Below are 104372 nucleotides of genomic sequence, written 5' to 3' on the forward strand. Positions count from 1 at the left end.
ACACATGGACGAGGGGAGCGGGGCGGGTGCAGGACAACGTGACAGAAGTGACCGCCGCGGAAATCGCACGGCTCGCCGGCGTCGGCCGCGCCGCCGTCAGCAACTGGCGCCGCCGGCATGCCGACTTCCCGAAACCGGTCGGCGGCACCGAGACCAGCCCGTCCTTCGCCCTCACCGAGGTCGAGGCCTGGCTGCGTAAACAGGGCAAGCTCGCCGAGGTCCCCCTGCGCGAACGCGTCTGGCAGCAACTCGTCGGCCACCCGGAGGGCCCGGTCACCGCCCTGGTGCACGCGGGCTGCGCGCTGCTGCTCATCCATGAACGTCCGACCGATTGGCTGGAGATCAGCGCCGGCTCCGACGAGCGGCTGGCCGCGATGCTGCCCGCCGCGCTGGAGCAGGTGATCGCGCCACGGTTCGGTCTGGCGCGTGGTCGCCGTGTTCACAGCTGGCAGGCCGCTGGCGGGGTGGCGGCTGTGAACACTCCGGCCGGTGTGAACAGGCCCGGGGCGGCTCACAGCCCGGGGGCCGCTCACGGCCCGGGAGCTGTGAACACCCCTGCCGCGGCGGACACTCCACGCGCTGCGAACGCCGTGAACACCCCGGCCCAGGTTGACACCCCACCGCCGGGCAACACCTCAGCCGCGGTTCACACCGCTCCGGCCGTCACCACCCCAGCCGATGTGAACCCTGCACCGGCCCGTGTGAACCCTGCACCGGCCGTGAACGGCGCCCCCGCCGTTCACACCCCCACCGCCCCCCAACTCCTCCCCTCCGTCCCCCTCCTGCGCGGTGCCGCCGAGCTGGCGGCCGAGACGGGAGCGCGGCAGACCTTCGAGTTCCTGCTGGGGCGGCATCTGGACGCCAACCCGCGCCAGTACACGCTCACCCCCGCCGAGCTCGCCCGGCTCATGGCCGACCTCGCCGGCCCCGCCCGCACCGTGCTCGACCCCGCCTGCGGCACCGGCGCCCTGCTGCGTGCCGTCGAGACCCGCCCCGACCAGGAGATCTACGCCCAGGACAGTGCGCCCGACCTCGCCGCGCTCACCGCGCTCCGGCTCGCGCTGCACGCCCGGGCCACCGTGCGCGGCGCCGCCGGCGACACCCTGCGCGGTGACGCGTACCCGGAGCTGCACGCCGACGCCGTCCTGTGTCACCCGCCGTTCAACGAGCGCAACTGGGGGCACGACGAACTCGCCTACGACCCCCGCTGGGAGTACGGCTTCCCGGCGCGTACCGAGTCCGAGCTCGCCTGGGTCCAGCACGCGCTCGCCCGGCTGAAGGACGGTGGCACCGCCGTGCTGCTCATGCCGCCCGCTGCCGCCTCCCGCCGCTCCGGCCGGCGTATCCGTGCCGACCTGCTGCGGCGCGGTGCGCTGCGGGCCGTCGTCGCGCTGCCGGTGGGTGCGGCGCCGCCGTACAACATCCCCCTGCACGTCTGGGTGCTGCGCCGCCCGGAGAAGGCGCCCGCGCAGCCCGAGGTGCTGCTCGCCGACACCGGGCAGTTCGCCGGCGAGGGGCGCGGCGGGCCGGACTGGCAGGCGGTGCGGGACGCCGTCCTCGACGCCTGGCGCGCCTTCGAACGCGCCGGGCGGCTGGACGAACGCCCGGGGCTGGCCCGTTCGGTGCCCGTGATCGAGCTCCTCGACGACGACGTGGACCTCGCCCCCGCCCGCCATCTCCCGCCGCCCGCCGCGGCCGACGGCGCGGAGCAGCTGACGGCCGTGCGCGAGCGGCTCGGCGAGACCCTGCGCCTGACCAACGCCCTCACCCCGCCGCCCGCCGACTCCGCGCGGCCCGTGCGCTGGCCGCTCACCACCATCGGTGAACTCGCGCGCGGGGGCGCCCTGGTGATGCGTACCGGCGGCAATGGCGGCCACGCGCGCGTGCCCGTCCTCACCGACCACGACGTCCTGGCCGGAACCGTGCCCTCCGGGACGCTCCCCGAGAGCGACGAGGAGGCCGTGCTCACCGAGCCGGGCGATGTCGTCGTGCCGGTGCTCGGCGGCGGCTCGGTGGCGCGTGTGATCGACGAGGCGACGGGGGGCGCCGCCCTGGGGCGCAACCTCGTGCTCCTGAGCCCCGATCCCACGGCGCTCGACCCGTGGTTCCTCGCCGGCTTCCTGCGCGGTACCGCGAACAACCGTCAGGCCAGCAGCTACGCGTCCACCGCCACACGCCTCGATGTGCGCCGCCTCCAGCTGCCGCGGCTCCCGCTCGACGAACAGCGGCGCTACGGCGCGCGCTTCCGCGCCCTGGACGAGTTCGAGCGGGCGCTCAGGCACGCGGGCCGGCTCGGGGACCAGCTCGTGCGCGGGATGTACGACGGCCTGACCGACGGCTCGGTGGCGCCGGAGTGACCCGCCGGGGGCGCCGCATCCCGCGCTCCCGCCCGGAACGTCCGGCTCCGCGCGTCCCTGTCCGTACCTGCGGTGTCGTGCGAAGTGTTCGGCACGACAACGGTTCGGTACAACCCGGACCGCTTGTCCGTGTCGGGCCATATGCTCGAAGCGACAAGTGCATGACCGGTGTTGTCCGCGCAGCGGGCGGCGCCGGACCGACACGTGCGCATAATTCGGGCAACAGGAGCAACCATGCAGGGCCACGGCTACGCACAGCCGCTGAAGCGGCCGCCGGACACCGCGGTGCTGATCTTCCTGCGTGTGCTGTTCGTGGCGATCGGGTTCACCTGCATCGGCTTCGCGACCTGGGCGATGCTGTTGCGCCTGGCCATCGTGACCCGCAAGTCGCTGGACTGGGGCCTGTTCGTGGCGGTCCTCGCGGCCGACGTCCTCAGCATCGTGCTGCTGGGCAGCGAATCCGGCGACGAGATCCACACCGCCGGCGGCTACCTGGGCATCACCCTGCTCCTGGGCACCCTCGTGGCAGCGACGGCGTACTACCTCGCTGCCGACATAAGGCACTTCCAGCGGCTGCGGGACGCCTATCGCGCGCAGCAGCCGATGGCGTCGCCGTACGGGTACGCGCAACCGGCGTCTCCGTACACCGCGACGACCGTGCCCAGCTCGCCGGCCGGGCCGACCGCGCCGCAGTCCCCGCTCGGCCCGCACACCCCGCCCCCGATGGCCCACACGCCCCCGTCCCAGCCGCCGATACCGGCCCCGCCGCAGCGTCCGGCGCCCGCCCGCATCGACCAGGTGCGTGCCGAGCTGGACGAGCTCAGTGACTACCTGCGCAAGCACGACGGGCATCACGAGGGCAACTACGAGGGCGGACGGTGACCGTGGCGACAGGACGTGTCGTCGCCGGCCGCTACGAACTGTCCACGCTCATCGGGCAGGGCGGCATGGGCCAGGTCTGGACGGCGTACGACAAGCGGCTCGACCGGCGCGTGGCGGTGAAGCTGCTGCGCCCCGACAAGGTGGCGGGGCAGGAGGCCGACGAACTGCGACGCCGGTTCGTACGCGAGTGCCGGGTGACCGCACAGGTCGACCACCCCGGTCTGGTCACCGTGCACGACGCCGGCAGCGAGGGCGAGGAGCTGTTCCTCGTCATGCAGTACGTCGACGGTGCCGACCTCTCCGACCACCTCGCCGAGCACGATCCTTACCCGTGGCAGTGGGCGGTCGCGGTCGCCGCGCAACTGTGCGCCGTGCTGAGCGCCGTGCACGCCGTGCCGATCGTCCACCGTGACCTCAAGCCGCGCAACGTGATGGTGAAGCAGGACGGCACGGTCACCGTCCTCGACCTCGGTGTCGCCTCCGTCATGGACACCGACACCACCCGCCTGACCCACACCGGCTCGCCCATCGGCTCGCCCGCCTACATGGCCCCCGAGCAGGCGATGGGCGGCGCGGTCGGCCCGTACACCGACCTGTATGCGCTGGGCGTGCTGATGCACGAACTGCTCAGCGGGGACGTGCCGTTCGCCGGCTCCACGGCGCTCGGGGTGCTGCACCGGCACCTGTACGAGCCGCCGCTGCCCGTGCGCCGGATCCGCCCCGAGGTGCCGGAGACGCTGGAGGCGCTCGTCCTGCGTCTGCTCGCCAAGGACCCGCAGCACCGCCCCGCCTCCGCGCAGGAGGTGTACGAGAACCTGGCACTGCTCCTGCCCGCGCGCGGGATACCCACCGGGGCACCCCTGGACCCCACCCGCCCCTTCCTGCGCCCGCACGCCCCCTGGCCGGACCGCGCCCGCACCCCCGCGCCGCAGCCCGCCCCGGTGGCGCCCGTGCCCGACAAGCCCGATGTCGCCGCCGCCGTCGACGAGGTCAAGCGCCTCCTCGGCGAGGGCCGCATCACCCAGGCCGTCGACATCCTCGGCGCGATCCTGCCCACCGCGGCCGAGCAGCACGGCGAGCACTCCCCGGTCGTCCGCACCCTGCGCAAGCAGTACGCGGCCACGCTCATGGACGACGGCCAGTACCGGCGCGCGCTGCCCGAACTGCGCCGCCTCGCCGACGAACGCGCCTCCGAGGCGGGCCAGGCCGACCCGCAGTCCCTGCGGTTCCGCTACGACGCCGCCCAGTGCCTGGAGCAGCTCGGCGAACCGGCGGCGGCGCTCGCGGAGTACCGCGCGCTGCTGCCGTACTACGAGAACCAGTACGTCTCCGGCGACCCGCAGCTCGCCCATGACGTCCGGCGCCGTATCGGCCTTCTGCTGCTGGCCCTCGGCGACCGGGCTTCCGCCCACGACACGCTCGCGCGACTGGTGCTGGACGTAGAGCGCCTGCACGGTCCCGGACACCCGCTGGCCGCGGAGGTCCGGCGGACGCTGCAGTGGCTGGGGCAGGTGCGCGGCTAGATTTTGCCGTTCCCTGGGGGAAGCTTGTGATCTTGCGGGGGCGGTGTTTCCCGAAGAAGCACGCCGCACACGATAGGTTGCCGTCCGTTTTAGCTGCACAGTGCAAACACAGGGGTGGGGTTCCAGGCATGTCCAGCCATCGGCAGTCGAAGAAGCGCAGGTACCTGACATGGGCGGTCGCCGGTGCCGCCGTCGTCGCCGGGGCCGGCATCGCCGCGCAGACGTCGATGGCCGTCACGACCTGGCCCGCGCAGCGGACGTACACCGGGCGTGCCTTCGACACCTGTGCCGCGCCCTCCCTGGCCGCCATGAAGGCCTGGCACACGAACGGCTTCTACGGCGCCGCCGCCGTCTACGTGGGCGGCAAGAACCGCGGCTGCGCCCAGCCCAACCTCACCGCCTCCTGGGTCAAGTCCGTCAGCGCGGTCGGCTGGAAGCTCATCCCGCTCTACGTCGGCGCCCAGCCGCCCTGCCAGAGCGGCGCCAACCCCGAGAAGCTCACCGCCGCCAACGCGGGCTCCCTCGGCAGGACCGACGCGGACGACGCAGTGGCCAAGGCCTCCGCCCTCGGTATGAAGGCCGGCAGCCCGATCTACCTCGACATGGAGGCGTACGACACGACGAACACGTCGTGCAACAACGCCGTGCTCACCTATGTGCGCGCCTTCGACAAGGAACTGCGCGTGAAGACGTACCGCGCGGGCTACTACGGCTTCACCAGCTCCAGCGCCAAGGCCGTCGCCAACGCCACGGACAGGACCGATCTGCCGGGCAACCTCTGGTACGCGCTGTGGGACAAGCAGAACACCACGACCGCGGACTGGCCGTTCGGCGCGAGCCAGTACACCGGCCACAGCCGCGCCCACCAGTACATGGTCAACAGCAAGGAGACCCGCGGCGGCTACACGATCACCGTGGACCGGGACGCGTGGGACGCCCCGGTGGCCATCACCGGCTGACCTCCGCGCCCGGAGGCGACGCGGCGGTGCCCGAAGTGTGCGTGAATCGTTGGTCGAATGGGTTGGCCAGAGCTTGCCCACTGCCTACCATCGATCACCGCAAGACTTTGTGCACCGTCGCACAATCTCCTCAGGAGGTCTCCTTGCTCCGCCGCCGTCGCACCGCGCTCGTCCTGTCCGCCGCGATCGCCGCCGCGGCTCCTCTCCTCGCCGCCTGCGGAAACGATGCGCATCCAGGCGCGGCGGCCGTCGTCGGGGGCCAGCGGATCACCGTCGCCCAGCTGGAGAACCGGGTGGACGAGGTGCGCCGGGCGCAGCGGGCCGCGGTGCCGGACGAGGCGCAGTACCAGCAGGTCCTCGCCTCCACCAGCAGCCTCACCCGCGACACCCTGCACAACATGGTCCTCGACCGGGTGCTGCACCGTGCCGCGCAGGACCAGGGCATCACGGTCACCCGCAAGGAGATCCAGCGGCTGCGCACCGGCCTGGAGCAGCAGTTCGGCGGCGCCGCGGCGCTGGAGACCGACTGGCTGCAGAAGTACGGCGTCGCCCCCAAGCGGCTCGACGACAACCTGCGCCTCCAGGTCGAGGCCCAGAAACTCGCCCAGAAGCTCGGCACCAGCACCTCCGAGCCCGCGTTCTGGAAGGCGCTGTCCACCGCGTCCGGCGAACTGAACATCGACCTCAACCCGCGCTACGGCTCCTGGGACGTCCAGAACAGCAGCCGCGTCGACGCGAAGACGCCGTGGGTGCGAGAGGTCACGAAGACCGGGACGCAGCAGCAGTCGGCGTAGGCGCCGGGGCTCGGGGGCCTCGGGTTTCCGGGTCTTCGGGCTTCCGGGCCCCCAGGCGTTCGGGCCCCGGGCTTTCGGGCCTCCGGGCTTTCGGGCTTTCGGGCCCCGGCCTCCGGCCCCCGGCCTCCGGCCCCCGGCCTCCGGGCCCCCGGGCCCCCGGCCTCCGGGCCCCCGGGCCCCCGGCCTCCGGGCCCCCGGGCCCCCGGCCTCCGGGCCTCCGGGCCTCCGGGCCTCCGGGCCTCCGGGCCCCCGGCCCCCGGCCTCCGGGCCCCCGGGCCCCCGGGCCCCCGGCCTCCGGGCCCCCGGGCCTCCAGGCCCCCGTGCCCCGGGCCTCGGGACTTCCGGGCTTTCGGGCCCCGGGCTTTCGGGCCCCCAGGCCCCAGGCCTTCGGGCTCCCGGGCCCCAGGTTCTCAGTTCCCTGGGTCCCCCAGGCCTCAGGCCCGGCCTCGGTCACCGCGTCGCGGTCATACGATCGCCCCGCCTGCCCCTGCCTGTGGACAACTCGCGAGGCCGTCGGCGGACGTGCGTTACGTTCGATGCGTGAACACCACCAGCCTCGAAGCCGCCCAGGAACCGGGCCCGGCCGCGGCCCCCGGCCGTGTCGTCCTGCTCACCACCAGTCACCGCGTCGCCCCCGGGCTGCTGTCCTGGCCCGCCTGGCAGGCGCTGCGCTCCGCCGACCGTGTGCTGTGCGCGGACGGGGCCCACCCACAGCTGCCCTATCTGCGCGAGGCCGGGATACGGGTGGAGGAGACGTCGCCCACAGCCCAGGAACTGGTCGACGCCTGCGTCGGCGGACACACCGTGGTGGTCGTGGCCACCGGTGAGGGCGAACCTGCGCTCACCGACGGCCTGGCCCGCCTCGCCGGCTCCGGCCGCGTGCGGATGCCCGAGCTGGAGCTGCTCCCCGCCTCCTACGACCTGCCGGGAGCCCGTCTCCTCGACCTCGTCCAGGTCATGGACCGCATCCGCGTCGAGTGCCCCTGGTCGTCCCGGCAGACCCACAAGGGCCTGGCGAAGTACGGCATCGAGGAGGCCTACGAACTCGTCGAGGCGATCGAGGCCGGCGACCGCGAGGAGCTCAGGGAGGAACTGGGCGACGTGCTGCTCCAGGTCGTCTTCCACTCCCGCATCGCCGAGGAGGACCCCGAGGCGCCGTTCTCCGTCGACGACGTGGCCGGCGGCATAGTCGCCAAGCTGATCCACCGCCACCCACATGTCTTCGGCGACGAGACGGCCCAGACCCCCGAGGAGGTCAAGGAGCACTGGCTGCGCACCAAGGCCGAGGAGAAGCGGCGCACCTCCGTGACCGAGGGCGTCCCGCTCGGCCAGCCCGGCCTCGCCCTCGCGGCGAAGCTCGCCTCCCGCGCGCGCACGGCGGGACTGGAGGTGCCGCTGCCGCACGGCGAGGGCATCGGGTACGAGCTGCTCGCGCTCGCGATACGGGCCGAGGCGGACGGGGTGGACCCGGAGGCGGCACTGCGGGCGGCGGCACGGGCGTACCGGGACGCTGTGCGGGCCGCCGAGGGAGTGCAGGGCAGGGAAGGCATAGAGGGCATGGAGGGCCCGACGTCGGCCTGAGAGACGGCCCGGGGGACGGGCACGGGGGCTTGCTCACGGGCGCGAGGGCATGCGGGGAAAGGGAGTTGGAGGAGTCACCGCTTCGGCGGCCGCTGCCCGTACCGCCCTCCGCGCGGCATCCGCCGGAAAGCCGGATACCGTCGAGGAGTGACCAACCAGCCCCACCCTCCGAACCCCAGCCCCGCCGCCCCCGACCTGTTCAGCTGGGAGTTCGCCAGTAACCCCTACCCGGCCTATGCCTGGCTCCGCGAGCACGCCCCCGTGCACCGGACGAAACTCCCGAGCGGTGTCGAGGCCTGGCTGGTCACCCGGTACACCGATGCCAAGCAGGCGCTGGCCGACCAGCGGCTCTCGAAGAACCCCGCGCATCACGACGAGCCCGCGCACGCCAAGGGCAAGACCGGTATCCCCGGTGAGCGCAAGGCGGAGCTGATGACGCATCTGCTCAACATCGACCCGCCGGACCACACCCGGCTGCGCCGCCTGGTCAGCAAGGCGTTCACGCCCCGCCGGGTCGCCGAATTCGGCTCGCGCGTACAGGAACTGACAGACCGGCTCATCGACGGGTTCGCGGCCGAGGGGTCCGCCGACCTCATCCACGAGTTCGCCTTTCCCCTCCCCATCTACGCCATCTGCGACCTGCTCGGCGTTCCGCGCGAGGACCAGGACGACTTCCGGGACTGGGCGGGGATGATGATCCGGCACGGGGGAGGGCCGCGGGGCGGGGTCGCGCGGTCGGTCAAGAAGATGCGGGGCTATCTCGCCGAGCTCATCCACAAGAAGCGTGAGGCCCTGCCCGACAGCCCCGCTCTGGGCGAGGACCTCATCTCCGGGCTGATCCGCGCCTCGGACCACGGCGAGCACCTCACCGAGAACGAGGCCGCCGCGATGGCCTTCATCCTGCTGTTCGCCGGGTTCGAGACGACCGTCAACCTCATCGGCAACGGCACCTACGCCCTGCTCACCCATCCCGACCAGCGGCACCGTCTGCAGGCGTCCCTCGCCCGCCGGGAACGGGACCTCCTGGAGACCGGTGTCGAGGAACTCCTGCGCTACGACGGCCCGGTCGAACTGGCCACCTGGCGGTTCGCCACCGAGCCGCTCACCATCGGCGGGCAGGACATCGCACCCGGCGACCCCGTCCTGGTGGTGCTCGCCGCCGCCGACCGGGACCCGGAGCGGTTCGCCGACCCGGACGTCCTCGACCTCGGCCGACGTGACAACCAACACCTTGGATACGGCCACGGCATCCACTACTGCCTGGGTGCCCCGCTCGCCCGGCTGGAGGGCCAGACCGCGCTCGCCACCCTCCTCACCCGCCTCCCGGACCTCCGACTCGCGGTGGATCCGGCCGATTTGCGGTGGCGTGGCGGGCTCATCATGCGTGGATTGCGCACTTTGCCCGTGGAGTTCACGCCCGTCCGGTAAGTGAGGGAAGCGCGGCCTGTCGTGCCCCAAACCTGATGAATGCTCAACTCTGTGATCTTCACGTGATCTACGCGGCATTAACTTGTGACAAGTGATCGTCAGTGGATACGTTCACTAGGCAGCGCGGTACGTCGGCTTTCTGTGCCGCGCCGGTCATCGCTGTCGCACGAAAGGCTTCCGCATGCTCTCCGGGAACGGTCGTCACCGTCGCCCCCGTCAGGCTCCGGCCCTCCTCGTCGCGGCCGGAGTGACCGGCTCCGCCATCGCCATCCCGCTCCTCGGGGCCGCGAGCGCCAACGCGGCCGACGGCACCACTTGGGACAAGGTGGCCGAGTGTGAGAGCGGTGGCTCCTGGAGCGCCGACTCCGGCAACGGGTACTACGGCGGTCTGCAGATGTCGCAGGACGACTGGGACAAGTACGGCGGCCTCGCGTACGCCTCCAGCCCGGACGAGGCCAGCCGTTCGCAGCAGATAGCCGTCGCGGAGAAGATTCTCGCCGACCAGGGCACCAAGCCCTGGGCCACCTGTGCCCTGCTCTCCGGGCTCACCGCGAGCTCCGGGTCGGTCGATGTCGACACCGGTGTCTCGGCATCCGATTCACCCGGTTCCTCTGATTCTTCAGACTCCTCTGATTCGTCCGACTCATCCGATTCGCACTCGGAGTCGGACTCCTCGGGGAAGGCTTCCCCCTCGGCGAACGCCGACAAGGAGAACGGGGCGAAGGGCAAGGGTGAGGGTAAGAGCGAGGGCAAGGGTGAAGATTCCGCCCAGTCGGACAAGTCGGAATCCGAAGGCTCGGGCAACTCGCAGGGGAGCGGTGGCGCGCCCACGGAAGTTCCCAAAACGGATGACTCTGACAACTCGTGGCAAAGCGGGGGATCTTGGAGTCTGGTCGACACCGGCGCGATCGGGGGCGGCCGTCATCGCGGGGGCAATGCGGACGAAAGCGCAGCAAGCGGGCAGGGCTCGGCCTCGGCGGGTCGTCACGCCTCGCGCACCTACACGGTTCGCGACGGCGACACTCTCGCGTCCATCGCCGACTCCCTCGACGTCGACGGCGGATGGCGTGCGCTCTATGCCGCCAACAAGGCCGCAATCGGCACCGACCCGAACGACATCACCCCCGGTCAGACCCTGGACGTCGCTACCGAAACCGGTGAAAAGTAGCGGGAGTTGACGTCCCGCTTTCACGCCTAATGTCCGGTTTGGTGAAAGTGTGGGATGAGTCTCAGAAGCCCTGATCGTCTTTGGAATTCCCCGGATCGCGTGTCTACGGTCGAGTCCGCTCGTCACCACGAGCCCCGGCTGTCGCAACGCCGAGTCCTGCCAGCGGCCGCACGGGAACAGTCGTCGCGTCACGCGCCGTAGGCAGGAGCGGGGGACCCAAGGTAAGTGCCGCGCCGGACAGTTGAGCCGGAGCGGCTAGGGGTGGAGCCACGCCTCCCAGCGGAGGTGTGGCCGGGCAACTCAACCGGCCCGAACCCGACAGCTCACCTCGCAGGCGTCGGTGAGGGGATCCATCCATGCTGTTTTCCGCCCAGGGCAAGCACCGTCGTCCCTCGAAGGCCAGGGTCACCCGTGCCATCGCGCTCGCCGGTGTCGCCGGCGCCGCCGTCGTCGCCCCGCTGATGGCCTCCGGCACCGCCTCGGCCGCCACCGCCTCCGAGTGGGACGCCGTCGCCAAGTGCGAGTCCGGCGGCAACTGGTCCATCAACACCGGCAACGGCTACTACGGCGGTCTGCAGTTCTCCGCCTCGACGTGGTCCGCCTACGGCGGCTCGAAGTACGCCGGCACCGCCGACAAGGCCACCAAGGCGCAGCAGATAGAGATCGCCGAGAAGGTCCTCGCCGCCCAGGGCAAGGGTGCCTGGCCGGTCTGCGGCACGGGCCTGTCCAGCGCCCCCTACAGCGGCGCCGCGGCGAGCACCGCCCCCCGGTCGACCGAGAAGCCGGCCGCCTCCCGCTCCGCCGAGCGCCCGGCCGCGGCCAAGACCGTCACCACCCCGACCGGCAAGAAGGTCAAGAAGGGCGACGGCGAGTACAAGGTCGTCAAGGGCGACACCCTCGGCTCGATCGCCCAGAAGCACAAGGTCAAGGGCGGCTGGCAGAAGCTGTTCAAGCTGAACAAGAACATCGTCCAGGACGCGGACCTCATCTACCCGGGCCAGCAGCTCCACCTGAAGTGATCCGCGGCCGGTAGCCCGGCTGCAAGAACCACAGCCGCCCCCCGTCCCCACGGTCTCCCCGCCCCGGTGCGTATTCCCCCGTACGCGCCGGGGCGGGGCTTGTTCATGGGGCGCTGTGTTCGAGCCGTTCTCCACCCCGCCTTTGTTTCGAGCCGGAACAATGGGTACGGTCGGACCCTGTCCACGGGACGGTCGGTCGGTGGCCGATGCCCCCGGGACGGTTAGGCTCTAGTCGCAAGGCACCCAGCCCCGCACTTCCAGCGTCACATCCATGAAGGAGATGCTCGTGCCGTCCATCGACGTCGTCGTAGCCCGGGAAATCCTGGACTCCCGAGGCAACCCCACGGTCGAGGTCGAGGTCGGCCTCGACGACGGCAGCACGGGTCGTGCCGCCGTTCCGTCCGGCGCCTCCACCGGCGCCTTCGAGGCCATCGAGCTCCGCGACGGCGACCCGAACCGCTACCTGGGCAAGGGCGTCGAGAAGGCCGTCCTCGCCGTGATCGAGCAGATCGGCCCGGAGCTGGTCGGCTACGACGCCACCGAGCAGCGCCTGATCGACCAGGCGATGTTCGACCTGGACGCCACCGACAACAAGGGCTCGCTCGGCGCCAACGCCATCCTCGGCGTCTCCCTCGCCGTCGCCCACGCCGCCTCCGAGGCCAGCGACCTCCCCCTCTTCCGCTACCTGGGCGGCCCGAACGCGCACCTGCTGCCGGTGCCGATGATGAACATCCTGAACGGCGGCTCGCACGCCGACTCCAACGTGGACATCCAGGAGTTCATGATCGCCCCGATCGGCGCGGAGTCCTTCTCCGAGGCGCTGCGCTGGGGCGCCGAGGTCTACCACACCCTGAAGAAGGTCCTGAAGAGCAAGGGCCTGGCCACCGGCCTGGGCGACGAGGGCGGCTTCGCCCCGAACCTCGGCTCCAACCGTGAGGCCCTCGACCTCATCCTGGAGGCCATCAAGCAGGCCGGGTACGTCCCCGGCGAGCAGATCGCGCTCGCGCTCGATGTCGCCGCGTCCGAGTTCTACAAGGACGGCAAGTACGAGTTCGAGGGCAAGTCCCGCTCGGCCGCCGAGATGACGGAGTACTACGAGGAGCTCGTGGCGGCCTACCCGCTCGTCTCCATCGAGGACCCGCTGTTCGAGGACGACTGGGCCGGCTGGAAGGTCCTGACCGACAAGCTCGGCGACAAGGTCCAGATCGTCGGCGACGACCTGTTCGTCACCAACCCGGAGCGCCTGGCCCGCGGCATCGAGGAGGGCACCGCCAACGCCCTGCTCGTGAAGGTGAACCAGATCGGTTCGCTGACCGAGACCCTGGACGCCGTCGAGATGGCCCAGCGCAACGGCTTCAAGTGCATGATGTCCCACCGCTCCGGCGAGACCGAGGACGTCACCATCGCCGACCTGGCCGTCGCCACCAACTGCGGCCAGATCAAGACCGGCGCCCCGGCCCGCTCCGAGCGCGTCGCCAAGTACAACCAGCTGCTGCGCATCGAGGAGATCCTCGACGACGCGGCGGTGTACGCCGGCCGCAGCGCCTTCCCGCGCTTCCGGGGCGGCGTGGAGATCTCCAAGGGCTGAGCCCGGTAAGGGCAAGGCTTAGCCAGTCGTACGTACGTCCCCGTACCCGGTCCCGTACCGTGTCCGGGGACGTACGCACGTATGAGGGAGGCGGGGACATGGCCGCGAAGGACCGGGACCGGTTCTCCACCGCGACCAGACTGCGACTGCTCGGCGAGCAGACGGCGGCCCGGGTCTACCGCTCCCAGACCAAGCGGCAGGCCCGCAGATCCCGGCTCACCGGCCGGGCCGCGCTGCTCGCCCTGGTGCTGTGCACGATGGTGGTGGCCCTGGCCTATCCGATGCGGCAGTACGTCTCCCAGCGCGCCGAGATCGCCAATCTGGAGCGGCAGCGGCAGCGGGCCCAGGAACGGGTCGAGCAACTGCGCGACCTCAAGGCGCGCTGGCAGGACGACTCCTTCGCCGAGCAGCAGATCCGCCGGCGGCTGCACTATGTGATGCCGGGGGAGACCGGTTACGTCGTGATCGACCCCGGTGCGGCCAAGCAGGCGCACGCTTATCTGGGGGCGGCCGACCGTCCCTGGTACGCCAACGTCTGGGACGGGGTCGACAAGTCCGACGCCTTCGACCAGTGAGCCGGCGGCGCACCGACGACGCCGGACAGTGAACCGACAGCCAGAGAAAGACAGCCTGAAGACAGTCATGGAAACGCCCCCGCCGCCCACTCCGCGCACCGAGCCCACCGACGCGGACGTCGAGGCCTTCAAGCAGCAGCTCGGGCGTCCGCCGCGCGGGCTGCGGGCGATCGCGCACCGGTGCCCCTGCGGTCAGCCGGACGTCGTGGAGACGGCTCCGCGCCTGCCCGACGGCACGCCCTTCCCCACGCTGTACTACCTGACGTGCCCGAAGGCCTCCTCCGCCATCGGCACCCTGGAGGCGAACGGCGTCATGAAGGAGATGACGGAGCGGCTACAGACGGACCCGGAGCTGGCCGCCGCCTACCGTGCCGCGCACGAGGACTACATCCGGCGCCGGGACGAGATCGAGGTGCTGACGGGCTTCCCGAGCGCCGGCGGCATGCCGGACCGGGTGAAGTGCCTGCACGTGCTGGTCGCCCACTCGCTGGCCGCCGGGCCGGGGGTGAACCCCCTCGGCGACGAGGCGCTCGCGATGCTGCCCGAGTGGTGGATGAAGGGGGCCTGTGTGACGGTCCCGAAGGAGGAGGACCAGTGACCCGGGTCGCCGCGATCGACTGCGGTACGAACTCCATCCGGCTGCTGGTCGCCGACGCGGACCCGGAGACGGGTGAACTGGTCGACCTGGACCGCCGGATGACCATCGTGCGGCTCGGCCAGGGCGTCGACCGCACCGGACGGCTCGCTCCCCAGGCGCTGGAGCGGACCTTCGCCGCCTGCCGCGAGTACGCGGCGGTCATCAAGGAGCACGGCGCCGAGCGGCTGCGGTTCGTGGCCACCTCCGCCTCCCGGGACGCCGAGAACCGCGACGAGTTCGTCCGGGGCGTCCTCGACATCCTCGGCGTCGAACCGGAGGTCATCTCGGGCGACCAGGAGGCCGAGTTCTCCTTCACCGGCGCCACGAAGGAACTCACCGGCCGCGACGACCTCACCAGGCCCTACTTGGTGGTGGACATCGGCGGCGGCTCCACCGAACTGGTCGTCGGCGACGACCACGTGGGGGCCGCGCGGTCCGTGGACGTGGGCTGTGTGCGGATGACCGAGCGTCACCTGGTGCACGAGGGCGTCGTCAGCGACCCGCCCACCGCGGAGCGGATCGCCGCCATGAGGGCCGACATCGAGGCCGCCCTCGACCTCGCCGAGGAGACGGTCCCGCTGCGCGAGGCGCACACGCTCGTCGGCCTCGCCGGCTCGGTCACGACGGTGTCGGCGATCGCGCAGGAGCTGCCGGAGTACGACTCCGCCCGCATCCACCACTCCCGCGTCTCCCACGACCGGGTCCGGGAGATCACCGAGTGGCTGCTGCGCTCCACCCATGCCGAGCGGGCCCGGATCCCGTCCATGCACCCGGGCCGGGTCGACGTGATCGGCGCCGGGGCCCTCGTACTGCTGGCGATCATGGAGCGGATCGGCGCCGAGGAGGTCGTGGTGAGCGAGCACGACATCCTCGACGGCATCGCGTGGTCGGTGGCGTAGGCCCGTCCTTGCGGGGTGGTCCGGGTCTCTTTTCTTACTGGTCAGTAGCTCTCTGCTGAGCAGTTCGCGTAGCGTATGAGCGCGTTCCGGGGGCGGTGACACACCCCTGCGGGGCGCCCTCCCGAGAAAGTTCGTGAAGTTCTTCACAAGGAATTCGGCCCTGTCGAGGGGCCGAAGGTCCTTCATTGAGCCGTACGAGGGTTCAGCGGCCCTCGGAGCGCACTTGAGAGGGCGTCACGGAGGCGCTCGGCGACGGTGTCGCCGGAGGGTCGCGCAGGGGTCTCACAGGCCCTCCGAACGGACGGAGAGGCAGCTCACGCGGCATTGACAACAGGTCGTCAGGCACAGTGGTTCCGGCTTGTCGACATGACCTGTGTCACGCGGGTCGCGGAGTGTAGCACGCACCCTCAAGAAGCTTGTGAAGGGGCGCACGAGCGGCCCCCTAGGGGCGGGTGGATACTCGATGGCATGAGCACCACGGAGCGTCCCAGGATCCTCGTAGTAGGCGGTGGGTACGTAGGCCTGTACGCAGCTCGGCGCATTCTCAAGAAGATGCGCTACGGCGAGGCGACCGTCACGGTCGTCGACCCCCGGTCGTACATGACCTACCAGCCCTTCCTGCCCGAAGCCGCCGCCGGCAACATCTCCCCTCGCCACGTCGTCGTCCCGCTGCGACGCGTGCTGCCGAAGGCGGAGGTGCTCACCGGCCGGGTCACCACCATCGACCAGGACCGCAAGGTCGCGACGGTCGCACCCTTGGTCGGCGAGGCGTACGAACTGCCCTTCGACTACCTGGTGATCGCGCTCGGCGCGGTCTCCCGCACCTTCCCGATCCCCGGCCTTGCCGAGCAGGGCATCGGCATGAAGGGCATCGAGGAGTCCATCGGCCTGCGCAACCACGTCCTCGAGCAGCTCGACAAGGCCGACTCCACGACCGACGAGGAGATCCGCCGCAAGGCGCTCACCTTCGTCTTCATCGGCGGTGGCTTCGCCGGTGCGGAGACCATCGGTGAGGTCGAGGACATGGCCCGGGACGCGGCCAAGTACTACAAGAACGTGTCCCGTGAGGACATGCGCTTCATCCTCGTCGACGCCGCCGACAAGATCCTTCCCGAGGTCGGGCCGAAGCTCGGCCAGTACGGCAAGGAGCACCTGGAGAGCCGCGGTGTGGAGATCTACCTCTCCACCTCCATGGACTCCTGCGTCGACGGCCACGTCGTCCTGAAGAACGGCCTCGAGGTCGACTCCAACACGATCGTCTGGACGGCCGGCGTCAAGCCGAACCCGGCGCTCGCCCGCTTCGGCCTGCCGCTCGGTCCGCGCGGTCACGTCGACTGCGCGCCGACGCTCCAGGTCCAGGGCACGGACTACATCTGGGCCGCGGGCGACAACGCCCAGGTGCCGGACGTCGCCGCCCGCAAGGCCGGTGTCGAGAACGCCTGGTGCCCGCCCAACGCCCAGCACGCGCTGCGCCAGGCCAAGGCGCTCGGCGACAACGTGATCTCCGGTATGCGGGGCTTCCCGCAGAAGGACTACTCGCACGCCAACAAGGGCGCGGTGGCCGGTCTCGGTCTCCACAAGGGCGTTGCGATGATCGTCATGGGCAAGACGAAGATCAAGCTCAAGGGCCGGCTGGCCTGGTACATGCACCGTGGCTACCACGGTCTGGCCATGCCGACCTGGAACCGCAAGATCCGCATCTTCGCCGACTGGACCCTCGGCATGTTCCTCAAGCGCGAGGTCGTGTCGCTGGGCGCCATGCAGAACCCGCGCGAGGAGTTCTTCGAGGCCGCCAAGCCGGCGCCGGTCGCCGCCGCGAAGACCGGGGAGAAGGCCAAGGCCTCCTGACCCCAGGGGCCTTTTGCCCCAGGTCACCGAAGTGCCCGAAGGGGCCGCCCGCCATCCGTGGTGCGGGCGGCCCCTTCGGCATGCACGGCGGCGGATGCCCCCGTGCCGGGGCCGGCCGTGCCGCTTCGTGGCGTGGCGTCGGTGTGATGGTTCGGGGAGCGTGTCGGCACAGGCCGGGTGAAGGGGAATGACGTCGGCGTGGACGGTCGTTCACCGGGAGACCGGGTGGAGACCGGAACCAATGGGCCGATACCTTTCACGGAGGTGCGCCATGGCCGACGCCGCGTCGCGGCTGACGAGTCTCGCCGAGCAGCTGCTGGGAGAACCGCTCCCCGTACGGATCCGCGCCTGGGACGGCTCGCAGTCCGGCCCGCCGGGCGCCCCGACCCTGGTCGTCCGCAATCGCCGCGCCCTGCGCCGCATGCTGTGGAAGCCGGGCGAACTGGGCCTGGCCCGGGCCTGGGTGGCCGGCGACCTGGAGATCGAGGGCGATCTCTACACCGCCCTCGACGCGATGTCCGCACTGGTGTGGGAGCGCGCGGAGGGCTCCAGGACCCTCCTGCAGACGCTGCGCGACCCGGACGTCCGGGCGGCCGCCGTCCGGCTGCTGAGGCTCGCCGGGCCCCCGCTGCCGCCCGCCCCGCCCCGGGAGGAGGTCCGCCGCACCACCCACCGTCTGCACACCCGGCGCAGCGACCGACGCGCCATCAGCCACCACTACGACGTCGGCAATGACTTCTACGAGCTCGTCCTCGGCCCCTCCATGGTGTACTCCTGCGCCTACTGGGAGGACGCCGGCACCCTTGAGTCCGCCCAGCGCGACAAGCTCGAACTCGTCTCCCGAAAGCTCGGCCTGACACCGGGGCAGCGGCTCCTCGACGTCGGCTGCGGCTGGGGCTCGATGGCCATGCACGCGGCCCATGAGCACGGCGTGAGCGTCGTCGGCGTCACCCTGTCCCAGGAGCAGGCCGCGTACGCCCGCAAACGCGTCGCCGACCAGGGTCTCACCGACCGGATCGAGATCCGGGTGCAGGACTACCGGGACGTCGCCGACGGCCCGTACGACGCGATCTCCTCCATCGGCATGGCCGAACACGTGGGCGCGGAGCGCTACTTCGAGTACGCCACCAATCTGTACGGCCTGCTGAAACCGGGCGGCCGGCTGCTCAACCACCAGATCGCCCGCCGCCCGCAGCGCGACGAGTCGTCGTACCACCCGGACCCGTTCATCGACGCCTATGTCTTCCCCGACGGCGAGCTCGCCCCGCTCGGCTCCACCGTCACCCAGCTGGAGCGCGCCGGGTTCGAGGTGCGCGACGTGGAGTCGATCCGCGAGCACTACGCCCTCACCCTCCGCCGCTGGGTCGCCGCTCTGGACGCCGGCTGGGACCGCGCGGTACGGCTCACCAGCCCCGGTCGCGCCCGTGTCTGGCGCCTGTACATGGCGGCCTGCGCCCTCGCCTTCGAACGCAATCGCATCGGCGTCAACCAGGTCCTGGCGGTGCGCACACCCGAGTCGGGGACGTCCGGGATGCCGTTGCGTGCGCGCGTGTGGAGTGCGTGAGGTCCACATGAGAGAGGGGCCCCGCTCCGTCTCCGGAGGGGGCCCCTCGGTAGTGATGAGTACTACACCGCTACTCCGCCTTGATCGCCGCCAGCATGTTCAGGCGGGCCGCCCGCCGGGCCGGCCACAGCGCGGCCAGGACGCCGACCGCCCCGGCCAGCAGGAGGAAGAGGCCCATCCGGGCCCACGGCAGGACCAGCTCGTACGTCGCCATCTTCGTGCCGAGCAGCTCACCGGCCGCCCAGCCGAAGAACACCCCGAGCCCGATGCCCAGCACCCCGCCGAACAGGGAGATGACCAGGGACTCCAGACGGACCATCCGCTTGACGGCCTTGCGGTCCAGGCCGATCGCGCGGAGCATGCCGATCTCCTGGGAGCGTTCGAAGACCGACATCGCCAGGGTGTTGATGACACCGAGGACCGCGACGATCACCGCCATGGCCAGCAGGCCGTAGACCATGTTCAGGATCAGCGTGAACATCTGTGCGATCGAGTTGGACAGGTCCTTCTTGTCCTGGACCTTGATCGCCGGGTTGGTGCCGAGGGCCTTCTCCAGCTTGTCCTTCGTTGCGCTCGACGCACCGTCCGCCGTCTTCAGCATGACCTGCATGTCCGCCGGGTCGCTCACGTGCGGGGAGAGGGCCGTGTTGTCGAGCATGATCCCGTGGATCATCTCGTTGCCCTCGTAGATCCCGGCGACCGTCAGCTTCTGCTGCTTGCCGTCCTCGTAGTGGACGGTGAAGCTCGAACCGGCCTTCCAGCCGTAGGACTTGGCGCGCTCGTCGTCGACGACGACCTGGGAGCCGCCCACCTTGAAGGTGCCGCTGTCGACCTTCAGATCGGTCAGCTCGCCGATCGCGGAGCCGTTGACGCCCGTCAGGAACTCGGTCTCGCCGTCGATGCGCGCGGGCGCGTTGCGCAGCGGGCTGATGGCGGTCACGCCGTCGGTGGCGGCGAGCTTGCGGGCCACCTTGGGGGAGAGCTCGTTGCCGTTCGCCATCGAGACCACGTAGTCCGCGCGCAGCGCCGAACTGGCCATCTTGTCGATGGACTTCTGCAGGCTGCCCGCCATCACTGTCATACCGGTGATCAGGGTCAGGCCGATCATCAGTGCCGAGGCCGTGGCGGCCGTACGGCGCGGGTTGCGGACCGAGTTCTGGCGGGCGAGCTTGCCCGAGACGCCGAACACGCGCAACAGCGGGGCGGCCGCGGCGATCAGCGGGCGGGACAGGAGGGGGGTGAGGACGAACACGCCGATGATCAGGAGGACCGCGCCGAGAGCCATGGGCGCCTCGCCGTCCGAGCCGTCCATCGTCGTGGCCGCCAGGACCACCGCCACACCGGCCGCCGAGAACAGGGCGCCGATCGTGTTGCGCAGCACCAGCGACTTGGTGGTCGCCTTGGCGTGGACGCTGTTCATCGCGGCCACCGGCGGGATCTTCGCGGCCCGGCGGCCCGGCAGCCACGCCGCCAGCATGGTGATGACGATGCCGACCGCGAGGGCGGCCGCGACCGTGCCCGGCGAGACGACCAGCGGCCCGTCCGGGACGGTCGCCCCGATCGAACCCATCAGGGAGCGCAGTCCGGCGCCGATGCCTATGCCCGCGACCAGACCGGTCACACCGGCCACCGTGCCCACCACGAAGGCCTCGATCAGTACCGACCGGGTGACCTGCCGGCGCGAGGCGCCGACCGCCCGCATCAGGGCGAGTTCCCTGGTGCGCTGGGCGACCAGCATGGTGAAGGTGTTGGCGATGATGAACGTGCCGACGAACAGCGCGATGCCCGCGAACACCAGCAGCATCTGACGCAGGCCGCTCATGCCGTCCGAGATCTGCCGCGCCTGGTCGTCGGCGAGCGTCTTGCCGGTGGTGGTCTCGACGAGCTTGGCCGGCAGCGCCTTGTCCAGTGCGGACTTGAGCGCGCTCTGGCTGGTGCCCGGCTTCGCCCGGACGTCGATCTCGTCGAACGAGCCCTTCTTGCCGAACAGGTGCTGCGCGGTCGCGGTGTCGAAGAGCGCGAGGCTGCCGCCCGCGGCGACATTGCCGTCGTCGGTGGTGAAGATGCCGGTGATCTTCGGCGTGAGCACGGGGCCGTCGACCGAGATGCGCACGGTGTCGCCGACCTTGTAGCCGGCGCGCTCGGCGGTCCTGGAGTCGATCAGCACCTGGCCCTTGCCGCTCGGGGCGTGGCCGTCGACGAGCGGGTACCGGGTGTCCTCGGTGCCCCAGTAGTTGCCGCCCTGCGACTGCCAGCCGCCGCCGATCAGCTTGCCGTCCTTGTCGGCCATGGCGGTGAACCCGTTGACGACGCCGATCGCGGAGGCCGCCCCCGGCACCGCGGCGCTCCTGTCGAGCAGCGCCCGGGTGAGCTCGGGGGTCTTGCCGATGGTGTTGCCCTTGTCGTCCTGGGCCTTCGGCGTCACGGCGACGTCGACCTGGTCGAAGCCCTTGGCGGAGCTCTTCTGGTAGGCGTTTGAGATGGTGTTGGTGAAGACCAGGGTCCCCGAGACGAACGCGACGCCGAGCATCACGGCGAGCACGGTCATGAGGAGCCGGGCCTTGTGCGCGAATACGTTGCGCAAGGCGGTGCGGAGCATGGGTTCTCTTCGATCCGTGGTGTGGTCGGCGGTCAGCTGGTGCGGCCCTTGGCGTCGAATCGCTTCATGCGGTCGAGCACCGAGTCCGCCGTCGGGCCGTGCATCTCGTCGACGATCCGGCCGTCCGCGAGGAACACCACCCGGTCCGCGTAGGCAGCGGCCACCGGGTCGTGGGTCACCATCACCACCGTCTGGCCCAGCTCCCGGACGGAGTTGCGCAGGAAGCCCAGCACCTCGGCGCCGGAGCGCGAGTCGAGGTTTCCGGTCGGCTCGTCGCCGAAGATGATGTCGGGCTTGGCGGCCAGGGCACGGGCGACGGCGACGCGCTGCTGCTGGCCGCCGGACAGCTGGGACGGGCGGTGGCCGAGCCGGTCCGCCAGGCCGACCATGCGGATCACCTGGTCGAGCCACTGCTTGTCCGGCTTACGGCCCGCGATGTCCATCGGCAGGGTGATGTTCTCCGCGGCCGTCAGCGTCGGCAGCAGGTTGAACGCCTGGAAGATGAACCCGATCTTGTCCCGGCGCAGCTTGGTCAGCTGTTTGTCCTTCAGCGAGCCGAGCTCGGTGTCGCCGATGCGCACGGACCCGGAGGAGAACGTGTCCAGACCGGCCACACAGTGCATCAGCGTCGACTTGCCGGACCCGGACGGCCCCATGATCGCGGTGAACTCGGCCTGGCGGAACTCGACGGAGACCCGGTCGAGGGCGACCACCTGGGTCTCGCCCTGTCCGTAGACCTTCGACAGATCCGTGGCGCGCGCGGCCACTGTGGTGGTCCGGTCGGCGATGGGTGTGGTGGTCACGGAAGGGCACTCCTGTCGGGACGGCGGTGTTCGTCGGTACTGATCCATCGTCCCGGCCGTCCACCGCCGAGTAGTCACCCGCTGTTCCCGTTCCAGAGACAGACTCCGGTCGGACCGGAGGACGTCGTGTCATACCTGGGGATGACGCCGGACCCCGAGTCGGGGACAGGGAGACGTCGGGGGAGACGTCAAGAACGGGTGGAGCCCCCTCGTTCGGACGGTGAAATTCCGTCATTCCGTGTACGCGCACATCCACCGCACGTAACGCTATTGGCAAGTGCGGATGGCCCGTACCGGGGGCTGATGCTCCCTCAGACGTCAATAAAATAAGACAACATCGGGTCAGCCCTACCGCTGTTCGGGGGATGTATCCCGATAGGCTCGGGCCCTCGAAGCGGAGCCCATGGCCTGCCCGGATGGTGGAAAGCAGACACGGCGAGCTTAAACCTCGCTGCCCCTCGCGGGCGTACCGGTTCAAGTCCGGTTCCGGGCACTTCCCGCGCCTGCTGACGGCGCCACGGGATCACCGCCTCCCGGTCGCAGCCACCACACGTCGTCGTGGCCGCGGCCGAGGAGCACCATCTGTCTCTCGGCGCCAGGGGATGCGACGACGCTGCCGTACCGGGCCCCCGGGGCCACCCCGTTCGGCCGACTGGTTTCCGGTCGGTTCCGGGCAGGTAGCGGGTTGGTCATGGGATGGGGCCCTCCGTGGCCGGGAATGAGGCACCCGCGTAGCGTGTTGGCGTGCACGGCGAGGGAAAGATCCTCCCCAAGAACTAGGGCCAGTCCTTTGCCAACCTATTACTCTTGAGCCAAGGCCACGCAGGGTGGCCATGGAGGAGTGAAATGAGGAGCAGTAACCCGGTCTTCTCGCGACGGGGGTTCAGCCGCGACAACGGCTACGCGGGCTTCAACACCGCGCCGCAGGCCGGGTACGCACAGGGCAACCCCTATGCCCAGGGCAACCCGTACGCCCAGGGCGGCAACCCCTACGCGCAGAACCCTTACGCCCAGCAGGACCAGCAGTACGGCGCCCCGCCGCAGGCCCCGGTCACCACCGGCCGGATGACGATGGACGACGTCGTCATGCGCTCGGCCATGACGCTCGGCACGGTCGCCGTCGGCGCCGTCCTCGCGTGGGCGGTGCTGCCGGTCTCGGCGACCAGCTACGGCCTGGCGTTCGTCTCCGCCATCATCGCGATGGTGCTGGCGCTCGTGCAGAGCTTCAAGCGCACCCCCTCGCCCGCGCTGATCCTGGGATACGCCGCCTTCGAGGGCGTCTTCCTCGGCGTGATCAGCGAGATGTACAACAGCCAGTGGAGCGGCGCCCCGTTCCAGGCGGTGCTCGGCACCATGGCGGTCACTGCCGCGACCCTGCTGGTCTACAAGGCCGGCTGGATCCGCGTCACGGCGCGCTACGCCCGTATCGGCATGTCGATCGCCATCGCGTTCGTGCTGGTCATGGCGGTGAACCTGCTGCTGGTCGCGTTCGGTGTCGCCTCCGACGGCGGTCTGCGCAGCTTCGGCCCGCTGGGCGCGATCGTGGGCATCATCGCCATCCTGCTCGGCGCCTTCTTCCTGACCCTCGACTTCAAGCAGATCGAGGACGGCATCGCCTACGGCGCGCCGCGCCAGGAGGCCTGGCTGGCCGCGTTCGGCCTGACCCTGACCCTCGTGTGGATCTACGTGGAGATGCTGCGGCTGGTGGCCATCTTCAGCAGCAACGACTAGCGCGCGGCGCGGCGCCGAGGTGCCGCGGTGACAGGGAAGGGCCCCGGGTGCATCCGGGGCCCTTCGTCGTATGCGTGGTGCGCGCCTAGAGCAGTTTGCGCGCGGCCCTCCTCAGGTCGTATTCGTGAACGATTGCCTTGGCGTGGCCGTACGCGAGGTTGTGCTCGTGGCGGAGCCAGCTGACCTTCTCCTCGAAGCGGAAGAGAGCGGGGCCTTCCTCGACGGCGCGAAGCCAGTCCGAGACTTCACGGCCGGTGCAGTGGGGGATGCGGGCGAGCAGATTGCGATGGGTCTCCTCGGAGAAGACTTGGGACATCGGCGCCTCCGGACGCATTCGATGAAGCCGGTCCTTCACGTCACCGTGCCTGAGCGTTGGCGTATTGGCAACAGTCCAGGTGCGACGCGTAGTCTCGCGGCGTGGTTGACACGACACCTCTGACCCGAGCCGTGGATCACTTCGCCGACCGGCTGCGGGCCGCGCCACAGAGCCGCCTCCAGCGGAGTGCCGCCGCCGAAGCGCTGGCGCTGGCCAGGGACTTGGCACTGCGCGCCCAGCGGATCGAGGATCCCTCGGGGGAGCCTAGAGAGATGCCGGACGCGGGCATGTTCGCGGTCGCCGACCAGATCACCGTGGCCGTGCACGACTTGGCACTCGTGCTGAAAACCGACGCCGAGGTGGAGGAGGCGGTGACGTTGGTCGAGGAGGCACAGAAACGCGCCGGGGTCTGAGCGACCTCCGGCGCGGGGGCGGCGAGCCGCCGTGGCCGTCGACTACAGGGACGCGATGACCCGGTCGGCGAGGATGTAGACGTTGTCCTCGCCGCACGCGAACGTCAGCGTGTACGCGCCCGAGATCCCCGAGCCGCCGAGGAGGTACGGGTTCTCGCCCGCGCGCAGGGCGGCCGCGAGGCGCTCCGCCGTCTCACGGTGGCCCGGCGTCATGCACAGGGTCGTGCCGTCGGCGAAGACATAGACGTCGAGGGTGCCCAGCGGGCCCGGGCGGACGTCGGTCAGCTCGACCCGGCACTCGGCCAGCTGCTCCAGGGCGATGACCGTGCGCTCGTGGTCGTTCACGACGGGCGACTGCACCGGTACGAAGTCGGGGTGCGAGGGGTGGCGGCGGCGGGCCGCGGCCAGTTCCGGGGAGTCTGCCGCGAACTCGTCGGCGTCGGTGGTCGGCTCGGTCACCGGCTCCAGCGGCTCCAGGCCCACGAAGTCGGCCTGCCGGGGCAGGAACAGCTCGGTGTCCGCCAGAGTGTCGGCCAGACCGAGCAGGGAAGGCGCGTCGGAGGCGTCACGGGACTCCTGTGCGGCCCAGAACGCACGCGCCTCGGCGAGCTCCCGCTCCCGCTCCTCGGCGAGGGCCTCGGCCACCGCGGCGCGTATCTCCTCGGTGTCGGCCGTGGTGCGGGCGGCGGGCAGCAGGGCGCGCGTCGCGGCCGCCTGGCTCTCGGCGAGCTGGGACTGCAGGGCCGCGACCTGGCGGCGCAGCACCAGCACGGTGCGCAGGACGGCGACGCCCACGGCACCGGTGGCGGCCGTGGTGAGCAGCAGGGCGAGGGGCATGGCGCTCACTGACGTACTCCCTGGTTCAAAGTCGACCCCCGACTTCCTACATCAGCTTGAAGGGTGGACTAACCAGCTGTCAGTGCGTAACGTCACGAATCGGACAGGGGCTTGGCCCTGGGTTTTGCCCGTACAGCCGCTCTGACCTGCGTTGATATCTCCACTGAGGGAGATAGGTCACATCCTGGGGGAGATTGGATCACAAATCGACCCGGCGTTCGAATTAGGATCGAACGCCGGGCCGAAAGGTCACGCTGGGTCCCGCGCCGGTCACCGTGCGGGACCCGACCGGATCAGCTGAGGCGCTCTATCACCATCGCCATGCCCTGGCCGCCGCCGACGCACATCGTCTCCAGACCGAACTGCTTGTCGTGGAACTGGAGGGAATTGATGAGCGTGCCGGTGATGCGGGCGCCGGTCATGCCGAAGGGGTGGCCGACGGCGATGGCGCCGCCGTTGACGTTCAGCTTGTCGAGGTCGATGCCGAGGTCCCGGTAGGAGGGGATCACCTGGGCGGCGAAGGCCTCGTTGATCTCGACCAGGTCGATGTCGTCGATGGTCAGGCCGGCGCGGCGCAGCGCCTGCTGGGAGGCCTCGACCGGACCGAGTCCCATGATCTCGGGGGACAGGCCGGAGACACCGGTCGACACGATGCGGGCGAGCGGGGTCAGGCCCAGCTCGCGGGCCTTGGTGTCGCTCATGATGACGACCGCGGCGGCGCCGTCGTTCAGCGGGCAGCAGTTGGCGGCGGTGACCATGCCGTCGGGGCGGAAGACCGGCTTGAGGCCCGCCACGCCCTCCAGGGTGACGCCGGCGCGCGGGCCGTCGTCCTTGCTGACCACCGTGCCGTCCGGGAGGGTCACCGGGGTGATCTCGCGCTCCCAGAAGCCGTTCTTGATGGCCTCTTCGGCGAGGTTCTGCGAGCGGACGCCGAACTCGTCCATGTCCTGGCGGGTGACGCCCTTCCAGCGGGCGAGGTTCTCCGCGGTCTGGCCCATGGCGATGTAGGCGTCGGGGACGAGGCCGTCCTCGCGCGGGTCGTGCCAGGTCGTGCCCTCCTGCTCGGCGACCGCGGCGGTACGGGCCTCGGCCTCGGCGAAGAAGGGGTTGTGCGTGTCCGGCAGGCTGTCGGAGTTGCCCTTGACGAACCGCGAGACCGTCTCGACACCGGCCGAGATGAAGACGTCGCCCTCGCCGGCCTTGATGGCGTGCAGGGCCATGCGGGAGGTCTGCAGGGACGAGGAGCAGTAACGGGTGATGGTGCAGCCCGGCAGGTGGTCCATGCCCATCTGCACGGCGACCACGCGGCCGAGGTTGTTGCCCTGCTCGCCGCCGGGAAGGCCGCAGCCGAGCATCAGGTCTTCGATGTCCCGCGGGTCCAGCTCGGGAACCTTCGCGAGGGCCGCCTGGATGATGGTGGCGGTGAGGTCGTCCGGGCGCAGGTCCTTGAGGGAGCCCTTGAAGGCGCGGCCGATCGGGGAACGGGCGGTCGAGACGATGACGGCTTCGGGCATCACGGCTCCATTGACTTACGGGGGATTGGCGGCTGGTTGGGAAGTTACCCGTACGTATGGTCCGGGTCACGTGTGGAGCGGTGTGACCCTGGCCGCAATTGTCTAAGCGCTTGCTTGGCGCCCCGGCCGTCCCGGGGCGCCCACAGCGCCCGTCCCGGGGCGCCCACAGCGCTCACACTCCGCCTATACCCACCCGCTCCCCGACTCGGTCGGCTGGGGCGCGGGTTCCTGGGAGGCGGATTCCGGCACGGAAGACTCCGCCGGGGCGGGCGCCGCCTCCGGTACGCGCCGCCGCCTGCGGCGCTTGAGCAGTGCCCACGGGCCCCGGGGGCCGGTCGGCATCGCCGCCGTGACCTCCGTGCCCGCCTCCGAGGCGGCCTCGGCCGCGGCGCGGGCGACCGGCAGGAACCCCTCGCGCCGGGAGACGTCCGGCCGCTCCTCCTCCGCCGGCCACAGGCCCAGGGTCGCGCAGACGGTCGGCAGTACCGCCATCGCCGCCGTGGCGTACCCCTCCGCGGAGGGGTGGTAGTTGTCGGGGCCGAAGAGCTCGCGCGGGTTCGCCGCGAACTCGGGGCCCAGCAGATCGCCGAGGGACACCGTGCGGCCCCCCTGTTCCACCACGCCGATCGTCTGGGCCGCCGCCAGCTGCCGCGAGGCCCGCCGGGCCAGCCAGCGCAGCGGCTGCTGCACCGGTTCGATCGTGCCCAGGTCCGGACAGGTGCCGACGACGACCTCGGCGCCGGCCGTGCGCAGCCGCCGTACCGCCGCCGACAGATGGCGCACGGAGCGGGTCGGCGGCATCCGGTGCGTCACGTCGTTCGCGCCGATCATGATCACGCAGACGTCCGGGATCGGAAAGGGCGAGGACAGCACCAGGGCCACCTGGCGGTCCAGGTCGTCGGACTGGGCCCCGGGCAGGGCGACGTTGCGCAGGTCCACCGGCCGCTCCGCCACCGCCGCCAGCCCGTGGGCCAGCAGCGCGCCCGGCGTCTGGCCCGCCCGGTGCACGCCCTGGCCCGCCGCCGTGGAGTCGCCGAGCAGCGTCAGCCGCAGCGGCGGTTCGCCGGGGATGTCATAGGAGTCGCCGTACAGGCCGTCGGCCACCGGCACATGGTTGCTCGTGCCGTTGCCCACCCGGCTCCTGGCCATCCGCACCTCGGCCAGCAGCAGGCCGACGGCGGCCGCGCCGACCAGCCCGACCCCGCCGCCGCCGTACGCCGCACCGGCCGCGATCCGCCGGGCCACCCTCGCCCTCGACATGCTCGTCATGCGTCGCCGCCACCTCCTCGTAGCCGTACATCCACTCATTGCCCCGTACCGGCCGTCGGCCAATCTCAACAGGGAGTGAACGCCCTTCCCGGGCCGTAGGCTGGCGGAACAATCACGACCATTTTTTTGAAAGCGACCGGAGACAACGGTGCGATTCCACGACTCGATGATCAGCCTCGTCGGCAACACCCCGCTGGTGAAGCTCAACAGCGTGACCAAGGGCATCCGGGCGACGGTCCTGGCCAAGGTGGAGTACTTCAACCCGGGCGGTTCCGTGAAGGACCGCATCGCCCTGCGCATGATCGAGGCCGCCGAGGAGAGCGGGGAGCTCAAGCCAGGTGGCACGATCGTGGAGCCGACCAGCGGAAACACGGGTGTCGGGCTGGCGATCGTGGCCCAGCAGAAGGGCTACAAGTGCATCTTCGTGTGCCCCGACAAGGTGAGCACCGACAAGATCAACGTCCTGCGCGCGTACGGCGCCGAGGTCGTCGTCTGCCCGACCGCCGTGGCCCCCGAGCACCCGGACTCGTACTACAACGTGTCGGACCGGCTGGTGCGCGAGACGCCCGGCGCCTGGAAGCCCGACCAGTACTCCAACCCCAACAACCCCCTTTCGCACTATCACTCGACCGGCCCCGAGCTGTGGGAGCAGACGGAGGGGAAGATCACCCACTTCGTGGCGGGCGTCGGCACCGGCGGCACCATCTCCGGCACCGGCCGCTATCTGAAGGACGTCAGCGACGGCCGGGTGCAGGTCGTCGGCGCCGACCCCGAGGGCTCCGTCTACTCCGGCGGCTCCGGGCGGCCGTACCTGGTCGAGGGCGTCGGTGAGGACTTCTGGCCGACGGCCTACGACCGGACCGTCGCGGACGAGATCGTCGCCGTGTCCGACAAGGACTCCTTCCAGATGACCCGGCGCCTGGCCAAGGAGGAGGGCCTGCTGGTCGGCGGCTCCTGCGGCATGGCCGTGGTCGCCGCCCTGCGCGTCGCCGAGCGGCTGGGCCCGGACGACGTCGTGGTCGTCCTGCTGCCCGACAGCGGCCGCGGCTACCTCAGCAAGATCTTCAACGACGAGTGGATGGCCGACTACGGCTTCCTGGAGGACGAGGGCCCCAGCGCCCGCGTCGCCGACGTCCTCAACGACAAGGAGGGCGGCTCCATCCCGTCCCTCGTCCACATGCACCCGGAGGAGACCGTCGGCCAGGCCATCGAGGTGCTGCGCGAGTACGGCGTCTCGCAGATGCCGGTCGTGAAGCCGGGCGCCGGTCACCCGGACGTGATGGCCGCCGAGGTCGTCGGGTCGGTCGTGGAGCGGGAGCTGCTCGACGCGCTGTTCAACAAGCGGGCCTCGCTCGACGACCCGCTGGAGAAGCACATGGGCGCCCCGCTGCCCCAGGTCGGCTCCGGCGAGCCGGTCGCGGACCTGATGTCCGTGCTCGGTGAGGCGGACGCGGCGATCGTCCTCGTCGAGGGCAAGCCGACCGGTGTGGTCAGCCGGCAGGACCTGCTGGCCTTCCTCGCCAAGGGCGGGAAGCAGTAGCCAACGTGCGGTGAACTGCCCGTTGCGGCGCCGAACTTGCGGTGTCGCGTCCGGATGGTGGACTTCGCGGAAGTGGTACGAGCGCGTCACGTGCGCGCAGCACCCGCTTAACACGGGTCCGGCACATTAGTGGGTGTCGGCAGGGCGGGAGCGGCTCCCCGCCCAGGCCGGCGCCGAACGGCGCCAAGGACCTCCGGAGCGGCTCCCGGACCTCCATGGACGCCACGGACGCGCAGCCCGGCCCTGACCCGGCCCGCGTCCCTCGCGGGGACCGCCGTCGTCCCGCCCCCCGGCAACGGGGGTGCGGCGGTCCCCGCGCACCCCCCCTTTGCGGCTAAGCCGCCGCCGCTCTCGCGGAGGTGGTTGCTCGGCGTCGTGGTTCCTCAATTATTGGTTGCGGCCGTCGTCGCTTTTCAACTGCCGGGCAATGCCTCAGTGCTCCCGGTCCGGGCGGCGGAACAGACCGGGATTGAGACGGACGGCCTGGACCACGTTGACGCCGACGATGCCGATCCAGGCGGCGATGAGACCGGGCAGGTGTCCGATGCCGCCGCCGATCGCGGACAGCGGGATCGCCAGCACCAGCGAGACGATGGCGAAGCCGAAGCGCTCGCCCCATGAGTCCGTTCCCCTCGGGGACCTGGCCCCGCGGGCGACCTGCATCTGCTGCTCGGCGAGCTGCCTGCGCAGCCGGCGCTCGACCGCGGCGTCGATCCGCTGGTCGACCTTCTCCAGGAAGGAGTCGACCAGCGCCGGCTCGTACTCCTCGCCGAGTTCCCTGCGGGCCCGCAAAGTGGCGTCGAGTTCCTTCTTCAGGTCGGCGTCCTGCGCTTCCATTCCCGTCATACGGGCCACGTTAGGGAGCCGGGTCCCGAGCCGCACTGGGGATATCCCCCCAGTCGGCGCGGGGGCTGTCAGGGCAGCAGGGAGACGAGCCCGGTGTCGAGGTCGAAGCGCGCGGCGTCGACCCGGGCCGGGGCGAACGCCGGGTCGGCGCGGATGGCGTCCCGGACCCAGGCGGTGTGGGCCCGCATGGCGTGCTCGGCCCAGTCGCCGGGGACCGCGCGGGTGCGGTGCGCGGCGGGGGCGATCTCGGCCACCAGCAGCTCCAGATGTCCCGGCACGGGCGCCCCGGACCGCACATGGCCGAGCGTCGCCGCGATCGCCCCGCACCGCTCGTGCCCGAGGACCAGCACCAGCGGGATGCGCAGTTCCTCGACGCCGTACTGGATGGACCCGAGCACCGCCTCGTCGAGGACCTCGCCGGCGGTCCTGGTGCACAGCAGGTCACCGAGCCCCTGGTCGAAGACCAGCTCCGGCGGTACGCGCGAGTCGACACAGCCGACGATCACCGCGAACGGGTGCTGCCCGGCCGCGAGTGTCCGGCGCACCCCTCCGGACTCGTGGGGGTGCCGGGGGCGTCCGGAGGCGAAGCGCCGGTTGCCGGCGAGTAGCCGGTCGAGCGCCGCGGGGGCGGTGACCGGGCGGGGGCGGGGGACGCCGGCCGTCGGCGGCGGGGCGGCGGCCAGCGCGCCGACGGCCGTGGCGGCCAGAAAGGTCCTGCGGGGGGAGGCCATGGCGCTTCCTCCGGTGTCGTGCCTGCAGCGCACCATCACCGTATGCACCCGTCGTGTCACTTTGTGTGGCTGTTTAACGACTCTTGGTGTCCCTTGCCCGGCTGCATAGCATCATGCAGAGTTCTTGGTGGGTGAATAGGCCGGCTGAACAGAGAGGGGCATGGTGGACGCACCCGCATCCGTGCACTCCGGACTCGTGGTCCTCGACGGGATCGGCCTCGGCGTCGAGGACGTCGTGCGTCTCGCCGACGGCACCGTGCGGCCGGTTCCGGGGAACGACGCGATGCGGCGCGCGGAGGAGTCCTGGAACGCCGCCCGCCGGATCGCGGCCACCGGACGCGTGTACGGCCGCTCCACCGGCGTGGGCGCCAACCGCAGCGAGGACGTGCCGACCGAGGCCGCCGCCGGACACGGGCTGCGCCTGCTGCGCAGCCACGCCGGCGCCATCGGCGCGGAGCTGCCCGCCCACCAGGTGCGGGCGATGCTCGCGATCCGCGCCAACCAGCTGCTCGCCGGCGGCGCCGGACTGCGGCCCGGCGTGATCACGGCCCTGTGCGAGGCACTGGAGTCGGGCGCGTATCCGGTCGTCAACGAGTTCGGCTCGGTCGGCACCGGCGACATCGCGGCGCTGGCACAGGCCGGGCTCGCGCTGGTCGGGGAGCACCCGTGGCGGGGTGCCGAGCCGCCCGCGCCCCAGCCCCTCGACAACAACGACGCCCTCGCCCTGATCAGCAGCAACGCGCTCACCCTCGGCCAGTCCGCGCTCGCCCTGCACGAGCTGCGCGGGCTCATCGAGGCCACCCAGGTCGTCGCCGCCCTCTCGCTGCTCGCCGTCGACGGCTCGCACGAGGCGTACGCCGCCCCCGTCCATGCCGCCCGACCGCACCGGGGCAGTGTCGAGGTCGCCCGGCGGATGCGGCAGCTGACCGGCGCGGCCGACCGGCCGGTCCCGCCGCTCGGCCGGATCCAGGACCCCTACGGCTTCCGCTGCCTGCCCCAGATCCACGGCCCCGCCCATGACGCGGCGGACGCGCTGGAGCAGGTGCTGACCGTGGAGATCAACGCGGCCGCGGAGAACCCGCTCATCTCCCCCGAGGACCTGGCCGCCTACCACCATGGCGGCTTCTACCAGGCCCAACTCGCCCTCGCCCTGGACCACTTCAGGCTCGCGGTCACCCAGGTGGCCCGGCTGTCGACCTCCCGCCTGTCCACCCTCAACGAGCCCGCCTACACCCGACTGCGCCCCTTCCTGGCGGACCACGAGCCGGCCTCGTCCGGCGTGATGATCCTGGAGTACGCCGCCGGATCCGCCCTCGGCGATCTGCGGGCTTTTTCGGCCCCCGCGTCGCTCGGGCACGCTGTACTCTCCCGGGGCGTCGAGGAACAGGCCAGTTTCGCCTCGCTGGCCGCCCGCCAGACGCTGCGCGCCTGCGGTGCGTACCGTCTGGTGGTCGGCTGCGAACTCGTGGCCGCCGTACGGGCGTTGCGCCAGCGCGATCTGTTGCCCGGCCCGGAGATTCCGGCCGGGCGGGCGCTGGCGCTCGCCGAGTCGGTGCTCGACGAGGACCCGGCCGACCGCCCGCTCACGCACGACGTGACGTCGGCGGCCGCACTGCTTGACCGGTTCACGGACATCTGGAGGGGGAGCGGGACATGAGCGTCGACAGGAGTACGGGTGTGACGGACAGCCCTGCCACACGGCTGCAGACGCTGTTCGAGGGGCACCGCCTCACACCGACCCAGCGGCGCATCGCGCACAGCATGGTGCGGCGGGCCGCCGACGTGCCGTTCCTGTCCAGCGTGGAGCTGGCCGATCTGGCCGGGGTCAGCCAGCCGTCCGTGACCCGCTTCGCGGTCGCCCTCGGCTTCGACGGCTACCCGGCCCTGCGCAGGCATCTGCGCGAGGTGGTGCCCGCCGAACCCGCCGCGGGTCCGGGGTCGTACAACGAGTACCAGCAGGCCGTCGAGGCCGAGATCGAGAACCTGCGGCATCTGGCCGAGGTGCTGGCCGACCCGCGGCCGGTGCAGAAGGCCGGCCGGATCCTCGCCGCCTCCCGCCCGCTGCCCGTGCTCGGACTGCGGGCCGCGGCCTCCCAGGCCTACGGCTTCGCGTACTTCGCCGCCAAGGTCCACCCGGACGTCCGGCTGCTCGACCAGGGCGGCACGATGGTCCAGGACCGCATCGACGCGGCCGTGCGCGCGGGCGCCTCGGCCCTGCTGTGCTTCGCGCTGCCCCGGCATCCGCGCGAGGTCGTCGACACCCTGGCGTACGCCAAGGAGTGCGGACTGACGGTCGTCGCGGTCGCCGACTCGGCCTTCGCGCCGGTCGCCAAGCACTCCGACCTGCTGCTGCCGGCCGCCGTCGGCACCGGGCTCGCCTTCGACACCGCGTGCGCGCCCATGCTGCTGGGACGGGTGCTGCTGGAGGCCATGTGCGACGACCTGCCCGACGCGCAGGTCCGGCTGGAGGAGTTCGACGCGCGGGCGACGGCACGGGGGCTGTTCGTGGAGTGACCCGGCGCCTCCTGCCGCACCGCTCTCAGACTCGTCTCACCTTCGCTCGTTAGCGTGCCCGCCCTACGGGACTGTGCCGCGAGGACGAGGAGGCGGAGCGTGGCGTGCGGAGCACACGGAGGACGCGGAGGGCAGGGGCTGGCCCGGGTGGCCGTCGTCGTACGGGCCGGGGCGGCGCCGCTGTGGTGGTGCGGGGTGTTCGCGGCGGGTATCGGCGTCCTGCCGCCTGGGGTGACCGGGCGCCGGATCGGCGTCATGGCCGGGGCCGCACTCTTCCTTGTCGGCGCCGCCGTCGTGGCGTACGCGCGCCGTCGGCGCTACGCCGCCCTGGCCCGGGGCACGGCCCGTGCGGGCAAGCACGATGTGCTCCAGGACCGTGCGGTGACCGTGCGCAACTGGCGCCGGGGCCACCGCTGGTGGCTGCTGCTCGCCTGCGCCGTCGCGCTCGGCAGCTCCTTCGCCGTGCCCGCGGCGGGCGGCATGCTGCTGGCCGGGACCGGCGCCGGGCTGCGGCTGAAGGCCGCCTGGCTGGGCCGCTGCGAGCGGGCCGAGGACACACTGCTGTGGCTGCGCGTCGACTGGCTCGACGGGCGCGGCGGGCGTCCCGCGGGCAAGGCCGTCAAGGCCTACCGCGGGACCGGCATCGCGGCGGGCGACGCGGCCCCGGGCGGGTCCCGCCGCCGCACCGCGGCGCTCGTCTGACTCAGACCTCCAGGTCCTCCTCGATCCTCTTGAGCTGGTGCCGGGCCATCGCCAGGTTGGCCCGGGACTGGTCGAGGACCAGGTACAGGAACAGACCGTTGCCGCCGCGCCCCTTGAGCAGCCGGATCAGGTGGTACTGGCTGGACAGCGTGATCAGGATGTCCTCGATGTCGCCCTTCAGGCCGAGGTGCTCCATGGTGCGCATCTTGGCGCGGATCACGTCCGTGTTGCCGGCGGCGGCCACGTTCAGGTCGAAGCTCTTGCTGCCTCCCATCGTGCCCAGCGCCATGCCGCTGGTGTAGTCGACGAGCGCGACTCCGGTGGCCCCTTCGATGGAGGTGAGGGCTTCTTTGAGCGAGGTCTCGGCGTTGGCCATGGTGCTGCCTCTTTTCCTTTGCTGCTTCTCAACTGTCGGTTGCGGTGCGCGCGTCGGTCGCCGGGCGCGCTTCGCCTGCGGTGGTTCGTGGTGTGCGGGTGGCTCTCGTGCGCACGGCGGGTGTCCTGGCCGCGGGGCCCGCTCGCACCGCCCGCTTGGCCGCGGCGGCCTCGGCCGCGTCGACCAGCTCCCCGATCCGGGCGCCGGCCCGGCGGCCCTCCAGGTGCAGCCGGCCGACGTTGACCCGGTCCTGGGCGAGCAGGGTCAGCACGGCGCTGCTGCCCGCCGCGTAGGTGGCGACATAGCCGTCCATGCCGCGGACCAGCAGTTCCCGGAAGTCGCCCTGCCCGGTGGCGTCCGCCATCCGCACGGCGATGCCGAGCGCGGCCGCGGTGAGCGCGGCCAGGCCCTCCGGGTCGACGCCGGGGGCGTCCTGGGCGACGACCAGGCCGTCCACACCGGCCGCCAGGGCGCCGGTGAGCTGGGGAACGCGGCTGCGCAGTCGGCGCAGTTCGTCCAGGATGTCGGACTCGGCCGCCATCAGATCTCTCCTCTCGGCGGGTCGTTGCCGTTCAAAGGGCCTCCAGCGCATTCCTGAGCCTCTTCAGCAGCGCGATGTCGGGGTCGGTGACCTGGGGAAGGGGCGGGGGTGCCGGTCCGGGCACCGTGGGACCCGGCGAGACGAGTCCCGCCGCCGCCAGCCGGCGTATGTCCACCAGCGTGTGGAACGCCTTCCGGCCCAGCTCCCTGGCTATGTCCAGGGCCGTGCGGACGCCGTTCACCCGCTCCAGGGCCGCTTGCTGGCGGGCCGAGACCGGCGGAGCGGCCACCGGGTCGGCCCGGATCAGGGGCCCGCTGTCGGTCGCCGGGTCCGGCCAGATGCGGTGCAGCAGGGCGCGGCGGCGCAGCGTCTCCCGCTCCAGGGCGATGACCGGCACCGGGCACAGGGTGGCCGGGCGGGGTGCGGCGTCGTACCGGAAGCGGCCCGGGGTGCTGCTGGGCGCCAGGGCGAAGTACCCGGCGTCGTACAGCGCGCCCAGGTGGCACAGCTCCAGCGTGCCCGTGGTCAGCCGGCCGGCCTCCAGCAGCCGGCGGGCGGTGCCGGGCGCCCCGTCGGCCCGGCCCGCGGCCCGCAGCCAGTCCGCCGCGTCGAGCGTGCCGTGGGCCGTGAGGAGCACGTCGAGGCCGGGGGCGAGGGGGCTCTCGGCGTGCACCACGCGGCCCTCGGCGAGGTGCAGGCTGCCGTGCTCGCGGACGAGGACGCCGGTGGCCCGCTCGTCGGCGAGCCGGGTCAGCATCGGCGAGAGGCCGCCCTGGCCGCGCTCGTGTGCGCCGACCTTGTCCCGTACGGGCAGGGGCGGAGGAGTCCCGACCACGGTCATGCCAGTACCAGCCGATCCGCCATCTCGCCGAGCCGGATGCGGGCGAGCGCGAGGTTGCCGTCCGCCCTGGCCAGCCACAGATGCAGGAACACGGTGCTGTCGAAGGACGTGACCACGAACCGCAGCAGGTGGTAGCTGTCGTGGTTGCTGACGATCAGGTCCTCGACCGGTGGCCGCTCGCCGTCCGGGTCGCCGGACGCGAACGCCCCGTGCTCGGCGGCCAGCCGGGCCAGTTCGGCGGCCTCGGCCGCGGTCGTCTCGTGGTCACCGCCGGGAGCCTCCCCGACGGTGCCCAGGGCCAGTCCGCTCGTCCAGTCCACGAGCGCCGCGCCCCGGGCACCGGGCAGTCGCATCGCTTCCAGCAGGCACTCGTCGATTCCGGGCACCGCGGTTCCCCTCCCACCTGGAACTCCGGCTGAGTGACGGAGACACTACGCAACGTGTGCGGGGGGAGTGACTCTTCTGGCATTTTCCGGTGGAACATGCGTCCGTGGGGCTAGGGTAGGTCAACTTGCCTGTGTGTCAGTCCAGTTGATCGCCGTAGCAGTCGGGGTGCGTCAACGGCTTCCGGCTGCCCGAAGGGTGGTGAGGGCGGACGCGTGCGCCCCTCCCGAATCGGCCACGATCTGATCGAGCGTCTGCGGCTCGCGCACCGTCGCGAAGGCCACGCCCCCCGACCCGTCGGGCACGAAGCCGTGGATCCCGGGCCGGACGAGGGAGTTGTACGCGTAGTGGTGGGCGAAGTAGTACGCGCCGGTGTCCAGCGCCGCCGCGTAGTCGCCCGGCTCCAGCGGTGGCAGGGTGCGCCCCTCGGCGAGCAGGTCGCCCGAGAAACAGGCGGGACCCGCCACGTCCTGCACCACCTCGGGCCCCGGCTTGGGGCGTCCCTTCGCGTCGTACGCGGCGATCCTGAGCGGCCACGCCCCCGGTACGTACACCGTCCGCGTCGCCACCTGCACGCCCGCGTGCGTCACCGCGACCCGCCGTCCGCCGGCGCTCTTGGTGTACTCCACCCGTGCCACCACGGTCCCGTGCTTGGCCAGCAGCGACCGGCCGAACTCGGTCACCAGCCCGTACCGCCCGTCGAACAGCCCCGGCACCGCCTCGCCGAGCAGCCGCGCGTACTGCGCGTACGTCGGTGTCGTCGCGTCCGACTCGAAGTTCACCGGCAGCCCGCCGCCGATGTCGAGCGTGTCGATCTGCCGCCGCCCCACGCGCGCGTTGATCTCCTCGGCGAGCGCGTACGTCTCCGCCACGCCCTGCGCCAGGAGCGACAGCGGAATGCCCTGCGAGCCGGTGTGCGCATGCAGCCGGGTCAGCCACGGACGGTCCGCGTACGCCCCTACGACCCATTCCCGGGCCCCCTCGTCGCGCAGTGCCACCCCGAACTTCGAGGTCGCCGTCGCCGTCGAGGTCGCCTCGATCGAACCGCCGCCGACCTGCGGATTCACCCGGATTCCCAGCGGGGAGCAGCTGGGGGCCGACCGCATCAGCGCGTCGATGCGGTTCAGCTCCTGCGGGCTGTCCGCGTTGACGGCGATCCCCAGCGCCAGCGCCTCGCGCAGTTCGGCCAGGGTCTTGGCGGGCGAGTCGAGGACGGTGCGGGCCGGCGGGATCCCGGCCGCCCGTGCCAGCGCCAGCTCGCCCGGGCTGGCCACCTCCGCGCCCACGCCCTCCGTATCCAGCAGCCGCAGCACCGGCACCAGCGGGGTCGCCTTCACCGCGAAGGCGTGCAGCACCGGCGTCCCCGGTGCCACCACCGCGTCGAACGCCGCCCGCAGCGCCGCCGCCGACTCCCGGATGCCGGTGACGTCCAGCAGCCCGGCGACGGGTGCCGAGAGCCCGACCAGCCCCCGCTCCACCGCGGCCCGCACCGCCTCGTCGCGCCGGGCGACCCGCTCCGCGTCGTCCCCGTGCCGGCCGCCCTCGTACCCGGTGTCACCGCTGCCCATGACGCCCCCCGTCCTGCCGCTGTCCGCACCCATGCATCCAGCCAAACACCCGCGACGCGCAGATGCGGGCACGCCGATGTATTGACTAGTTCTATTCAGAGCACCAGGATGTGAATAGACGCAGTAACAATCCACTGGGAGCAATCCGCTAGGAGGCAGACCATGTCAGGACCCCGCCCCGTACGAGCGCCGCGCGGTACGGAACTGAGCGCCCTGGGATGGCAGCAGGAGGCCGCCCTGCGGATGCTCCAGAACAACCTCGACCCCGAGGTCGCCGAACACCCCGACAAGCTCGTCGTCTACGGCGGCACCGGCAAGGCCGCCCGCGACTGGCGCTCCTTCGACGCCATGGTCCGCACGCTGCGCACCCTCAAGCAGGACGAGACCATGCTGGTCCAGTCCGGCCGCCCGGTCGGCGTCATGCAGACCCACGAATGGGCCCCGCGCGTCCTGATCGCCAACTCCAACCTGGTCGGCGACTGGGCCAACTGGGAGGAGTTCCGCCGGCTGGAGGCCCTCGGCCTGACCATGTACGGCCAGATGACCGCGGGCTCCTGGATCTACATCGGCACCCAGGGCATCCTGCAGGGCACCTACGAGACCTTCGCCGCCGTCGCCGCGAAGAAGTTCAACGGCACCCTCGCCGGCACGATCACCCTGACCGCCGGCCTCGGCGGCATGGGCGGCGCCCAGCCGCTCGCCGTGACGATGAACGACGGCGTCGCGATCTGCATCGACTGCGACCCGCGCGCCATCGAGCGGCGCATCGAGCACCGGTACCTGGACGTGCGGGCCGACAGCCTGGACCACGCCCTCCAGCTGGCCACCGAGGCCCGCGACGCCCGCCGCCCGCTGTCCATCGGCGTCCTCGGCAACGCGGCCGAACTGGTCCCGCAGCTGCTGGCCATGAACGCCCCCATCGACATCGTCACCGACCAGACCTCCGCCCACGACCCGCTGTCGTACCTCCCGGTGGGTGTGGAGTTCGAGGACATGGCCTCCGCCGCCGCCAAGGACCCGGCCGGCTTCACCACCCGCGCCCGTGAGTCGATGGCCCGGCACGTCGAGGCGATGGTCGGCTTCATGGACGCCGGCGCCGAGGTCTTCGACTACGGCAACTCCATCCGCGGCGAGGCCCAGCTGGCCGGCTACGACCGGGCGTTCGCCTTCCCCGGCTTCGTCCCCGCCTACATCCGCCCGCTGTTCTGCGAGGGCAAGGGCCCCTTCCGCTGGGCCGCCCTGTCCGGCGAGGCCTCGGACATCGCCAAGACCGACAAGGCGATCCTGGAGCTCTTCCCCGAGAACGCGTCCCTGCACCGCTGGATCAAGATGGCCGGCGAGCGCGTCCACTTCCAGGGCCTGCCCGCCCGTATCTGCTGGCTCGGCTACGGCGAGCGCGACAAGGCCGGCGAACGCTTCAACGACATGGTCGCCTCCGGCGAACTGGCGGCCCCGCTGGCCATCGGCCGCGACCACCTCGACTGCGGCTCCGTCGCCTCCCCGTACCGCGAGACCGAGGCCATGCTCGACGGCTCCGACGCGATCGCCGACTGGCCGCTGCTCAACGCCATGGTCAACGTGGCCTCCGGTGCCTCCTGGGTCTCCATCCACCACGGCGGCGGCGTCGGCATGGGCCGCTCCATCCACGCCGGCCAGGTGACCGTCGCCGACGGCACCCCTCTCGCCGGCGAGAAGATCCGCCGTGTCCTCACCAACGACCCGGGCATGGGCGTCATCCGGCACGTGGACGCCGGGTACGACATCGCGGAGTCGGTGGCCGCCGAGCGCGGTGTGCGGGTGCCCATGCACGAGGGTGACGAGGCGTGACGCACCGCGAAGGTGAGCTGAGCGGCAGCCGTCCGGTGGGGGCTGAGCTCTCGTCGCCGTCTGCCGCTTCGGCTGCGCCCACCCTCCCCCAAGCTCTCGGCTCCGCTAGAGCAGGGGGGACCCCCAACGCCCCGCGGAACGACTGCCCACAGCCTGTACCGCCTGCCGGTGCAGGCAGCTCCTTCCACGAGATGTGGCGCGAGTTGCTGTCCATCGGCCGCCACCCCGAATCCGGCGGCTACCGCCGCTACGCCTGGACCGGCGCCGACGCCGAGTGCCGGGAGTGGTTCAAGGCGCAGGCCGAGACGCGCGGGCTCGCCTACGAGGTCGACCGCAACGGCAACCAGTGGGCCTGGCTCGGCGACCCCGCCGCGGGCGACGCCGTCGTCACCGGGTCGCACCTGGACTCCGTGCCGGACGGCGGGGCCTTCGACGGGCCCCTCGGCGTCGTCTCCTCCTTCGCCGCCCTCGACGAACTGCGGGGCAGGGGGACGGAGTTCAGCAGGCCCCTCGCCATCGTGAACTTCGGCGACGAGGAGGGCGCCCGCTTCGGGCTCGCCTGTGTCGGATCGCGGCTCACCGCGGGACAGCTCACCGTCGGGCAGGCGCACCGGCTGACCGACGGCGACGGGATCAGCCTCCCGAAGGCCATGGAGGCCGCCGGGTACGACCCCGACGCCATCGGGCCGGACCCGGAGCGGCTCGCCCGGATCGGCGCCTTCGTCGAACTCCATGTCGAGCAGGGCCGGGCCCTGGACCTGAGCGGCGACCGGGTCGGCATCGCCAGCGCCATCTGGCCGCACGGCCGCTGGCGGTTCGACTTCCGCGGTGAGGCCAACCACGCCGGCACGACCCGGCTGGTGGACCGGCACGACCCGATGCTGTCGTACGCCGAGACCGTGCTCGCCGCCCGCCGTGAGGCCCAGCTCGCCGGTGCCGTGGCCACCTTCGGGAAGATCGCCGTCGAGCCGAACGGCGTCAACGCCATCCCCTCCCTGGTGCGCGGCTGGCTCGACTCCCGGGCCGCCGACCAGGAGACCCTCGACACCGTCGTGGGCGGCGTGGAGAAGGCGGCCCGCGAGTACGCCGCCGCGCACGGCGTCGACCTCGACGTCGTCCGCGAGTCCTTCACGCCGGTCGTCGAGTTCGACCACGCCCTGCGCGACGAACTCGCCCGCATCCTCGGCAAGGACACCGACCTCACGGTGCCCGTCCTGGGGACCGGCGCCGGACACGACGCCGGAATCCTCTCCGGGAGCATTCCGACCGCCATGCTGTTCGTGCGCAACCCCTCCGGCGTCTCGCACTCCCCGGCCGAGTTCGCGGCCGAGGACGACTGTGTGGCCGGGGTGACCGCGCTCGCCGACGTACTGGAAGGGCTGGCCCGCAGGTGACCACACGGACCTATTGGCTGGAGCACGCCTGGCTCGACACCCACGTCGAGCCGGGCGTGGCCGTCACGGTGTCGACCGGCGGCGGCGCCGCGGGCGCCGACGGCCGCATCACCGCCGTCCGCACCGGCGTGCCCACCCCGCCCCCCGGTGCCGAGATCCTCCGCGGCCTCACCCTCCCCGGGCTCGCCAACGCCCACAGCCACGCCTTCCACCGCGCCCTGCGCGGCACCGTCCAGGTCGGCTCCGGCACCTTCTGGACCTGGCGCGAGGTCATGTACTCGGTCGCCGACCGGCTGACGCCGGAGACCTACCACGCCCTCGCCCGCGCCGTGTACGCGGAGATGGCGCTCGCGGGTGTCACGGCGGTCGGCGAGTTCCACTACGTGCACCACGCGCCCGGCGGCACCCCGTACGCCGACCCCAACGCCATGGGCGAGGCACTCGTCGCGGCCGCCGCCGAAGCCGGTATCCGCATCACCCTCCTCGACACCGCCTATCTGTCCTCCGGCTTCGGACAGCTGCCCAACACCCACCAGCTGCGCTTCTCCGACGGCAGCGCGGAGGCCTGGGCCGAACGCTGTTCAGTTCTCAAGGAACGGGATCACGCACGGATCGGGGCGGCCATCCACTCCGTACGGGCCGTGCCCGCGCGGGAGCTGGCGACGGTGGCGCGGTGGGCCGAGGAGCGGAGGGCCCCGCTCCATGTGCACCTGTCCGAGCAGACCGCCGAGAACGACGCCTGCCAGGAGGCGCACGGCTGCACCCCCACCCGGCTCCTCGCCGACCACGGCGTCCTCGGCCCGCGCACCACCGGCGTCCACAACACGCACCTGACCGACGAGGACATCGCCCTGCTCGGCGGCTCCGGCACCGGCACCTGCATGTGCCCGACGACGGAACGCGACCTGGCCGACGGCATCGGCCCCGCCGTGGCCCTCCAGCGCGCGGGCTCCCCCCTCTCCCTCGGTTCCGACAGCCACGCGGTCATCGACCTGCTCGAAGAGGCACGCGCGATGGAGCTGAACGAGCGGCTGCGCACCCGCTCCCGGGGCCACTGGACGGCCGCGGCACTGCTGCGCGCGGCTTCGCCGGACGGCCATGCGGCCCTGGGCTGGGACGAGGCCGGCACCATCGAGGCCGGTGCGCTCGCCGACCTGACGACGATCTCCCTCGACTCGGTCAGGACAGCGGGGCCGCTGCCGCGACTCGGCGCGGAGACAGCCGTATTCGCCGCCTCCGCGGCGGACGTGCGGCACACGCTGGTGGGCGGCCGCCATGTCGTACGCGACGGCGCCCACGCCCTCGTACCGGATGTGCCGTCAGCGCTGGCCGCGGCCGTCGAAGCCCTGCGCGGCTGAATCCCACCGTCATCCCTGAGGACACCATGAGCAGCAGCACCGCCATCACGAACATCGCCACGCTGGTCACCAACGATCCCTCCCTAGGTGACGGCTCTCCCCTCGGTCTGATCCAGGACGCGGCCGTCGTCATCGACGGCGACCATGTCGTGTGGACCGGTGAATCCAGCAAAGCACCCGCCACTGACAACCGGGTCGACGCCGGAGGCCGGGCGGTGCTGCCGGGCTTCGTCGACTCCCACTCCCACCTGGTCTTCGCGGGCGACCGCACGCAGGAGTTCAACGCCCGTATGTCCGGGCGGGCCTACAGCGCGGGCGGCATCCGGACGACCGTCGCGGCCACCCGTGCCGCGACGGACGAGGAGCTGGAGGCGAACCTCACCCGCTACCTCGCCGAGGCGCTGCGCCAGGGCACGACCACGTTCGAGACGAAGTCCGGCTACGGCCTGACGGTCGCCGACGAGTCCCGCGCCCTGCGCATCGCCTCCGCGCACACGGACGAGGTCACCTACCTCGGCGCCCACATCGTCCCGCCCGACCACGCCGAGGACCCGGCCGCCTACGTCGCCCTGGTCACCGGCGAGATGCTCGACGCCTGCGCCCCGCACGCCCGCTGGATCGACGTCTTCTGCGAGAAGGGTGCCTTCGACGGCGACCAGGCGAGGACGATCCTCACCGCGGGCATGGCCAAGGGCCTCACGCCCCGCATCCACGCCAACCAGCTCTCCTACGGCCCGGGCGTCCAGCTGGCCGTCGAACTGGACGCGGCCAGCGCCGACCACTGCACCCACCTCACGGACGCGGACGTCGACGCCCTGGCCAGCGGCCGCACGGTCGCCACCCTGCTCCCCGGCGCCGAGTTCTCCACCCGCGCCGAGTGGCCCGACGCCCGCCGCCTCCTGGACGCCGGTGTCACGGTGGCGCTCTCGACGGACTGCAACCCGGGCTCGTCCTTCACCTCCTCGGTGCCCTTCTGCATCGCGCTGGCGGTACGGGACATGAGGATGACCCCGGACGAGGCGGTGTGGTCGGCGACGGCGGGCGGGGCCGCGGCCCTGCGCCGCGACGACATCGGCCGCCTCGCCCCGGGCGCGTACGCCGACCTGACCCTGCTGGACGCGCCGAGCCATGTGCACCTGGCCTACCGGCCGGGCGTGCCCCTCGTCAGCGGTGTGTGGCAGCGGGGCGTGCGCGTGGTCTGACCGGAGAGCGCGTGGTCTGACCGGAGAGAGGAGAACAAACCTCGCACACGAGGGTTTCAGCGGGCTCCGGCCCCCCACCGCTGATCCGCGTCCCCGCTCAGCCAGTCCAGCGACAGCCCGTCACCCCCGTCCGGCGTGACCGCCGTCTCGATGGCGATCGCCGGGCGGATGACGCCGTCGGAGTCGACGGTGAAGCGCAGGTTGTCGCCGTTGCGGCCGTAGACCGAGTCGCACCCCCAGATGCCGACGCCCCGGTCGACGTCACCCCGGCTGTCCAGGCAGAAGTCGGGGTCGCCGGCCGACTGGAGGACCTCGCGGTCGGTGTCGACGCGCCAGCGCTGCGAGGAGGTGCCGTCGCAGCGTGCCGTGACGACGTCCGTACCGTTCTCGAAGTCGCCGTACCGGACGTCCAGACAGAGGCCGGTGGCGGCGTTCACCACCTCGGCGTAGGCGCTGCCCGGAGCCGACGGGGTGGGGGACGGAGCGGGCTTCGGCTTCGGTTTGGGCTTCGGCTTCGGCTTCGGTGTGGCGGACGGGGTCTTCGGCGGGTGTGAAGTCTTCGTCGGCGAGGGGGACTTGCTGGTCGGTGACGGGGCCGGCACGGAGACCGTCGCCGTCACCGTGACCGGCGGGCTCGACGGCGGCAGGGTGGCTGCCGTCGGACGCCGGCCCTGCGAGCCGGACTGCGCCAGCGCGAAGACCAGCAGCGGTGCCATGGCCACGCCCAGCGCGACCGAGGTGAGGACCACGCGCCGGGTCGGGGGCCAACTCCGCTTCTCCTGCGGCCGGTCCGCTTCGGCGGTCGGCGCGGCACGGCGCGCGTACGCCGTCCCGGCCCAGGGCAGCAGTCCCTCCGCCAGTGCCGCCCGCGGGGCGTCGCGCAGGGCGGTGAGGTCCTCGTACGCCGCCGTGCAGTGGGCGCAGTGCGCCATGTGGGTGTGCAGATCGGAGCTGTAGCGGGGAGTGTCCGGCCGTACCGACTCCTCGATCAGCCGGCGGAAGTCCCCGCACTGCGGGTCGTCGGAGGCGGCCAGCCGGTGCTTCAGACAGGCCTGGGCCATGGCCTGGAGCGCCTGCGGGATGCCGAACCGCACGTCCTGGCGGGTCAGGCCGAGCAGGGCGGCGGTGCTCTCCTCGGGTTCCTGTTCCACGATCCCGTACCAGATCAGGCCCTGGGTGCGGGAAGGGAGGGAGCGGAAGGGCGTCAGCAGGGGAGGGGTCGGGCCCTCCGGGGCGGCGGTCGTGTTCAGGACGAGGAGGAGACCGGGGTCCAGACCCGCCGAGCGCTCGTCACCGGCAAAGGACGCGGCCGACCGGCAGGTCAGCAGCAGGAGCTGATGGCGCAGCGGCACCTGCGGCTCCACCCCGCGTGCGGTCTCGCGCGCCAGGGTGGTGAAGGTCTGCGCCGCCAGCTGCCGTGCCGACGACTCGCTCGACGCGCACAGCCGGGCGTAGCCGAGGACCGCGTCGTGGTGGCGCCGACGGATCTCCCGCAACGCCGGGTACGCGGCCGCGGTCCGGGCGCGCAGCAGCTCGGTCAGCCGAGCGTCCGGTACCCCCGCGTTCTCGTCCCGGTCGTCGGCCCGGTCCCCCTGAGCCATCCCTGCGCCTCCTAGCACGCGGTGCGGCCGAACACCCTGTCTTGACGTACCGGCCAGTTTGGGGGCCCATAGTGGTGGAGAGGGGGCTTGAGGGAAAGACGTTTCTCCGGGTAACCGGTGAGAGAGCTGTGAGTCCTCCCCTCAGCGCGGTCCCGTCGTCCACAAAGCGAAGCGGCCCGGCACCCGGCCGGACCGCTCGATGTGTGGGGGGAGGCTCACTCCTCCACCGTCAGCCCCCTGCGCAGCCGCACCAGCGTCCGCGAGAGCAGCCGTGACACGTGCATCTGCGAGATGCCGAGTTCCTCGCCGATCTCCGACTGGGTCATGCCCGCGACGAAGCGCAGCGAGAGGATCTGCCGGTCCCGGGACGGGAGTTCGGCGATCAGCGGCTTCAACGACTCGACGTACTCGATGCCTTCGAGCCCGTGGTCCTCGTAGCCGATGCGGTCCGCGAGCGCGCCCTCGGAGTCGTCCTCCTCGGGCTGGGCGTCCAGCGAGGAGGCGGTGTAGGCGTTGGAGGCCGCCATGCCCTCTAGCACCTCGTCGTTCGACAGGCCCAGGCGCTCAGCGAGTTCCGCGACCGTCGGCGCGCGGTCCAGCCGCTGGGCCAGCTCGTCACCGGCCTTGGCCAGGTCGATCCGCAGCTCCTGCAGCCGGCGCGGGACGCGCACGGACCACGAGGTGTCCCGGAAGAACCGCTTGATCTCGCCGATGATGGTCGGCATCGCGAAGGTCGGGAACTCGACCCCGCGGCACAGCTCGAAGCGGTCGATCGCCTTGATCAGACCGATGGTGCCGACCTGGACGATGTCCTCCATCGGCTCGCTGCGGGAGCGGAAGCGGGAGGCGGCGAACTTGACGAGCGCGAGGTTGAGTTCGACGAGCGTGTTGCGGACGTACGCGTATTCGTGCGTGCCTTCCTCCAGCGATTCGAGTCGCTCGAAGAGGGTTTTGGACAGGGCCCGTGCGTCCACCGGCCCGACCTCGTCGTACGGGGGGATCTCGGGGAGCCCGTCGATGGGATCCAGCTGTTCCGGTGGGGGTGTCGACGTCGCGGTCATGGTGTGCGATGCGTCGAGCCGGGGTGACATGGGTGTCCTCCATCGTTCTCGGCATAAGGCTGCCGGAGCCATGCGTGCACTGCGGTGTGCGGCGCCTCCAAAGCCGGCCGTGTCGGTTTCTTGTCCCTACTAGCCCTACCGGCTTCTGCGAGCCCATGGCAAGTGCGGTATGGGGTGATATGACCGATAATGAGAGGTTGTTCGGGTGTTTGGAGTGCGCAGGGAAGGCGTAGTGTTCGAGGGCACCGGCCGGGTGCCGACAGGACGCCGGCCGGGGTGCGGACAGCACATCCGCAGGAAGTCAGACAGCAGCCACGACCTCGGGAGACAGACGGCATGGACCGCGGGACGGTCGGCAGCGCACAGTCGGGCCGGCTACTGGTGGAGGTGCGGGAAGAGGGCTCCAGCGCCGTCGTGACGCCGGCGGGTGAGCTCGATCACCACACCGCCGATCTCTTGCGCGAGCCGCTCGACGGCCTGCTCGCCAAGGGCTTCTCGCGACTCGTCGTGGACTGCTCACGGCTTGAGTTCTGCGACTCCACGGGCCTGAACGTGCTGCTCGGGACCCGTCTGAAGGCGGAGGCCGCCGGCGGCGGGGTGCACCTGGCGGGGATGCTGCCCGTGGTGGCCCGTGTGTTCGAGATCACGGGGGCGGATGCGGTCTTCACCGTTCACGACTCCGTCGAGGCGGCCCTGGCGGACGAGGCCGGCGAGGCCGGCTGAGCCGTCGCCCCGGCCGTCCCCGCCGCGGCCGCCCCGGTGGTCGCACCGGTCACACCGCAAAGGGGGTGTTCCGCCGGATCCGCCGGGCAGGAGACAAGCTGGACCTGTTGGCCCCGGGGGGCGCCACGGAACCGGCGAACGCCCCGTGTACGACCTGCGTACTGACTGGTACCGACCGACCGAGAATTCTGAATCGTGTGAATCGTGAACTGGTGAATCGGTGAGGTGAAGCGCTGATGAGCACCACCCGGCCCTGCTCGCCGGGCGACCGCGGCCCGGAGCCCAGCGGCGCTTCCGGGGCGTCCGAGGGGGGAGCGCCGGCGGTCGGCGCGTCCATGGGGGAAACGGCCGCACCGCCCGCGCCGGCGGAGGACCGCCACACGCCGCCGGGCGAGGGCCATCGGGACCAGGGCCCGGGGAGCGGCCGGGACGGCCGGGGCCGGCAGGTCCGCAGGCTGCGCCTGGACGGCGAGAGCGGGGTCGTCCCGCTCGCCCGTGACTTCACCCGCCAGGCGCTGTACGCGTGGGGCTGGCTGCCCGCCGTCGGCGCCGATCGGCGGGCGGCCGCCGAGGACGTCCTGCTCGTCGTCTCCGAGCTGGTCACCAACGCCTGTCTGCATGCCGAGGGCCCGGAGGAACTGTTCCTCGCCTGCGACAACAAGGTGATCCGCATCGAGGTCACCGACCGTGGCACCGGCCAGCCGGCCCCCCGTACCCCGCACCGCGCCGGCCGTCCCGGCGGCCACGGGATGTTCATCGTGCAGCGGCTGTGCCTGGACTGGGGGGTCGTCCGCACCCCGGGTGTGTCCGGCAAGACGGTGTGGGCCGAGCTGGGCGCACCGGCCTGACCCTGTTACTCACGGTCACTCTCTCCACTGGAGCCCCCTGCCGCGCACGCCGGATCGTCACAACTCTGGCGTGCGCCTTGTCTTCCCTCCTCAAGGCCCCGGGCGTACCTTGACGGCCGATCTGATGTACCGTCAGGAATGGGGTGGACCGTGTCGTACCCGAAACGAACCGCCGCGCTCGTGTCCGCCGCGGCGCTGGCCGGGTCGGCGCTGCTGCTGGCCGCCCCCGCGGCCCACGCCGAGGTCGTCGACGTCAACTACCAGTGCAAGACGCCCATCGGCGACAAGAGCGCCGTCTCGCCCATCGACATCAAGGGCGTCAAGAGCGGCAGCGGCTACAGGATCACCATGTCCTGGCAGAAGGGCGTCTCCTCCAGCCCGGTCGAGCTGGGCAAGGGCGCGATGAACCCGAGCGCCACCATCGTGCTGGGCGGCGCCGACAGCGGCACGCTGTCCGTGTCGGGCCCGGCCAACCAGAGCGCGATCCCGGCCAACACTCCCATCAAGATCAATGACTTGAGCGGCACCTACACACCGAAGAAGACCGGCAAGGTCACCTTCACCGCGGGCGTGCTCACCATCAAGGCGCTCGGTACGACGACGACCTGTACGCCGGCCAACAGCCCCAAGCCGTCGCTGACCCTGGACGTCACCGCGGCCGGTGGCTCCTCAGGCTCCTCCTCCACGACGTCCAACAGCGGCACCGACTCCGGCGGGCAGCTTCCGAAGACCGGTCCCGAGGACTCGGTCGTCGCCCTCGGCACGCTCGGCGGCACCGTTCTGCTCGCCGGGGCGGCGGGCGCGCTGTGGCTGACGCGGCGGAATCAGACCGTACGCCGCTGAACCCCCGGTCCGACCGCTTGCCCCCCGGGTCCGACCGCTTGCCCCCGGGTCCGACCGCTGGAGCCGCCGATGCCGTACGCCGCCCGTGTCCCGCGCCCGTCCCTCGTGCCCGCCCTCGCCGCGCTGACCCTCCTGCCCCTGCTCGCCGCCGCCCCGGCCGAGGCGGCGGGCGGCTGGTCCGTCGCGCCCTCGGGCGGCGGACGCCCGTCCTTCTACGCCGAGGGCGCGCCCGGGACGGTCCAGCAGGACACGGTGTCCGTGACCAACCGCGGCGCACGGCCGGTCACGGTACGGCTGAGCGGCACCGGCGTCCGGGCCACCTTCGCCCGGCCGCGGCTGAGCGTCCCCGCCCGCACCCGGGCCGACGTCCCCTTCACGGTGGCCGTCCCGGCCGACGCCGCGCCCGGCGACCGGGCGGGCACGATCACCGTGCGGGACGGCGACGGCAGTACGGCCACCGTCCCGGTCCGTCTGCGCGTCGCCGGTCCCGCGCTGTCCGCGCTGACCGTCGAGCATCTGGCCGTGCACGCCGAGCGCATCACGTACGAGCTGGTCAACCGCGGTACGACGGTCCTCGTACCGAGACTCGCGGTGCGCGCGGACGGGCTCTTCGGACCGGTCCTGGAACGCGCCCCGCGCACCCTGCCCGTCCGGCTGCCCCCGGGCCGGCGCCTGCGGCTCGACGAGCCGTGGCCCGACCGGCCGGCGCTGGACGCGGTCGACGTACGGCTGACGGTGACCGCGTCGGGTGGGGCGCGGGACTCGGCGAGCGCGTCGGTGCGGTGCGTGCCCTGGGGCGGTGTGGCGGCGGCGTCGGCCCTGGCGGCCGGGGCGGCCACGGCATTCGTCGTACGGCGGCGCAGGCGTCGTACGACCGGCAGCGAGGCACAACCGCCGTGCGTGGAAGCCGAGTCGACGGGAGTGCTGACGTGAGCGGGAGAGCCAGGATTCCGGCGCTGGTGGCGGTGCTCGCACTGCTCCTGCTGCCGCTCGCCGGCACGGCGACGGCGGCGGACGGGCCGACCGTCGAGCTCTCCGACTCCCAGGCGGGAACGGGTGGTTCGGTCACCGTCAGCGGCAGCGGCTGGCGGCCGCACACGCTGCTGATGATGCTGATCTGCGGCCGGGCCACCCCGTCCCGCGGCGTGATCGGCGGCACCAACTCCTGCGCCAACGGCGACGGCAGGGCCGTCACCACCGACGCCAAGGGCGGTTTCGGCAAGAAGCTGCCGGTCGCCGAGCCGCCGGTGCCGTGCCCGTGCGTGGTGCACGTGGCCACCGTGACCGGGGCGAAGGCCGACGCGGACGCGGTCCTCCAAGTCGCCGGGCACGCCGTCGAGCCGCTGCCCGCCGAGCCGTCCGGCGGGCGCCTGTCGATCCTCACCGACACCCGGCTCGAAGGGTCCAGTGGGCTGCTGACCTGGTTCGGCGCCCCGCCGTCGCGCACGCTGGTCCTCACCGTCGGCAACGTCGGCTCCTCCGCCGTCAAGAACCCCGTCTTCCAGGTCGGCACCTCGCACGGTGTGTTCGCCCCGCAGTGGGACGAGCAGCAGTGGCGCGGCACCCTCGGGCCCGGCAAGAAGGCGCGGCTCAGACTGCCCGTCGAGCTCGCGGCCGGGGCGCACGGCGACTACACCGTCTCCCTCGAGTACGGCGGCAAGGTCCTCGCCGAGCAGCCGTGGGGCGTGGGGCGGCCCTGGGGCGTGACCCTGTTCTGGATCCTGGTCTGTCTCGTCGTACCGGCCGCGGTGTTCCGCGTCGGGATGGCGGTGGTGGACCGGGTGCGGCCGCGCGGGACCGGCGGCGCGGCCCGCAACCGCGGACCCCGTCTCTCCCGGCCGGCCTGGCGGCTGCCGGGGTTCGGCACCCCGGACGGCGCGCCCGCCCTGTCTTCGACCCTGCCGTGGTTCACCCCGGACTCCGATCCGGGCACGGCGGCCGGTCGGCTCTCCGCACCGCACGACGACAGCCCGACGAGTCCTACGACTCCCACCACGAAGGGACCCACGTGAGCATGCGAAGGAGAGTCACACCGGTCGGCGGCGTACGGAGAGCGGGCGCGGCGGGGGCCGCGCTGGCGCTGGGCGGGGCGGCGGTCCTGCTGGGCGTGGCCGCGACGCCCGCCCAGGCCGCCGAGGTGTCGTTCGCGACGCACTGTGTGCCGCCCGCGGGCATCGACCCCGTCGACGGCACCACCAAGGTCGAGATCACCGCGCCGGCCACCGCCAAGGTGGGCGACACCGTCGACGTGGTGTGGAGGTTCGTACAGGCCGCGTCGAAGAACCCCGACATCATCGACCTGCCCGCGAACTCGGTCCAGCCGTCCGGAGTCCTCAAGGCGGCCGGCGTCCAGAGCGCCGACATTGCGATGCAGGGGCCGCGGCAGAACCCGGCGATCCCCAAGGGCGCGGCCATGGTGCTGTCCGACATGAAGGGCACCCTGAAGCTGACGGCACCCGGTGAGGTGACGCTGACGCCGGACGCGTACACGGTCAACGCCATGTCGACCGACACCAAGTGCACGCCGAAGGAGACGGTGCAGAAGGCGGCGACCATCGAGGTGACGGCGGGCGGCGGCGGATCGTCGAGTACGACGCCGGGGCCGACGACCTCGACCTCGCAGTCGGCCACGCCCACCCGGTCGAGCACGCCCACCGCCTCGGCCTCCCCGAGCGACGGCACCGGCCAGACCGACTTCACCGGCAAGGAGGTCCAGGTCCCCTACGCCTGCAAGACGCCCATCGGCGACAAGAACGCGACCTCGCCGGTGCAGATCAACGCCAAGAAGAACGGCGGGAGTTTCGACCTCACCGTGCAGTTCAAGAAGTCGGTGATGAACAGCCCGGCCGACATCCCGAAGGACTCCGTGAAGCCGTCGATGGAGGTGGTCCTGGGCGGCGCCGACAAGGGCACGGTGCATGTGGAGGGCCCGACGAACTCCTCCGCCATCAAGTCCGGCGACCCGATCGAGATCCCCGATCTGACGGGCACCTACAAGCCGGGGGCGAGCGGCTCGTCGACCCTGTCGCCGGGTGTCCTGACCATCAAGGCCCTGGGCACGACCACGACCTGCACGCCGACCAAGTCGGAGGTCTCCCTCACGCTGGACACCTCGCAGCAGGCGAACGGCGCCTCGGGCGGCACGTCGTCGTCCGGCGGTTCGTCCTCCGGCGGGAGCAGCGGCAGCGGAGGTCTGGCCGAGACCGGTTCGGGCGACCACGGCGCCCTCAAGGCCCTCGGTCTGGTGGCGGGCACGGCGATCCTGCTGGGCGCGGCGGTGTTCACCTTCATGCCCCGGCGAAACCCCCGCTGACCTGCTGATCCATGGTTCCTCAAACCTTGCTCAGATCCGCCGCGCGAGTTTGCTCCCAAGATCGTAAGTGCCATAGCGTCCCCTGCGTTCGCGCAAGCAAGCGCGTGACGACATTGCGTATTGCGCAACAGGGCAGTTGAAGGGTCTACAACCCGGCCTGTTGTGCGGCAGGGGAAAGAGGAAGCAAATGACCTGGGGGAAGAAGGCGGCGGGCGCTGCGCTCGCCGCCGTTCTCATGGCGACGGGGACCGGCCTGGCCACGGCGGGCACCGCGGAGGCGGCCGGCGCCAAGTACAAGTGCAAGGCCGAGGTGCACCTCGACCTCGGACGTCCGAAGGCCACGTCCAGCTGCAAGAAGTCGGCTTCGGGCAAGCCGGTGCGCCTGCAGCGGGTCAAGCTCGTCTGCGACGTGGTCCGGGGCACGGGCACCGGCGCGGAGCACACCATTCCGTGGTACCTGTGGGGTCCCTGGAAGAAGCCCGGCGAGAAGTCGACCGTGATGTGCGGGTTCCGCAGCTTCACCCGCTCGTGGTCGGTGGAGACGAAGGCCTGACGGCCGACGCGCATACGGCGAGGGCCGCCGCACATGAAGTGCGGCGGCCCTCGCCGTATGCCGGGCGGTGCGTCAGTGCACGTCGCCCATCAGCGCCTTGACCTTCCGGCGGTACATCCACACCGCGAATCCGGCGAGGGCCGCGAGGGCCGCCTCCCCGAAGACGGCGCCCTTGCCGCCCAGGTCGACCCCGGCTATGGCCGGGTTGGACAGCAGGCTGGTGATGGAGTCGCCCGCGGTGACCGCGAGGAACCACACGCCCATCATCTGGCTGGCGTACTTCGCCGGGGCCATCTTCGTCGTCACCGACAGGCCGACCGGGGACAGGCACAGCTCACCGACGGTCTGGATGAAGTAGATGCCGACCAGCCACATCGGGCTGACCGCGGTGCCGTTCACCGACATGCCCAGCGGGATCAGGAAGAAGAAGAACGACACGCCGATCAGGACCAGGCCCATCGCGAACTTCACGATGGTGCTGGGCTCCTTGTCCCGGCGGTTCAGCCACATCCAGATCCAGGCGAACACCGGGGCCAGCGCCATGATGAACAGCGGGTTCAGCGACTGGTACCAGGAGGTCGGGAAGTCGAAGCCCAGCATGTCGTGGGACGCCTTGCCCTCGCCGAACGCCTGGACCGTGGACGCGCCCTGGTCGTAGATCATCCAGAACACGGCGGCGGCGACGAAGAACCAGATGTAGGCGCTCATCTTCGACTGCTCGGGGCCCGAGAGGTCCTTGTCCCGCTTGATGCGCAGCAGCACGCCCGCGGGGACGACCAGACCGATGACGGTCAGCGGGATCATCGCCCAGTTCAGGGTGAAGTGGCCGGTGAGGCCGACGACGCCGTAGAACACGGTCGCGACGATCAGCCAGGTCAGGCCCTTGCGCAGCCAGGAGGTGCGCTCCTCGACGGCCAGCGGCTTGGGGACGATGTTGCTCTTGGGGCTCAGGGTGCGGGTGCCGATCAGGAACGCGGCGAGGCCGATGGCCATGCCGACCGCGGCCATGCCGAAGCCGAGGTGCCAGCTGACCTTCTGACCGACGGTGCCGATGGCCAGCGGGGCGAAGAAGGCGCCCGCGTTGATGCCCATGTAGAAGATCGTGAAGCCACCGTCGCGACGCGGGTCGTTCGGACCGTCGTACAGGTGGCCGACCATCGTGGAGATGTTGGCCTTGAGCAGACCCGAACCGGCCGCGACCAGCGCGAGGCCCGCGAAGAACGGCGCCTGGCCGCCGGGCAGCGCCAGCACGAGGTGGCCGGACATGATCGTGACGGCGGCGATGGCCACCGTCTTGCGCGGGCCCCAGACGCGGTCGCCGAGCCAGCCGCCGGGCATGGCGAGCAGGTACACCATCGCCGAGTAGACGGAGACGATCACTGTGGTGGTGGCCACGTCCATGGCCAGGCCGCCACCCATGCTGCCCTTGCCGGCGCCGGGGCCGCCGGAGAGCAGGTAGACGGTGAGGAGGGCCTTCATGCCGTAGTAGGAGAATCGCTCCCACATCTCGGTCATGAAGAGGGTGGCCAGTCCGCGGGGGTGGCCGAAGAAGGTCTTCTCGGAACCGGGGGTGCCCGGTTGGACCGAGTCCTTCGTCAGGCTGGACGCCATGGTCGTTCCTTGCTGGTCGGGACGCGCGCTGGAGCGTTGCGCGCCCGGTGGGGGAGTGGCCGGCACCGGCGGGGTCGGCACGTCCACCCCCACGCCCGAGGGGAGTCCGCTCCGGATCGCGGAGCGGCGGACGGCGACCACCGGGATCCACGCCCCATGACGCGTCATGCGTACGGAGCCCGGCCAGAGGTCATTCCTTTCAAAGCCGGTGGAGGACCGGCCCGCACACAAAAGAGACCTTCAGCGTCAACTGCCCGCCAAAGGTCCCCGGTGTACTACAGGCGTTGCAAGTCACTGTACGTCAGGACAGTGCCGGATATGGAAGGACTTGAGACACGGATCACAGGTGTCGCGGGAACCACGCACCCGATTTCGAAGGTCCCTCCTAGGGTCGCACCTCTCGGCCATAGGTTCGTACCACTGTGCCCCAAGGTAAGAATCCGGCCAGCCGATCACACCCCTGCACTACGGGCGGGCGGACTACCATCACCTCATGACCCGTGTACTGCTCGCCGAGGACGACGCGTCCATCTCGGAGCCGCTGGCCCGCGCCCTGCGCCGGGAAGGTTACGAGGTCGAGGTGCGCGAGGACGGACCCACCGCGCTCGACGCCGGAATGCAGGGCGGCGTCGACCTGGTCGTGCTGGATCTGGGCCTGCCCGGCATGGACGGCCTGGAGGTCGCCCGCCGGCTGCGTGCCGAGGGCCACACCGTGCCCATCCTCATCCTGACCGCGCGGGCCGACGAGGTGGACACCGTCGTCGGCCTCGACGCGGGCGCCGACGACTACGTCACCAAGCCCTTCCGGCTCGCCGAACTGCTCGCCCGTGTCCGGGCCCTGCTGCGGCGCGGCGCCGCCGAGCCGCAGCAGCCGCCGGCCACGCACGGCGTGCGGATCGACGTCGAGTCGCACCGCGCGTGGATGGGTGACGAGGAACTCCAGCTCACCGCGAAGGAGTTCGACCTGCTGCGGGTTCTGGTGCGCGACGCGGGCCGGGTCGTCACCCGGGACCAGCTGATGCGCGAGGTGTGGGACACGACGTGGTGGTCCTCGACCAAGACGCTGGACATGCACATCTCGTGGCTGCGCAAGAAGCTCGGTGACGACGCGGCCAACCCCAGGTACATCGCGACCGTGCGCGGGGTCGGGTTCCGCTTCGAGAAGAGCTGAGCGCTGCCGCTGGGCTTGGCCGACTACGCGTGTAACGCCGTTGCGGCTTGTGCGGCGGCGCGGCTGCGGGCCGTCGGGGGCTGGTCGCGCAGTTCCCCGCGCCCCTTCGGGGCGCTGCCCCGAACCGGTGTGCGCGCATGCCGGGGGCACACTGGTCGTCGTAAAGCCACTGCCCGGAGGGCCTCGTGCGTCGTCGTCTCATTCAGTCCACCCTTGCCGTCGTTCTCGTGGTGATCGCGGTCTTCGGCGTGTCCCTGGTGATCGTCGAGACCCGCACCATCAGCAACAGCGCCCAGGAACGGGTGGACTCCGAGGCGGTGCGCCTGGCCAGCATCGTCGACAGCCGGATCCTCGGCGCGGAGAACGTCAACGCCGAGATCCTGCGCGACCAGGTCGCCAAGGAGCAGTACGCGGTGATCCGCCTCCCCGGCCGCGCGCCGATCGAGGTGGGCACCAAGCCGGAAGGCGATGTCATCCACGCCACGCAGGCCGGCGAGGAGGGCGAGACGGTCACCGTGCAGGAGCCGCGCTCGTCGGTGACGCGCGAGGTCGGCCGTACGCTGCTGATCATCGGTGCGGTGGCGCTGCTCGCGGTGATCGCCGCGGTCCTGCTGGCCGTACGCCAGGCCAACCGTCTGGCCTCCCCGCTCACCGACCTCGCGGAGACCGCCGAGCGCCTCGGCTCAGGTGACCCGCGGCCCCGGCACAAGCGGTACGGCGTGCCCGAGCTGGACCGGGTCGCCGACGTCCTCGACTCCTCGGCCGAGCGGATCGGCCGCATGCTGACCGCCGAGCGGCGGCTCGCGGCCGACGCCTCCCACCAGCTGCGTACGCCGCTCACGGCGCTGTCGATGCGGCTGGAGGAGATCACCCTCACCGACGATCCGGACACGGTGAAGGAGGAGGCGAACGTCGCGCTGACGCAGGTGGAGCGGCTGACGGACGTCGTGGAGCGGCTGCTGACCAACGCCCGCGACCCGCGGACCGGCTCCGCCGTCTCCTTCGACCTGGACGAGGTCATCCAGCAGCAGCTCGCCGAGTGGCGCCCCGCCTACCGCAGCGCGGGCCGCGCGATCGTCAGCTCCGGCAAGCGGCATCTGCGGGCCGTCGGCACTCCGGGCGCCGTCGCCCAGGTGCTGGCGGCGCTGATCGAGAACTCGCTCATGCACGGTGGCGGCACGGTCGCCCTGCGCACCCGGGTCACCGGCAACCAGGCCGTGGTCGAGGTCACCGACGAGGGCACCGGGGTGCCGGCCGACCTCGGCGCCCGTATCTTCGAGCGGACGATCAGCGGGCGGAACTCGACGGGGATCGGGCTCGCCGTCGCCCGCGACCTCGCGGAGGCGGACGGCGGCCGTCTGGAGCTGCTCCAGGCCCAGCCCCCGGTCTTCGGCCTGTTCCTGTCCCGCACGCCCCCGCTCAGGAAGCACGGCGAGGACCATCCGACGGTCCGCTAGGCAGGTCCCGCGGGAGGGCTACGGCACCCGCTGGGTGGCCCGGCGGGCGGCGGAACCCTCATCGAGGAACGACTCCGCGCTGGCGACGGCCTCGCGGGCCGGAAGCGCCTTGAAGACCCAGCTCCGGTAGGACCAGAAGCGGAACAGCGTCGCGACGCCGATGCCGATGAACTTGAAGACGTTGCTCTGCAGCGGGCTGTCCCAGCCGAAGCCGTACGTCGCCGCGTACAGCACGCCGTTCTCGATCACCAGGCCGACCACGCTGAACAGCAGGAACAGCGTGAGTTCCTTGGTGCGCCCGCTCTTGTCACGGTCCCGGTACGTCCAGTAACGGAAACCGATGTAGTTGAAGATGATCGCGACGACGGTCGCGATCACGCTCGCCCTGACGACCGGCAGGTCGGTGACGTGCCGTACCAGGTTGAACACGCCGAGATTGACAAGCAGTCCCGCGCCGCCGACGGCGCCGAACTTGGCCACCTCGCGCACGAGTCGTTGCAGCCCCGAGGAACGATGTTCCATGGTCGTGCAGGCCCCCGTCCGTAGGTTCGGTCAACCCAGCCATGCTAACCGGCGCTCTTCGGCCTTTCCTGTGGACGGGCTCACGGGTCGGCATCAGATCGGAAAGAGCCGGGGAAAAGCAGGGCAAGAGGTGGCGAAACGCAGGGTAAGAAGCCTGCTCGGAGGCGCGCAATCCGGCCGCGCCGGCACGGCCGATACCCTGGGGGCGTGACGTTCCCGGTAGTCGGCATGGTCGGCGGGGGTCAGCTCGCTCGTATGACACACGAGGCGGGCATCCCGTTGGGCATCAGGTTCAAGCTCCTCAGTGACACCCCTCAGGATTCCGCGGCACAGGTCGTGAGCGATGTCGTCATCGGCGACTACCGCGACCTGGAGACGCTGCGTGCGTTCGCGCAGGGCTGCGATGTGATCACCTTCGATCACGAACATGTACCCACAGAGCATCTGCGGGCCCTGGAGGCGGACGGTGTCCCCGTGCGCCCCGGCCCCGACGCGCTCGTGCACGCCCAGGACAAGGGCGTGATGCGCGCGAAGCTCGACGCGATCGGTGTGCCGTGCCCGCGGCACCGGATCGTGACGGACGCCGCGGACGTCGTCCGCTTCGCGGCCGAGGGCGACGGCTTCCCCGTCGTCCTCAAGACCGTCCGCGGCGGCTACGACGGCAAGGGCGTGTGGGTCGTGGAGTCGGCCGAGGAGGCCACCGACCCGTTCCGCGCGGGCGTCCCGGTCCTCGCCGAGGAGAAGGTCGACTACGTCCGCGAGCTCGCCGCCAATGTCGTACGGTCCCCGCACGGCCAGGCGGTCGCCTACCCGGTCGTCGAGTCCCAGCAGGTGAACGGCGTCTGCGACACCGTGATCGCGCCCGCCCCCGGCCTGGACGAGGCCCTCGCCCTGAAGGCCGAGGGGATGGCCCTGACCATCGCCAAGGAACTCGGCGTCGTCGGGCACCTCGCCGTCGAGCTGTTCGAGACCCGCGACGGCCGTGTCCTCGTCAACGAACTGGCGATGCGCCCGCACAACTCGGGCCACTGGACCCAGGACGGCGCGGTCACCTCGCAGTTCGCCAACCACGTCCGCGCGGTCCTCGACCTGCCGCTGGGCGACCCGCGTCCGCGCGCCAGGTGGACGGTCATGGCGAACGTCCTCGGCGGCGACTACCCGGACATGTACTCCGCGTACCTGCACTGCATGGCCCGCGACCCCCAGCTCAAGATCCACATGTACGGCAAGGACGTGAAGCCCGGCCGTAAGGTCGGTCATGTCAACACCTACGGCGACGACCTGGACGAGGTGCTGGAGCGCGCCCGTCACGCTGCCGGCTACCTGAGAGGCACCATCACCGAATGAGCCCAGTTGTAGGCATCGTCATGGGGTCGGACTCCGACTGGCCCGTCATGGAGGCCGCCGCCCAGGCGCTCGACGAGTTCGAGATCGAGTACGAGGTCGACGTCGTCTCCGCGCACCGCATGCCGCGCGAGATGATCGCGTACGGCGAGCAGGCGGCGGAGCGCGGCCTGAAGGTGATCATCGCGGGCGCGGGCGGTGCCGCCCATCTGCCCGGCATGCTCGCCTCGGTCACCCCGCTGCCGGTCATCGGTGTCCCGGTCCCGCTGAAGTACCTCGACGGCATGGACTCCCTGATGTCGATCGTGCAGATGCCGGCCGGTGTCCCCGTCGCCACCGTCTCCGTGGGCGGCGCCCGCAACGCCGGTCTGCTCGCGGCCCGCATCCTCGCCACGCACGACGAGGAACTCCTCACCCGTATGCGGGAGTTCCAGCAGGAACTGAACGACCAGGCGACCGAGAAGGGCAAGCGCCTGCGCGCCAAGGTCGAGGGCACGAGCGGCTTCGGCTTCGGCTCGGGGAAGTGACGGCGATGGCTTCACCGGAGGAAGCCCGGGCACTCCTGCGGGAGTTCCCCGTCGTCGACGGCCACAACGACCTGCCCTGGGCGCTGCGCGAACAGGTCCGCTACGACCTCGACGCCCGGGACATCGCCGCCCACCAGAACGCCCATCTGCACACCGACATCCCGCGGCTGCGCGAGGGCGGGGTCGGGGCGCAGTACTGGTCGGTGTACGTCCGCTCGGACCTGCCCGACGCGGTCCCGGCGACCCTGGAACAGATCGACTGCGTACGACAGTTGATCGCGCGCTACCCGGACGACCTGGCGCCCGCGCTGACCGCCGCCGACATGGAGTCCGCGCGCGCCGAGGGCCGCATAGCGTCGCTCATGGGCGCGGAGGGCGGCCACTCGATCGCCAACTCGCTGGGCACGCTGCGCGGGCTGTACGGCCTCGGTGTCCGCTACATGACCCTCACCCACAACGACAACAACGCGTGGGCGGACTCGGCGACGGACGAGCCGAACGTGGGCGGCCTGTCGTCCTTCGGCCGTGAGGTCGTGCGGGAGATGAACCGCCTCGGCATGCTCGTCGACCTCTCCCACGTGGCGGCGACGACGATGCACGCCGCGCTGGACACCTCCGTCGCCCCGGTGATCTTCTCCCACTCCTCGTCGCGTGCCGTCTGCGACCACCCGCGCAACATCCCGGACGACGTGCTGGAGCGCCTGCCGGTCAACGGCGGTGTCGCGATGGTGACGTTCGTACCGAAGTTCGTGCTCCAGGCGGCGGTCGACTGGACGGCCGCGGCGGACGAGAACATGCGCGCCCACGGCTTCCACCACCTCGCCACCACCGCCGAGGCGATGAAGGTGCACCGCGCCTTCGAGGAGAGCAACCCGCGTCCGGTCGCCACGGTGTCGACCGTCGCCGACCACCTCGACCACATGCGCGAGGTCGCCGGCATCGACCACCTCGGCATCGGCGGCGACTACGACGGCACGGCCTTCACACCCGACGGCCTCAGCGACGTCTCCGGCTACCCGAACCTGATCGCGGAACTCCTCGACCGCGGCTGGTCCAGGCCCGACCTCGCCAAGCTGACCTGGCAGAACGCGGTACGGGTACTGGGCGCGGCGGAGGACGTGGCCCGAGACCTCCAGACGACACGCGCACCGTCCAACGCGACCATCGGAGAACTGGACGGCTGATCGCCTAGGGGGGCGGGCCGGCCCGGTTCGTCCGGCCGCCCCGCCCCTACCGGGACGTCGTACTCCGCGGTCACCGACCCCGATGCCGGGCCGGGGGGCCTCGGGCGGGCCGTCGACCCGGCCGCCCTCCGGTGCAACCCGAGGTGCGAGGTCATCGACGCCCGCCACTGCGGCCGGATCGCCGTCGTCCCGGACCCGGCGGACGCCGCCGCGCCTGCTGCGCGGGATGAACCGGTTCGGCGCGTGCTCACCGACGTCTCCGGCGTCGCCGGACGGCCGGTCAGGGGCGGACGATGCGGCACAGGCAGAACGGATGCCCGGCCGGGTCCGCGAACACCCGGAAGTCCTTGTCCTCGCCCTCCTCCAGGTCCAGTGGCCGGGCACCCAGCGTCAGCACCCTCTCCCGCGCCGCGTCGACCTCCTCCCAGGTGGACCCGGCGTCCAGGTCGAGATGGAACTGCTGTGAGTTCCGGTCCGCGCGCGGCCACTCGGGCGGGGTGTACCCCGGTGCCCGGTTGAAGGCGAGCCGTGGCACACCGGGTGCCTCCAGGACGACCCAGTCGTCCTCCTCGACCCGGGGCGTGCCGCCCACCACCGCCGCGTAGAACCCGGCGAGCGCGACCGGGTCGGGGCAGTCGACGACGACGGAGCGGAAGCGGGCGACCGGCTCCATGGACTCCTCCTGGCTCAGCTGAGGCACAGACAGAAGGGGTGCCCCGCCGGGTCCGCGTACACACGCCAGGTGCGCGAGCGGTCCGCCGCGTCCAGTGGCTTCGCGCCCAGTTCCAGCACGCCCTTCTCGGCCGCGTCCAGGTCGGCCACCACCAGGTCCAGATGGAACTGCTGCGAGCCGTCGGACGAGGGCCACTTCGGCGCTACGAACCCGGACGACTCCTGGAACGCCAGCGCCTGCCCGCCGGACACCTTGAGGTCCACCCACTCCCCCTGGTCCTCGATGGTGCCGCCGAGCACCCCGGCGTAGAAACCGGCGAGCGCGCGTGGGTCGGGACAGTCCAGGACGACGACGCCCAGCTTGGCGAGAGCCATGACTTCCTCCTCGAAGCGAGTGACCAGGGAAAGGGGGTCACCTGTGTTACCCATAGAAGCGGGTAACCAGTAACCGTTACCTCATGCTCCCGCATCGGAGGTAACGTCGCAAGGGAATTCGTGAGAGGTAGCGTCACGGCCATGAGTGAGAGATCGCCCGCCCCCGGGGGCCTTGCCCTGGTCGAGTCCCTGGTGAACACGCTCGACCTCGAATCCGGCGGCGACTCGCTCGACACGCCGGAGGGCCGGGCCCGCTTCGGGCTCACGCAGGACGAACTGCCCGGCGCGCGCGAACTGCGTGAGTCGCTGCGCGCGACGCTGCTCGCCCATGCCGGACACCCGCCGCACCGCGAGGTCACCCCGCTGGGCGAGCTGCTGGCCCGTGCCCCGCTGTATGTGGCGGTCGACGAACGAGACGGCTCCGCCGCCCTCGCCCCCGCCGACGGGGCCCCGCTGCTGTCCCGGGTCGCCGCGGCCGTCGCCGAGGCGCTGGTGGCGGGCACCTGGAACCGGCTGAAGGCCTGCGAGGCCGTGACCTGTCACTGGGCGTACTACGACCGCAGTCCGGCCGGCCGCGGCCGCTGGTGCTCGATGCAGGTGTGCGGGGCACGCGCGAAGATGCGCCGCTACCGCGCCAAGGAGCAGTGAAGAGCAGTGGCCGAAGGGGCGGTACCCACAGGGCGCAGTGCCGAAGGAGCGGCAACCCACAGGTGGTTCATCGGCCATCCAGTGGTCCCGTGGTGCAGAATGCAACAGGACGCCGGTTCGGCCGACTGAGCCTCGGCCGAACCGGCGTCACCCTGTCTGCGGGGACTCAGGCGGTCGGACGCCCCATCGCCCGGTACGTCCACCCGGCCCGCCGCCAGTGCTCCGGGTCCAGGGCGTTGCGCCCGTCGAGGATCACCCGGGCCGCCGCGACCTCGCCCAGCGCCGCCGGGTCCAGCTCGCGGAACTCCCGCCACTCGGTGAGGTGCAGCACGACGTCGGCGCCCCGGACGGCGGTGAGCGCGGAGTCGGCGTACCCCAGCGTCGGGAAGACGCGGCGGGCGTTGTCCATGCCCTTCGGGTCGTACACCGTGACCTGACCGCCCTGCAGATGGATCTGGCCCGCCACGTTGAGCGCGGGCGAGTCCCGGACGTCGTCCGAGTCGGGCTTGAAGGCGGCGCCGAGGACCGCGACCCGCTTGCCGAGGAAGGAACCCCCGCCGAGCGCCTCCCGGGCCATCTCCACCATCTGCCCGCGCCGGCGCATGTTGATGGAGTCGATCTCCCGCAGGAAGGTCAGCGCCTGGTCCGCGCCCAGCTCACCGGCGCGCGCCATGAACGCCCGGATGTCCTTGGGCAGACAGCCGCCGCCGAACCCGATCCCGGCGCGCAGGAATTTCTTGCCGATCCGGTCGTCGTGCCCGATGGCCTCCGCCAGCTTGGCGACGTCGCCGCCGGCCGCCTCGCACACCTCCGCCATGGCGTTGATGAACGAGATCTTCGTGGCCAGGAAGGAGTTCGCGGAGGTCTTCACCAGCTCGGCGGTCGGGAAGTCGGTCACCACGAACGGCGTGCCCTCGCTCATCGGCGTGGCGTACACCTCCCGCAGCAGCTTCTCGGCCCGCTCGCTGCGCACGCCGACCACGATCCGGTCCGGGTGCAGGGTGTCCTCGACGGCGAAGCCCTCTCGCAGGAACTCCGGGTTCCAGGCCAGCTCGGCGTCGGCACCGGCGGGCGCGTGCTCGGCCAGGTAGGCGGCGAGCCGGTTTGCGGAGCCGACGGGCACGGTGGACTTTCCGACCACGAGCGCGGGGCCGGTCAGATGGGGGGCGAGGGAGGCGACGGCGGCGTCGACGTACGACATGTCCGCCGCGTACTCGCCGTGCTTCTGCGGGGTGTTCACACACACGAAGTGGACATCGCCGAACTCGGCCAGCTCGGCCCAGTCCAGGGTGAACCGGAGTCTCCCGGAGGAACCCTCGATACCGGCGACATGCCTGCGCAGCAGCTCGTCGAGCCCTGGCTCGTACATCGGGGTCTCGCCGCGCTCCAGCATCGCGATCTTCTCGGGCACGACGTCCAGTCCCAGCACCTCGAAACCGAGTTCGGCCATGGCCGCGGCGTGCGTGGCGCCGAGGTAGCCGGTGCCGATCACGGTGATCTTCAGGCTCATGGAGTGCTCCAGATCGGGTACGTCGCAGGTGCGGAGCCGAGCATAGTCGGGCCGCCCACCGGGCAATTTCCCGGCTGTCGCCAAGCTCACGTAGGCGCGTCGTGGGCGGCCCTTTAAAATTTGAGTTACTTAACGGTAATTAGCGTCAGTATCACTGCGTCTTTGGAGCGTGAGAGACCGTGGCCGGATCGGCTGACTTCGACCTGTACCGCCCGTCCGAGGAGCACGACATGCTCCGCGACGCCGTCCGTTCGCTGGTCGAGGCGAAGATCGCGCCGTTCGCCGCCGCGGTGGACGAGGAGGCACGCTTCCCGCAGGAGGCACTGGACGCCCTGGTCGCGGGCGACCTGCACGCCGTGCACGTACCGGAGGAGTACGGCGGCGCGGGCGCGGACGCCCTGGCCACCGTGATCGTGATCGAGGAGGTGGCACGCGCCTGCGTCTCCTCCTCCCTCATCCCCGCGGTGAACAAACTGGGTTCGCTCCCGGTGATCCTCTCCGGGTCCGAGGACCTGAAGAAGAAGTACCTGTCGCCGCTGGCCAAGGGCGAAGCGATGTTCTCGTACTGCCTCTCCGAGCCGGAGGCGGGCTCGGACGCGGGCGGCATGACGACGAAGGCGGTCCGCGACGGCGACCACTACGTCCTCAACGGCGTCAAGCGCTGGATCACCAACGCCGGCGTCTCCGAGTACTACACCGTCATGGCGGTGACCGACCCGTCCCGGCGCACCAAGGGCATCTCGGCCTTCGTCGTCGAGAAGTCGGACGAGGGCGTCTCCTTCGGCGCCCCGGAGAAGAAGCTCGGCATCAAGGGCTCGCCGACCCGCGAGGTCTACTTCGACAACGTCCGCATCCCCGCCGACCGCATCATCGGCGAGGAGGGCACCGGCTTCGCCACCGCGATGAAGACCCTGGACCACACCCGCATCACGATCGCCGCCCAGGCGCTCGGCGTGGCGCAGGGCGCCTTCGACTACGCCAAGGGCTATGTCCAGGAGCGCAAGCAGTTCGGCAAGCCGATCGCCGACTTCCAGGGCATCCAGTTCATGCTCGCCGACATGGCCATGAAGATCGAGGCCGCCCGCCAGCTGACCTACGCGGCCGCCGCCAAGTCCGAGCGCGGCGACCGCGACCTCACCTTCCAGGGCGCGGCCGCCAAGTGCTTCGCCTCGGACGTGGCGATGGAGGTCACCACGGACGCGGTCCAGCTCCTCGGCGGCTACGGCTACACGCGGGACTACCCGGTGGAGCGGATGATGCGCGACGCGAAGATCACGCAGATCTACGAGGGCACGAACCAGGTCCAGCGGATCGTGATGGCGAGGAACCTGCCGTAAGCGGCAGTTGCAGGAGTTCGAGGAAGGCGCCCCGCGGGGCGCCTTCCGCTCGTCGGGTGCAAGGAGCCGTCGGGGGAGCCGTCGTACGAATGGCACTACCCGGCGGTCGGGCGTAGGACGGAAGCACACGGGGCCCGCCCAGGGCCCCTCTCCCTCTCAGGAGGAGCCATGACCCAGCCCGGAACCATGAGCGCCATGAGCAAGGAGATGCAGGACTGCGTCCAGGCCTGCATGTCCTGCCACGCCACGTGCGAGGAGACGATGAGCAACTGCATGCAGATGGGCGGCCAGGCCCAGATGCAGATCATGCGCGCGCTCATGGACTGCTCCGAGATGACCCGTATGTGCGCGGACATGATGATGCGCCGCTCGCCCATGTCCGCCGAGATGTGCGCGATGTGTGCCAAGGCGTGCGACATGTGCGCCGAGGCGTGTATGGCCATGCCCGACGACCCACAGATGATGCGCTGCGCGGAGGCGTGTCGCCGCTGCGCCGAGACCTGCCGCACGATGGCGGGCGCCCGTATGTGACGCCGGCCCGACGCCGCTCAGGGGCACCCCCGCCGGGTGCCCTTGATCGCTTGTGCGACAGGCTGTGCCCATGGGGATCTCGTCCGATGCGACCGCTGCCTTCGACGCCGCCGAACGCGCCATGTGGGAGGGGCGGGCCGCGGCGTACGCCGACAGCTTCGGCCGGCTGTGCGCGCACCCGGTCGACGTGCTCTTGGAGGCGGCGGGGGTGACCGAGGGGACACGGGTCCTCGACGCCGGCACCGGGACGGGTACGGCGGCCCTGGCCGCGCTGGGGCGCGGGGCCCGGGTGTGTGCCGTGGACGCGGACGCCGGGATGGTGGCGGCGGCCCGGGAGCGCGGCATCGACGCGCGCGTCGCAGTCCTTCCTGAACTGGCCTTCGCCAACGGCGAGTTCGACGCCGTCGTGGGCAACTTCGTCCTCAATCACGTCGGCCGCCCGCGCGCCGCGCTCGCGGAGCTGCGCCGGGTGCTGAAGCCCGGCGGGCGGATCGCCCTGACGCTGTGGGGCGCGCGCCGCGGCGCCGGTCAGGAACTGCTCGGCCGGGCCTGCGCCGAGGGCGGGGCCGTACCGCCCGCACACCTGCCCCGCCTGGACCCCGCCGAGGACTTCCCCCGGACTCCGGAGGGCCTCGCGAAACTGCTGGCGGAGGCCGGCTTCACCGACGAGGGCGCCACCGAGCACACCTGGAACCACCGGACCACGGTGGAGGAGTGGTGGGGCGGAGCGGCCGGCGGGGTCGCCACCGTGGGGCTGGTCGTGACGTCGCAGGACGCGCGGACGGTCGTACGGATCAGGCGGGCGTACGAGCGACTGAGCGCCGAATACGCCGATGGGGAAGGGCGCCTGGCCCTTCCCCATGTGGCGATCCTCGCGGCCGGTACGGCCTAGTTGCCGGAGACGGTGACCGGGTCGTCGTTCTTCAGCTCGTCCACCAGCGTCTTCACCTTCGCCTTGTCCCAGACGAGGTTGCCGCCCGAAGAGCCGGAGATCGGCATGTTCATGGACTTGCCGTCACCGCCGCTGACGCCCTTCATCGCCCAGAACATGGAGGCCAGGTCCCACAGGCTCATGTCCTTGTCGACGGTCAGGGAGTCCAGGCCCGCGCCCATGGTCGGGTAGAACTTGAAGGGGTTCAGGACCGTCGAGGGCGTGGCCACCTGGTGGGCCAGGGCCGACAGGAACTTCTGCTGGTTCTTCGTGCGCTGGAGGTCGCTGGTCGCGAAGGCGTGCCGGGTGCGGACGAAGGCGAGTGCCTCCTCGCCGTTCAGCGTCTGCTTGCCGGCCTTGAAGTCCGCGCCCGAGTACTTGTCCTTGAAGCCCTTGTCGATGTCGATCTCGACGCCGCCGACGGCGTCGACTATGTTCGCGAAGCCGGCGAAGCCGATCTCCACGTAGTGGTCGATGTGCAGGCCGGTGTTGTACTCGATGGTGCGCACGAGGAGCGTCGGGCCGTCGAACGCGTACGCCGCGTTCAGCTTGTTCGTACCGAGCGGGCCCCTGATCTTGCCGGACTCCGAGCCCTGGAACTTCGGAATCGTGACGTTCGAGTCACGCGGCAGCGAGATCAGCGTGTCGCCGTTGTCGCCGACGTGCAGGATCATCATCGAGTCGGTGCGCTGGCCCTGGGCGGAGCCGGTGTGCAGCTTCTTCTTGTCCGCGGACGACATGCCCTTGCGGCTGTCTGAGCCGACGATGAGGTAGTTGGTGCCCGAGCCCGTTTCCGGCCGGTCGATGACCTTCGACAGGTCGACGTCGCGGTGGAGCTTGGAGTCGGCCCAGAAGTAGGTCGCCACGGATGTGACGACCAGCACGGTGGCGAGGGTGATCGCCGTCCACTTGAGGCGCTTGCGCCAGTTCGGCCGCGGCCGGTACTGGCCGACGTCCGGGTCCATGTCGTTGTCGTTGGGGACGAAACCGCCACCACCACCGCCGTACACCTGGCCGGTGTTGTAGCCGCTGTCGTAGTCGTCGTAGCCGTCGTCGTATCCCTGGCCGTCGACGTACGACGGCTGCTGCGGGACCCCGGCGCCGTACGGCGGCGCCGACCGGCCGCCGTTGCCGTACCCGCCCTGCCCGGGCGGGGTCGCCGGGCCGCGCCGGACCTGGCGCATCACGCGGGCGCCCTCGGGGTGCGCGCTGGCGCTACCGCGTCCGTACCGGTTGCCGCGGTTTTCGTCGGACCATGCCTCGGGCCAATCGTTCATGCGCCCCAGTGTGCAGTGCGTGGCCGTGTCCCTTACAAGGGTCATCGGAAAATCAGGGCCGTGCTGTTGCGAAGCTGACACAAATTCCCCGAATGTCACTTCGGCATAAGGTGGGGGGCATGACAGACCAGGTTTCCCCCGCAGACGCGGAAGGAATGGACATACCGGGCAAGCCCACCTCGGCGTCCCGCACCACCCTCAGCCACATCATGACCCACAACGACACCAACCTGCTGGGCACGGTGCACGGCGGCGTGATCATGAAGTTGGTGGACGACGCGGCGGGCGCCGTGGCCGGGCGCCACTCCGGCGGCCCCGCCGTCACCGCGTCCATGGACGAGATGGCGTTCCTGGAGCCGGTGCGCGTCGGCGATCTGGTCCATGTGAAGGCACAGGTCAACTGGACCGGCCGGACCTCGATGGAGGTCGGCGTCCGGGTCCTCGCGGAACGCTGGAACGAGTCGGCCCCGCCCACCCAGGTCGGCTCCGCGTATCTGGTCTTCGCGGCGGTCGACGAGGACGGCAAGCCCCGCCGGGTCCCCCCGGTCCTCCCGGAGACCGAGCGCGACAAACGCCGCTACCAGGAGGCCCAGATCCGCCGCACCCACCGCCTGGCCCGCCGCCACGCGATCAAGGAGCTGCGCGAGAAGCGCGCGGCACAGGGGTACGAGGACTGACCGGCCCGCGCCGTCGCGGGTCGCCGCTACGCCCCGCACACCACCTCGTCCCCCCGCACCGCCTGGGACTCCGCCTCGGGCGGGTCCTCCGGCTTCACCTTGCGCACGTCCTTGAAGTCGGACCCGGCGATCACCTTCAGGAGCGGCCCCCGCCCGGGTTCCGCCCGCAGCTCGCTGCCCGGGAGCGCCGCAGCCAGGGATCTGGCCGAGCGGTCCCAGCGGGGGTCGTAGACGATCACCGTCCGTCGTACGGAGTGTTCCTTCGAGGTCGCGGGCTGGTGGGTGGTGGCGAAGCCGGTCGCGGCCAGGGCCGCGTCGACGCGCTTGGCCAGCCCCGCGGTGCCGGTGCCGTTCTCCACCTGCACACGGATCTGCTGCGGGGCCACGTCCACCGTCTCGGCCCGCAGACGCGGCGGACGGTTCACGGCCAGCGGCTTGTCGTCGCGCAGGGACCGGAACAACTGGTCCGCCTTGGGCCGGTCCCACTTCAGGGTCGAGCCGATGCCCGGCACGACATATCCCAGCCGGCCGATCGGGACCGTCATGAACTCGGAGGACGACGGGGAGAAGTTCCGCATCGCCCGGCCCAGGTCCAGCAGCTCGTCGGTGCCGAAGCCCTGGTCCGCCCGCACCGACCCCAGCACGGCCCGTGTCACATCACGGAACTTCAGCGGGTTCAGCAGCACCCCGGACGAGGTCGCCCGCTCGATCAGCGCCGCCAGGAACCGCTGCTGGCGCTTCATCCGGCCCAGGTCGCTCGCCCCGTCGATGTGCCGCGAGCGGACGTACTGCAGGGCCTGTCCGCCCATCAGGGTGTGGGTCCCGGCCGCGAGGTCGAGGCCGGTGTAGGAGTCCTTGAGCGGCTTCGTCGTACAGATCCTGACCCCGCCGAGCACGTCCACGGTCTTCATGAAGGTGGTGAAGTCGACCTCCAGATAGTGGTCGATCTTCACACGGGTCATGCTCTCGACCGTGCGCACGGTCAGCTGCGGCCCGCCCTCCGCGTACGCCGCGTTGATCCTGATCGGGTGCGGGCCGTGGCGGGCGCCGGTGGTCTCGTCGACGTGCTCGGGCAGCTCGGCGTACGAGTCGCGCGGCAGGCTCACCACGCTGGCCCGCTCCCGGTCCTCCGAGATGTGCACGATCATGATGGTGTCGGTGCAGTGGCACGGCGCCCCGCCGAGCCGGTACTTCCGCCGCTCCTGCTCCGTGACCCTGTCGCGGCCGTCCGTGCCCACCAGCAGCACGTTCATGCCGTGACCCGCCTGCGGGCGGTTCTTCATGTCCCTGAACGGGTCGACCCGGGCGATGTCCGCGTCGAGGCTGGTGACCACCGCGTGCCCGATCCCGGCGGACGCGAGCACCACCACGGACAGGGTCGTCACCGCCCGCATGGCCCAGCGCGGCCGCCTGCGCCGTACGGGCCGCACCGGCGCACGCGTGGGCCGGTGCGGTTGTGGACGGCGCTGCGGCCGTGCCGGGGAGCGTGGCGGCGTGGCGGGCATGGGGAAACCTCCGCTCGGGCCGTGGCCCCGGGGCCGTACGTGGGATCCTGAGCACCGTAGGCCCATACGATCTCCGGCCCGAGGCAGTGGACCGGTGGCGCGCAACGGTGTCCCCCGTTCGCGGTAACGTGAGCCCCCTATGAACGCCAAGCCCGACGTGCGGCTCCCCGCCGTTTCTGTGATCATGCCCGTCCTCGACGAGGAGCGGCATCTGCGCGGGGCCGTCCAAGCGATCCTCGCGCAGGAGTACGCCGGCGAGATGGAGGTCGTGATCGCCCTCGGTCCGTCCACGGACCGCACGGACGAGATCGCCGCCGAGCTCGTTCGCGAAGACCCGCGCGTGCACACCGTTCCGAACCCGACAGGCCGCACGCCCGCCGCCCTCAACGCCGCGATCAAGGCCTCCGGCCACCCGATCGTGGTACGCGTCGACGGCCACGGCATGCTCTCGCCGAACTACATCGAGACCGCCGTACGGCTCCTGGAGGAGACCGGCGCGCAGAACGTCGGCGGCATCATGCACGCCGAGGGCGAGAACGACTGGGAGCACGCGGTCGCGGCCGCGATGACCTCGAAGATCGGCGTCGGCAACGCGGCCTTCCACACCGGCGGGGAGGCGGGCCCGGCCGAGACCGTCTACCTCGGCGTCTTCCGGCGCGAGGCCCTCGAGCGGCAGGGCGGCTACAACGAGGAGTTCATCCGCGCCCAGGACTGGGAGCTGAACTTCCGCATCCGCGAGGCCGGCGGGCTGATCTGGTTCTCGCCGGAGCTGAGGGTGTCGTACCGGCCGCGGCCCAGCGTGAGGGCGCTCGCCAAGCAGTACAAGGACTACGGCCGCTGGCGGCATGTCGTCGCCCGCTACCACGAGGGCTCCATCAACCTGCGCTACCTCGCCCCGCCGACCGCCGTGTGCGCGATCGCGGCGGGCATCGTGGTCGGCGCGGCACTGACCCCGCTGGGCTTCGTGATCCCCGGCGGCTATCTCGCGGCGATCGTCGCGGGGTCGCTCCCGGCGGGCAAGGGGCTGCCGCTGAAGGCCCGGCTGCAGATCCCCGTGGCCCTCGCCACCATGCACATGTCGTGGGGCTGGGGCTTTTTGACCAGCCCGAAGGCGCTGGCGAAGCGGGTCATCGCGTCCCGCCGTCCGGCGGTGCTCGCCGCCGACTGAGCACCGCCGCACCCGCTCCGGCCCGGACTACTACCAGGTGTAGTCCGGGTCGACGTGCATACAGGCCTTGGTGTCCGCGCCGTTGAGGGCGCCGGCCGACTCCGGCGTCTCGTCGTCGTCCTCCGCGGCGGTGTACTCGGTGCCCGAGCGCCAGTCCGCGCCCACCACCAGCGTGACCCCGGACACGTCCGTCGACTTCTTCACCTGACGGGCCGGGACACCGAGTGCCTTGGCGACCCGCTGGGCGTCGCCCTCCAGGTCGGCGCTCGGGTAGCGGACGACCGTCTCGTCCTCGCCGAGCAGCGTGGACGTGTCCGCGACCGCCTGGTCGAAGCCCTTGCCGACGAGCAGCCGGGCGATCGTGGCCGCCCGGCCGGTGACCGCGGCCTCGGTGCCGCTCCGCGTGGCGTTCTGCACCTGCACGGCGATCCTGTCGTCCGCCGCGGCGGGGTCGGTGGACGTCTTGGTCTTCGTGGTCTTCTTCTTGTCCTTGCCGTCCAGCGCGATGTCCTCGCGGACCAGCCGGAACAGCTTCGCCGCATCAGCGGGTTCGGGCAGCACCCGGTTGCCGTCCGAGGAGTACACCCACGGCATCGTCGTCATGGTGATGCGCCGGGTGGGGACCTTCTTCAGCTCCTTGCTCAGGTCGTAGAGCTGCGTCACGGTCCCGAGGCCGGTGTCCACCGTCAGCGCCTCGGTGGCCGTCTCGGCCAGGTCGCGCAGCTTGCCGGGGTTGCCGAGCGTGGCGTTGGCGCGCAGCTGGCGGACCATCGAGTTCATGTACATGTGCTGGGCCTTGGTCCGGGCGATGTCGCTGCCGTCCTCGAAGCCGTACCGCGTGCGCAGCCACTGCAGGGCCTGCTTGCCCTTGATGGAGGTGGTGCCCTTCTTCAGCTTCAGGCCCGAGCCGTGGCCGGAGGCGGTGTGCGAGTAGATGTCGGCGTCCACGCACACCGGGACACCGCCGATCGCGTCCGCCATGGACACCACGCCCGAGAAGTCGACCATCATGAAGTGGTCGATGTGGATGTCGGTCAGCTTCTCCCAGGTCGCCACCGTGCAGCCGGGGCCGCCGCGGCCCAGGGAGTCGTTCGTCATGGCCAGTGAGGTGCTCGCCGCGTACACCTTGCCGGTGTCGGGGTCCGTGCACTTGGGGATCTGCAGCAGTGTGTCGCGCGGCATGCTGATCACCGACATGTTGGTGCGGTCGGCCGAGACATGGACCAGCATCTGGACGTCGGCGCGCGGCGCCGTGTTGAAGGTGTCCTTGGCGCCGCCGAGTTTCTGGTTCTCCGCGGTGTTCCGCGCGTCGGAGCCTATGAGCAGGATGTTCAGCGGCTTCTGGCCCGCCGCGTTCGCCTTGGACTCGGCCGCACGGTCCTTGGCGTCGCCGATGTTGAGCGCGTCCTTCTTCAGGTTGGCGTTGAGGTGCCGGTAGTAGAGGTATCCGGCGCCTGCCGTGCCGAGTGTCGCCACCGCCAGGACCACCGCCGTCCAGCGCAGCACACGCCGTCTGCGCGGCCTGCGGGCACCGTTGCCGCCCGGCACGTCCTGGCCCTGCGGTGCGCGGACCATCGCGTCGTCGACCGCGTCGGCCGCGTCGAGCCCTTCGAGCGGGGGCACCTCCCCGCGCACACTGCTCCGCACCACTGCGTGCCCTCCCACCCGCTCCTGCCACCGGCGCCGGGCCTCAGCACCCGGGCACGCCGCATTGTTCTGCAGACATGTATGAGCCACCTGTGCGTACGAAGACCGCGGTGCCGGCGCACCGCGACAGGGGCGGGCGCCGGCACCGGGCGAGCTACGCGGACGGCACTACCACTGGTAGACCTTGTAGACGTCCATGCACTGCTTGGTGTCCGAGCCGTTGATGGCGTCGGAGTTGCTGGGCAGGTCGCCGGCCTTCGGCGGGGACTGCTTCGGGTACGTCGAGCCCGTGCGCCAGTCGGCGCCGACGACGACGGTGACACCCGACACGGCGGTCGACTTCTTCACCGCGGTCAGCGGAATCCCCAGCGACTTGGCGACGGCCTGGGCGTCACCCTCCAGATCCGCGCTCGGGTACTGCACGACTGTCTTGTCCGCGGACAGCGTCACCGTCGTGTCCGCCGCGGCCCTGGTGAAGCCCTTGCCCGCGAGCACCTGGGCGATCGCGCTCGCCCGCTGGCCGACCGGCAGTTCGGTGGCGGTGCGGGTGGCGTTCTGCACCTGCACGCCGAGCCGGCCCGGGTCGACCGAGGGAGTCTTGGTGGGCGTGCTCGTGCCGGTCTTCTTCTTCGCGCCGGACGCCTTGCCGTTCTTGTCGAGCGGCACGTCGTCACGGAGCATCTGCCACACCTTCTCGGCGTTGGTGGGGTCCGGCACGACGTGGTCGGCGTTCTGCGGATCCGCGACGTTCGGCATCGTCACCGAGGTGATGCGGTCCGTCGGCACCGACTTGAGTTCCATGCCCAGGTCGTACAGCTTCTTGACCGTGCCGATCTCCTCGGAGACCTGGAGGGACTTCGTGGCCGCCTCGGCCAGGTCCGTCAGCCGCCCGGTGTCGGTGAAGACGTTCTGGTGCTTCAGCGTGCGGATCATCGAGTTCAGGTACATGTGCTGGGCCCGCGCGCGCATCAGGTCACTGCCCCAGGCGTGCCGGGTGCGCAGCCACTGCAGGGCCTGCTTGCCCTCGACCTTGTGCGAGCCCGCCGTCAGCTTCAGGCCGGAGCCTCCCGGCACCGAGGCCGTCGGGTGGTCCCACACGTTCTGCTTCACACAGACGTCGACGCCGCCGATGGCGTCGGCCATCCGCACCACACCCGCGAAGTCGATCGTCATCCAGTGGTCGATGTAGACCCCGGTGAGGTTCTCCCAGGTGGCCAGCGTGCAGCCGGCGCCGCCACGGGCGAGCGACTCGTTGATGATGCCGTTGGTCGCCGGGTACGTCTTGCCGGTGCCGGGGTCCGTGCACTTGGGGATGTCGACCCGGGTGTCCCGCGGAATGCTCACCATCGCGGCGCTCTTGCGGTCCGCGGACAGGTGGATGAGCATCTGCACGTCGCCGAGCGGCGGATTGCCGCGGTTGTCCTTGCTGCCGCCGAGCTTCACGTTCTCGTCGGAGTTACGGCTGTCGGAGCCGATCAGCAGGATGTTCAGCGGCGTCTGGCCGGCCGCGTTGGGCTCGGTCCTCCTCGCCTTGGAGTCGCCGCTGCTGCGCTGGCCCTTGCGGATGTTGTCGTTGAGGTGCTGGTAGTACAGGTATCCGGCGCCGGCCGTGCCGAGTATCACCACCGAGAGCACCGTGGCCGACCAGCGCAGCACACGCCGTCTGCGCCGCGGCGGGCCGCCGTCCGGACCGCCTCTGCGCCGCCCTCCGCCGTGCCGTCCGCCACCGTCCGCGCTCGGCTCCCTCGGTGTGAGCGACATGGTGTCCTCCACCGCAGGAACCTCCCCCCGCACACTGCTCTGCGCCAACTGCCTGCCCTCCCCACCCTGCGCCTGACAACGGGTCCCTCCCGCGTCGGGTTAGACGCACGAGGGACCCGTTGGGTTACCTACTTGGCGCATGTCACCTTGTCTGCCGTGGACTTATCAACATCCGGCGCCTTTGTCGGAGTGGTGAGGGACACACCCGCACCCTTGAAGTCCTTGCCCAGGGTCAGCGTCATCGCGGGCAGTCCCTGGGAGTTGGTCACGCTCTTGCCGGGCTTCATCGCGGATCCGGAAAGACCCATGATGGCGGCCAGCCTGCGCGCCTGGGCCGCCTGGTCGGGAGCGTACTCGAGTGTGGTCTTGCTCAGCTCCGCCGGAGCGTTGCCCGCGTTCTCCGACTTGAGCACGCCCTCGTCGTTCTGCAGCCACTGCAGGGTCTCCTGCGCGCTGCCGGCCGCCGCCCCGCCGTTGAGGATGCGCACCCGCACCTCGGAGGCGTCGGCCTTGGTGCCCTTGAGCCGGGCGGCCTGGGCGTCCTTGGCGGCCTTCTGCTTCTTCTTCACGTCACTGAAGGAGACATCGCCCTTGATCGCCTGGAAGACCGCGGGGGCCTTCGCGTCGTTGAGGACGACGGTCGCCTTGACCTTCTCGGCCGGGTTGTCCACGACCGGCACCGTCGTGAAGGTCAGGTTCTTCGGGTTGAGCTTGCCCAGCTCCAGACCGAGGTCCTTCAGCTTGCCGATGGTGTCCAGCTGGGAGTCGACGGTCAGTGCCTTGGTGCCGGTCTCCGCGAGCTTCAGCATCTTCGTCGGGCTGCTGAGCGTCGAGTTGGAGCTGAGCTTGCGCATCAGCGCGCTCAGGAACTGCTGCTGCAGCCCGATCCGGCTCAGGTCACCGCCGAAGCCGACGGCGTGCCGGGTCCGTACGAAGGCCAGTGCCTGCTCACCGGAGATGTTGTGGGTGCCCTTCGACAGCTTCAGGTGCGAGTCCGGGTCGTCGATGTTCTTGCCCAGGCAGACCTCGACGCCGCCGACCGCCTCGGTCAGCGTCTTGACCGCGTTGAAGTCGGCGACCATGAAGTTGTCCGGCTTGATCCCGGTCAGCTCCGTCACGGTGCGCACGGTGCAGCTGGGCGTCCGTCCGTCCTGCCCGAGGCTGGTGTTGAAGCGGACGTTGTCGGTGCCCGGGATGACCTTCTCGGAGCCGTCGGGCTGCTTCGTCGGGCAGTCCGGGATGTTCACGATCAGGTCGCGCGGGATGCTCAGCGCGGTGGCGTTCGACCGGTCCTTGGACAGGTGCAGCAGGATGTTGGTGTCGGCGTGGCCGACGCTGCCGGCGTCGCCGTAGCCCTCGTTGCCCTTGCCGGTGCGCTTGTCGGTGCCGATCAGCAGGATGTTGATCGCCTTGTCCTTGCTGAAGCCACCGGTGCTCGCGCCGTCGTCGGAGACGGACGTGATGTTGTCGTTGAGGTGCTGGATGTAGAGGTAGGCGGCGGCCGATACGGCGACCAGGACGAAGGCCATCACCCCGCCGGTCCACAGCAGTATCTTCTTCGCCTTCGACTTCGTCTTCACCGGCCGCCTGGTGCGGCGCCCCGGCGGCGGCTCGGGCTCGCCCCGGCGCCTGCGCTGCGCCGGAACCTCCCGGCTCGGTGTCTCGGACTCCTCGCGCCTCGGCGCGGGCTTCCGCCCGCGCGCCCCGCCGGCCGAACCGCCGCCACTGCGTGGTCTACGGGGGCCAGGGACCGCCGACTGCGGAGCGGAAGGAGTCAGTCGCAGTTCGTATTCACCGGTGCTCGGATTGAGTACCCACTGGTCTGCGGGATCGATGTTGTCCGCCCGCCCACGGCCTTGCGCGTCCACGGTTGTCCGAATCCTCCGTTGGGGCCACGCGGCGCCTTCCCCCCTCAAGGCGCTCGGGTCTCGGTCAATCAGTGCACGACCCCAGGTCGGAGCTCGCGGCGTGGTGCACCGGATCGCTCACACTATCCGCCCAGTTCAGCGTTGGGTGACGCCGGTGACAAATTCCACGTCCCTACAAGCGGGCAATCCGCCTCATTCTTCGGAACAAAAGTTCGTCGTCTTGGAGCACGTTTTACCCGCAGGTGTTCTCGGCGGCCGTGGTCCCGTGGAATGTGGGTTCGGCGGAGGGGTCGCTCTTCTCGTTGCCGCCCCTGCCCGAATTGCCACTCTTCGTTGCTGATTTCGAGGAAACGGTCACCGGCCTGTCGGTGCGCAGTCGCGAGAAGAGCCGCTCGGCCGCGGGCTCCACCAGTTGGTCGCGATTGGCGTCGTGGGCGTACGACTCCCGTGGGACGGTCAGGAACTGCACATGTTCGGTGGGGATGTCCCGCAGCCCGCGCACCAATTGGTACAAACCGCGCAAGCTGGCCAGCTCCGGGTCGGTGGTGAGCGACGAGGTCGCCGCGTCCAGCACGGGGTAGAGCTTCACGGGATTCAGCAGTACGTCATTGCTCCGCACCTTGTTGACCAGCGCCCCGAGGAAGCCTTGCTGCCGGTCCATGCGGTCGGTGTCGCTTCCGTCGCCGAGCGACTTGCGGGCCCGCACATAGCCGAGCGCCTGCTCGCCGTCGAGCGTGACCCTTCCCGCGGGCAGCTTCAGCTTGGCGGCCTTGTCGTCGATGGGCCCCTTCAGGCACACCTGCACGCCGTCGACGGCGTCGACCATCTCCTTGAACCCGCTGAAGTCGACGACGACATGATGGTCGATCCGGATGTCCGTCAGGTTCTCCACGGTACGGATGCTGCACGCGGAACCGCCCACCGCGAAGGCGTAGTTGAACATCGCCCAGGTCGGCTCGCTGCGGCTGCCGTCCGCCCGCCGGCAGCTCGGCACGCGCACCATCAGATCGCGGGGGAGGGACACCGCGGTGGCGCTCTTCCGGTCGGCCGCCAGGTGCAGCAGGATCGCGGTGTCGGACCGCTCCGTCCCCTGATCCCGCCCGTACTTGCCGTTGCCCGCGCCCGAGCGGGTGTCGGACCCGATCAGCAGGATGTTCTGCGCGCCGCGCACCAGCGGGGTGGGCCGCTCCCGCTCATAGCGGGCCAGCTCGGCCGCGGCCGCCTCGTCGGCCGTGATGTTGCCGCTGAGCTTCGCGTACACGGCCCATCCGGCCCCGCCCGCCGCGAGCACCAGGAAGGCCCCTCCCAGGGCGGCACCCTGTGTCCAGCGCCGACGGCGCCGCCGTATCAGCCCGTCACCGGTGGCTGAGGCACCCGCACCGGGACCGAGGGTGCCCGAGGAAGGAGTACCTGCAGTGTCGGTCACGGGCGGGCCACCCCTCATGGCGTACGAGCGTGTCGTCCTGCTCCTACGACGATGACCCGGGGTGGGGCGCCGAGGCGGCCGGTACTACGCCATACGGGTGACTGCGATTCCCTCAGGGGCGCGGGGAACTGCGCGACCGGCCACGACGGACCGGTAGCCGTCACACGACCTCTGCACCCCGTCAGTGACGCGACGCAGTCACCCGCTCGCTCTCGATCCGCTTGGCCAGCGCATCCTCGTCCAGCCGGCCCAGATGCCGGCACAGCACCACGGACCCGCCGACGGCCAACGGCGCGTACAGCCCCGCGCTCAGCCCCTCCCACGTGTCGTACGACAGCCCCGAGAGCAGCCTGGATCCCGGCCCGGTCAGGTCCAGCGACGGCGCGTCCGTCCGGGCCCGGTCCACGACCTCGGCCCCCGTGTACTCCGCCCCGGCCACGATCAGCGCCGGCTCCTCGGGATCCACCGGCGCGAACGGAGCGAACCGGTCCCCCTGGCTCGGCGCCTCGACGGCGTAGTCCATGAAGCCCTCCGGCGGCTGCGGGAAGCGCCCGCCCAGCGGCCGCAGCGCGAGGGCGACCCGCTCCCCGCGGCAGGCGCGTGCCGCCTCCAGCGAGTCCGGGCCGCTCACGACGACATCGGCCGCCGCCGGGTCACCGGCCACGTCCGCGATCGCGCCCACCGACGAACACGCCAGCAGCCACACCGCCGTCTGCCAGTGCGCGGGCAGCAGCAGCGCGACCCGGTCGCCGGGCCCTGCGGCGAGATCGCCCTGGAGCAGATTCGCCGTCTTGGCCACCCAATTGGCGAAGGTGGCCACGGACAGTTCGACGCGTTCGCCCGTGGCGTCGTCGTAGAAGGTCACCAGGGGGCGTCCGGGATCCGCGGCGAGCGCGGAACGCAGCAGGTCGGCAGGGGTGCGATCGGTGGCGTTCACCCGCGCAAGCGTACGCGGCGCGGGGGCCGCTCACCGGGCGGCGGGGCCACCGGTTCGGAGGAACGGAACCCGACGACCCGTCAATTTCCAAATGGACAGGATTATATGGATATATCCAGGATGAGGGGCATGCATGGATTCCTCGCCTCCTCGCTCGGTGTCTCCTCGGCCGGTGTCACCTGCGCGGCCGCCCTCACCCTCCCGCCGACCCTGCCCGCGGCTGCCGCCGCACCCATGAGACTCCCGGCGCCGGCCGTCGCCGGCGCCACCCAGTCGCTCCCGCTCGTCCCCCTCACCCGCGACCGCGTCCACGGAGTGGCCCCCGAACAGGGCCTGCACCGCCGGAATGTGCGTCACTTCTCCCTGGTCGGTGTCATCTGGGACAACCCTGACACCGAACTCCGCGGCGGGGTCCAGGTCCGCACCCGCGACGCGGCGGGCGGCGCCTGGTCGGGCTGGCAGGACGTCGAGACGCACAACGAGGACGGTGCCGACCCGGGCACGGCGGAGCGCACCTTGGGCCGGGTGCGCGGCGCGACGGCACCGCTGTGGGTCGGCGACTCTGACGGCGTGGAGGTGCGCGTGCGCGCGGCCGCCGAAGACGCGGCGGGCCCCGGCCGCGACGGCGGCGCCGCCGGCCGGCCCCTTCTCCCCTCGGGGCTGCGTCTGGAACTCGTCGACCCCGGCGTCGACCCCGCCACGGAGCCGGCGCCCGTGGGCCGCCCCGCCGCCGGGCCCCGCGCCGACTCCCCGGGGAACGACGTCCCCCCGGGCGAGGTCGCCCGCACCGACAGCCTGGGTGACATCGCCGCCTCCGCCGTCAACACCGACCTGGCGCTGACCCGCCTGGGAGCCGCCGAGATCCCCGCGCTGAACCGCCGGGACACCGAGATCGAACTGCTGGCCCTGCGGTCGGGCGAACTGACCCAGGCCCAGAGCGCGAAGCCGTACATCGGACCGCGCCCCCGGATCGTGACACGGCACGGCTGGGGCGCGGACGAGAGCCTGCGCGAACGGGGCTTCGTCTACACGAAGAAGATCAAGGCCGCCTTCGTGCACCACAGCGCGGGGGGCAACAAGTACACCTGCGCACAGGCCCCGTCCGTCATTCGCAGTATCTACCGCTATCACGTCAAGAGCATGAGATGGCGGGACATCGGCTACAACTTCCTCGTCGACAAGTGCGGAAACATCTACGAGGGCCGGGCCGGGGGTGCCGCCAAGGCGGTCATGGGCGCACACACCCGCGGTTTCAACTCGAACACCATGGGCATCGCGGTCCTCGGCAGTTACGGCACGACCAAGCCGGCCTCCGCGGCGGTGAAGGCCATCGCCAAACTCACCGCGTGGAAGCTCGGGCTCTACGGGATCAATCCGCGCGGAAAGACATATCTGACGTCGGGTGGTGGCAATCTCTACCCAAAGGGGAAGAACGTACGACTGAACGTGATCTCCGGCCATCGGGACGGGTTCGCCACGCAGTGCCCAGGAAAGAAGCTCTACTCCAAGCTCGGCACCGCCCGTTCCGACGCGGCGCGCTACCAGGGGCGCTGAGGCCGGGGCGCGCGTGCATCGCCGTCGGGGACAGTCGGGGGAAACCGCATGCCGATGTCGCGGGACACCGCGTGGCCATCGAGGGCGCCGTCGCACGGTCTGCATACACTGGCCGGCCGAAACACACTTCGGCCGGTCCCGGCAGGAAGCAGAGACGACAGGTGACAGAAGCGATCCTCCTGGTCGGCGGCAAAGGCACCCGGCTCCGTCCGCTCACGGTGCACACGCCCAAGCCCATGGTCCCGGCAGCCGGAGTCCCGTTCCTCACACACCAGTTGGCCCGCGCGAGAGCGGCGGGCGTCGAGCACATCGTGCTGGCGACGAGCTATCTGGCCGAGGTGTTCGAGCCGTACTTCGGTGACGGCGCCGCGCTCGGCCTGCACATCGAGTACGTCACCGAGGAGGAGCCCCTCGGCACGGGCGGCGCCATCCGCAACGCGGCCGCGCACCTCCACTCGGGCCCCGACGACTCGGTACTGGTGTTCAACGGCGACATCCTGACGGGCCTGGACATCAGGGCGCTGGTGCGCACGCACGAGTCGACGGGCGCGGACGTGTCCCTGCACCTGACGAAGGTGACCGACCCCCGCGCCTACGGCCTGGTCCCCACGGACGAGACGGGCAGGGTGCTCGCCTTCCTGGAGAAGCCGCAGACACCGGAGGAGATCGTCACCGACCAGATCAACGCGGGGGCGTACGCCTTCCGCCGCTCGGTCATCGACACGATCCCGGCGGGCCGCCCGGTGTCGGTGGAACGGGAGACGTTCCCGGGCCTCCTCTCCGCCGGAGCCCACCTCCAGGGCCTGGTCGACTCCACCTACTGGCTCGACCTGGGCACCCCCGCCGCCTTCGTCCGCGGCTCGGCGGACCTGGTCCTCGGCCGGGCGCCGTCCCCCGCGGTCCCGGGCCGCTGCGGCGACCGGCTGATCCTGCCGACGGCACGGGTGGCGCCGGACGCGAAGCTGACCGGCGGCACGGTGGTGGGCGAGGGCGCGTTCGTCGCGGAGGGGGCGCGGGTCTTCGGCAGCACGATCCTCCCCGGCGCCGTCATCGAACCCGGCGCCGTCATCACCGACTCCCTCATCGGCACCCGCGCCCGTGTCGGCGAACGCTCGGTCCTCACCGGCACGGTCATCGGAGACGGCGCGATCGTGGGCCCGGACAACGAACTCCGCGAGGGAGTACGGGTGTGGTGCGACGCCCAAATCCCAGCACGGGCGCTCCGCTTCTCGTCGGACCAATAGGCGGCGCAGCTGCCGGCAGTCGTGCCGCTGGGGCGGCACGGGCGGGCGATGGGGGTCCCCTGCTCGAACGAAGTTGAGAGCTTGGGGGAGGCACCCCGCAGCGCCGGGCCGCGCGACCCACCCCCGCCCAGCACCAGCACCGGGCGCCCACCCAGCCGACGCCCACCTCACAACCGACCGATGTCCCCCCGAGGCATCTTCGGAGCCCTCCGCGCCGGCGTCTTCCCGCTCAACAAGATCAACCGAGCCGCCCGATGCCGCTGCCCGGCATACGGCTCCAACAACTCCAGCATCACGGAGTCGTCCGCATACCGGTCCCCGGCCAGCGCCCACCCCACGATCCCCGGCAGATGAAGATCCCCGACGGTCACCGCATCCGGCGCCCCATGACTGCGCTGCACGGTCTCCGCCGACGTCCAGGGCCCGACCCCCGGCACAACCTCCAACCGCGCCTGCGCGGCCGCCGGCTCCATCCCGACCGCCTCCTCCAGCCGCGCAGCGACCCGCACGGCCCGCAGAATCGTCGACGCCCGCTTGTTGTCGACCCCGGCCCGATGCCACTCCCAGGACGGAATCAGCGCCCACGTCCGAGGCTCGGGCATCACCCACAGCCGTGAACCCGCCGCGGGCCCCGGCGCCGGCTCCCCGAACTTCCGCACCAGCAGCCGCCACGCCCGGTACGCCTCGTCGGTCGTGACCTTCTGCTCCAGAATCGACGGAATCAGCGACTCCAGCACCAGCCCGGTCCGCGTCAGCCTGAGCCCGGGCCGCCGGTGCCGGGCAAGCGCCACCAGACGGTGCCGCGGCGCGAAGGCGTCGGGGTCGTCGGCGGCGCCCAGCAACTCGGGCAACCGTTCCAGCAGCCACTCGGCTCCCGGTCCCCATGCCTCCCCGCGCACCTCACCGCCGTACACCGCGACCCGCAGCGTCCCCGGCCCGAGGGGTGTCCGGCTGGCCCGCCACACGGACCCGTCCGGCATGGCCCGGAACGTCGGGTCGGCCGGTCCGCGCCGCAGCGGCCCGAGCACCAGCCCGAGATCGAGCGTCCCCTCCGGCACCCAGCTGCGCACCCGCCCGGCCCCGCCGGTCTGCCGCGGCACCCCCGTCCCGACGGGCACGGCGACATGCCCACCGCGCACGGTCGTACGCGTGGGCCGCGGAGCGAAACGTCCTGCCACGAGTGATCCCCTGGGATGCCGGAGCTGTCCTACGAGACTAGGCGGTCGTACGGCCCAGACCGGGCGGTCGTACGGCACGGTCACCGGACGTCGATGAACGCCCCCGCCTCCCGCTCCGGCCGGGGCCGCGGCGCCTCAGCCGGATGTCCGACCGCCACCGCCCCCATGGGGTCCCAGTCCTGCGGAAGCCCGAGCACCTCGCGCACCACGTCCCGGCAGAACATCGTCGACGACACCCAGGCCGAACCGAGCCGCTCCCCGGCCAGCGCGACCAGGAGGTTCTGCACGCCCGCGCCCGTGGCGACCACGAACATCTCCCGCTCGGCCGTGTCCCGCCGCGCGTCGCCGTAGGTGTGCGAGCCGTCCATGACGAGACAGGGCACGACCAGGTAGGGCGCGTTGCGCAGCACGTCCCCGCGCCGCACCCGCTTGGCGATCGACTCCTGCGTCTTGCCGTCCCGCGCGAGGTCGGCGATCCACGCGTCGCGCATGGCGTCGAGCAGCCGGGTCCGGGACTCCTCGGACTCCAGCAGGACGAAGCGCCACGGCGTGGTGTGGTGCGGGGCCGGCGCGGTCACCGCCGCGGCCACCGCCCGCCGTACCGCTCCCGGGTCGACGGGCTCGTCGGTGAAGGCCCGTACGGTACGCCGCTGGGTCACCGCCTCCCGTACCGCCTCGGAGGTGCCGAGCCGGAACATGTCGTCGCGCGCGTCGCGCACCATCGCCCGTGCCCCTTCCTCGTGGTCCCCGCCCACCACGTGCGGCAGCCCGCGCACCACGGCGACCGGCAGGCCGGCCGCCTTGCCCTTGACGAGGTCGCCCGCGGCGGCGAGTTCGTCCGCCGTGGCCACGACCGTGGCGCTGAGCGGATTGCCGTACCCGTCCGTACCCCCACGCAGATCGTCCAGCACGCGCACCCCCGCGGCGCCGATCGCGACGTCCGTCAGCCCCGCGCGCCACGGTCGTCCGAACGTGTCGGTGACCACGACTCCGACGTCGACACCGAGGGCGTCGCGCAGCCCGTCCCGGATCGCCCGCGCGGACGCGTCCGGATCCTCCGGCAGCAACAGCACCGTCCCCGAAGGGGTGTTGGAGGCGTCGACCCCGGCGGCCGCCATGACCAGGCCCTGCCGGTTCTCGACGATCCGCAGCGGCCCGCGCCGGGCCACGACCCGCACGGTCTCGGCGTCGATCACCGCCTCCCGGTCGGCCGCCTCGACTATCCGGCCCTCCGCCTTCGACACGATCTTGGAGGTGACGAGGAGCACATCCCCGTCGAGCAGCCCGGGTTCGGCGGCGGCGATCAGCTTGCCGAGGTCGTCGCCCCGCTGGACCTCGGGAATCCCGCCGACGGCCCAGACCCGGTACTCGGGTGCTTTTTCGCTCAAGCTCCCCGCACCTCCTCGGCCAGCGCCAGTGCCTCCCGGGCCATCTGCGCGGTCGCGTCCGTATCGGTCATCATCAGCGGTACGGCCCGGCAGCGGATGCCCGCCGTCTCGATCCGCTCCACCGAACCGGCGTCCACGGTGTCGACGAGCCAGCCGTCGAGGAGCCCCGAGCCGTAGTGCTCGGCCACCGCCGCCGCGGTGGACTCCACGCCGACCGCCGCGAGCACCTTGTCGGCCATCCCGCGCACGGGCGCGTCCCCGACGATGGGGGAGAGGCCCACCACCGGTACCCCGGCGTCGGCGATCGCTTCCCTGATGCCGGGCACGGCCAGGATCGTGCCGATGGACACGACGGGGTTGGACGGCGGGAAGAGGATCACGTCCGCCTCCGCGATCGCCTCCAGCACCCCGGGCGCGGGCTTCGCCTGCTCGGCCCCGACCGGTACGACCGCCTCCGCCGGGACCGACGCCCGCAGCCGCACCCAGTACTCCTGGAAGTGGACCGCCTTGCGCTCGCCGGAGCCCGCGGCGGAGCCGCTGTCGGGCAGCGTGACCGCGACATGCGTCTCGACGCGGTCGTCGGTCATCGGGATCAGCCGCACGCCCGGCTTCCATCGGTCGCACAGCGCCTCGGTCACCGCGCTCAGCGGATAACCGGCGCTCAGCATCTGCGTCCGCACGATGTGCGTGGCGAAGTCCCGGTCGCCGAGCCCGAACCAGCCCGGCTCGGCCCCGTACGCCGCGAGTTCCTCCTTGAGGTGGAAGGTCTCCTCGGCCCGCCCCCAGCCCTGCTCCTCGTTGATGCCGCCGCCGAGCGTGTACATCACCGTGTCGAGGTCCGGGCAGACCTTGAGCCCGAAGAGGTGGATGTCGTCGCCGGTGTTGCCGATGACCGTGACGTCCGCGTCCGGCACGGCTCGCTTCAGACCGCGCAGGAACCGGGCACCACCGATGCCGCCTGCCAGAACCACAATGCGCATGGGAGCAAGTCTGGCAGGCGGGTACGACAACGCGTCAGGCAGCCGAGTGTCGGCCAGCCGAGCGTCAGGCAGTCACCCGGCGGGGCCGCGCGCCCACCTCGCAGTTCGGGGAGGTGTGCATGGGCATCTCGGTCAGGCCCGGGTAGTAGACGTGCAGGCTGACCGCAGGCTCCAGCGTGTCGTTGACGACCTCGTGCACATACCCCGGCGCGAACACCCGCTGCGCGCCCGACCCCAACGCGCGCGTGCCCCGCTCGGTCCGCTCGGTCAGCGTGCCCTCCAGGACGGTCAGCACGCCGGAGGACCTGCCGTGGTCGTGCAGCCCGCTGCCCTGTCCCGGCACCCAGGACAGCAGCCACACCTCGTAGCCGGGGCCCGTGCGCAGCCGGTGGTACCAGCGCGTCGTGGCGTCGTACCGGACGAGGTGCTCCCACTGGGAGCGGTCGGCGGCGATGGCGCGGGCCAGGCCGACGAACTCGGCGACGGTGGCCGGGTGCTCGCGCGGGGGCTGCAGCAGGTGCGGGACTTCGAGGATGTCGCCGGCGATCTGGAGGTCGTTGTCGCTGTTCATGGGGGTGGGGTGGGTCCTCGGCGGAAGAGTGGGGGCTGGGGTCTCGCGTGCCGTCCGCCCGGGTCACGGACGGAAGGGGTGGCCCTGGATCAGGGGCGGGAAAGGGGACAGCAGCCGAGTCGGGATGGACTCAAGGACAGCCGGAGCGCGTTGGGCTCAACAGCTGGAACAGCAACAACAGCTACAGCGAACGTGGGCAGCACCGCGGGACCCGGCGGTGCGGGTCGAGGTGAGAGCCAAGTTCGCGAGCATGCCCCCAAGGACATCGGTTCACACCCGCACTGTCAACTCGGCGACCGGCATGTGGGACACGTTTCACCTCATCCGGTGCATCTCTGGGGTGAAGGGTTTGTTCTGCGAGACACCCGGACACATGGCGCACAACCGGGCGCACGCGTCTCGTCGGAACGCGATCGAACTCCTGGGCGTCCTTCTCCGTACAAGTGTCTGTGTGGGGTCGGCGTCCCTCCCGGGCCTCGTCTGCATGTCAAGGTTTATGGCGATTTGAACACTTTCCGCATGGCCTTGGTTCCGCAGAGTGAATAACGGGCCCAATAGCAGATCCCGGCTTGACTCGCCCGGAGCAGCACACTTGTAATTTCACTCGTGTCGTTCAGCCGGAATCGGTAACGGCTACATCACGGGGACGCGAAAGACAGACGAGGGGCGCACATGACCGAGCTGGTGCAGCAACTGCTGGTCGACGACGCGGACGAGGAACTCGGCTGGCAGGAGCGCGCACTGTGCGCCCAGACCGACCCCGAGTCCTTCTTCCCCGAGAAGGGCGGCTCGACCAGAGAGGCCAAGAAGGTCTGCCTCGCCTGCGAGGTGCGCTCCGAATGCCTCGAGTACGCCCTGGCCAACGACGAGCGCTTCGGGATCTGGGGCGGTCTGTCCGAGCGGGAGCGCCGCCGGCTGAAGAAGGCCGCCGTCTGAAAAGACCGCACAGATCCTTCACCTGTACACGTCTCGTACGCATCACGAACGGCCCGTCGCCGGTGGGTTATCCACAGGCGGCGGGCCGTCTTCCTGCCCAGCCGATAGTGTGGTCGCTCGTCCGAGACGCCCCGCTGCCCCCTCGGGGCACAGGCGTCCACCGCAGTCCATCGAACCGGGGCCCGTACCTCGATGTCCGTGCACAGCCATACGGCAGCCCAACACGACGCTGCCACCGCAGTGTTTGACCCGGCCCACCAGCCCGAGTCTCCGCGTCATGTGGTGACCGCGGTCCTCGTCTCCCACGACGGCGCCCGCTGGCTGCCCGACGCGCTCACCGGGCTGCTCGGCCAGGAGCGCCCCGTTCAGTACGCGATCGCGGCCGACACCGGCAGCGCGGACGACTCCGCCCGGCTGGTCACCGAAGCCCTCGGCGCCGACCGCGTGCTCCACCTCGCCCGGCGCACCGGCTTCGGCCAGGCCGTCGAGGAGGCCAACCGCAGCGCGCCCGTGCTCACCCCGGACGAGCTGCCGTATCTCAAGCGGCCCAGCGGCTGGGACCCCGTCACGCGCACCTGGCGCGACGACGCCTACGACCTGCCCGAGCTGCCGCACGGGGAGCCGATCCAGTGGCTGTGGCTGCTGCACGACGACTGCGCCCCCGACCCCGACGCCCTCGCCCAGCTGCTGCGCGTCGTCGACAACGAGATGGAGCTGGGCCGCGACGACGTGGCCGTCGTGGGCCCCAAGCTGCGCGGCTGGTACGACCGCCGGCAGCTCCTGGAGGTCGGCGTCACCATCGCCAACTCCGGCCGCCGCTGGACCGGCCTCGACCGCCGCGAACAGGACCAGGGCCAGCACGACCACGTACGGCCCGTGCTGTCGGTGTCCACCGCCGGCATGCTGATCCGGCGCGACGTCTTCGAGGAACTCGGCGGCTTCGACCGCCGGCTGCCCCTGATGCGCGACGACGTGGACCTGTGCTGGCGCGCACACTCGGCCGGACACCGCGTCCTCATCGCCCCCGACGCCGTCGTGCGGCACGCCGAGGCCGCCTCCCGCGAGCGCCGCACCGTCGACTGCCTGGGCCGCACCGCGGCCTCCCCGCACAAGGTCGACAAGGCGGGCGCCGTCTACACCCTCCTCGTCAACACGCGCACGGCGGTGCTGCCCTGGGTGCTGCTGCGTGTGGTGCTCGGCACGTTCGTCAGGACCCTCGCCTATCTCGTCGGCAAGGTCCCCGGACAGGCCGTCGACGAGATCCGCGGCCTCCTGGGCACCCTGCTGCGGCCCGAGCGGATCATCGCCGGACGACGCAGGCGCGGCCGTCCGCAGATCGACAAGGGCGAGCTGCGGCCGCTGTTCCCGCCACCGGGCGCGACCGTGCGGGCCACCGTGGAGCAGGTCGCCGGCGACTTCTTCGGCGGCTCCGACACCGAGACCTCCTCGGCAGGACGGCACGGCGGCGCGGTCGAGTCCGGGCCCGGCGGCGACGACGCCGACTTCCTGGAGATCGAGCAGTTCGCCCGCGTCAAGCGCATCGCCCGCAAGCCCGGTCCGGTGCTCTTCCTGGTGCTGCTGCTCGTCTCGCTCGTCGCCTGCCGCGCGCTCCTGGGCGGCGGCGCGCTCGCGGGCGGCGCCCTGCTGCCGGCCCCGGGCGACTCCGAGGAGCTGTGGTCCCGCTACCTGGACGCCTGGCACCCGGTGGGCGCGGGGGGCACCCCGGCCGCGCCGCCCTACCTCGCCCTCGTCGCGATGCTGGCCTCCACGCTGTTCGGCTCGACCGGCCTTGCGGTCACGGTCCTGCTCGTCGGGTCGGTGCCGCTGGCCGGGTTCACCGCCTACTTCGCCTCCCGTCCGCTCGTCGAGTCCCGCCTCCTGCGCGCCTGGGCGGCCGTCGCCTACGCCTTCCTGCCCGCCGCCACCGGCGCCCTGGCCGGCGGCCGCATCGGCACCGCCGTCCTCGCCGTCCTGCTGCCGCTCCTCGCCCGCGCGGGCACCGCCGCGGCCGGACTGGCCAACTCCTCCGGTGCGCGCGGCAGTTGGCGCGCCACCTGGGCGTACGCGCTGCTGCTGACCATGGCCACCGCCTTCACACCGATCGTGTGGCCGATCGCACTGATCCTGGGCATCGGCGTACTCGCCGTGCGCCGCCGTGACCCCATCGCCCACGGCCTGCGCTTCCTGGTCCAGCTGGGCACCCCGCTGCTGGTCCTCGCGCCCTGGTCGCTGACCCTGCTCCCGTTCGGCTTCTTCAAGGAGGCCGGACTGGAGTACGGCTCCTCGGCCGCCTCCGCCCTCGACCTGCTCGGCGCCAGCCCCGGCGGCCCCGGCACCGTGGACGGGCTGATGCTCCTCGGCATCGTCCTGGCCGCGCTGGCCGCCCTGATGCGCTCCGAGCGACAGCTGGGAATCCGGACGGCCTGGGCGGTCGCGCTGGTGGGCCTCGTCTTCGCGGCCCTGTCCAACAGCTCCACCTGGGCCGGCCCCGCGACCCTCGTCTACGGCCTCGCCCTGCTGGCCGCCGCCGCGCTCGGCGCCGACGGGGCACGCGCACGCGTGGCCGAGCAGAACTTCGGCTGGCGCCAGCCGGTGGCCGCGCTGATCGCGCTCGCCTCGGCCGTGGGCCCGCTGCTCGTCGCCGCCGGCTGGATGATCGGCGGCGCCGACGGTCCCGTGGAGCGACGCGACCCCGTGCAGGTGCCCGCGTTCGTCGCCGAGGAGAGCGGCACCCGCGACCAGGCCCGCACCCTGGTCCTCGACAGCGACTCCACCGCCCGCGTCCGCTACACCCTGGTCCGCGGCTCCGGCGCCCGCATGGGCGACGCCGAACTGGCCGCGGCCGACGGTGAGAACGGCAAGCTCGACAAGGTCGTCGCCAACCTGGTCGCCGGCTCCGGTGCCGACCAGGCGAACCAGCTCGGCGGCTTCGCCGTGCGCTACGTCCTGGTCCACAAGGGCGCGCCCCGCGAGGTCACCCGCGTCCTGGACGCCACGCCCGGCCTGAGCCGGCTCAGCCAGCAGAGCGGCAGCGCGCTGTGGCGCGTCGACCAGCAGGTCTCACGGGCCGCGATCGTGCCCTCCTCGGGCTCGGGCACCGCACAGCCGGTCGCCGCCGGACCCGTCGAGATCCACACCACCATTCCGACCGGCTCCGACGGCCGGGTGCTGCGCCTGGCCGACTCCGCCGCCGAGGGCTGGACCGCCACCCTGGACGGCAGGCCGCTCACCCGCACCACGGTCGACGGCTGGGCCCAGGGCTTCGAACTCCCCTCCACCGGGGGACGGCTGGACGTCAGCTACGACGCACCTGTCGGCCACACCGGCTGGCTGTGGGCCCAGGGCTCACTCGCCGTCGTCCTCGTCGTGCTCGCCCTGCCGGGCCGTCGCCGCGACATCGACGACGACCTCCCCGAGGAGGAGACCGTCCCCGCCCAGCCCGCCGCCGGCGAGGGCCGCCGCGCCCGCCGTCTGCGGGCCCAGGCCGAGGCCGAGGAGGCCGCCGACGCGGACGAGTCCGTCCCCGGCAGCGTGCCTCCTCCTCCGGAGGAGGCTCCCGCCGCCGTCCCGCACCAGCAGTCCTACGGCGACTGGGACGCGTCGGGCTACACGGGCGACGGCTACCCCGCCTACGGCGACCAGTACCAGGGCGCCGGGCAGTACCAGACGGGCGGCTACGACCAGCAGGCGTACCAGGCCGACCCGTACCAGAGCGGCCAGTACGACCCGTACGCCTACGGCGGACAGGGCGGGCAGATGCCGTACGACCCGACGTACCAGCAGGGCTACGACCAGGCCTATGACCCGGAGCAGCCCCACCCCCACGGCACCACCGGCAGCGAGCGCCCCGACGGGAGCCAGCAGTGAAGCGCACCACCCTGTCCCTGATCGCCGGCACCGCCGCGCTGGCCGCCGTCACCGGGTTCGCCGCGCTCAAGACGCCGGACGCGCCCGGCGCGCCGACCGCCCGGGCGGCGGCCCAGCTGCCCGTGGAGCGCACGAGCCTGCTGTGCCCGGCCCCGAGCAGCTCCGACATCGCTGAGACCTCGTACACGTCCTTCACCCCCGTCACGAAGGGCACGGCGAGCGGCGGCAAGGCCGAACTCCGGTCGGCCACGGAGGAGTCGGCGGACGGGACGAGCGGCTCCGCCAAGGGCAAGGACAAGTCGAAGACCGCCAAGCCCGTCCTGACCCCCAAGCAGCCCGGCACCCCGGCCACCAGTGACACCTCCGGCGCCGACTCGCCCGCGCTCATCGGTGCCGCCGACGGGAGGTTCGCGCCGGGCTGGACCGTCCAGGAGACCACCGAGGTCGCCGCGGGCACCGGACGCGGGCTCCAGGGCGTCAACTGCACGGCCCCGGACACGGAGTTCTGGTTCCCCGGTGCCAGCACGGACGCCGCGCGCACCGACTACGTGCACCTCACCAACCCCGACGACGCTCCGGCCGTCGTCGACATCGAGCTCTACGGCAAGGACGGCGCGATCAAGTCCACGGTCGGGGAGGGCATCACGGTCCAGCCGCACTCCAGCGAGCCGGTCCTGCTGTCCACGCTCAGCGACGAGCGGCAGACCAACCTGACCGTGCACGTCAGCGTGCGCAGCGGGCGGGTCGCCGCGGCCGTGCAGGCCCTGGACGACAAGATCGGCGGCGACTGGCTGGCCGCGTCCGCCGACCCGGCGGGCACCCTGGTCCTGCCCGGCATCCCGAAGGACGCCACCGCCGTGCGGCTGATCGCCTTCACCCCCGGCGACGCCGACGCCGACCTGAAGGTCCGCCTCGCTTCTCCCGGCGGCCTGATCACCCCCGCCGGGAACGAGACCCTGCATGTGAAGTCGGGCATGACGTCGGCGCTCGACCTGGGCGACGTCACGCGCGGTGAGGCGGGCTCCCTGGTCCTGACCCCGACGGACAGGTCGGTCCCGGTGGTCGCCGCCCTCCGGGTCACCCGGGGCAAGGGCGACAAGCAGGAGACGGCGTTCATCCCGGCCACCAGCCCGGTCGGCACGCGCGCGACGTCCGCCGACAACAGCGGCAAGGGCACGACGCTGTCCGTCACCGCGCCCACCGCCGCCGCGAGGGTCAAGGTCACGGCCTCGGCGGGCAGCGGTGGCGGCACGCCGGTGACGAAGACGTACACGATCAAGGCGGGCACCACCCAGGACGTCGACGCCCCGGTCCCGGCCGGTCTGAAGGGCACGTACGCGCTGACCGTCGAGCCCCTGTCCGGCGGTCCGGTCTATGCCGCCCGCACCCTGACGGCCACGGCGGAGGGCGTCCCCGGCTTCACCGTGCAGACCCTCCCGGACGACCGGGGGACGGTGGCCGTACCGGAGGCGGACCAGGATCTGTCGGTGCTGCAGAAGTAGTCGGTGCCGCGGAAGCAGCGGTCCTGGGCTCGACCGGGGTTCGCCGGCGTCCGGTCAGCCGGGCGTCCGGTTCGCCGGCGTCCGGCCAACCCCGGCTCGCTCAGTCCTCGCCGTAGCGGGGGTCCACCGTCTCCGGGGTGAGCCCCAGCAGCTCCGCCACCTGCTCCACGACCACCTCGTGCACCAGTGCGGCCCGCTCGTCCCGCCCCTTGGTCCGGATCTCGACCGGCCGCCGGTAGACCACGACCCGGGCCCGGCGACCCTCGCGCGCGGGGATCGTCCCGCCGAGCGGCACCGCGTCGTCGCTCCAGCTCTCGCCGGCCCGCCCGTCCAGCCGGGGCACCTCCAGCACCAGGAAATCGATGTCGGCGAGCTGCGGCCACCGTCGCTCGAGGCGCTCCACGGAGTCCTGCACCAGGTCCGCGAACGCCTCGGCACGGCTCGCCGCCAGCGGCACCTGGGGTGGCGCGATCGGCCCGCGCATGCCCCGACCGTGGCGATCACGACGACGGGGCCCGGGGCCGGCGGCACGGGGCGGTACACGGTTGTCCATCACTGGTGAAGCGTAGTCCCCGCGCGGTCCGGCCGCCCCGCCTCCACGCGGCAAGGGGGCCGCCGACCGGACCGCAACCGGCCACCCGTACGGCTTGTCTCCACATGACCATTCCAGCCAAGGTTGGGCTCGTTTCCGTATCTCTCCAAGACCGTCGAGCTCAAGGCATTTGACGCTGTTTGTGCCTACCCATGACCGGATGGGGACCTGTCCATGACGCCGGAGTGGTCCGTCCCCGCAGGTCAGCAGGGCGTCTGCAGAGGGGTGTGTGGGGCGTCTCACAGCACGACACGGTGGAGTGACCTGGTGGAGAGTCGTCGCGGCCCGCTCAAGAGTGCGGTACCGTCCAACGTCGTGAGCCCTGTACGTCGCTGTTCGCGCACCGCTTGCGGCCGACCTGCCGTCGCGACGCTGACGTACGTCTACGCCGACTCGACCGCGGTCCTCGGCCCGCTCGCCACCTACGCCGAACCCCACTGCTACGACCTGTGCGCCGACCACTCCGAGCGCCTCACCGCCCCGCGCGGCTGGGAGGTCGTACGACTCCTCGACGGCTCCGTACCCGCCCGCCCCACCGGGGACGACCTGGAAGCCCTCGCCAACGCCGTGCGCGAGGCGGCCCGCCCCCAGGAGCGCGCGGCCGAGGCGGGCGGCGCAGGCGCGCGCACGGCGGACCCGATGGAGGTCGCCCGCCGCGGCCATCTGCGGGTGCTGCGCTCCCCGGACAACTGAGCTGCCCGCGCGCGCGTGTTACGCCTACCGGCGTCGCCTCGACGTGCGGTGCGACGGCCTGACCTGAGATTACGTCTGGGGGTCCACTGGGCGTTCCCACATCGGAGCCTTACCCGGGACGGGTAGTTTGGGGCGACCGATGGAACTTTCAGGAGGGTTGGCCGTGGTTGCTGATCTGTCGCAGATCGTGAAGGCGTACGACGTACGCGGGGTGGTCCCGGACCAGTGGGACGAGACGCTGGCCGAACTCTTCGGCGCCGCCTTCGTCCGAGTGACCGCCGCGGACGCGATCGTGATCGGCCACGACATGCGCCCGTCGTCGCCCGGCCTGTCCCGTGCCTTCGCGCGCGGCGCGGCCGCATGCGGCGCGGACGTCACGGAGATCGGCCTCTGCTCGACGGACCAGCTGTACTACGCCTCGGGCGCCCTGAATCTCCCGGGCGCGATGTTCACGGCCTCGCACAACCCGGCGCAGTACAACGGCATCAAGATGTGCCGCGCGGGCGCGGCTCCGGTCGGCCAGGACACCGGCCTCGCCGAGATCCGCGAACTGACCGAGCGATGGCTGGAGTCGGGCGCCCCGGAACCGACCCCGACGCCGGGAACGATCACCCGGCGCGACACGTTGGAGGATTACGCGGCCTACCTCCGCTCCCTCGTCGACCTGACCGCGGTCCGCCCGCTGAAGGTCGTCGTCGACGCGGGCAACGGCATGGGCGGCCACACGGTGCCCACGGTCTTCGCCGGCCTGCCCCTGACCCTCGTCCCGATGTACTTCGAACTGGACGGCACGTTCCCGAACCACGAGGCCAACCCCCTCGACCCCGCCAACATCGTCGACCTCCAAAAGCGCGTCCGCGAGGAGGGCGCCGACCTCGGCATCGCCTTCGACGGCGACGCCGACCGCTGCTTCGTCGTCGACGAGAACGGCGACCCGGTGTCCCCGTCGGCGATCACCGCCCTGGTGGCCGCGCGCGAGCTGGCCAAGAACGGCGGCGCGGGCACGATCATCCACAACCTGATCACGTCGTGGTCCGTCCCCGAGGTGGTCCGGGAGAACGGCGGCACACCGGCCCGCACCCGCGTCGGCCACTCCTTCATCAAGGCCGAGATGGCGCGGACGGGCGCGATCTTCGGCGGTGAGCACTCCGCGCACTACTACTTCAAGGACTTCTGGAACGCCGACACGGGCATGCTCGCGGCCCTCCACGTCCTCGCGGCCCTCGGCGGCCAGGACGGCCCCCTGTCCGCCCTCGTCTCCCAGTACGACCGCTACGCCGGCTCCGGGGAGATCAACTCCACGGTCGACGACCAGGCCTCCCGCATCGCCGCGATCCGCTCCGCGTACGAGGGGCGCGACGACATCACCCTCGACGGCCTCGACGGCCTCACCGTCTCCGCCGCCGACTGGTGGTTCAACGTCCGCCCCTCCAACACCGAGCCGCTGCTCCGCCTGAACGCCGAGGCCCGCGACGAGGCGACGATGGCCAAGGTGAGGGACGAGGCGCTGGCGATCATCAGGGGCTGACCTCGGCGATCTTCCCGCCGGTCGGGCCGGGGGAGGGGGTTGGCGAATCCAACCCACTCCGCCCGGCGCCTCACGGCGGTACCCTGACCAGGCACATCAGTGCACATCCGCACCTGCCCGAAGGGACACCCCATGCCGCTCGAAGCCGGCCTCCTGGAGATCCTCGCCTGCCCGGCCTGCCACGCCCCGCTGCAGGAGCAGGACAGCGAGCTGATCTGCACCGGTCAGGACTGCGGCCTGGCGTACCCCGTGCGTGACGGCATCCCCGTCCTCCTGGTGGACGAGGCCCGCCGCCCGGCGTGACGCCGAGGGCCCGCCATAGCCACGGGCCCCGCCACCGCCCACAGCCAGGCCCCGCGCGCAGACACCCGCGCACGCGCCCCTCATACAGACGAGCCGCCCCTCTCAGGACCCCGGCGACCGGAGGCTGCCGCCCATGCTCGACGAATCGCTGCTCGACACCCCGGAGGGCCTCGCCGAGGCCGACCAACGAGGCCTTCTGCGCGGCGCCGCGGAGGCAGGCGCCCGCGTCCGCACCGCGGCCCGGCACGCCGTCGAGGCGGGCATCAACGAACTCAAGCCGGACGGCCGTCCCCGCGCCGTCCTGATCGCCGGCCCCGGCGCCGCCGCCACCCATGCGGCCGACCTCCTCGGCACACTCGCCGGCGCGGGCAGCCCCGTCACCCGTCTGGCCCCCACCGGCGTCGCCCCCGCGGCCGGCGCCCTGCGCTGGGAACTCCCCGGCTGGGCCGGCTCCGTCGACCTGCTCCTGATCGCCACCCCGGACGGCACCGAACCCAGCCTCTCGCTGCTCGCCGAGCAGGCCTACCGCCGCGGCTGCTCGGTCGCCGCCGTCGCCCCCGCCCAGACCCCGCTCCACGAGGCGGTCACCGGCGCGCACGGCATGTTCGTCCCGATGGCCACAGCGCCGTACGACCACGACGAACCCCTCGCCGCGTCCTCCCCGGGCGTCCTGTGGGCCCTGCTCACCCCGCTGCTCGCCCTCCTCGACCGCATCGGCCTGCTCAGCGCCCCGCCCGAGGCCCTGGAACAGGTCGCCGACCGGCTCGACCACATCGCCGAGCGCTGCGGCCCGGCCATCGCCACCTACAGCAACCCCGCCAAGACCCTCGCCGCCGAACTCGCCGACACGCTCCCGGTCATCTGGACGGAGGGCGCCTCGGCCGGCGCCGCGGGCCGCCGTTTCTCCGCCGAACTCGCCGAACTCGCCGGACAGCCAGCCCTCGTCGAGGAACTCCCCGAGGCACTCGCCGCGCACAGCGCCCTGCTCGCCGGCCCCCTGGCCGCCGAAGCAGACCCCGACGACTTCTTCCGGGACCGCGTGGCAGAGGCCCCGGCGCTGCACGCGCGCGTGGTGCTGCTCCGCGACCGCCCGATCGGCGGCCTCACCGCCGCCCCGGCCGCCCGTGACCTGGCGCTCAGCCATGACACGCCGATCAGCGAGCTGGAACCGGAGCCGGGTGACGAAATCGAGACCCTCGCGGAACTGATCGCCGTCACGGATTTCGCCGCCGTTTACCTGGCGCTCGCTTCAAGGGCCTGATCTTGACCCCGAAGCCCTGACCGCCGTACGCGCGAAGACCCCTGAGCAGAGAAGAAACAGAGACGTTGATGGACCGCCTCGACAACACCGTCCGCCCCTACGCCTGGGGTTCCACCACCGCCATCCCGAAGCTGCTCGGCGTGGAGCCGACCGGCGAACCACAGGCGGAGATGTGGATGGGCGCGCACCCGGGCGCACCCTCGCGCACCGCGCGCGGCACGCTCGTCGAGGTCATCGACGCGAACCCGGAGAAGGAGCTCGGTCCGCGCGCGGTCGCGAAGTTCGGCCCGCGCCTGCCCTTCCTGCTGAAGATCCTCGCGGCCGGTGCCCCGCTCTCCCTCCAGGTGCACCCGAACCTGGATCAGGCCAAGGAGGGGTACGCCGACGAGGAGCGCCGGGGAGTCCCGGTGGACGCCCCGCACCGCAACTACAAGGACGCCAACCACAAGCCCGAACTGATCTGCGCGCTCACCGAGTTCGACGGCCTGTGCGGTTTCCGCGACCCGCTGCGGGCGGCCGAGCTGCTCGACGGCCTCGGCGTCGACTCCCTCAAGCCGTACGTCGACCTGCTGCACGCCCACCCCGAGGAGGCGGCGCTGCGCGAGGTGCTCACCGCGATCCTCACCGCCGACCCCGAGGAGATGGCCCACACGGTCGACGAGACCACGGCCGCCTGCTCCCGCCTCGGCGGCGACTACGCGCCCTACGCCGACCTCGCCCACCACTACCCGGGCGACCCGGGCGTCATCGCCGCGATGCTGCTCAACCATGTCCGGCTCCAGCCCGGCGAGGCCCTCTTCCTCGGCGCCGGCATCCCGCACGCCTACCTGAGCGGCCTCGGCGTCGAGATCATGGCCAACTCCGACAACGTCCTGCGCTGCGGCCTGACCCCCAAGCACGTCGACGTCCCCGAACTCCTGCGCATCGTCCGCTTCGAGCCGCGCGACGCCGGCGTCCTGCGCCCGGAGGCGGCCCCCGACGGCGAGGAGGTCTACGAGACCCCCATCGACGAGTTCCGGCTGTCCCGCTACGTCCTTCCCGAAGCCGGCACCGCCCATGCCCTCACCCTCCCGACTCCGCAGATCCTGCTCTGCACGGCCGGTTCCGTACGGGTGGGCGAGCACGAACTGGGCCCGGGCCAGTCGGTCTTCGTGGCGGCGGGCGAAGAGGCCGAGGCGTCCGGGACGGGCACCGTATTCCGGGCCACTGTGATTGTCTGACCGCACCTGTGGATACCTGACGCGCCGCCGGTGGACAGGGCTGCAAGAATGGCCCACCGGCAAAGGACGGGCAAAGGCGAAGGGCAGGGCCCTGGCCGGCGCAGACGGACGAAGGCGAAGGGACAACGCGGACACATGAGCGCGTCAGGCGGCACCAGGGCGATCGTGGCGGCACTCGGCGCCAACCTCGCGATCGCGGCATCGAAGTTCGTGGCGTTCGCGTTCAGCGGTTCGTCGTCGATGCTCGCCGAGGGCGTGCACTCGATGGCCGACTCCGGCAACCAGTTCCTGCTGCTCATCGGCGGCAAGAAGGCCCAGCGCGAGGCGACCCCCCAGCACCCCTTCGGCTACGGCCGCGAACGCTACATCTACGCCTTCCTGGTCTCGATCGTCCTCTTCTCCGTCGGCGGCATGTTCGCCATCTACGAGGGCTACGAGAAGATCAGCCACCCGCACGAGGTCCAGCACTGGTACTGGCCGGTGGGCGTCCTCGTCTTCGCGATCATCGCCGAGGGCTTCTCCTTCCGCACGGCCATCAAGGAGTCCAACGAACTGCGCGGCAGGCTCTCCTGGTCGCAGTTCATCCGCCGCGCCAAGGCCCCCGAGCTGCCGGTCGTCCTCCTGGAGGACTTCGGCGCGCTGATCGGTCTGGTCCTCGCCCTCGGCGGTGTCGGCCTCGCGCTGCTCACCGGCGACGGCGTCTGGGACGGCATCGGCACCGTCTGCATCGGCGTCCTGCTCGTCCTGATCGCCCTCGTCCTGGCCGCCGAGACCAAGTCCCTGCTGCTCGGCGAGGCCGCGGGCCTCGACGTGGTCAAGCAGATCGAGTCCGCGATGGTCGACGGCGACTCGGTCACCGGCATCATCCACATGCGCACGCTCCACCTCGGCCCCGAGGAACTGCTGATCGCCGCCAAGATCGGTGTCCGGCACGACGACACGGCCGCCGAGGTCGCGGGCGCGATCGACGCCGCCGAGGCCCGTATCCGCGCCGCCGTCCCGATCGCCCGCGTGATCTACCTCGAGCCCGACATCTACAGCGAGGCCGCGGCAGCCAAGGGCCCGGACCCCAAGGCGACCCCGGGCGGCCCGACGCCGCACGCGGCCGGTCACTGAGCTCGTCGCGCAGTCGACAGTCGCCCGTCGGACACCTTCACGTCGTGCCGCGCGGGCCGCTCCGGCCGCCGATCACATCCAGAGATCGGCGCGATGTGTTCGAAGGCGGACTGGGGACGGCGGGGCCCTCCGGTGTAGCTTGGGACGGAGCCAGACGTCGCTGCTGATGGCGGTCGGGCGGTCCCGTAGCGGACCGACCGAGGGAGAGAGGGCCTCCGACGGACTGCGCTGCGCGCACGTGGGCATGCCTGTGTCCTCCTTTTCGGGCACCCCTGTGTCCGCCGCCGCGCAGACCAGCCGTAACCACCTCGACCCAACCCCGAGGAGCAGCTCGCAATGACGACTGTCGACAACCGACAGGACTTCAAGGTCGCCGACCTCTCCCTGGCCGAGTTCGGCCGCAAGGAGATCACCCTCGCCGAGCACGAGATGCCGGGCCTGATGGCGATCCGCAAGGAGTACGCCGAGGCGCAGCCCCTCGCCGGCGCCCGTGTCACCGGCTCCCTGCACATGACCGTCCAGACCGCCGTGCTCATCGAGACCCTGGTCGCCCTGGGCGCCCAGGTCCGCTGGGCCTCCTGCAACATCTTCTCCACCCAGGACCACGCCGCGGCCGCCATCGCCGTCGGTCCGAACGGCACGCCCGACAACCCGCAGGGCGTCCCGGTCTTCGCGTGGAAGGGCGAGACCCTCCAGGAGTACTGGTGGTGCACGGAGCAGGCGCTGACCTGGCCGGACAGCCCCACCGGCGGCCCGAACATGATCCTGGACGACGGCGGTGACGCCACCCTCCTCGTCCACAAGGGCGTCGAGTACGAGAAGGACGGCAAGGTCCCCGCCGTGGAGACCGCCGAGTCCGACGAGCACCGCGTCATCCTCCAGCTGCTCCACCGCACCCTGGGCGAGAACCCCCAGAAGTGGACCCAGCTGTCCTCCGAGATCCGTGGTGTGACGGAAGAGACCACGACGGGCGTGCACCGCCTGTACGAGATGCAGCGCGACGGCGTCCTGCTGTTCCCGGCGATCAACGTCAACGACGCGGTGACGAAGTCGAAGTTCGACAACAAGTACGGCTGCCGCCACTCCCTGATCGACGGCATCAACCGCGCCACGGACGTGCTGATCGGCGGCAAGACCGCGGTCGTGTGCGGGTACGGCGACGTGGGCAAGGGCTGCGCGGAGTCGCTGCGCGGCCAGGGCGCCCGGGTGATCGTCACCGAGATCGACCCGATCTGCGCGCTGCAGGCGGCGATGGACGGCTACCAGGTCACCACCCTGGACGAGGTCGTCGACAAGGCCGACATCTTCATCACCACGACCGGCAACAAGGACATCATCATGGCCGCGGACATGGCCAAGATGAAGCACCAGGCCATCGTGGGCAACATCGGCCACTTCGACAACGAGATCGACATGGCCGGCCTGGCCAAGATCCCGGGCATCGTCAAGGACGAGGTCAAGCCGCAGGTCCACACCTGGACCTTCCCCGACGGCAAGGTGATCATCGTGCTGTCCGAGGGCCGTCTGCTGAACCTCGGCAACGCCACCGGTCACCCCTCGTTCGTGATGTCCAACTCGTTCGCGGACCAGACCCTGGCCCAGATCGAGCTGTTCACCAAGCAGGCCGAGTACCCGACCGGCGTGTACACGCTGCCCAAGCACCTCGACGAGAAGGTCGCCCGCCTCCACCTGGACGCCCTCGGCGTCAAGCTGACCGTGCTGCGCCCGGAGCAGGCCGCGTACATCGGCGTGGAGGTCGACGGACCGTACAAGTCGGACCACTACCGCTACTGAGTCCGCGGTCCCGCTCGCCGGAGGAGCCCGTCCGTGCACTGACGCGCTCCTCCTGGCGGCAGGTCCTTCGAGGCAGGCCCCCGCACCCCCGTGCCGGGGGCCTGCCCCTTTGGCCGGCCGGCCGTCACACCGGCCGGAGCGGCCCGTCGAGGTGACCGGACCACCAGCCCGTCAAGACCCAGGACCCCCATGCCCCGCGGCCGTTATTCGCTTCACGATCCGCACGATCACACTCTCCTCGCGGAAGAGCACTTCCAGTGCGCGCCCGGCCCCTCCGGCTGGCGCTATGTGTCCCAGCTGACCACCCCGTCGGGCGACCACAGCGGCTCCGTCGACCTCACCCTCGACGACCTCGGCCGCCCCATCCGCCTCGAACTCCACGCGGCAGGCTGGCAGGTGCGCGGCGCCGCCCTGGACGGCGTCACGTGGGTCCGAACCGACCCCACCGGCACCCAAGCCACCGAAGGCAATGTGCGCGCCCACGCCTTCACCGGCACGTCCCCCGCGTTCCTGGTCGCCACCACCCGTCTCCTGCGCCTCACCCCTTCCTCCACCGCGACCCGCGTACGCCTCGTGGCCTTCACGGACCCGGTCCTCGCCCCACGAACCGTCGACCAGTCCTGGGCCCTGGTGAACAGCGAAACACACGCCACTGACAACGGCCCTCTGACCGTGGACGAATACCAGGTCACAGCCCTGGACACGGGTGAGCGGCACACCGTGCACATCGCGGGCGACGTGGTCCTCGCGGCGCCCGGCATCGAGCTGGAGGACCTGCAGTCGCCGCCGTCACTGTTCGGCTGACGGGGACGAGGCGCCGCAGCGGCTCGGCGCGAGCTATGCCGGTGGTACGAACCCGGTGGCCGGGCGGTCGGCAGGCGCCCGGTCCTGTTGGGCCGCGGGCCGGTCGACAGGAGCCGGAGAGGCCGGAGAGGCCGCAGAGACGTAACCGCTGGGAACACCGGCGGCAGGCGGGAAACCGTTGGGCGGGAAACCGTGAGGAGCGCCTCCCACGGCAGCCGCCGCACCCGCGGCAGGCGTTCCACCAGGGACGGGTGCCCCGCTCGGGAGGGGCACGCCCCCCACGACCGGCATGCCTCCCGCAAACGGCGCCCCCGCGGCCGGACCGCCCCCGAATGCCCGACGGGCCTCGCGTGCCTGCCGCTCGTTCATCACCGCCGCCAGATAGGCCGCCGGCGGCACACCCTGCGGCGCCGGAGTCCCCGTGCGAGCCGCAAGCTCGGAGGCGAGCCGCTCCGCCATGGTCCAGGAGACCTGCGGATCGAGCTGCTGCATACGCGTCAGGTACTGACGGACGGCAAGCCACAGACCGTCGGGCACCGCCGACAGGTCGACCTCCGAAAAGCGCCCCACCAGCCAGGGCGGCGGCGGAGGAACGAAGCCGGTCTGCCCGACGGGCACCCGTTCCCGTACGACCAACGTGCCCGCGAACACATCCCCGAGCCGTCGCCCGCGCGCCGACACGAGCGACGCGATACAGGCGACGACCCCGAAGGTCAGCAGGATCTCCACCACGCCGATGGCGCCCCGCACCAGTGCGTGCCGGAAGCGGATGGGCCCGCCGTCGTCCCGCACCACGCGCAGTCCGCACGCCATCTTCCCCAGCGACCGACCATGGCTCAGCGTCTCCACCGCGATGGGCCCGCCCACCAGCACCAGCAGGAATGTCGCGATCGAGAGCGCGATCTGGGCCGCCTCGTCCAAGGACGCCGTCGACGCCACCAGCACCAAGGCCACGGCTATATACACGGCCATGGCCACGACCAGGTCGAGCAATATCGCCAGCGCCCTGCTGGGCAGCCTCGCGGGGCGCAACTCCAGCGCCACCGCCTCGCCCGTCACCAGCTCACTCACGCCCGCCGTCCTTCCCCTGGTCTGCCCCGAGAACCGCAAGTCTGCCAAGCTGAGGGCGCATCGCGCCCCAGTACGACAAGCTGACAGCCCTGATCAGCAGTCGACGAGCAGCCGAGGAGCAGGCAGACCCGATGGACCTGGACGTCTTCGTCTCCGCCCACCGAGCCGAGTGGGACCGCCTCGACGCCCTGCTCAAGCGCCAGCGCCGCCTCTCCGGCGTGGAGGCCGACGAACTCGTCGCTCTGTACCAGCGCACCGCAACCCATCTTTCCCTGATCCAGTCCGCCGCCCCCGACCCGCAGCTCACGGGCCGGCTCAGTCAACTCGTGGCACGCGCGCGCAGCGCCGTGACGGGAACCCGCCGCGCTTCTTGGCGCGACGTCACGCGTTTCCTGGGGTACGGCTTTCCCGCCGCGGTCTATCGGTCGCGCCACTGGTGGGTACCGACCGCGCTGGTGTCCACCGCCATCGCCATTCTCCTGGGCTGGTGGATAGGCACGCACCCGGAGGTGCAGTCGTCCATAGCGGCCCCGAACCAGCTGCGCGAGCTCACCCGGCCGGGCGGCGAGTACGAGACGTACTACTCGAGCCACCCGGCCGCCTCCTTCGCGGCCCAGGTGTGGACGAACAACGCCCAGGCCGCAGCGATGTGCCTGGTCCTGGGCGTCTTCCTCGGTCTGCCGGTCCTCTGGATCCTCTTCGAGAACATGCTCAACCTGGGCGTCGGCTTCGGCCTCATGTCGTCGGCCGGCCGACTCGACACGTTCCTGGGCCTGGTCCTCCCACACGGCCTGCTTGAACTCACGGCTGTCTTCGTGGCCGCCGGCACGGGACTGCGCCTCGGCTGGACCGTGATCGACCCGGGTCCCCGCACTCGTCGCACCGCTCTTGCCGAAGAGGGCCGGGCCGCCGTGGCCATGGCGATCGGCCTCGCCCTGGTCCTCTTCGTCTCCGGTGCCATCGAAGGCTTCGTCACCCCCTCGGGCCTGCCCACCTGGGCTCGCATCGGCATCGGAGTCGTCGCTGAGCTGGCCTTCCTCGCATACGTCTTTGTCCTGGGCGGCCGTGCCGCACGCGCCGGCGAAACGGGCGACCTCGAGGAGGCCGAGCGCAGCTCGACCGTTCCAACGGCCGCCTGATGTGCATGCACGGGTCCTGAGCTGCTAGTCTCCTCTTCGCCCCACAGGAGCCGTTGACACGGAGCATGCGGGGAGGTAGATTCAAACAGTTGCCTAGAGGGCTGCACAGGCAGTCCCGGTGGCGTCTTTGAATCTATCTGCTTCTTGTGGAGTCACAATTCCGAGAAGCACCCCTCCGATTACTCAGAAATGAGCAGCCGGTTTCAGACCGGCTCGAAAGTTCTGATAAAGTCGGAACCGCCGGAAAGGGAAACGCGAGAGCGAGAACCTGGAAAGCACCGAGGAAATCGGGTCGAGAAAAGATCTGATAGAGTCGGAAACGCAAGACCGAAGGGAAGCGCCCGGAGGAAAGCCCGAGAGGGTGAGTACAAAGGAAGCGTCCGTTCCTTGAGAACTCAACAGCGTGCCAAAAGTCAACGCCAGATATGTTGATACCCCGTCTACCAGATTGTTCTGGTGGCGAGGTTCCTTTGAA

90 protein-coding genes, 1 tRNA gene and 1 riboswitch are annotated in these 104372 nt (G+C 71.4%); of the genes, 58 read left to right on the top strand and 33 right to left on the bottom strand.

The features are described 5' to 3' along the window. Positions 1-26 precede the first annotated feature (26 nt). The 15 genes from ACFY1J_RS25530 (at position 27) to ACFY1J_RS25600 (ending at position 18822) form a co-directional block, all read left to right on the top strand. Complete coding sequence (locus ACFY1J_RS25530) at positions 27-2357, top strand: N-6 DNA methylase (RefSeq protein ID WP_390709917.1); 2331 nt, start codon at positions 27-29, stop codon at positions 2355-2357. 234 nt (positions 2358-2591) lie between these two features. Then, the gene (locus ACFY1J_RS25535) at positions 2592-3239 is read left to right on the top strand and encodes a hypothetical protein (protein ID WP_390709918.1); all 648 of its coding nucleotides are present in this window, start codon (positions 2592-2594) and stop codon (positions 3237-3239) included. 38 nt (positions 3240-3277) lie between these two features. Next, positions 3278-4762: a protein kinase gene (locus ACFY1J_RS25540; RefSeq protein WP_390710007.1), complete on the top strand. Its 1485-nt coding sequence runs from the start codon at positions 3278-3280 to the stop codon at positions 4760-4762. Between the two features lie 128 nt (positions 4763-4890). Next, a complete protein-coding gene (locus ACFY1J_RS25545) occupies positions 4891-5721 on the top strand; it encodes a glycoside hydrolase domain-containing protein (RefSeq protein WP_390709919.1) in 831 nt (276 codons plus the stop codon). Positions 5722-5864: 143 nt separating this feature from the next. Then, positions 5865-6515, top strand: coding sequence for a SurA N-terminal domain-containing protein (locus ACFY1J_RS25550; RefSeq protein WP_390709920.1), 651 nt, complete (start codon positions 5865-5867; stop codon positions 6513-6515). Positions 6516-7055: 540 nt separating this feature from the next. Then, positions 7056-8096, top strand: coding sequence for a nucleoside triphosphate pyrophosphohydrolase (locus ACFY1J_RS25555; protein WP_390709921.1), 1041 nt, complete (start codon positions 7056-7058; stop codon positions 8094-8096). Between the two features lie 147 nt (positions 8097-8243). Beyond that, positions 8244-9524: a cytochrome P450 gene (locus ACFY1J_RS25560; RefSeq protein WP_390709922.1), complete on the top strand. Its 1281-nt coding sequence runs from the start codon at positions 8244-8246 to the stop codon at positions 9522-9524. 181 nt (positions 9525-9705) lie between these two features. Further along, positions 9706-10692 (top strand): transglycosylase family protein, encoded by a 987-nt coding sequence (locus tag ACFY1J_RS25565; RefSeq protein ID WP_390731997.1) that lies wholly within the window; start codon positions 9706-9708, stop codon positions 10690-10692. Positions 10693-10875: 183 nt separating this feature from the next. Beyond that, positions 10876-11044, top strand: a riboswitch (cyclic di-AMP (ydaO/yuaA leader). 4 nt (positions 11045-11048) lie between these two features. Beyond that, positions 11049-11711: a transglycosylase family protein gene (locus ACFY1J_RS25570; protein ID WP_390709924.1), complete on the top strand. Its 663-nt coding sequence runs from the start codon at positions 11049-11051 to the stop codon at positions 11709-11711. Between the two features lie 280 nt (positions 11712-11991). Further along, positions 11992-13299, top strand: a complete 1308-nt coding sequence (gene eno, locus ACFY1J_RS25575) for a phosphopyruvate hydratase (protein ID WP_390710008.1) — start codon at positions 11992-11994, stop codon at positions 13297-13299. A gap of 98 nt (positions 13300-13397) precedes the next feature. Further along, the gene (locus tag ACFY1J_RS25580; protein WP_390709925.1) at positions 13398-13874 is read left to right on the top strand and encodes a septum formation initiator family protein; all 477 of its coding nucleotides are present in this window, start codon (positions 13398-13400) and stop codon (positions 13872-13874) included. A gap of 67 nt (positions 13875-13941) precedes the next feature. Next, positions 13942-14472 (top strand): DUF501 domain-containing protein, encoded by a 531-nt coding sequence (locus ACFY1J_RS25585; protein ID WP_363300264.1) that lies wholly within the window; start codon positions 13942-13944, stop codon positions 14470-14472. Continuing rightward, positions 14469-15410, top strand: a complete 942-nt coding sequence (locus ACFY1J_RS25590) for an exopolyphosphatase (protein WP_390709926.1) — start codon at positions 14469-14471, stop codon at positions 15408-15410. The genes ACFY1J_RS25585 and ACFY1J_RS25590 overlap by 4 nt, the downstream gene beginning before the upstream one ends. A gap of 468 nt (positions 15411-15878) precedes the next feature. Then, entirely contained in the window at positions 15879-17258 is a 1380-nt protein-coding gene (locus ACFY1J_RS25595) for an NAD(P)/FAD-dependent oxidoreductase (protein ID WP_390709927.1), read from the top strand. 271 nt (positions 17259-17529) lie between these two features. After that, positions 17530-18822: a class I SAM-dependent methyltransferase gene (locus ACFY1J_RS25600; protein ID WP_390709928.1), complete on the top strand. Its 1293-nt coding sequence runs from the start codon at positions 17530-17532 to the stop codon at positions 18820-18822. Between the two features lie 70 nt (positions 18823-18892). Here the strand turns inward: ACFY1J_RS25600 and ACFY1J_RS25605 are convergent, their stop codons facing one another. Both ACFY1J_RS25605 and ACFY1J_RS25610 read right to left on the bottom strand, forming a co-directional pair. After that, positions 18893-21421: an ABC transporter permease gene (locus ACFY1J_RS25605; protein WP_390709929.1), complete on the bottom strand. Its 2529-nt coding sequence runs from the start codon at positions 21419-21421 to the stop codon at positions 18893-18895. 32 nt (positions 21422-21453) lie between these two features. Next, a complete protein-coding gene (locus ACFY1J_RS25610) occupies positions 21454-22224 on the bottom strand; it encodes an ABC transporter ATP-binding protein (RefSeq protein ID WP_390709930.1) in 771 nt (256 codons plus the stop codon). Positions 22225-22634: 410 nt separating this feature from the next. Here ACFY1J_RS25610 and ACFY1J_RS25615 point away from each other — a divergent pair. Both ACFY1J_RS25615 and ACFY1J_RS25620 read left to right on the top strand, forming a co-directional pair. Further along, a tRNA-Leu gene (locus ACFY1J_RS25615) sits at positions 22635-22717 on the top strand. Positions 22718-23070: 353 nt separating this feature from the next. Further along, a complete protein-coding gene (locus tag ACFY1J_RS25620) occupies positions 23071-23955 on the top strand; it encodes a Bax inhibitor-1/YccA family protein (RefSeq protein WP_390709931.1) in 885 nt (294 codons plus the stop codon). Positions 23956-24040: 85 nt separating this feature from the next. On the opposite strand, the gene ACFY1J_RS25625 is transcribed toward ACFY1J_RS25620, so the two are convergent. Next, on the bottom strand, positions 24041-24271 hold the full coding sequence (locus tag ACFY1J_RS25625) for a DUF4287 domain-containing protein (RefSeq protein ID WP_316748890.1): 231 nt from the start codon (positions 24269-24271) through the stop codon (positions 24041-24043). Between the two features lie 101 nt (positions 24272-24372). On the opposite strand from ACFY1J_RS25625, the gene ACFY1J_RS25630 reads away from it, so the two are divergent. Then, complete coding sequence (locus tag ACFY1J_RS25630) at positions 24373-24684, top strand: hypothetical protein (protein ID WP_263209552.1); 312 nt, start codon at positions 24373-24375, stop codon at positions 24682-24684. Between the two features lie 42 nt (positions 24685-24726). Here the strand turns inward: ACFY1J_RS25630 and ACFY1J_RS25635 are convergent, their stop codons facing one another. From ACFY1J_RS25635 to ACFY1J_RS25645, 3 genes are all read right to left on the bottom strand, one after another. Next, the gene (locus tag ACFY1J_RS25635; protein WP_390710009.1) at positions 24727-25521 is read right to left on the bottom strand and encodes a hypothetical protein; all 795 of its coding nucleotides are present in this window, start codon (positions 25519-25521) and stop codon (positions 24727-24729) included. A 293-nt stretch (positions 25522-25814) separates the two neighbouring features. Next, entirely contained in the window at positions 25815-27035 is a 1221-nt protein-coding gene (locus tag ACFY1J_RS25640; protein ID WP_390731998.1) for an acetyl-CoA C-acetyltransferase, read from the bottom strand. Between the two features lie 183 nt (positions 27036-27218). Further along, positions 27219-28304, bottom strand: coding sequence for an SGNH/GDSL hydrolase family protein (locus ACFY1J_RS25645; protein WP_390731999.1), 1086 nt, complete (start codon positions 28302-28304; stop codon positions 27219-27221). Between the two features lie 148 nt (positions 28305-28452). Here ACFY1J_RS25645 and ACFY1J_RS25650 point away from each other — a divergent pair, with 148 nt between their 5' ends. After that, a complete protein-coding gene (locus ACFY1J_RS25650) occupies positions 28453-29844 on the top strand; it encodes a cystathionine beta-synthase (protein WP_390709934.1) in 1392 nt (463 codons plus the stop codon). Positions 29845-30276: 432 nt separating this feature from the next. On the opposite strand, the gene ACFY1J_RS25655 is transcribed toward ACFY1J_RS25650, so the two are convergent. Together ACFY1J_RS25655 and ACFY1J_RS25660 are read right to left on the bottom strand one after the other, a co-directional pair. After that, positions 30277-30690: a hypothetical protein gene (locus ACFY1J_RS25655; RefSeq protein WP_390732000.1), complete on the bottom strand. Its 414-nt coding sequence runs from the start codon at positions 30688-30690 to the stop codon at positions 30277-30279. Between the two features lie 68 nt (positions 30691-30758). Beyond that, positions 30759-31421 carry a carbonic anhydrase gene (locus ACFY1J_RS25660; RefSeq protein WP_390732001.1) on the bottom strand — a complete coding sequence of 221 codons (663 nt, stop codon included), beginning with the start codon at positions 31419-31421 and terminating at the stop codon, positions 30759-30761. A 160-nt stretch (positions 31422-31581) separates the two neighbouring features. Here ACFY1J_RS25660 and ACFY1J_RS25665 point away from each other — a divergent pair, with 160 nt between their 5' ends. The 3 genes from ACFY1J_RS25665 (at position 31582) to ACFY1J_RS25675 (ending at position 34637) form a co-directional block, all read left to right on the top strand. Further along, positions 31582-33078, top strand: coding sequence for an aromatic amino acid ammonia-lyase (locus tag ACFY1J_RS25665; protein WP_390732002.1), 1497 nt, complete (start codon positions 31582-31584; stop codon positions 33076-33078). Then, on the top strand, positions 33075-33935 hold the full coding sequence (locus ACFY1J_RS25670) for a MurR/RpiR family transcriptional regulator (protein ID WP_390732003.1): 861 nt from the start codon (positions 33075-33077) through the stop codon (positions 33933-33935). The genes ACFY1J_RS25665 and ACFY1J_RS25670 overlap by 4 nt, the downstream gene beginning before the upstream one ends. Before the next feature lie 147 nt (positions 33936-34082). Beyond that, the gene (locus ACFY1J_RS25675; protein ID WP_390732032.1) at positions 34083-34637 is read left to right on the top strand and encodes a hypothetical protein; all 555 of its coding nucleotides are present in this window, start codon (positions 34083-34085) and stop codon (positions 34635-34637) included. A 1-nt stretch (position 34638) separates the two neighbouring features. Here ACFY1J_RS25675 and ACFY1J_RS25680 read toward each other — a convergent pair whose 3' ends face one another. The 5 genes from ACFY1J_RS25680 to ACFY1J_RS25700 form a co-directional block, all read right to left on the bottom strand. After that, on the bottom strand, positions 34639-35013 hold the full coding sequence (locus tag ACFY1J_RS25680) for a hypothetical protein (protein WP_390709940.1): 375 nt from the start codon (positions 35011-35013) through the stop codon (positions 34639-34641). 28 nt (positions 35014-35041) lie between these two features. Then, entirely contained in the window at positions 35042-35554 is a 513-nt protein-coding gene (locus ACFY1J_RS25685; RefSeq protein ID WP_390709941.1) for a roadblock/LC7 domain-containing protein, read from the bottom strand. Between the two features lie 31 nt (positions 35555-35585). Further along, a complete protein-coding gene (locus ACFY1J_RS25690; RefSeq protein ID WP_390709942.1) occupies positions 35586-36395 on the bottom strand; it encodes a transcriptional regulator in 810 nt (269 codons plus the stop codon). Then, positions 36392-36781, bottom strand: coding sequence for a hypothetical protein (locus tag ACFY1J_RS25695; protein WP_263209533.1), 390 nt, complete (start codon positions 36779-36781; stop codon positions 36392-36394). The genes ACFY1J_RS25690 and ACFY1J_RS25695 overlap by 4 nt, the downstream gene beginning before the upstream one ends. Before the next feature lie 171 nt (positions 36782-36952). Further along, complete coding sequence (locus ACFY1J_RS25700) at positions 36953-38347, bottom strand: diaminopimelate decarboxylase (RefSeq protein WP_390710010.1); 1395 nt, start codon at positions 38345-38347, stop codon at positions 36953-36955. Between the two features lie 162 nt (positions 38348-38509). Here ACFY1J_RS25700 and hutU point away from each other — a divergent pair, with 162 nt between their 5' ends. From hutU to hutI, 4 genes are read left to right on the top strand one after another with little or no spacing between them, the layout of a single operon-like run. Further along, the gene (hutU, locus tag ACFY1J_RS25705) at positions 38510-40174 is read left to right on the top strand and encodes a urocanate hydratase (RefSeq protein WP_390709943.1); all 1665 of its coding nucleotides are present in this window, start codon (positions 38510-38512) and stop codon (positions 40172-40174) included. Next, the gene (locus tag ACFY1J_RS25710; protein WP_390709944.1) at positions 40171-41568 is read left to right on the top strand and encodes an allantoate amidohydrolase; all 1398 of its coding nucleotides are present in this window, start codon (positions 40171-40173) and stop codon (positions 41566-41568) included. The genes hutU and ACFY1J_RS25710 overlap by 4 nt, the downstream gene beginning before the upstream one ends. Further along, positions 41565-42926, top strand: a complete 1362-nt coding sequence (locus ACFY1J_RS25715; RefSeq protein WP_390732004.1) for a formimidoylglutamate deiminase — start codon at positions 41565-41567, stop codon at positions 42924-42926. Before ACFY1J_RS25710 ends, ACFY1J_RS25715 begins: the two co-directional genes overlap by 4 nt. 26 nt (positions 42927-42952) lie before the next feature. Continuing rightward, positions 42953-44128: an imidazolonepropionase gene (gene hutI, locus ACFY1J_RS25720; protein WP_390732005.1), complete on the top strand. Its 1176-nt coding sequence runs from the start codon at positions 42953-42955 to the stop codon at positions 44126-44128. Positions 44129-44184: 56 nt separating this feature from the next. Here hutI and ACFY1J_RS25725 read toward each other — a convergent pair whose 3' ends face one another. Both ACFY1J_RS25725 and ACFY1J_RS25730 read right to left on the bottom strand, forming a co-directional pair. Next, the gene (locus ACFY1J_RS25725; protein ID WP_390732006.1) at positions 44185-45729 is read right to left on the bottom strand and encodes a ricin-type beta-trefoil lectin domain protein; all 1545 of its coding nucleotides are present in this window, start codon (positions 45727-45729) and stop codon (positions 44185-44187) included. A gap of 215 nt (positions 45730-45944) precedes the next feature. After that, positions 45945-46820: an RNA polymerase sigma factor SigF gene (locus tag ACFY1J_RS25730; protein ID WP_390709948.1), complete on the bottom strand. Its 876-nt coding sequence runs from the start codon at positions 46818-46820 to the stop codon at positions 45945-45947. Between the two features lie 306 nt (positions 46821-47126). Here ACFY1J_RS25730 and ACFY1J_RS25735 point away from each other — a divergent pair, with 306 nt between their 5' ends. From ACFY1J_RS25735 to ACFY1J_RS25765, 7 genes are all read left to right on the top strand, one after another. Further along, positions 47127-47513, top strand: coding sequence for an STAS domain-containing protein (locus tag ACFY1J_RS25735; protein ID WP_390709949.1), 387 nt, complete (start codon positions 47127-47129; stop codon positions 47511-47513). 236 nt (positions 47514-47749) lie between these two features. Continuing rightward, on the top strand, positions 47750-48361 hold the full coding sequence (locus tag ACFY1J_RS25740) for an ATP-binding protein (protein WP_390709950.1): 612 nt from the start codon (positions 47750-47752) through the stop codon (positions 48359-48361). A 150-nt stretch (positions 48362-48511) separates the two neighbouring features. Beyond that, a complete protein-coding gene (locus tag ACFY1J_RS25745; protein ID WP_390710011.1) occupies positions 48512-49204 on the top strand; it encodes an LPXTG cell wall anchor domain-containing protein in 693 nt (230 codons plus the stop codon). Between the two features lie 69 nt (positions 49205-49273). Next, positions 49274-50137 carry a hypothetical protein gene (locus ACFY1J_RS25750; RefSeq protein WP_390732007.1) on the top strand — a complete coding sequence of 288 codons (864 nt, stop codon included), beginning with the start codon at positions 49274-49276 and terminating at the stop codon, positions 50135-50137. Beyond that, positions 50134-51216: a hypothetical protein gene (locus tag ACFY1J_RS25755; protein WP_390709952.1), complete on the top strand. Its 1083-nt coding sequence runs from the start codon at positions 50134-50136 to the stop codon at positions 51214-51216. Before ACFY1J_RS25750 ends, ACFY1J_RS25755 begins: the two co-directional genes overlap by 4 nt. A gap of 2 nt (positions 51217-51218) precedes the next feature. After that, positions 51219-52517, top strand: a complete 1299-nt coding sequence (locus ACFY1J_RS25760; protein ID WP_390732008.1) for a hypothetical protein — start codon at positions 51219-51221, stop codon at positions 52515-52517. 187 nt (positions 52518-52704) lie between these two features. Then, positions 52705-53070: a hypothetical protein gene (locus ACFY1J_RS25765; RefSeq protein WP_390709954.1), complete on the top strand. Its 366-nt coding sequence runs from the start codon at positions 52705-52707 to the stop codon at positions 53068-53070. 72 nt (positions 53071-53142) lie between these two features. Here ACFY1J_RS25765 and ACFY1J_RS25770 read toward each other — a convergent pair whose 3' ends face one another. Then, on the bottom strand, positions 53143-54681 hold the full coding sequence (locus ACFY1J_RS25770; RefSeq protein ID WP_390732009.1) for a peptide MFS transporter: 1539 nt from the start codon (positions 54679-54681) through the stop codon (positions 53143-53145). A gap of 493 nt (positions 54682-55174) precedes the next feature. Here ACFY1J_RS25770 and ACFY1J_RS25775 point away from each other — a divergent pair, with 493 nt between their 5' ends. Then, positions 55175-55852: a response regulator transcription factor gene (locus tag ACFY1J_RS25775; RefSeq protein WP_018566970.1), complete on the top strand. Its 678-nt coding sequence runs from the start codon at positions 55175-55177 to the stop codon at positions 55850-55852. A 185-nt stretch (positions 55853-56037) separates the two neighbouring features. Further along, positions 56038-57309, top strand: a complete 1272-nt coding sequence (locus ACFY1J_RS25780; protein ID WP_390709956.1) for an ATP-binding protein — start codon at positions 56038-56040, stop codon at positions 57307-57309. Between the two features lie 18 nt (positions 57310-57327). Here the strand turns inward: ACFY1J_RS25780 and ACFY1J_RS25785 are convergent, their stop codons facing one another. Next, positions 57328-57831, bottom strand: coding sequence for a GtrA family protein (locus tag ACFY1J_RS25785; RefSeq protein WP_263209504.1), 504 nt, complete (start codon positions 57829-57831; stop codon positions 57328-57330). A gap of 207 nt (positions 57832-58038) precedes the next feature. On the opposite strand from ACFY1J_RS25785, the gene ACFY1J_RS25790 reads away from it, so the two are divergent. The 3 genes from ACFY1J_RS25790 to ACFY1J_RS25800 are packed head-to-tail and all read left to right on the top strand — an operon-like array spanning position 58039 to position 60886. After that, complete coding sequence (locus ACFY1J_RS25790; protein ID WP_390709957.1) at positions 58039-59178, top strand: 5-(carboxyamino)imidazole ribonucleotide synthase; 1140 nt, start codon at positions 58039-58041, stop codon at positions 59176-59178. Between the two features lie 20 nt (positions 59179-59198). Then, positions 59199-59702: a 5-(carboxyamino)imidazole ribonucleotide mutase gene (purE, locus tag ACFY1J_RS25795; protein WP_390710012.1), complete on the top strand. Its 504-nt coding sequence runs from the start codon at positions 59199-59201 to the stop codon at positions 59700-59702. Positions 59703-59707: 5 nt separating this feature from the next. Next, a complete protein-coding gene (locus ACFY1J_RS25800) occupies positions 59708-60886 on the top strand; it encodes a dipeptidase (protein ID WP_390709958.1) in 1179 nt (392 codons plus the stop codon). A gap of 280 nt (positions 60887-61166) precedes the next feature. Here ACFY1J_RS25800 and ACFY1J_RS25805 read toward each other — a convergent pair whose 3' ends face one another. Together ACFY1J_RS25805 and ACFY1J_RS25810 are read right to left on the bottom strand one after the other, a co-directional pair. Then, positions 61167-61559 carry a VOC family protein gene (locus tag ACFY1J_RS25805; protein WP_390709959.1) on the bottom strand — a complete coding sequence of 131 codons (393 nt, stop codon included), beginning with the start codon at positions 61557-61559 and terminating at the stop codon, positions 61167-61169. A gap of 14 nt (positions 61560-61573) precedes the next feature. After that, a complete protein-coding gene (locus ACFY1J_RS25810) occupies positions 61574-61933 on the bottom strand; it encodes a VOC family protein (protein WP_390709960.1) in 360 nt (119 codons plus the stop codon). Between the two features lie 141 nt (positions 61934-62074). On the opposite strand from ACFY1J_RS25810, the gene ACFY1J_RS25815 reads away from it, so the two are divergent. Further along, positions 62075-62581 carry a CGNR zinc finger domain-containing protein gene (locus ACFY1J_RS25815; protein ID WP_390709961.1) on the top strand — a complete coding sequence of 169 codons (507 nt, stop codon included), beginning with the start codon at positions 62075-62077 and terminating at the stop codon, positions 62579-62581. A 166-nt stretch (positions 62582-62747) separates the two neighbouring features. On the opposite strand, the gene ACFY1J_RS25820 is transcribed toward ACFY1J_RS25815, so the two are convergent. Next, positions 62748-64091, bottom strand: a complete 1344-nt coding sequence (locus ACFY1J_RS25820; protein ID WP_390709962.1) for a UDP-glucose dehydrogenase family protein — start codon at positions 64089-64091, stop codon at positions 62748-62750. 179 nt (positions 64092-64270) lie between these two features. Here ACFY1J_RS25820 and ACFY1J_RS25825 point away from each other — a divergent pair, with 179 nt between their 5' ends. The 3 genes from ACFY1J_RS25825 to ACFY1J_RS25835 all read left to right on the top strand — a co-directional run bounded on the left by ACFY1J_RS25825 (position 64271) and on the right by ACFY1J_RS25835 (position 66851). Beyond that, positions 64271-65428, top strand: a complete 1158-nt coding sequence (locus ACFY1J_RS25825; protein ID WP_390732010.1) for an acyl-CoA dehydrogenase — start codon at positions 64271-64273, stop codon at positions 65426-65428. A 168-nt stretch (positions 65429-65596) separates the two neighbouring features. After that, entirely contained in the window at positions 65597-65959 is a 363-nt protein-coding gene (locus ACFY1J_RS25830; RefSeq protein ID WP_390709964.1) for a four-helix bundle copper-binding protein, read from the top strand. 70 nt (positions 65960-66029) lie between these two features. After that, entirely contained in the window at positions 66030-66851 is an 822-nt protein-coding gene (locus tag ACFY1J_RS25835) for a class I SAM-dependent methyltransferase (RefSeq protein WP_390732011.1), read from the top strand. Here the strand turns inward: ACFY1J_RS25835 and ACFY1J_RS25840 are convergent. After that, complete coding sequence (locus tag ACFY1J_RS25840) at positions 66848-68167, bottom strand: LCP family protein (RefSeq protein WP_390709966.1); 1320 nt, start codon at positions 68165-68167, stop codon at positions 66848-66850. The genes ACFY1J_RS25835 and ACFY1J_RS25840 overlap by 4 nt on opposite strands. A gap of 119 nt (positions 68168-68286) precedes the next feature. Here ACFY1J_RS25840 and ACFY1J_RS25845 point away from each other — a divergent pair, with 119 nt between their 5' ends. Further along, complete coding sequence (locus tag ACFY1J_RS25845) at positions 68287-68844, top strand: acyl-CoA thioesterase (protein ID WP_390709967.1); 558 nt, start codon at positions 68287-68289, stop codon at positions 68842-68844. A gap of 26 nt (positions 68845-68870) precedes the next feature. On the opposite strand, the gene ACFY1J_RS25850 is transcribed toward ACFY1J_RS25845, so the two are convergent. Beyond that, entirely contained in the window at positions 68871-70349 is a 1479-nt protein-coding gene (locus ACFY1J_RS25850; protein WP_390709968.1) for an LCP family protein, read from the bottom strand. Positions 70350-70488: 139 nt separating this feature from the next. On the opposite strand from ACFY1J_RS25850, the gene ACFY1J_RS25855 reads away from it, so the two are divergent. Beyond that, on the top strand, positions 70489-71517 hold the full coding sequence (locus ACFY1J_RS25855) for a glycosyltransferase family 2 protein (RefSeq protein ID WP_390709969.1): 1029 nt from the start codon (positions 70489-70491) through the stop codon (positions 71515-71517). Between the two features lie 30 nt (positions 71518-71547). Here ACFY1J_RS25855 and ACFY1J_RS25860 read toward each other — a convergent pair whose 3' ends face one another. The 5 genes from ACFY1J_RS25860 to ACFY1J_RS25880 all read right to left on the bottom strand — a co-directional run bounded on the left by ACFY1J_RS25860 (position 71548) and on the right by ACFY1J_RS25880 (position 79156). Then, positions 71548-73167, bottom strand: coding sequence for an LCP family protein (locus tag ACFY1J_RS25860; RefSeq protein ID WP_390732012.1), 1620 nt, complete (start codon positions 73165-73167; stop codon positions 71548-71550). Between the two features lie 165 nt (positions 73168-73332). Then, entirely contained in the window at positions 73333-74925 is a 1593-nt protein-coding gene (locus ACFY1J_RS25865; RefSeq protein WP_390732013.1) for an LCP family protein, read from the bottom strand. Between the two features lie 128 nt (positions 74926-75053). Next, the gene (locus tag ACFY1J_RS25870; protein WP_390709972.1) at positions 75054-76793 is read right to left on the bottom strand and encodes an LCP family protein; all 1740 of its coding nucleotides are present in this window, start codon (positions 76791-76793) and stop codon (positions 75054-75056) included. 232 nt (positions 76794-77025) lie between these two features. Beyond that, the gene (locus ACFY1J_RS25875) at positions 77026-78237 is read right to left on the bottom strand and encodes an LCP family protein (RefSeq protein ID WP_390732014.1); all 1212 of its coding nucleotides are present in this window, start codon (positions 78235-78237) and stop codon (positions 77026-77028) included. Positions 78238-78400: 163 nt separating this feature from the next. Beyond that, positions 78401-79156, bottom strand: coding sequence for a TIGR03089 family protein (locus ACFY1J_RS25880; protein ID WP_390709974.1), 756 nt, complete (start codon positions 79154-79156; stop codon positions 78401-78403). A 129-nt stretch (positions 79157-79285) separates the two neighbouring features. On the opposite strand from ACFY1J_RS25880, the gene ACFY1J_RS25885 reads away from it, so the two are divergent. Both ACFY1J_RS25885 and ACFY1J_RS25890 read left to right on the top strand, forming a co-directional pair. Further along, positions 79286-80710 (top strand): peptidoglycan recognition protein, encoded by a 1425-nt coding sequence (locus ACFY1J_RS25885; RefSeq protein WP_390732015.1) that lies wholly within the window; start codon positions 79286-79288, stop codon positions 80708-80710. 161 nt (positions 80711-80871) lie between these two features. Beyond that, on the top strand, positions 80872-81954 hold the full coding sequence (locus ACFY1J_RS25890) for a sugar phosphate nucleotidyltransferase (protein ID WP_390709976.1): 1083 nt from the start codon (positions 80872-80874) through the stop codon (positions 81952-81954). A gap of 167 nt (positions 81955-82121) precedes the next feature. On the opposite strand, the gene ACFY1J_RS25895 is transcribed toward ACFY1J_RS25890, so the two are convergent. The 4 genes from ACFY1J_RS25895 to ACFY1J_RS25910 form a co-directional block, all read right to left on the bottom strand. Further along, on the bottom strand, positions 82122-83132 hold the full coding sequence (locus ACFY1J_RS25895) for a DNA-3-methyladenine glycosylase family protein (protein ID WP_390732016.1): 1011 nt from the start codon (positions 83130-83132) through the stop codon (positions 82122-82124). An 80-nt stretch (positions 83133-83212) separates the two neighbouring features. Beyond that, the gene (locus ACFY1J_RS25900) at positions 83213-84520 is read right to left on the bottom strand and encodes a coenzyme F420-0:L-glutamate ligase (RefSeq protein WP_390732017.1); all 1308 of its coding nucleotides are present in this window, start codon (positions 84518-84520) and stop codon (positions 83213-83215) included. Then, positions 84517-85500: a 2-phospho-L-lactate transferase gene (cofD, locus tag ACFY1J_RS25905; protein ID WP_390732018.1), complete on the bottom strand. Its 984-nt coding sequence runs from the start codon at positions 85498-85500 to the stop codon at positions 84517-84519. The genes ACFY1J_RS25900 and cofD overlap by 4 nt, the downstream gene beginning before the upstream one ends. 64 nt (positions 85501-85564) lie before the next feature. Then, entirely contained in the window at positions 85565-86071 is a 507-nt protein-coding gene (locus ACFY1J_RS25910; protein ID WP_390709980.1) for a cysteine dioxygenase, read from the bottom strand. 672 nt (positions 86072-86743) lie between these two features. Between ACFY1J_RS25910 and ACFY1J_RS25915 the strand changes: the two genes are divergently transcribed. The 3 genes from ACFY1J_RS25915 to ACFY1J_RS25925 all read left to right on the top strand — a co-directional run bounded on the left by ACFY1J_RS25915 (position 86744) and on the right by ACFY1J_RS25925 (position 92376). After that, the gene (locus ACFY1J_RS25915) at positions 86744-87007 is read left to right on the top strand and encodes a WhiB family transcriptional regulator (RefSeq protein WP_003975777.1); all 264 of its coding nucleotides are present in this window, start codon (positions 86744-86746) and stop codon (positions 87005-87007) included. 192 nt (positions 87008-87199) lie between these two features. After that, positions 87200-90874, top strand: a complete 3675-nt coding sequence (locus tag ACFY1J_RS25920) for a glycosyltransferase (protein WP_390709981.1) — start codon at positions 87200-87202, stop codon at positions 90872-90874. Beyond that, positions 90871-92376 carry a DUF5719 family protein gene (locus ACFY1J_RS25925; RefSeq protein WP_390732019.1) on the top strand — a complete coding sequence of 502 codons (1506 nt, stop codon included), beginning with the start codon at positions 90871-90873 and terminating at the stop codon, positions 92374-92376. Before ACFY1J_RS25920 ends, ACFY1J_RS25925 begins: the two co-directional genes overlap by 4 nt. Positions 92377-92476: 100 nt before the next feature. Here the strand turns inward: ACFY1J_RS25925 and ACFY1J_RS25930 are convergent, their stop codons facing one another. Next, entirely contained in the window at positions 92477-92929 is a 453-nt protein-coding gene (locus tag ACFY1J_RS25930) for a metallopeptidase family protein (RefSeq protein ID WP_390710013.1), read from the bottom strand. Positions 92930-93235: 306 nt separating this feature from the next. Here ACFY1J_RS25930 and ACFY1J_RS25935 point away from each other — a divergent pair, with 306 nt between their 5' ends. The 8 genes from ACFY1J_RS25935 to ACFY1J_RS25970 all read left to right on the top strand — a co-directional run bounded on the left by ACFY1J_RS25935 (position 93236) and on the right by ACFY1J_RS25970 (position 101687). After that, the gene (locus tag ACFY1J_RS25935) at positions 93236-93661 is read left to right on the top strand and encodes a DUF3499 domain-containing protein (RefSeq protein WP_263209435.1); all 426 of its coding nucleotides are present in this window, start codon (positions 93236-93238) and stop codon (positions 93659-93661) included. 163 nt (positions 93662-93824) lie between these two features. After that, positions 93825-95189 carry a phosphomannomutase/phosphoglucomutase gene (locus tag ACFY1J_RS25940; protein WP_390709983.1) on the top strand — a complete coding sequence of 455 codons (1365 nt, stop codon included), beginning with the start codon at positions 93825-93827 and terminating at the stop codon, positions 95187-95189. Positions 95190-95321: 132 nt separating this feature from the next. Then, entirely contained in the window at positions 95322-95492 is a 171-nt protein-coding gene (locus ACFY1J_RS25945; RefSeq protein ID WP_390709984.1) for a Trm112 family protein, read from the top strand. A 133-nt stretch (positions 95493-95625) separates the two neighbouring features. Next, complete coding sequence (locus tag ACFY1J_RS25950) at positions 95626-96753, top strand: SIS domain-containing protein (RefSeq protein WP_390709985.1); 1128 nt, start codon at positions 95626-95628, stop codon at positions 96751-96753. Between the two features lie 68 nt (positions 96754-96821). Continuing rightward, positions 96822-97973, top strand: coding sequence for a mannose-6-phosphate isomerase, class I (manA, locus tag ACFY1J_RS25955; protein ID WP_390732020.1), 1152 nt, complete (start codon positions 96822-96824; stop codon positions 97971-97973). Between the two features lie 135 nt (positions 97974-98108). Beyond that, the gene (locus tag ACFY1J_RS25960) at positions 98109-99089 is read left to right on the top strand and encodes a cation diffusion facilitator family transporter (protein ID WP_390709987.1); all 981 of its coding nucleotides are present in this window, start codon (positions 98109-98111) and stop codon (positions 99087-99089) included. Between the two features lie 336 nt (positions 99090-99425). Next, positions 99426-100883, top strand: coding sequence for an adenosylhomocysteinase (gene ahcY / locus ACFY1J_RS25965; protein WP_390732021.1), 1458 nt, complete (start codon positions 99426-99428; stop codon positions 100881-100883). A gap of 189 nt (positions 100884-101072) precedes the next feature. After that, a complete protein-coding gene (locus ACFY1J_RS25970; RefSeq protein WP_390709989.1) occupies positions 101073-101687 on the top strand; it encodes a hypothetical protein in 615 nt (204 codons plus the stop codon). Between the two features lie 33 nt (positions 101688-101720). Here the strand turns inward: ACFY1J_RS25970 and ACFY1J_RS25975 are convergent, their stop codons facing one another. After that, the gene (locus tag ACFY1J_RS25975) at positions 101721-102758 is read right to left on the bottom strand and encodes an RDD family protein (protein WP_390709990.1); all 1038 of its coding nucleotides are present in this window, start codon (positions 102756-102758) and stop codon (positions 101721-101723) included. 131 nt (positions 102759-102889) lie between these two features. On the opposite strand from ACFY1J_RS25975, the gene ACFY1J_RS25980 reads away from it, so the two are divergent. Beyond that, the gene (locus ACFY1J_RS25980) at positions 102890-103897 is read left to right on the top strand and encodes a stage II sporulation protein M (RefSeq protein ID WP_390732022.1); all 1008 of its coding nucleotides are present in this window, start codon (positions 102890-102892) and stop codon (positions 103895-103897) included. Positions 103898-104372: the final 475 nt, after the last annotated feature.

The organism is Streptomyces sp. NPDC001406, from assembly GCF_042895285.1.
Lineage (GTDB): Bacteria > Actinomycetota > Actinomycetes > Streptomycetales > Streptomycetaceae > Streptomyces.

Excerpts from the sequence above, each read along its gene's own strand:
- ACFY1J_RS25565 (WP_390731997.1), top strand. The coding sequence starts at position 9,706 with ATGCTCTCCGGGAACGGTCGTCACCGTCGCCCCCGTCAGGCTCCGGCC.
- ACFY1J_RS25810 (WP_390709960.1), bottom strand. The coding sequence starts at position 61,933 with ATGGCTCTCGCCAAGCTGGGCGTCGTCGTCCTGGACTGTCCCGACCCA.
- ACFY1J_RS25680 (WP_390709940.1), bottom strand. The coding sequence starts at position 35,013 with ATGGCCAACGCCGAGACCTCGCTCAAAGAAGCCCTCACCTCCATCGAA.
- ACFY1J_RS25660 (WP_390732001.1), bottom strand. The coding sequence starts at position 31,421 with ATGGCCTCCCCCCGCAGGACCTTTCTGGCCGCCACGGCCGTCGGCGCG.
- ACFY1J_RS25635 (WP_390710009.1), bottom strand. The coding sequence starts at position 25,521 with ATGCCCCTCGCCCTGCTGCTCACCACGGCCGCCACCGGTGCCGTGGGC.
- ACFY1J_RS25585 (WP_363300264.1), top strand. The coding sequence starts at position 13,942 with ATGGAAACGCCCCCGCCGCCCACTCCGCGCACCGAGCCCACCGACGCG.
- ACFY1J_RS25765 (WP_390709954.1), top strand. The coding sequence starts at position 52,705 with ATGACCTGGGGGAAGAAGGCGGCGGGCGCTGCGCTCGCCGCCGTTCTC.
- ACFY1J_RS25580 (WP_390709925.1), top strand. The coding sequence starts at position 13,398 with ATGGCCGCGAAGGACCGGGACCGGTTCTCCACCGCGACCAGACTGCGA.
- ACFY1J_RS25740 (WP_390709950.1), top strand. The coding sequence starts at position 47,750 with ATGAGCACCACCCGGCCCTGCTCGCCGGGCGACCGCGGCCCGGAGCCC.
- purE (WP_390710012.1), top strand. The coding sequence starts at position 59,199 with ATGGGGTCGGACTCCGACTGGCCCGTCATGGAGGCCGCCGCCCAGGCG.
- ACFY1J_RS25570 (WP_390709924.1), top strand. The coding sequence starts at position 11,049 with ATGCTGTTTTCCGCCCAGGGCAAGCACCGTCGTCCCTCGAAGGCCAGG.
- ACFY1J_RS25800 (WP_390709958.1), top strand. The coding sequence starts at position 59,708 with ATGGCTTCACCGGAGGAAGCCCGGGCACTCCTGCGGGAGTTCCCCGTC.
- ACFY1J_RS25920 (WP_390709981.1), top strand. The coding sequence starts at position 87,200 with ATGTCCGTGCACAGCCATACGGCAGCCCAACACGACGCTGCCACCGCA.
- ACFY1J_RS25600 (WP_390709928.1), top strand. The coding sequence starts at position 17,530 with ATGGCCGACGCCGCGTCGCGGCTGACGAGTCTCGCCGAGCAGCTGCTG.
- ACFY1J_RS25535 (WP_390709918.1), top strand. The coding sequence starts at position 2,592 with ATGCAGGGCCACGGCTACGCACAGCCGCTGAAGCGGCCGCCGGACACC.
- ACFY1J_RS25960 (WP_390709987.1), top strand. The coding sequence starts at position 98,109 with ATGAGCGCGTCAGGCGGCACCAGGGCGATCGTGGCGGCACTCGGCGCC.
- ACFY1J_RS25685 (WP_390709941.1), bottom strand. The coding sequence starts at position 35,554 with ATGGCGGCCGAGTCCGACATCCTGGACGAACTGCGCCGACTGCGCAGC.
- ACFY1J_RS25885 (WP_390732015.1), top strand. The coding sequence starts at position 79,286 with ATGCATGGATTCCTCGCCTCCTCGCTCGGTGTCTCCTCGGCCGGTGTC.
- ACFY1J_RS25730 (WP_390709948.1), bottom strand. The coding sequence starts at position 46,820 with ATGTCACCCCGGCTCGACGCATCGCACACCATGACCGCGACGTCGACA.
- ACFY1J_RS25915 (WP_003975777.1), top strand. The coding sequence starts at position 86,744 with ATGACCGAGCTGGTGCAGCAACTGCTGGTCGACGACGCGGACGAGGAA.
- ACFY1J_RS25655 (WP_390732000.1), bottom strand. The coding sequence starts at position 30,690 with ATGACGGGAATGGAAGCGCAGGACGCCGACCTGAAGAAGGAACTCGAC.
- ACFY1J_RS25970 (WP_390709989.1), top strand. The coding sequence starts at position 101,073 with ATGCCCCGCGGCCGTTATTCGCTTCACGATCCGCACGATCACACTCTC.
- ACFY1J_RS25625 (WP_316748890.1), bottom strand. The coding sequence starts at position 24,271 with ATGTCCCAAGTCTTCTCCGAGGAGACCCATCGCAATCTGCTCGCCCGC.
- ACFY1J_RS25875 (WP_390732014.1), bottom strand. The coding sequence starts at position 78,237 with ATGAGGGGTGGCCCGCCCGTGACCGACACTGCAGGTACTCCTTCCTCG.
- ACFY1J_RS25640 (WP_390731998.1), bottom strand. The coding sequence starts at position 27,035 with ATGCCCGAAGCCGTCATCGTCTCGACCGCCCGTTCCCCGATCGGCCGC.
- manA (WP_390732020.1), top strand. The coding sequence starts at position 96,822 with ATGGACCGCCTCGACAACACCGTCCGCCCCTACGCCTGGGGTTCCACC.
- ACFY1J_RS25805 (WP_390709959.1), bottom strand. The coding sequence starts at position 61,559 with ATGGAGCCGGTCGCCCGCTTCCGCTCCGTCGTCGTCGACTGCCCCGAC.
- ACFY1J_RS25930 (WP_390710013.1), bottom strand. The coding sequence starts at position 92,929 with ATGGACAACCGTGTACCGCCCCGTGCCGCCGGCCCCGGGCCCCGTCGT.
- eno (WP_390710008.1), top strand. The coding sequence starts at position 11,992 with ATGCTCGTGCCGTCCATCGACGTCGTCGTAGCCCGGGAAATCCTGGAC.
- ACFY1J_RS25700 (WP_390710010.1), bottom strand. The coding sequence starts at position 38,347 with ATGGGCAGCGGTGACACCGGGTACGAGGGCGGCCGGCACGGGGACGAC.
- ACFY1J_RS25750 (WP_390732007.1), top strand. The coding sequence starts at position 49,274 with ATGCCGTACGCCGCCCGTGTCCCGCGCCCGTCCCTCGTGCCCGCCCTC.
- ACFY1J_RS25855 (WP_390709969.1), top strand. The coding sequence starts at position 70,489 with ATGAACGCCAAGCCCGACGTGCGGCTCCCCGCCGTTTCTGTGATCATG.
- ACFY1J_RS25760 (WP_390732008.1), top strand. The coding sequence starts at position 51,219 with ATGCGAAGGAGAGTCACACCGGTCGGCGGCGTACGGAGAGCGGGCGCG.
- ACFY1J_RS25770 (WP_390732009.1), bottom strand. The coding sequence starts at position 54,681 with ATGGCGTCCAGCCTGACGAAGGACTCGGTCCAACCGGGCACCCCCGGT.
- cofD (WP_390732018.1), bottom strand. The coding sequence starts at position 85,500 with ATGCGCATTGTGGTTCTGGCAGGCGGCATCGGTGGTGCCCGGTTCCTG.
- ACFY1J_RS25725 (WP_390732006.1), bottom strand. The coding sequence starts at position 45,729 with ATGGCTCAGGGGGACCGGGCCGACGACCGGGACGAGAACGCGGGGGTA.
- hutU (WP_390709943.1), top strand. The coding sequence starts at position 38,510 with ATGTCAGGACCCCGCCCCGTACGAGCGCCGCGCGGTACGGAACTGAGC.
- ACFY1J_RS25835 (WP_390732011.1), top strand. The coding sequence starts at position 66,030 with ATGGGGATCTCGTCCGATGCGACCGCTGCCTTCGACGCCGCCGAACGC.
- ACFY1J_RS25785 (WP_263209504.1), bottom strand. The coding sequence starts at position 57,831 with ATGGAACATCGTTCCTCGGGGCTGCAACGACTCGTGCGCGAGGTGGCC.
- ACFY1J_RS25945 (WP_390709984.1), top strand. The coding sequence starts at position 95,322 with ATGCCGCTCGAAGCCGGCCTCCTGGAGATCCTCGCCTGCCCGGCCTGC.
- ACFY1J_RS25910 (WP_390709980.1), bottom strand. The coding sequence starts at position 86,071 with ATGAACAGCGACAACGACCTCCAGATCGCCGGCGACATCCTCGAAGTC.
- ahcY (WP_390732021.1), top strand. The coding sequence starts at position 99,426 with ATGACGACTGTCGACAACCGACAGGACTTCAAGGTCGCCGACCTCTCC.
- ACFY1J_RS25850 (WP_390709968.1), bottom strand. The coding sequence starts at position 70,349 with ATGCCCGCCACGCCGCCACGCTCCCCGGCACGGCCGCAGCGCCGTCCA.
- ACFY1J_RS25665 (WP_390732002.1), top strand. The coding sequence starts at position 31,582 with ATGGTGGACGCACCCGCATCCGTGCACTCCGGACTCGTGGTCCTCGAC.
- ACFY1J_RS25950 (WP_390709985.1), top strand. The coding sequence starts at position 95,626 with ATGCTCGACGAATCGCTGCTCGACACCCCGGAGGGCCTCGCCGAGGCC.
- ACFY1J_RS25735 (WP_390709949.1), top strand. The coding sequence starts at position 47,127 with ATGGACCGCGGGACGGTCGGCAGCGCACAGTCGGGCCGGCTACTGGTG.
- ACFY1J_RS25595 (WP_390709927.1), top strand. The coding sequence starts at position 15,879 with ATGAGCACCACGGAGCGTCCCAGGATCCTCGTAGTAGGCGGTGGGTAC.
- ACFY1J_RS25865 (WP_390732013.1), bottom strand. The coding sequence starts at position 74,925 with ATGTCGCTCACACCGAGGGAGCCGAGCGCGGACGGTGGCGGACGGCAC.
- ACFY1J_RS25645 (WP_390731999.1), bottom strand. The coding sequence starts at position 28,304 with ATGACGAGCATGTCGAGGGCGAGGGTGGCCCGGCGGATCGCGGCCGGT.
- ACFY1J_RS25980 (WP_390732022.1), top strand. The coding sequence starts at position 102,890 with ATGGACCTGGACGTCTTCGTCTCCGCCCACCGAGCCGAGTGGGACCGC.
- ACFY1J_RS25620 (WP_390709931.1), top strand. The coding sequence starts at position 23,071 with ATGAGGAGCAGTAACCCGGTCTTCTCGCGACGGGGGTTCAGCCGCGAC.
- ACFY1J_RS25830 (WP_390709964.1), top strand. The coding sequence starts at position 65,597 with ATGACCCAGCCCGGAACCATGAGCGCCATGAGCAAGGAGATGCAGGAC.
- ACFY1J_RS25815 (WP_390709961.1), top strand. The coding sequence starts at position 62,075 with ATGAGTGAGAGATCGCCCGCCCCCGGGGGCCTTGCCCTGGTCGAGTCC.
- ACFY1J_RS25690 (WP_390709942.1), bottom strand. The coding sequence starts at position 36,395 with ATGACCGTGGTCGGGACTCCTCCGCCCCTGCCCGTACGGGACAAGGTC.
- ACFY1J_RS25605 (WP_390709929.1), bottom strand. The coding sequence starts at position 21,421 with ATGCTCCGCACCGCCTTGCGCAACGTATTCGCGCACAAGGCCCGGCTC.
- ACFY1J_RS25775 (WP_018566970.1), top strand. The coding sequence starts at position 55,175 with ATGACCCGTGTACTGCTCGCCGAGGACGACGCGTCCATCTCGGAGCCG.
- ACFY1J_RS25545 (WP_390709919.1), top strand. The coding sequence starts at position 4,891 with ATGTCCAGCCATCGGCAGTCGAAGAAGCGCAGGTACCTGACATGGGCG.
- hutI (WP_390732005.1), top strand. The coding sequence starts at position 42,953 with ATGAGCAGCAGCACCGCCATCACGAACATCGCCACGCTGGTCACCAAC.
- ACFY1J_RS25820 (WP_390709962.1), bottom strand. The coding sequence starts at position 64,091 with ATGAGCCTGAAGATCACCGTGATCGGCACCGGCTACCTCGGCGCCACG.
- ACFY1J_RS25840 (WP_390709966.1), bottom strand. The coding sequence starts at position 68,167 with ATGAACGATTGGCCCGAGGCATGGTCCGACGAAAACCGCGGCAACCGG.
- ACFY1J_RS25670 (WP_390732003.1), top strand. The coding sequence starts at position 33,075 with ATGAGCGTCGACAGGAGTACGGGTGTGACGGACAGCCCTGCCACACGG.
- ACFY1J_RS25845 (WP_390709967.1), top strand. The coding sequence starts at position 68,287 with ATGACAGACCAGGTTTCCCCCGCAGACGCGGAAGGAATGGACATACCG.